We start from the raw sequence: 115,343 nt of genomic DNA, 5'->3' as shown, positions 1-115,343 counted from the left end.
CTATTTGTTTTTAACAATCTTCTCCCTTGAAAAATGGATGTGAACTAATTTTAATAGCTTTTTGTAAAGCATCAGCTTTAATGTAGTTTAAAAATGTCTTTTCGCTAGAGTGACCGCTAATCTGCATAATGTCGACTGGATTCATACCGCTCAAATAAGCATTTGTGCAAAATGATCGACGAGCTGTGTGTGTTTTTACGAGATCAAATTTACATTTTTTTGTTGTTGTTTTTTTTCCACCAGTAGTTTTTGTTATTTTAACTTGCTCATCTATCCCAGCATTTTCACATACATCTTTTATTTTATAATTGATTTGTTGATCTGGCATTCGTTTTGGTGGTTTGTTGCCATGTTTTTTCAGAATTTCTTTAACTTCAGGACGCAGTGGTATTACTATTTTTTTAGGTGTTTTTTTGGTCTTTACCTTTAGAAATGTTTCTCCATTATGTTCGTAAATGTTTTCTTTATTGAGATAATTAAAATCTGAAACACGTAATCCTGTGTATGCACCAATTAAAAATAGATTTCTTGCTTGGTCTAATTTAGGGTGTTTGGATAAGTCTAATTTATAAATTTTGTTCAGTTCTTCCAAAGATAAATAGATGTTATCAACCTCCTCTCTAATAACTTTAAAACGTGGATTCTTAAATTCTAAATTTGTATTGATTTTTTCTAATGTTGCTGTGTTTAAGAAAAATTTAAAAGTTTGAACAAGTTTACCTATGTAATTCCTAGTTAAATTCTGTTTTTCGCACCAATCTATAAAATCGTTATAAAAATCCATATCAATATTATCGAAATCGATTTTATAAACTTCGTTATTAAATCGTTTTAGTATGTTTTCAGTAATTAAATAGTTCTTTAAAGTACCACTTGCTTTAGATTTTTTTACATCTGGGCGTTTTTGTAGAGCAGAAATAAAATCAAATAAGTTTTTTGGAATTGATTTATCATCATTACTTCCAAAGAATGTTTTAAAGTTTCTTTCGACGTATTTTTGATCAGGTTGCTTACCATTTTGGAGCAAGTTGTATTCAAAATCTTCAATTCTTCTAATTAAAGTTTTGATGAGATTATTGATTTGAGTACGGTTTTTTATATGGATTCTGTTTTTTACTTCTTGTTTCTCGCTATTCCAATCTTCAGATTTTGATTTAAAGCCTATTGCTTTTCTAATATCTACTTTTCTTCCAAACTTATATCGAATGTAAATTGAATACTCTTTACCTTTTTCAGTAGCTTTTCCGTTGTTTAATTTAAAATTTATGTTAGCCAATATATTGTTTATTTATATTGCAAATTTATTGTTTTTTATTCGAAATATTACCCACAATATTACCCACATTTTATGTTCCTATTATTTCTTATATGTTTTTGTTATTTCATTATTCTTAATGTTTTAAAGAATAACTCATGTTTTTAAGAATAACTAAAATCTAGTAAAAACATCTTTTGGTGTCCGCTAGACACCTCAAAAAAACCTCAATACGCTAATATTAGGCGAGTTGAGGTTTTATTGTTTTTGAATTTGAATGATTATTATGAGGTTAGAAGTTTTAAGCTTATTTTTTGTAAAAATTAGTTAAAAAGTAATGTTGTTTTAGGATTGGCAATTCATAAAAAATTTAGAAAAGTTGCAAAGTATTTAAAAACCGTAAAAATTTCTAAAACTGCTACAAATAAAGTAGAAAAACCAAGTTATACTTCTTAAGAATTAGATTTTTCTTAACAGAAAATAACACTTTTTTTTTCATATTTGTAAACCAGTTTATTTGGTTTACTATTTATAAATCATTAAATTATTTGTATCAAATTATTTTAATGATTTTTTTAATTTAGAAGTATGAAAATTTACCCAATAGAAACAGGTAATTTTAAGTTAGATGGTGGTGCAATGTTTGGGGTGGTTCCTAAAACCATTTGGCAAAAAACAAATCCTGCAGATGCCAATAACTTAATAGAAATGAGCATGCGTTGTATGCTTATAGAAGATGGCAATCGTTTAATTTTAATAGATACAGGTTTAGGGAATAAACAATCTGATAAATTTTTTGGGTATTATTATTTATTTGGAGATTTTTCTTTAGATACTTCATTGGCAAAATTTGGTTTTCATCGAGAAGATATTACAGATGTATTTTTAACCCATTTACATTTTGATCATTGTGGAGGTGTAATTGAATGGAATGCCAATAAAACACTTTTACAGCCTGCATTTAAAAATGCAAAAGTTTGGTCTAATGATAAACACTGGAAATGGGCCACAGAACCCAATCCAAGAGAAAAAGCATCCTTTTTAAAAGAAAATATCAACCCAATAAAAGAAAATGATCAGTTAGAGTTTATCCATAGAAATGCCATAGATCAAATTGGTTTTGATGTTTTATTTATGGATGGACATACAGAAAAACAAATGTTGCCAAAATTAACCTATCAAGATAAAACACTTATTTTTATGGCAGATTTATTACCCACTGTTGGGCACATTCCACTGCCTTATGTAATGGGCTATGATACAAGACCTTTATTAACTATTAAAGAAAAAGCCGCTTTTTTAAACGAAGCTGCAGACAATAATTATTACCTTTTTTTAGAACACGATGCACATCACGAAATTTGCACAGTAAAACATACAGAAAAAGGAGTAAGATTAGATCAAACATTCAAATTTACAGACATATTTAATTAAGACAAAGAGAGAAATGAACGAATTAAAATCAGTAATGTATACACTTGTAGCAGGCCTATTGTTTGCAAGTTGTAAATCATCAATCAACACAATTCCAGTACCAAAAGGTACAGATACCGTAATAAATATTCCTGCAAAAAAAGGAACTTTAACAGAAGACCAGTTGCAAACTTGGAGCCATATGGATGTAGAAACAGACTCTATACCTGGTATGAGTTTAGACAAAGCTTATCAATTTTTAGAAGGTAAAAACGGTACCACAGTAATTGTTGCCATTGCAGATTCTGGTACAGATATAGAACACGAAGATTTAAAAGATGTTGTTTGGACCAACCCAAAAGAAATAGCTGGTAATAATATAGATGATGATAAAAACGGTTATGCAGATGATATACATGGATGGAATTTTCTAGGAAGCAAAGATGGTACCATTGTAAATGCAGACCAATTAGAAATTACTAGAATTGTAAAAAGAGGCATGGAAAATTTTGGTGATAAAAAAGCATCAGAAATTTCTGAAAAAGATAAAGAAACCTATCAACAATATTTAAAATTAAAAGAAACTTTTGAAGCTAGGGCTGCAGAAAAAAAGACAGAAATAGAAAACTTAAAGAAAACAGCTGAAAGAATAAATCAAATAGAAAGCAATTTTAAGGATGTTAAAAAACTAGCAGGTACAAATAATTTAACGGTAGATGTTTTAAAAACCTTAAAACCATCAGACGATCTTATGGCTGCAAAAATTGCAGACGTAACAGGTCTTTTACAAAGAGGAATGACAGAAAAAGGCTTGTTAGATTATAAAAAACAATTAGTAGATTATTTAAAAACCCAAGATGGCGCAAAAAGTTACGATTTAGATTTTAACGCTCGCCAATCTTTACCAGACAATTTATATGATATTAATGATAAATTTTACGGAAATAATAACGTAATTGGTTCTAAAGATTTAGAAAGTCACGGTACACATGTATCTGGTATTGTTGCAGCAACAAGAAACAATGGCAAAGGTGTAAATGGTGTAGCAACAAATGTAAAAATTATGCCTGTTAGGGTTGTGCCAGATGGCGATGAGCATGATAAAGATGTAGCTTTAGGAATTAGATATGCCGTAGATAATGGCGCAAAAGTAATCAATACAAGTTTTGGTAAAGCTTACTCACCCAATAAAGAATGGGTTTATGATGCTATAAAATACGCAGCAAAAAATGATGTTTTAATTGTAAATGCAGCTGGTAATGATGGTAAAAATATAGATGTAGATAAAACCTATCCAAACGATTCTAAAGATTTATTAAACGAAATTACTGACAATGTTTTAACTGTGGGAGCAATGAGTTTACATTACGACGAAAAATTACCCGCAAGTTTTTCTAATTATGGCAAAATAAATGTAGATGTTTTTGCACCTGGTGTAGAGGTGTACTCTACAATGCCAAAAGATGAATATGCGCCAAATAGTGGTACTTCTATGGCTGCACCTTCTGCAGCAGGTGTTGCAGCTTTGGTTCGTTCTTATTATCCACAATTATCTGCAAGTCAGGTAAAACATATTTTAATGAACTCTGGTTTAAAAATTAATTTCGATGTTATCAAACCAGGTTCTCAATCTAGAGAAAACCCAACGGGTATAAAAGTTCCCTTTTCAGATTTATCTGTTTCAGGTAGAGTTGTAAATGCTTATAATGCTTTACTTATGGCAGATAGAATTTTGAACTCAAAAAAATAAATACTTAAAAAACAACGATTTAATTATCGTTGTTTTTTATTTTTATCACAAATTAAATCAATTTTATTCATGAAAAAATTACTTCTTTTAGGTAGTCTTATATTGTTTTTTGCAGCTTGTGCACAAACCAAAGAAGTACATACCGTAACAAATAAAACAGCACCCAAATTTACAACCTACTGGCAACAGCATATAGATTATGCTATGGATATTGATGTAGATGCAGAAAAACATCAATACAAAGGAATCCAAAAAGTAGTGTACACCAATAATTCTCCAGACGAATTAGATAAGGTGTATTATCATTTATATTTTAATGCTTTTCAACCAGGTTCTCAAATGGATGTTAGGTCTTTAAATATTAAAGATCCAGATCCAAGAGTTAGAGATAGAATTAGCAAATTAAAATCAGACGAAATTGGGTACATTAAAGTAAATTCTTTAAAACAAAATGGCGCTGCAGTTTCTTTTGAAACAGTAGGTACAATTTTAGAAGTAACTTTAAATAAACCTATAAAATCTGGCGAAAGTGTAACTTTTGATATGATTTTTGATGCACAAGTACCTTTACAAATTCGTAGATCTGGTAGAGATAGTAAAGAAGATATTGCACTTTCTATGGCTCAATGGTATCCAAAAATGGCAGAATACGATTTTGAAGGATGGCACACACCACCTTACATAGCTAGAGAATTTCATGGAGTTTGGGGTAATTTTGATGTAAAAATTTCTATTGATAGAAATTATATTGTTGGTGGTACAGGTTATTTACAAAATCCACAAGAAATTGGGCATGGTTATCAAGATAAAAGCAAGCCATTAAATGTACCTAATACAGATAAACTTACTTGGCATTTTAAAGCGCCCAATGTGCACGATTTTATGTGGGCTGCAGATCCAGAATACAAACACGACATTTATACCATGAAAAATGGTATTGATTTACACTTTTTGTACAAGAAAAACTTAGAGGAAAAATATTTAAAAAACTGGAAAGATTTACAACCAAAAACAGCAGAATTGATGCAATATTTTTCTAAAAATGTTGGTCAATATCCTTACAAACAATACTCTGTAATACAAGGTGGAGATGGAGGTATGGAGTATGCAATGTCTACATTAATTACAGGAAAAAGAAATTTTGGTAGTTTATTTGGGGTTACAGCGCACGAAATGGCGCACACTTGGTTTCAGTTTTTGTTAGCAACTAATGAAAGTAAACATTCTTGGATGGATGAAGGTTTTACAAGTTATATTTCTGCTAAAGCATCTGCAGCAATAGTAAATAAAGGCGATAAAAACCCAAATGCTGGACCCTACAGAGGATACAATTACATGGTAAACTCTGGAACTGAAGAGGTGTTAACAACACATTCTGATAGATTTAATACAAACAGAGGCTATAGTTTTGCAGCTTACGGAAAAGGAAGCATGTTTTTAGCTCAATTAGAATATATTATTGGAGCAGAAAATACAGCAAAAGGGCTTAAAAAATATTTTGCAGATTTTAGTTTTAAACATCCAACACCAAATGATGTAAAACGTTCTATGGAAAAGATTTCTGGAATCCAATTAGATTGGTATTTAAACGAATGGACACAAACTTTACACACCATAGATTATGGAATCAAGTCTGTTGATGATAAAATAATAACTTTAGAAAGAATTGGGCAAATGCCAATGCCAATAGATTTAGAGGTTACGTATACAGATGGTTCTAAAGAGAATTTCAATATTCCTTTAAGAATGATGAGAGGACACAAACCAACTTCTGCAACCATTATTAAAGATTGGGGTTGGGCATATCCAACCTATACTTTTACAACTTCTAAAACAGTAAAAGCAGTAGAAATTGATAAAAGTAAATTAATGGCAGATGTTAATTTAGATAACAACGTATTTGGTAAAAATTAGCAACTTAATTATAGATACAAAAAAAAGCGAAGATACTAAACTTCGCTTTTTTTATTTCTTAAAAAGTTTAATGAATAAACTCCTCTAATCTTTCATTAGGTATAAAGCCTTTGAGCATTAATAAAAAACCAAAAACAATTAAAATAACACCCATTATTTTTTTTACTTTATAAATTACAAAAGGGGTCATTTTATTTTTTAATTGCTTTGCAAGTATAATTTTTACAATGTCTGTTGTAAAATATCCAAGTATAATGACGCCAAAATATGAAAAAATAGCATTTTGATTCATGTTTAAAGTCGGCCCAATTACTAAAATTGTGCCTAGCCAAAATGCCAAAACTCCAATATTTATAAAGTTTAAAAAAAAGCCTTTAAAAAAAAGTTTTAAATAGTTGTTTCTTATAGGGACGTTTACAATTTTAGAAGTTTCTATAGCTTCCTTTTTGTTAGATTTATCTAGGTAAGTAATTAATCCGTAAATAATTAAAGCTAACCCACCTAAAAAAAACAACCTAGGATCGTCTTTTATTTTTTCTAATAAAGACCTACTTCCATAATAAGCAATTAAAATAAAAGAAATATCGCCTAAAATAACACCTATATCAAAAGCAATTGCAGCTCTTGCACCTTTTAAAATGCTGGTTTGTATCAGCATAAAAAAAACAGGTCCTATCATAAAAGCCATGAAAAAACCTATTAGAAAAGCATTTTTAAAGTCGTAAAAATCCATATTTAACAAAAATACGGAATTTTACACATCATCAAAATCAATTTTTAATTTAGCAGTGGTTGGATGTGCTTGACAAGTTAACACAAAACCATCTTTAACTTCGCCATCAGTTAAAATAGAATTCTTAGTCATTACTGCATTACCTTCTGTAACTTTAGCTAAACAAGAACTACAAACTCCGCCTTGACAAGAGTAAGGTGGGTCTAATTCGTTTCGTAAACTTGCTGCCAAAACATTGTCTGTTTGAGACATAGTAAAGGTAGTTTCTTCATCATCTAATATGACAGTTATTTCTGTGGTACCTTCTTTAATTTCAGAAACTGCGTTTTCATCTTCTGTAACTGTAAATAATTCAAAATGAATATTTTCATCAGAAAAACCAGCTTCTTTTAAAGTATTAGAAACTGTTTGTATCATTTCTTCTGGACCACATAAAAAAGCAGCATCAAAAGCAATGTCTTTGTATTTATTTTTGATAAAAAAGTTGGTAAAAGCAGTGTCTATTCTACCAAATAACATGTTTTCTTGACGTTCTCTACTACAAACAAATTCTAAATTAAAGTTATCGTATTTAGTATCTAAAGCCAATAATTCATCATAAAAAATAGTATCTGCAATAGATTTATTACCATATACCAATGTAAAAGTAGCTGTTGGTTGGTTTTCTAAAACCGTTTTTACCATAGATAAAATAGGTGTAATACCAGAACCAGCTGCAAAAGCAATATAGTTTTTGTTGGCTTTTGGTTTTAGTTGAAATCTACCTTCTGGAGCAGAAATTTCTATAGCATCTCCTACTTTTAAATTAGAAGTTGCATAAACAGAAAATGTTCCGTTTTCTACAGCTTTTACAGCTACTCTAATTTCGCCACTTTGTGGTGTAGAACAAATAGAGTAAGCTCTTCTAATTTCTTGGTTATTAATTTTTGTTTGTAGAGTTATGTATTGGCCTGCAGTAAAATTAAAATCTGATTTTAGATTTTCAGGAATGTTAAAAACAACAGAAACCGCATTTGCGGTTTCTGTTTTTATTTCTTGTATGGTTACGTTTTGAAATGTTGCCATTTTATATTTTTTGTTTTTGTAAATTTTTAGATTTCTCGGCTTTATTGCAATTTCTAAACTGGAGAGAAATCTTAAAAATTAAACTAAATTTTTCTCAATTAAATACTCTGCAATTTGCACAGTATTTGTTGCAGCACCTTTTCTAAGGTTGTCAGCAACTATCCACAAATTTAAGGTATTTTCTTGAGATTCGTCACGTCTAATTCGCCCTACAAACACCTCATCTTTATTGTGAGCATTTACAGGCATAGGGTACACGTTATTTGCTAAATCATCTTCTACAATAACTCCAGAAGTTTTATTTAAAATCTGACGTACTTTGGCCAGATCAAAATCATTTTCGAACTGTACATTTACAGCTTCAGAATGCCCGCCAGCTGTAGGAATACGAACTGCAGTTGCGGTTACCGAAAAAGAATCGTCGCGTAAAATTTTCTTTGGTTCTTTTACCAATTTCATTTCTTCTTTGGTGTAGCCATTTTCTAAGAAAATATCGCAATGAGGTAAAGCGTTTCTACCAATTTTATGTGGATAAGCCATTTCGCCATCAATACCAGCTTCTTCATTATCTAATTGCTGTACTGCTTTTACACCTGTTCCAGAAACAGATTGATAAGTAGAAATTACCACACGTTTCATTTTGTATTTTGTATGTAAAGGCGCTAAAGCCATTACTAACTGAATTGTAGAACAGTTTGGATTCGCAATAATTTTATCTTCGGCAGTTAAAACATCTCCATTAATTTCTGGCACTACCAATTTTTTGGTTGGATCCATTCTCCAAGCAGAAGAATTATCTATAACAGTGGTACCTACTGCTGCAAATTTTGGGGCCCATTCTAAAGAAGTATCTCCACCAGCAGAAAATAATGCCACATCTGGTTGCATTTTTACTGCATCTTCTAAGGTAACAACAGTATAGTTGTTTCCTTTATAAGATAATTTTTTACCTGCAGATCTTTCTGAAGCTACAGGAATTAATTCTGTAATTGGTAAATTACGTTCTTCTAAAACTTTTAACATTACTGTGCCAACCATTCCAGTTGCGCCAACTACTGCTATTTTCATCAGTTTAAATTTTTTTATTGATGTTGCAAAGATGCTAACAAAATTAATGCTAACCTTTTTTTTATTAAATATTTACCAAAATAATTTGTAATGTTTAAATTTTAACAAATTGATATAATTTATAAATTAAAAACCTTTTTTAGAGGTTGAATCTGGTTTCTAATATTTAACTACATTTGCAAAAATTATTTATTCATAACAACCTGAATCTAGTTCAGCTTAAAAAAAGGTATAGCATGCAACTGTACAATAAATTAAGCGCAAAAGAACGCGCTGCATTAATAGATAAGGCTGGTAAAGACCGTCTTACAATTTCTTTTTATCAATACCATAAGATAGAAAACCCACAATTATTACGAGATAAACTTTTTCTAGAATGGAATGCTTTAGATGTCTTAGGTAGAATTTATGTTTCTTACGAAGGTATTAATGCGCAACTATCCGTTCCATCAGAAAATATGCTTGCGTTAAAAAAGCAATTAGACAACATTGCTTTTTTAAAAAATATTCGTTTAAATATTGCTGTAGAGCAAGATAACAAGTCGTTTTTAAAACTTAAAGTAAAAGTTAGAAACAAAATTGTGGCAGATGGTTTAAATGATGATACGTTTAATGTAACCAATAAAGGAGTACATTTAAACGCAAAAGAGTTTAACGAAATGTTGGCAAATCCTGATACTGTTTGTGTAGATATGCGCAATCATTATGAGAGTGAAATTGGGCATTTTGATGGAGCTATAACTCCAGATGTAGATACTTTTAGAGATTCTTTAGATATTATAGAAGAAGATTTAAAAGACAACAAAGAAGATAAAAATTTATTGATGTATTGTACTGGCGGAATTCGTTGCGAAAAAGCATCAGCATACTACAAACATAAAGGCTTTAAAAATGTGTTTCAGTTAGAAGGTGGTATTATAGAATACACACGTCAAGTAAATGTAGAAGGCATAGAAAATAAATTTATTGGTAAAAATTTTGTATTTGATCACAGAAGAGCAGAAAAAATTACAGACGATATAATTTCCAATTGTCATCAGTGCGGAAAACCCTGTGATACACATACCAATTGTGCTAATGAAGCCTGTCATTTATTATTTATACAGTGTGATGAATGCTCAGAAAAAATGGAAAATACTTGCTCTACAGATTGCCAAGAAATTATTCATTTACCTTTTGAAGAGCAAAAACAGCTCAGAAAAGGGAAAGGAAATAGCAACAAAATCTTTAAAAAAGGTAGAAGTGAAGTCCTAAAGTTCAAGAAGTAAATTTTATGAGACCTCATTTTTGAGGTCTTTTTTTTATCAAAAAATTAAATTTTATGGGTCAATCAAATTTTATATCTTTACTCGTTAAGCAATAAAAGTGAATTTTATTGTAACTATTTAGTAATCAATTTAAATAAAAGTTTGTGGTGTTCGTTATTTAGTTATGTATGTAAGCTTATTATAAAAGTTTGCAAACAACTAAAAATTAACAACTAAAAACTAACAATATATATGGCATGTGGAAGTTGTGGTACAACAGAAAATGGAGTACCAAGAGGATGTAAAAGTAATGGTAATTGTGGCACAGGAACTTGTGGAAGCGGTAGTAATAAACTAGCCGTTTTTGATTGGTTGTCTAACATGACCTTACCTAGCGGGCAAGAGCGTTTTAATATTTTTGAAGTCCGTTTTAAAAACGGAAGAAAACATTTTTATAAAAATGTAGATAATTTACCCATAACAATGGGAGATATTGTGGCTGTAGAAGGAAATCCTGGGCACGATATTGGTACAGTTTCTTTGGCAGGAGAATTGGTAAAAGTGCAAATGAAAAAACGCAAAATTACCGAAGATAGTGAAGATGTAAAGAAAATTTACCGAAAAGCAAGCCAAAGAGATATTGATGTTTGGCAACAAGCAAGAGCTAAAGAAGAAGAAACCCAAAGAAGAGGAAGAGAAATTTTAGGACGTTTAGGTTTGCAAATGAAATTGTCTGATGTAGAATATCAAGGAGATGGTAATAAGGCTACTTTTTACTACACAGCAGAATCTAGGGTAGATTTTAGACAGTTGATTAGAGATTTGGCAAGCGCATTTTCTATTCGTGTAGAAATGAAACAAGTGGGTGCCAGACAAGAAGCAGCACGTTTAGGTGGTGTAGGTTCTTGTGGTAGAGAGCTGTGTTGTTCTACCTGGTTAACAGACTTTAGAAAAGTAACAACATCTGCAGCACGTTATCAGCAATTATCTTTAAATCCCTTAAAATTAGCAGGGCAATGTGGTAAATTAAAATGTTGTTTAAATTTTGAGTTAGACACCTATTTAGATGCCTTAAAATCCTTTCCTAAACAAGATGTTGTTTTAAAAACAGAAAAAGGAGAGGCTGTTTTTGTAAAGATGGATATTTTTAAAAATCACCTTTGGTATACCTACAAAGAAGAGCGTTTTAAATGGTTTCGTTTAACTTTAGAACAGGTTTTAGAAATTATAGAACTTAATAAAAACAACAAAAAGTCTGCAACGCTAGAAGAATACGAATCTGATGTGGTAATTCCAGAAAAGGTAGATTTTGAAGATGCAGTTGGGCAAGATAGTTTAACACGTTTTGATGCTCCAAAAACAAGTAAACGTAGAAGAAATAATAGAAATAGAAAAAAGAAAAAACCTGTAGGAGCTGATGCTACAAAAGTAGCGCCAAAAACAAATACGAAGAGAAAACCTCAGGCAAAACAACAAAATAAAAATAATCCAAATCCTAGAAAACAAAACAATACTAAAAACAAGCCAACAGGCGAAATAACAAAAACAAATCAACCAAGAAGAAAGAATAACAGAAATCGTGCAAATAACAATCCAAAAAATGGAAACGATTCAGAAAAATAAACTTTTTTGTTTACTTTTTGTGTTGTGCACAATGTACATTTCCTGTAATGATAAAGTAGAATTTAGTCAATATAAAACCCTTAAAGATAGTTCTTGGAAAGCATCAAAGAAAATAAGTTTTAATTTTAATATTACAGATACGCTATCGCCCAAAAACTTATTTATAAACATACGCAATAATAGTGCTTACGAGTTTAGTAATTTATACTTAATAACGGTTTTAAAATTTCCAGATAGCACAAAAGTTGTAGATACTTTACAATATAAAATGGCAGATGAAAAAGGTGCTTATTTAGGAAGCGGTTTTTCTGAAATTAAAGAAAATAAACTATTTTATAAGGAACGTAAAGTTTTTCCAAAATCGGGTAGTTATGCTGTAGAGATTTTTCAAGCTATGAGAAAAAACGGAGAAATAGAACCACTAAATAATTTAAAAGGCATACAAGATGTGGGTTTTAGTATCGAAAAAATCGAATAAAACATACATAGAAAATATCAATATATAAAAGCTCAACACCATGTTGAGAACAATTTTTTATCATGAAAAAAAAAGAAAAAACAAGCTATAAAAAATATGTAAAATGGTTTTGGGGAATTATTTTAGGCGGTTTTGGAATTATCTTACTACTTTTCTTTATTGCCTCAGTAGGTGGTTTTGGTGCTTTACCAACTTTTGAAGAATTAGAAAACCCACAAACTAACTTAGCTACAGAAGTAATTTCTATAGATGGTAAAACCATTGGTAAATACGCTAAAGAAAACAGAACGCCTATACACTTTAAAGAGTTGCCAACAAACTTAGTAAATGCTTTGGTTGCTACAGAAGACGAGCGTTTTTACGAACATTCTGGTATCGATTTTAGAGGTACTGTAAGAGCTGTTTTAAAACCAGGTAGTGGTGGTGCAAGTACTATTACGCAGCAATTAGCTAAAAATTTATTTACCAAAAGAGCATCTAGTAATATTTTTAAAAGAGTATTACAAAAATCAAAAGAGTGGATTGTTGCCATTAAATTAGAACGCCAATACACAAAGCAAGAAATTATTGCTATGTATTTAAATACGCAAGGCTTTTTATTTAATGCCTCTGGTATACGCTCTGCAGCAAGAATTTATTTTGGTAAAGAAGCCAAAGATTTAGATGTGCAAGAAGCGGCTATTTTAGTTGGAATGTTAAAAAACCCCAGACAATACAATCCTAATAGAGAAATTTCTAAAGGAAAATCGTTGATAAGAAGAAACGTGGTTTTTGCACAAATGTACAAGAATGAATTTTTATCAAAAAAAGAAAAAGATTCTTTACAAAAATTACCCTTAAAAATTAACTTTACTCCAGAAAGCCATAGTGATGGTTATGCTACTTATTTTAGAGGTCATCTACAAAAAGTAATGCGTAAGTGGGTAGAAAGGCATCCAAAACCTAATGGAGAAGAATATGATATTTTTAGAGATGGTTTAAAAATATACGTAACCTTAGATTCTAGAATGCAACAATATGCAGAAGAAGCTGTAAATGAACATTTGGCCAACTTGCAAAAATTCTTTTTTAAAGAACAAAAGAAAAACAAAACAGCGCCTTTTTACGACATCGAAAAAAGTCAAATTAAAGGTATTTTAGAAAGGGCCAAAAGAAATTCAGACAGATACAAACGTTTAAAAAACGCAGGAAAATCTAAAAAATACATAGACCAAGTATTTAACAAGAAAACAGCAATGCGAGTGTTTTCTTACAAAGGAGATTTAGATACCATCATGTCTCCAAACGATTCAATTAAATATTATAAATTCTTTTTACGTTCAGGTTTACTATCTATAGAGCCACAAACAGGTCATATAAAAGCTTGGGTAGGTGGTGTAAATTACAAACATTTTAAATATGATGCTGTAAAGCAACAAAAAAGGCAAGTAGGCTCTACCTTTAAACCTTTTGTGTATGCAACAGCTATCAATCAGTTAAAAATGTCTCCTTGTGATCAGTTTCCAAATGTACCTTACACCATACCACAAGGAAAATATGGTATCCCAGAAGAATGGATGCCTAAAAATTCTAATGAAAAATATGGAGGTATGTTAACTTTAAAACAAGGTTTAGCAAGTTCTGTAAACACGATGTCTGCAAGATTAATAGATATGGTTTCTCCAGCAAATGTTGTACGTTTGGCAAAAGCTGCCGGTATAGAAAGTGAGATTAAAGCTATACCATCTATCGCTTTAGGTGCTGTAGATTTATCTTTACTAGAAATGGTAAGTGCTTATGCTACGTTTGCCAATAGTGGTTTGCGTGTAAGCCCAATGATTATTACTAGAATAGAAGACAAAAACGGAACAGTTTTAGAACAATTTACACCAAAAACTCAAGAGGTTTTAAGTGAAGAATCTGCTTATGTAATTATCGATTTATTAAAAGGAGTTACACAGTCTGGTTCTGGTGTTAGATTACGTTCTCCTTACACTACCTTTCCAAAAATAGTTACGGGTTTTCCTTATAATTTTGAAAACGAAATTGCAGGAAAAACAGGTACAACACAAAATCAGTCAGATGGTTGGTTTATGGGAATTGTGCCTAATTTGGCAACAGGAGTTTGGACAGGTGGAGAGGATAGATCAACCCATTTCACTGGAATTGGTTATGGACAAGGAGCAACCATGTCTTTACCTTCTTGGGCTTTATTTATGAAAAAATGTTATGCAGATAAAAGCTTAAACATTAGTAAAGAAGATTTTGAAAGACCAGAAGATTTAAGTATCAAAGTAGATTGTGATGAAAAAACAGATGAAGAAGAGAAAGACAAAATAGATACAATTCCAGAAGAAGATACAGATTTTTAATACCATTCATCTATGTGGCAACCAACAGTAGAAAAAACGATAAACTCAAATATTGATACGTTGATGAAAAAACATCAATTTACCAATTATAAAGATTTATGGGAGTGGTCTGTTGCACATAAAGAAACTTTTTGGGAAGAAACTGTTGCAAATCTTCATATCATTCAACATAAAAAGTTTAAAAAAATTTTAAATATTGATGATGGAGTAACCAAAGCAAAATGGTTGTTTGGTGCTCAATTAAACATCATAGATTCTTGTTTTCAAAATCAAGATAATGCTACTGCAATTGTGTTTCAAAAACCCAATAAAGAGGTTCAAAAAGTAACACAAAAAGAACTAGAAAATCTTGTAAATAAAATTGCCAACAGTTTTAAAAATATTCAAGTAAAAAAAGGGGATACCATTGCAATAGATTTACCAATGTCAGTTGAGTGTGTAGCAATTTATTTAGCTGCCATAAAATCGGGTGTTAAGGTAGCCACAATTGTAGATAGTTTTACCCCAAAAGAAATTCAAGTTCGATTACAAATTACAAACCCAAAAGTAGTTTTTACACAAGATGTTTTAGAGCGAGCTGGTAAAATATTTCCTTTATATGAAAAAGTTGTAACCGCCAATACCCATAAAATAGTTGTTATAAAAACGCAAAAAGAAACAGTTATTTCACTAAGAAATCAAGATGTTTTTTGGGATGATTTTCTTTCAGAAAACACCAATTTTACCTCTGTAAAACAATCACCACAAGATTGTATAACCATCCTTTTTTCTTCGGGTACAACAGGAGAGCCTAAAGCAATTCCTTGGAATCATACCACAGCAATAAAGGCAGCTTCAGACGGCTTCTATCATCAAAATATACAAGAAAATGATGTAGTTTGTTGGCCCACCAACTTAGGTTGGATGATGGGACCTTGGTTAATTTTTGCAACCTTAATAAATAAAGCAGCTATAGGTTTGTATTATGATGCGCCTTTAGGTGCAGGTTTTGGAGAATTTGTTCAAAATGCAAAAGTATCTATGTTGGGGGTAATACCTAGTATTGTAAAACATTGGAAAAATTCAGGTTGTATGGAGCCATTTAATTGGAATGCAATTAAAAACTATAGTTCTACAGGAGAGGTTTCTAACCCTACAGAAATGAACTATTTAATGCAACTGGCCAACAACAAACCAGTTATAGAGTATTGTGGAGGTACAGAAATTGGTGGTGGTTACATAACAAGCACAGTTGTGCAAGAAAATATACCAAGTACTTTTTCTACCAAAGCTTTAGGTAGCGATTTTGTTTTGTTAGATGAAAATTATCAGGAAACTACGCAAGGAGAAGTTTTTTTAATTCCGCCAATTATGGGACTTTCTACAGAGTTGCTCAATAAAAATCATCAAAAAATATATTATGATGACACACCTAAACATCAAAAAGTTTTAAGAAGGCATGGAGATGAGTTAAGGCAATTAGAAAACGGCTATTTTAAAATTTTAGGACGCGTAGACGATGCTATGAATTTAGGCGGAATAAAAGTAAGCGCTACTCAAATAGAGGCGGCCATCAATCAATTAAATTTTGTGTTAGAATCTGCTGCCATTGCAGCTGCTCCAGAAGATGGAGGTCCTGCAAAATTAGTGGTGTTTTATGTAGAGAATAAAAACCAAAATAACGATGAAGATCGATTAAAAGCAGCCCAAAAAATTGCAAAAACAGAACTGAATCCTTTATTCAAAGTTGCAGATTTGCTAAAGATTGATGTGTTGCCAAGAACAGCATCTAATAAAATTATGAGGAGAACCTTAAGAGATAATTATAAAGTTAAATAAAACAAATGAAGCTTTTTAAAAAAACATATTGGTTGATAACTCCATTTTTAATTCTGGTTTTTATATTGTTGTTAGATAAAGTTTTTAACGTAAAAGAAATTTTAATTAATACAGCAATTGCAGTAGGTTTGGCCTACATTTTATCACCAAAAGTAAAAATTGTAGAAAAACAAAACGGTAAAGAAGCACAAATTAAATGGTTATTTTTTAAAAAAGTAATTCATAAAAAACTTTAGAGATTCAGTTTTCTTTCCTTAAGAAGAAATAAATATGAGAATATGAAAATAATATCTTACAACGTAAACGGAATTAGAGCAGCATTAAAAAAAGGGTTTTTAGATTGGTTAGAAGCCGCAAATCCAGACGTTATTTGCATACAAGAAACCAAAGCACACAAAGAACAATTAAATTTAGAAGATTTCGAAAATGCAGGTTACCCATATCATTTTTGGTTTTCTGCACAAAAAAAAGGCTATTCATCTGTTGCAATTTTATGCAAACAAAAACCCAACAATGTGGTGTATGGTACAGGCATAGAAACAATGGATTTTGAAGGTAGAAATCTACGAGTAGATTTTGATGATGTCTCAATTATGAGCATGTATTTGCCATCGGGTACAAATTTAGATAGATTGAGTTTTAAGCTAAATTATATGGATGAAATCCAAGAATACATCAACCATTTAAAACAAGAAATACCCAATTTAGTGATCTGTGGAGATTACAATATTTGTCACGAAGAAATAGATATACACAATCCAAAAATGAAAGGTGTTTCTGGCTTTTTACCAGAAGAAAGACAATGGATTGGCGAGTTTATAGAAAGCGGATTTATTGACAGTTTTAGATATCTAAATCCAGAAAAGCAAGAATATTCTTGGTGGAGTTATAGAGCAAACGCAAGAGCCAATAATAAAGGTTGGCGTTTAGATTATGCCATGGTTTCAGAACCTTTAAAAAACAATATTTCTAGAGCGTATATTTTGGGTGAAGCCAAACATTCAGACCATTGCCCAATTGCTGTAGAATTAACTTTTTAAACACTATTTAGCTAAATTATAAAGAAGCTAACAATTATATAATGAAAAAATTTTTGATCCTTTTTTTGATCTCCTCAAGTATTTTTGCACAAATACCTACAAATACAATTTCTAAAAAAATATCACGTACAGATTTGTTTACAGATTATGATATTGTGTTGATAGATAGTTTGTTAATGGATACAAAGTATAAATCGCCTTTGTACGATACTTCTGAATATTTTATTAAAAACATCAACGATAAAAAAGTAGATGATGTACCCTTATCAACCTCAATTTTAAAAGAAAGATTGCAAAAAATTGATACCAAAACACCTTTTCATATTGCTTACAACCCTGCATTAGAAAAAGTTATAAAATCGTATTTAAAATATAGAAAAAGATATTATCCAGCTTTAATGGCAAAAGCAGTTTTTTACTTTCCAATGTTCGAGAAATATTTAGATCAATACGATATTCCTTTAGAAATGAAATATTTGGCAATTGTAGAATCTGCATTAAACCCAACTGCAAAATCTAGAGTGGGTGCAACAGGTTTGTGGCAATTTATGTACACAACAGGTATACAATACAATTTAAAAGTAAGTTCTTATGTAGATGAGCGTCAAGACCCAGTTAAAGCTACCATTGCTGCATGTAAATATTTATCAGATTTATACAATATTTTTGGCGATTGGGATTTGGCTTTAGCAGCCTATAACTCTGGTCCTGGAAATGTTGCAAAAGCTATAAAACGCTCTGGAGGTTATAGAAATTACTGGAATATTAGACCTTTTTTACCAAGAGAAACAGCAGGTTATGTGCCTGCATTTTATGCAACCATGTATTTGTTTGAGTATCAAAAAGAACATCAATTAATTGCAGAATCACCACAAATTCGTCATTTCGAAACAGATACTATTCAAATAAAAAAAACCATTAGTTTCGATCATATTTCAGAAACTACAGGCATTAGTTCAGAGTTAATTCAGTTTTTAAATCCTTCTTACAAATTAGATATTATTCCTTTTGTTGCTAATAAAAATTACGCTGTAACCTTGCCTAGAAAAAACGTATTTCACTTTTTAGATAAAGAAGAAGCAATGTATACCTTGGCAGCAGAAGATGCAGCAAAAAGAGAAAAGCCTTTACCTAAGTATTTTGAAATGGATAAACGCATTCGTTACAGAGTAAAAAGTGGCGATTTCTTAGGTAAAATTGCAAACAGATATGGTGTAAGAGTTAGTGATATTAAAAGATGGAATCGTTTAAAAACTAGTCGATTAAGAATCGGACAACGCTTAAGTATTTATCCTAAAAAATTGGCAATTCCTAAAAAATCTGTTCAAATTGCAAGCAATAAAAAAACAACAAAATATACTAAAAAAACCAAGTTTGAAACTTATACTGTACAAAAAGGAGATTCTTTATGGACAATTTCTAGAAAATTTAAAAATGTTTCTATAGAAGAAATTAAAAACTGGAACAATATTTGGAGTGTTAAAAGTCTAAAACCAGGAACTAAACTTAAAATATATAAAAGTTAAATCAAAATGAAAAAAATAATAACTCTATTTACCCTTGTAATATTAATTACATCTTGTACAGGTAATGATAAATTTGTACTAAGAAACTCCATTGGTAAAATAAATAAAGTAATGGTAGTTACTAAAGCGAGTGATTGGAATGGAGATTTAGGTGATAAAATTAGAAATTCTTTTGGAGAACTAATGGTAGGTTTACCACAACCAGAACCCATATTATCGATATCGCAAGTAGCACCCAATGGTTTTGGTAGTATGATGAAGGTTTCTAGAAACGTTCTAGTAATAGGGAATGGTGATAAAGAAGATTTTTTTATTAAGAAAAATGTTTATGCGCAACCACAAACCATTGTATATGTATATGCAAAAGATGATGAAGGTGTTATAAAAATGTTTCAAAAACACGAAAATGAAATTATAGCTGCTTTTATAGCATCTGATATTTCTATGACGCAAAATCTTTTTAAAAAGAGAAAGCTTGATGAAAGTAAATATAAAACAGTACAAAATTTAGGGGTTACTTTAACCATACCAGATAATTTTAAAACTGTAGACGATACAGGTGAATTTTTATGGTTAAGACAGCATTTAACTAGTGGTATTGCTAAAACAGGTAGTAATAATATACTAATCTATGCAATTCCCTTAGAAGATGAAGAAAAAGTACCCGAAAACATTGTGTCTGTTAGAGATAGTATTGGTGCAAAATACATTCCTGGTTCAAATCCAGAAACCATGCACATGATTACAGAAGAGGCCTACACACCTTTCACATCAGAAATAACTTTTAACGGTTTAAAAGCTTTTGAAACTAGAGGTAAATGGGAGGTTAAAAACGATTTTATGGCAGGTCCTTTTTTAAACTATTCTATTGTAGATAAAAAGAATAATAGAATTCTAGTTTTCGAAGGTTTTACCTATGCACCCTCTGTAAATAAAAGAGCTTTTATGTTTGAGTTAGAAGCCATTGCAAAATCGATGAAGATTCAATAAAGATCTTTAATTTAAAAATTAATCCAAGCCTAAAAGAAACTTCTTTTAGGTTTATTTTTTTGTAAACATCTAAATATCAATTTCTTATTTACTATATTTGATTTTCAACTAAAAAATTTTATATATTATGGAAATGAATTTTTACATCTTTTTTGTAGCGGCATTATTGCCAATGTTTATCGGTTTTTTTTGGTATGGACCTTTATTTGGTAATACTTGGATGCGACAAATGGGTTTTACCAAAGAGTCTTTAGAAGGAACAAATATGGTAAAAACACTAGTTATTTGTTTTATTTTAAGTGTACTTATAGCTTTTGCTTTAATGCCAATGGTTATCCATCAAATGGGCGCTTACTCTACATTAGCAGGCGAGCCTGGTTTTAATGAACAAACAGGAGAAGCCTATTCTTATTTTGAAAAATTTGTATCTACTTATGGAGACAGATTTAGAACTTTTAAACACGGTGCTTTTCATGGTATATTATATGGTGTTTTTTTGATTTTACCAATTTTAGGCATACAAGCAATGTTCGAAAAAAAATCATTTAAATATGTAGCCATAAATGCTGGTTATTGGATTGTTACTTTAGCGTTAATGGGAGGGATTATTTGTGAGTGGTTATAAAAAAAACACTTATAATGTAAAAAAAACCTCGCAATTTGCGAGGTTTTTTTTAGTATCCTATTTTATTTCTTAGTCTTTTTAAAACTAAATCTGCAGTAATTTTTGCTTTTGAAGCACCTATATTTAGCGCTTCATCAATTTCGTGTTTATTCTCCATAAAATGATGATAACGTTCTCTAACTACAGCAAATTTTTCTAAAATTAATTCATACAATGCTTGTTTTGCATGTCCATAACCATAATTACCACCTACATAATTTGCTCTCATCTTTTCAATTTCCTCTTCATTAGCAATTAATTTATAAAGAGCAAAAACGTTATCTGTATCTGGATTTTTGGGCTCTTCTAAAGCCAAACTATCTGTTTTAATACCCATTATTTGTTTTCTTAACTTTTTATCAGTTAAAAATATATTAATGGTATTATTTCTAGATTTACTCATTTTTTCTCCATCTGTACCAGGTACAAGTTTTGTGTGCTTTTGTATTTTTGCTTTTGGCAGCACCAAAGTATCTCCTATAACATTGTTAATTCTGTTGGCAACATCTCTAGTAATTTCTAAATGTTGTAATTGGTCTTTACCAACAGGTACAATTTCTGCATCGTACAACAAAATGTCTGCAGCCATTAACATTGGGTAGGTAAATAAACCTGCATTTACGTCTGCTAATCTATCAGATTTATCTTTAAAACTATGTGCCAAAGTAAGTCTTTGATAAGGAAAATAACAGCTTAAATACCAAGTTAACTCTGCAGTTTGTGGTATATCACTTTGTCTGTAAAAAACAGTTTTATGGATGTCTAAACCACAAGCCAACCAAGTTGCTGCTGTACTATAAGTGTTTTCTCTTAAAATAGTACCATTTTTAATTTGAGTTAAAGAATGCATATCTGCAATAAAAAGAAAAGCTTCATTTTCTGGGTTGTTTGCCATTTCTACAGCTGGTAAAATAGCACCCAATAAATTTCCTAAATGCGGGGTACCCGTACTTTGTACACCTGTTAAAATTCTAGACATTTATTTTTATTTATATGATTTTTTTTACGAGTATTAGATATATGCTCGTGGTTAAAGCACAAAAATAAGGTTTTGATTAGTAAAATCAATAAACAATAAGAATATTAGTATTTTTGTTACGTTAGTTTTTTTAATATAAATGTAAATATTACATAATTTAACTACAATTCTATTCGTGAAGATTTTAAAAATACTTTTTTTACTTGTTTGGCGCTTATGGTTTTACCTACTAATGTTTGCCTCCATCTTAATTTTATCGCCTTTATTATTGGTATTCACATTTAAAGAAAATCAATACCCTATATTTTGGAAATTAGCAAGAATTATATCTAAAATTCTAATTTACGGAATGGGTTTTAGGTTAGATTTTACTGCAGAACAAGAAATAGAGCCTAATAAAAGCTATATGTTTTGCCCAAATCATGCATCGTTGTTAGACCCTTTTGTGTTAATTGCAATTAGTAAAAATCCAATTGTTTTTGTGGGTAAAAAAGAACTAGTTAAAATTCCTGTATTTGGTTTTTTCTACAAAAGAGTGGTAATAATGGTAGATAGAAGTAGTTTAGAAAGTAGAAAAAGAGTTTTTAAAATGGCTAAAGAAAGGTTGCAAAATGGAGTAAGCATGGCAATTTTTCCTGAAGGATTAGTACCTACTGAAGATGTTGTTTTAGCACCTTTTAAACAAGGAGCTTTTAGTTTAGCTATTGAGTTTACAATACCTATTGTACCACAAACTTATTACGATTGTAAACGTTTTTTTTCTTGGGATGTTTTTAAAGGGAGGCCAGGAAAATTAAGGATTAAACAGCATAAATTTATAGAAACCAAAGAGATGTCTGTAATAAATGATATGAATCAGTTAAAAGACAAAACATTTGCAACCATTTACAAAGAATTGACAAATGATGAAAAGTATATGAAAGATACCAATAGACAAAATGAGCGAAAAATTAAATCATAACTATTCAGATTCTGAAGAAAAGCTAAATATTTGGTCTCATGCATTTGGTTTACTATTAAGTCTTATTGCATTTCCATTTTTAATTATAAAAGCGCTTCAGTTTAGCGGTTTTTTAAAACCTTTAAGTTTTATAATTTATGGTTTAAGTTTGATTATTTTATATGCAGCTTCTACTTTTTATCACGCTGCAAAAAATGCCATTAAAAGACGAAGGTTAAATATTTTTGATCATTCAGCCATTTATGTTTTAATTGCGGGTAGCTATACACCTTATTGTTTGGTTGCCTTAGATAGTACTTTGGGTAATTACATGGTAATTTTTGTTTGGCTTTTTGCTTTGGTGGGTATTATTTTAAAACTTTTTTTTACAGGAAAATTCAATATAATTTCTACAGCAATGTATTTGTTAATGGGGTGGCAAGTGTTGTTTTTTATAAAACCTTTAATGGAAAATTTGTCTTCTTACAGCCTAAATTTACTTTTTTTAGGAGGTGTTTTTTATAGTATTGGAGCCATTTTATATGTGATAAAAAAACTTTCATACAACCATGCAATCTTTCACTTATTTGTACTTTTGGGTAGTATTAGTCATTTCTTATCCGTATATAATATTTTATAGATAGCAGTAGTTTTATGAAATTTCTTAGAACTTTTTTTTTCGAGGTTTTTTATACCCATTTTTTAAATGAATTTTTACTGATATAAGAATTGTAATACTTAATAATTCCAGTTACTTCTTTAGACAACCAATCTGGTTTTTCAAATTTTTCGTCTTCCTCTTGTAATTCTATTTCTGCAATACGTAAACCCTCGTTTTCTCCCAAAAATTCATCAACTTCAAAAAGGTGTTTTCCTTTTTTTATAAGATACCTGTTTTTCTCAATAATGGTAGGTTCACATAAAAGTAATAAATCTTCAGCTTCAGTAAGTTGTATTTCTTTTTCCCATTCGTATCTGCTAGTTCCTGTTTTGTTAGACTTTCCCTTTATTGTTAAAAAAGCTTTATTCTCTGCAATTCTAACTCTAACAGTTCTACTTTTATTAGAATTTAAATATCCTTGTTTTATGAGTTTTTTTTGATGTTTCTCTTTTTTAAAGTCATCATTTTTTACTAAAAATTTTCTCTCTATTTCTATGGCCATAAAATATCTTTCAAATTTGTACTAATGTAAGATGTTTTCTCGTTATTCTAACAATAAATAAATATCTTTGAGATATAAATTTTAAAAATGAAAAATAACTTTTTATTTTTTTTTATTATACTTTCATTTACTATTTCTGCACAAACAGATTATAGTACTTCTTGGGAAGATTTTTATTCTTACAACAATGTAAAAGATTTTGTAAAAGTAGATAATGTTATTTATGCGCTTTCAGACAATGCTGTTTTTACTTATAATACCACAGATGGCGAAATTTCGAAACTATCTTCTGTACAAGGCTTGTCTGGAGAAACTACTACTGCAATACACTACAATAAGGAATTTAAAAGACTGGTAATTGGTTATCAAAATGGTTTGGTAGAAGTAGTAGATGATAATGGTACCATCACTATTTCATCAGATATTGTAAATTTTAATCAATCTGGAGAAAAAAGCATCATTCATATTAGCGAATTAAACAACAAACTTTATTTAGCAACGCCTTTTGCAATTGTAGTGTATGATATAGAAAATTTAGAATTTGGAGACACATATTTTATTGGAGCTAATTCATTATCAATACAAATAAATAAAACAATTGTTTTTAACAATACTATTTATGCAGCAACACAAAACGGCCTTTTTACTGCAGATGCAACTAATAGTGTTTTAATAGATTTTAATAACTGGCAACAAGCTTTTCCTACCAAAAAATTTAGCAATATTGCATTGTTTAATAACACAGTGTACCTTGCAGAAAATAATACCTTATTCCGTTTTGATGGAACTACAATATTACCCATAAATAGTTTTTCTGAAACCATACAAAGCCTAAAACCTTCCACAACAAATTTAGCAATTGCCTTAAATAATAGTGCGGTTATATTAGGTGCAAGTATGAATCAAGTTGCACAATTTGAATCAAATACAAATACAGTTTTTACCTTAAATACAGCTTTTTTCGAAAATAATTTAGCTTATTTAGGTACAAATGAATTAGGTGTTTTAGCGGTTACAGCATCCGAGCCAACAAATTTTTTAGAAATTCATCCAGAAGGACCGCTTTCTAATGAAGCTTTTTCTATTGCAGCACATAACAAAAATTTATGGGTGGTTTATGGTGGATATTCAGCTGTTTTTGGACCTTCTTTTAATAGAAAAGGCTTTAGTCATTTTAATGGAGAAAGTTGGATTAATACAAAATATAATCCAGATTTTCCTTTAACAGATTTAAGTCATATAACTATAGATACCAATGCAGAAAACAAAGTTTATATAAGTTCTTTTGGAGATACAAGAAAGGTTAATTCACCTCTAACAGGAGGTCTCTTAGTAGTAGAAAATGATCAAATTACAACATTTTACAATCACTTAAATAGTCCTTTAGAAGATATTGTTGCTTTAGATCCAAATAGAGTAACTATTAGAATTAGTGGTACAGCATTAGACTCTCAAGGTAATTTGTGGGTTACAAATATTGGAGTGCCCAATGAGTTAAAAAAACTCTCTGCAAATGAGCAATGGTCTAGTATTGATATGAGTTCTGTAAAAACAAATCCTGCATTTGGTTTAAGTGAAATGATTGTAGATAGAAACAATAGTATTTGGTATGGTTCTAGAAACAATGGAGCTTTTGTTTTTAACGAAAACGGAAATAGAAAAAAATCGTTAATTGCCACACCAAATTTAGGTAATTTGCCAGATGGAACTGTTAGAACAGTAGCTGTAGATAGAAGCAACCAAATTTGGTTAGGAACCAAATCTGGTTTGGTAGTTTACAAAAATGCTTCTGGTATTTTTGATGATGCTACACCCAATGCAAGTCCAATTGTTGTAAACGTAAATGAAGATGGTTTTGGAGATAGACTTTTAGGAGACCAAACAATAAATTCTATTAAGGTTGATGGTGCAGATAACAAATGGTTTGGAACAGATAATGGTGGTGTTTTGTATACAAACCCAAGTGGACAAACAACTATAGCTAATTTTAGTAAAAAAAATTCGCCTTTACCATCAAATAAGATTGTAAAAATTGCTATTGATGATACAAATGGTAAAGTATTTTTTGCTACAAATAAAGGTATTGTAGCCTACAATAGTAATGTAGCACCTTTTGGTGATGTTTTAGGTGATGTTTATGCGTACCCAAATCCAGCTTTAATAAATCATTCAACGGTAACTATAGATGGTAGAAATGGCACACATTTGCCAAAAGGAACCAACGTAAAAATATTAGATGTAGCAGGTAATTTGGTTTACGAAACCAATGTTGTAGAAGGACAAGAATTACAAGGAGGTAAAGTAGTTTGGAATAAGAAAAATTTAGCGGGTAAAAGTGTAGCATCTGGTGTGTACATTGTTTTACTTTCTAATGACGATGCTTCTGAAACCTCAGTTACTAAAATTGCCATTGTAAATTAAATGGCAATTGTAACCACCAAAGCAATTGTTTTAAGCGCACTAAAGTATAGTGATACTAGCTTAATTGTAAAATGCTACACAGCACAAGAAGGTTTAAAATCTTACATCATAAAAGGTATTTTAAAAGCTAAAAAAGGAGGAATTAAAATAGCTTATTTTCAACCACTTACCCAATTAACTATTGTTGCAAATCACAATAATAAAAGTACGTTAAACAACCTAAAAGAAGTACAAATACTAAATCCTTATAAAACTATTTATAAAGATATTGTTAAACAATCTGTAGTATTATTTATTTCTGAAGTTTTAGCAAGCAGTATACAAGAAGAAGAAAAGAACGAAGGCTTTTATAGCTATTTAGAAACGGCACTTATTTGGTTAGATGTACATGATAAAATAGCCAATTTTCATTTATTGTTTTTATTAAACACCTCAAAATACCTTGGTTTTTATCCAGATTTATCAGAGAAAGAAAAAATGGGTTTCGATTTATTAAATGGAAGTTTCTCAGAATCAGCAACAAACAAAAATGTAATTACAGGTAACAAATTTTATCAATTTAAAAAGCTGTTAGGCATAAATTTTGATGCTATAGAAAACGTGTCTTTTAGTAAAACAGAAAGGCAAATGGTATTACAAATCATCATACAATATTTTGAATTACATTTGGACGGTTTTAGAAAACCAAAATCGTTACAAATATTAGAAACAGTATTTAGTTAAATGAAAAAATTCCTTTTTATAATAAGCATTTTTGTTAGTTGTTTGGCTTATAGCCAAAACGTAAAAGTTGTAGATAAACAAACTGGTAAAACTATTAGAAATGTTAGTGTTTTTAATGATCTACAAACTATAAATACTACTACAAATAATGGTTTTGCAGATATTTCTGACTTTAGAAAAAACGAAATTATTGTTTTTTCTCATCTTTCTTATGCTGTTCTAAGAATTAAAAAAGCAACCATATTAGCAACTAATAATATAGTTTATCTAACCAAAGAATCAGAACAGTTAGATGAAATCGTAATTTCTCTATTTAAAAAAGACCAAAAGTCTAGCAAAATTGCAGAACAAATTGCGGTATTAAATGCTAGAGAGATTCAAAAAGTATCTCCACAAACATCGGCAGATTTATTGGCAATAATACCTGGTGTAAAAGTGCAAAAATCTCAATTTGGTGGTGGTAGTCCTGTAATTAGAGGTATGGAGTCTAATAGGGTTTTACTAGTGTTAGATGGTGTAAGAATGAACAATGCTATTTACAGAAAAGGCCATTTACAAAATGCTATTACTGTAACACCAAATATGTTAGAAAAGACAGAAGTTGTTTTTGGACCATCGTCTGTAATTTATGGTTCTGACGCTTTAGGAGGTGTAATTCATTATTACACAAAAACACCTAGACTTTCTGATGAAAATGAAGTAAAAAGTCAGTTTTTTTCTAGATTTTCTTCTGTAAATCAAGAAATTACAACCAATGTAACTGCAGAGGTTAGAAGAGAAAAATGGGCGTCTTTAACCAGTATTTCATACAGTGATTTTGGCGATTTAATGGCAGGTAAAAATCGTTCTCATGGCTTTGATAATTGGGGTAGGGTTTACTATTATTCAGAAAATTTACATGGTAATTATAAAGCAAGTCCCACAAAAAATACGAATCCAGATTTACTAAGAAATTCAGGCTATAATCAAACAGATGTTTTACAAAAGTTTTTTGTACCTCTATCTAAAAGCACAGACTTAAACGTAAATTTACAATACTCAACATCATCAGACATACCAAGGTTTGATAGATTAATGGAGCTAACAGACCTAACAGATACCTCTTCTTTAAAATTTGCAGAATGGTATTATGGACCACAAAATAGGTTTTTAGCATCTACACAATTAATATTAAATCCGCATAAAAATTGGTTAGAAGAAGGAAGTATAACTGCAGCTTACCAAAACCTACAAGAAAGTAGAATACAGCGTAAATTTGGTAGTTTAAACAGGTCTTACAGAGAAGAATCTGTAGATGTTTTTAGTTTGAATGGCGATTTTTCTGTGCCTTTAACTACAGATAAAACCAGAAATTTATCTTATGGTTTTGAGATAGCTTATAACGATGTGGCTTCTAATTCTTATGGAAAAGAATTAAAAATTGTAAACGGAGAAATTAATGGGTTTTCCAACGATTTTAAAGTACAATCTCGTTATCCAGATGGTAATAGTAATTACTTAAGTTCTGCTGTATATGTAGATTACAGACAAGATATTAGCAGAAAAGCTACGTTAAACACAGGCATCCGTTTTACAAATACGCAACTAAATGCAAGTTGGATAGACGAAACTTTTCTTCAGTTTGAAGATAAAGATATTTCTGCAAATCATTCTGCAGTTACTGCAACAGCTGGTTATGTTTACAAACCCAATAAAAATTGGCAAATAAATAGTGTGGTTTCTTCGGGTTTTAGGGCACCCAATATAGATGATATTGGAAGAGTTAGAGAAAAAGCTGGAAATGTTACCATCCCTAATATTTCTGTTACACCAGAATTCGCTTACAATGGAGAGTTTAGTATTTTAAAGTTTTTTAACGATAAAAAATTTAGAATAGGTGCCAATGTTTATTACACATTATTAGATAATTACATACAAAGAGATTTTGTATATAATACAGATGGTAGCATAAAACAAGTAGAGTTCGATGGTGATTTAGGTAATGCTGTTTCTAATCAAAATAAGGGTACTGCATACATTTGGGGATATACTTTAAATTATTTAGGGAAGTTGTCTAATCAATGGAATACTTCAGGATTTATCACCTACACAAAAGGTAGAAGTTATGATACAGAAGAACCAATGTCATCAATTCCGCCTTTATTTGGTCAATTTCTAGTAAGTTATAAAAAGGATAAATTAGAGTTAGGAGCAGATTTTAGATTTAATTGTAAGAAAGATATTGAGGACTTTAATATTATAGAAAGTATCGACAATCATGATTTAACACCCATTGTAAATGCAAATGCTACTGAAGAAGTAGCTATTTATTTCGGCTCACCAAGTTGGTTTACTGTTGGTTTTAATGGAAGATATGTGGTAAATCCTAATTTTTCTCTACAAGCAAGATTAGATAATTTACTAGACAAACATTACATAGAGTTTGCTTCTGGGGTTGCAGCACCTGGAAGAAATCTATCTGTTTCTTTTGTGGCTAATTTTTAAATTTTGTATTTTAATTTTTTTATAACCATTTAGAAAGTAAATTTATAATTGTTTTTGTAATACAGTATGACAACTTCAAAAAAGAGAATAAATTGGGTAGATCAACTTAAGGGGTTTAGTATTATTCTTGTTGTTTACGGACACAATTTACCTTTTATAGATATTTATATTGATAGTTTTCGAATTCCTTTATTCTTTTTTATTGCAGGTTTTTTTCATCCTAAAGCACCTTCTTTAACTTTAAGTATAATAAAAAAAAGAGCACAACAAATTTTAGTACCTTATTTTTTGTGGAGCTTCTTTTTGTTTGTCTTTTGGTTTTTTGTGGGTAGAAAATATGGAGATTCTGTTCACTTAGATTTAAGTGTAACAAAGAATTTTTTAGGAATATTTTTTGCCCAAGGTGGTCATGATTATATGAATTGGGGTATTACAATGTGGTTTTTACCTGCTATTTTTTTGAGCTTTATTTTTTTTGGATTAGTGAGATCAGTAAAAAAGATGACACATCAAGTTATACTTTTATTAACGTTCATTACAATAGGATTCTTAATTACTAAAGTAATTGATGTAAATTTGGTTTGGAGTGCAGATGTTGCTCTAGTTTCGTTATCATTTTATTCTTTGGGATTTTATTCAAGAGATTTTTTGTTTAAAAACAAAAAGATAAAATATGAAACTTTATTGTTATTTACACTTCTTGTAATTTATGTACTATGCGCTATAAATTTTTCGGAAAATGTAGATATGTTTAGGTCAAAATATGGTAATATTTTCTTCTTTATCGTAAACGCAGTAATCGGAATTTCCTTTTGGGTTTTGTTCTTTAGAAGACTAAAAAAAATAAAGTTTTTAACCTTTTTTGGGCAAAATACAATTCCCGTTTTAGCGCTTCACAATAGAACAATGACATTTATAAAACTTCTTTTATTACTATTTTGGAGTTCAAAATCTTTCAATTTTAATGAACTTGAAAAAATAATTCTTACAATAATGCAATTAATATTATTATATCCTATAATTTTAATGGTTAATAAAAAACTACCAATTCTAAATGGTAAAAGAAAATTTTATGAAAAAAGAAATTAAATTTCATCTCGGGTTAAATCTTTTAATTGCAGTTTTTATAACCATTGCATCCTATGTTCATATTCCATATGGCAACTTAAAAGCTTTTTCTATTTATTTTATTCATTTTTTACTGCTACAATTTTCAGTATTTGGTTTTGTCTATGTATTAAGTTCGTTTAAGAAAATTTTTAAAATAGTATTTCCAATACTTTTTATAATATTAGTTTCAATATCTTTTTGGGTTTACACACAAGATATTACTATAGATCTAGGAATGATTCAAGCAATTGTTGAATCTAATATAGACATAGCCATAGATGTTTTTAGTTTACAGTTTTTAATGTATTTAATAGTCTCTTTAATCTGTTTGTTCTATTATATGAAAAAATTTAGTAAATTAAATTCAAGTAGCATTAAATCCCCTCTTTTTTTAGTTGCCATTCTTGCTATTTCTACTTTTTTTTTAGTTGAAAAATATAAGTATGGTGCTTTTAAAAGAAAACTCCCCTACAATGCTTATTTTGGAATTATTAAATATTTTAAGAAACCGAATTTAAAATTAAAAGAAGTAAAAGAGCCTGTTAAATCTAAAGAAAAAAATATTCAAATAGTTTTTGTCCTAGGTGAATCTCTTAGAGCAGATCACTTATCGTTAAATGGATACCATAGAAATACAAATCCTTTACTTTCTAAAAAACAACAAATAATTTCTTTTAGTAAAGTTTATACACCACTAACTTATACAGCAATAAGTGTACCTCAAATATTGACAAATAACTCTATTTACGATAAAAACAATAAAGCAGGTGTAAGTTTGTTTAGTGTACTTCAAAAGGCAGGATTTTCAACTGAGTGGATAGGAAATCAATCTATTGAAAAAAGCTATAAAGACATAGTTTACACTAATAAATCAGTTACAATTATTGATAAATTTCACTCTGTTTTAAGTTTTAAAAAAGAAAAAGATTTAAGTTTATTAGATAATTTCTCTATTGATAACACTTCTACAAAAAATAAAATCTCTACGATTCATATGATTGGTAGTCATTGGTATTATAATAGTAGATTTGACTCTAGGTTTGAGCGTTTTAAACCAATTACTTCAAGTAAATATATTGGATCATCTACGAATGAAGAATTGATGAATTCTTATGATAATACTGTTTTATATTTAGATTTCTTTTTAAATGAATTAATAGAAAAATTAAAAACATCGTCTAAGAAAACAATATTAATTTATCTTTCAGATCATGGGGAAATTCTTGGAGAAGATGGAAAATGGTTTCATGCTCAAAAACATCAAGCATCTACAAATCCTGCAATGCTGGTTTGGTATTCTGATAATTTTAGGGATAACTATCCTTTAAAAATTAACCAATTAAAATTGAAACAACAAGATTCTATTTCAACCGATTTTCTGTTTCATAGTATTTTAGATATTAGTGGAATAGAAAATTTTAAATATAAAAAAGAGCAAAGTATTTTTAAATAATATATAAGTATTAATTTTATTTCTTTTTTCCTTCGTCAGTAAAATTATCATTTAAAGCACGTTCTGTTTTAATAATACTTACTAAAATTGATAAAAGTACTAAAAGCATGGGTTGCCAAGAAAGTTCTTTGTTGGTAAAATTGGCAAAAAACAAACCTGCTAAAAAAGAAATACCAGCATAAATTAATAGATTTTTATTAAAAACGCTATTGGCAAAATCCCAAATTTGTTGATTTTCCATTGCTTTTGGTGTTCTGTAACCATACCAACCATTAATTTTTTTGGGAGGAAATTTCCAAAAAATAATACTTAATAAAAACAACAATCCGTTTGTAGTTGTTACATAAATTAAAGATTCACTCATATTTTTTTGTTTTGCTTACTGCTTCTTAGGTCGTAATAATCCCTCTTGAGCAAAAGAAGCTACTAAGGTTCCTTTTCTAGTATAAATATTACCTTTTGCCAATCCTCTTGCACCAAATGCGTTGGGAGATTCTGCCGAAAAAAGCATCCAATCATCAAAATTAAAGTCTCTAAAAAACCACATAGAATGATCTAAACTTGCCGTTTGAGTATTGCTAAAATTATATTTGCTAGCATTCGGGTTAAAAGCTGCATTTAAAACATTGTAATCAGAAATATAGGTTAATATTTCTTGTTTAGTTCTGTAATCTAAATTCTTAGAACTTCCTTTTAAACGAAACCAAACTTGCTCGTTAGCAGGAAGATCTTTTGGGTCTAACGGATTTGGAACTCTAACAGGTTTAAACTCTATAGGTCTTTTTACACTTAAAAAAGCTTTGGTAGATTTTGGTAAAAAATCACCAAATTGATCTAACATATCACCCCAACTTAATAATTCTTCGGGTTGTTTTATTTTTTTATTAAAAGTTGTTTGATGCTCAAAACCATCTTCTTTTTGATGAAAAGAGGCAGCCAAAATAAAAATTGTTTTTCCTTTTTGGCTTGCAGTAACTCTTCTTGTAGAAAAACTACCACCATCTCTCATTTCTGCCACATGATAATTTATTGGCACAGCTAAATCTCCTGCTTCTAAAAAATAAGAATGTAAAGAGTGTAAAAACCTATTTTCTGGTATGGTTCTATACGCTGCGTTTACTGCTTGTGCTAATACTTGCCCACCAAAAACATTGGGGCTACCAATGGTATAACTTTCTCCGCTAAAATTATTTTCTCCTACATCAGTTAAGTTTAAAAGTGCAATTAATTCTGTACTTGTTTGCATTTTTTTAATTTTTAAATGGAAATTTTTGTTGAAACGGCGTTGGTTGTATCTTTTGCAAAAATAACTTTAATATTTTGTTTGTAATATTTTTTTTATGACGAAGATACATCGTTAAATCTTGTGGCACAGCACCTACAGAACTTTTAATATCGCTAGCAGTTCTGCCAAAATTAATTTTAGATAATTTACGTTCTATGGCAATTTCTATATAGGTGTATAGCATTCTTTGGTAAATTGCATATGGTTTATTCCATTTATAATTTATCCCCACAAAATGTGCATCTAAATTGTTATTGTTGATGATTCCAGACATAAAACCCACAAGCTTTTCTTCTAAATAAAAGGCTTTTAAAATGTAATTCTTGCCAAAATGTTGCTTTAAATCAATGTAGGTTTCTAAATTAAATTCACCCAAATTAAAATTAGAGTTTTCAGCTACTTTTTTATACAAACTTGTCATTTCTGGCAAGGTTGTTTCAATATTTTTTGCTGTAATGTTTTCTATGTTTAAAACAGCACTTTGTTTAAAGGCTTTTTTAGCTTTTACTCTAAATTTGGTTTTCATAGCAGCCAAATAATCTGCAAAATTTTGCCAATTTTCATCTATTTTTAATAGCATATTGGGTTCTACAGAAAACGGATTGTAACTTACTTTTTTTAATTCGTCTATTATAAATAAAGATTCATTTGTAAAATCTTTTAGTAAATATGCATCGATATTATTTTTTAAGGTAGCATTCGATTTTACAAAATGATTAATGGCCTTTGCCAATTTTAAAATAACCTTTTGTTTTTCTTGATTTTCGGCAATAAATAATCCATGTTCTCCACTTACAAAAGTATTACCAGAAATTAACAAACGTAAAGGTTTGTTTTCTTTTAATATACCAAGTTTTCTGCCTAAAATTTTTAAAAAATCAAAATCGTTTTGCAATGCATGTATGTAAAAGTTAATAATTTTAATGGTTGAAAAAGCAATGGGTGTTTCGTTTTCATCAACCAAAACAATATAAGAAAATGTAATTTTTGGATGATTTTTTTCAATTGACTTTAAAAAATCTCTATGAAAATAAATATTATTTTCACAATCTAAGGTTTCCCAAATTTTTTGGGGAATTTTATCAATAGAAGTAAAAAATAAAGCTGTATTTGTAGGCTTACAAGAAATCAAATTTATATACTAAATTAGTTAAATTACAAACCTCTAAAATAAGGCTTTTAGTTTATAATTTGTGGTTGTAAGGTTTTTAAGAATATATTATCTAATTATAACGTTTCTTTAACAAAGTTGCTTTAAGTGTTTAAGTAGGGCAAAATTCTAAAAAACTATCTTTGTAACAATTAAAAATATTTATTCGATTTATACAATCGAGTACAACTAATAAATTTATGAGAAAAATTATTCTTGCCATACTTGGCGTTTTAGCTATTATAGGAGCTATACTTTTAGGTAATTATATTGTAGCTAAAAATCAGAAACCAAAACCAAAATTTAAAAAGCAAATCAAAACTGTTTTTATAACAGACGTGCAAAACAAAAACATTCCTGTTATTTTAACTGCAAGTGGTAATTTAACTGCAAAAAATAGAATAGAAATATTTTCTGAAGTACAAGGTGTTTTAAAAACAGCCAACAAAGCATTTAAACCAGGCACAAAATATGATATAGGTGAAACACTTTTAAGTATTAATAGCGAAGAGTTTTACGCAAGTTTACAATCTCAAAAAAGTAATTTATACAACTTAATAACGGCTATTATGCCTGATATTAGGTTAGATTATCCTGATGAGTTTTCTAAATGGCAAACCTATTTAAATGGTTTTGATCTTAATAAATCTGTGCCTAAACTGCCAAATTTTTCTACTGATAAAGAAAAATATTTTATTTCGGGTAGCGGTATTTTAACAGCATATTACAATGTAAAAAATTTAGAAGTTAGGTATACTAAATATCAAATAAGAGCTCCTTATTCTGGTGTTTTAACAGAAGCTTTAGTAAGCCCAGGAACCTTGGTTAGATCTGGACAAAAATTAGGAGAGTTTATAGATCCAAGTATTTACGAGTTAGAAGTTTCTGTAAATGCTGCTTATGCAGATTTATTAAAAGCGGGGAATTCTGTAGACTTAACCAACTTAGAAAAAACAAAAAAATATACTGGTAAAGTAGTTCGTGTAAATGGTAGTGTAGATCAAGTATCGCAAACTATTAAAGCTTTTATAGATGTAAAACATCCAGATTTAAAAGAAGGTATGTTTTTAGAAGCTAATTTAGTTGCAAAATCAATACCAGAGGCCATAGAAATTTCTAGAAAATTATTGGTAGATAATGCTGCTGTTTATACTGTAAAAAACGATAGTATTTTAACTTTAACTACTATAAACCCTGTTTATTTTGGCGCAGAAAATGTGGTTATTAAAGGCTTAGAAAACAACAACAAAATTATTACACAACCTTTACCTGGCGCATTTGATGGTATGGTTGTAAAAACTAATAAAAAGTAATTATATGAGAAAGATAATTGCCTATTTTATTAAATACCATGTTGCCGTAAATGTAATTGTTTTTGCCTTTTTTGTATTTGGTATTATTGGTGCTATTAGCATGAAATCTTCCTTTTTTCCATTGGTAGATTCGCAGTTAATTAGAATTACCTTGGCATATCCAGGAGCATCACCAGCAGAGATGGAAGAAGGTGTAGTGCTTAAAATTGAAGACAATTTAAAAGGGATTGTTGGGGTAGAAAGAGTAACCTCTGTTTCAAGAGAAAACACTGCAAACGTAAATGTAGAAGTAGAAAAAGGAAAAAATATAGACATTGTTTTATCAGATGTAAAAAATGCAGTAGATAGAGTTCCTTCTTTTCCATCTGGCATGGAACCACCTGTAATTGCTAAGGTAGAAAACATAAGGCCTACCATTAGTTTTACCGTTAGTGGAGAAAATGTTTCTTTAAAAGCTTTAAAGCAATACGCTAGAAATGTAGAAAACGATATACGTAGTATCGAGGGTATTTCTCAGGTAGAAATTTCTGGTTTTCCAGAAGAAGAAATAGAAATTGCTGTACGTGAAAATGATTTACGTGCCTATAATTTATCGTTTACAGAAGTGGCAAATGCTGTTAGAAACTCTAACATTTTAATTACAGGAGGTAACATAAAAACAGCAGAAGAAGATTATTTAATTAGAGCAAGTAACCGTTCTTATTATGGTATAGAGTTGCAAAATTTAATTGTTAGAACAGAAACTAACGGAAATATTATTCGGTTAAAAGATATTGCTACTTTAAGAGATACTTGGTCAGAAAACCCAGACAGACTTTATTATAATGGAAATTTAGGGATAGATATTACTGTAAGCAATACCAATAACGAAGATTTAATATCTTCTGCAGATAAAATTAAAGACTACATTTACAAATACAATCAACAACAACAAAACGTACAATTAAGTGTTACTAGTGATAGAAGTACAACCTTAAAAGATAGAACTTGGTTACTAACTAAAAATGCAATTTCAGGTATACTCTTAGTACTTTTCTTTTTAGCACTTTTCTTAAACTTACGCTTGGCAATTTGGGTAGCTTTTGGTTTGCCAGTTGCTTTTTTAGGGATGTTTATTTTTGCAGCCCAATTTAATGTAACCATCAATGTTTTGTCTCTTTTTGGGATGATTATTGTTATCGGAATTTTGGTAGATGATGGTATTGTAATTGGAGAAAATATTTATCATCATTATTATGATTTAGGAAAATCTAAAATTAGAGCAGCCATAGATGGTACAATGGAAGTAATTCCACCAATCGTTTCTGCAATCTTAACCACAATTATCGCTTTTTCAACCTTCTTTTTTGTAGATGGTAGAATTGGGAGTTTCTTTGGAGAAGTATCTACTATTGTATTGTTAACACTAACAGTTTCTTTAGTAGAAGCTTTAATTATTTTACCAGCACATATTGCACATTCTAAGGCTTTAGATAGAAAAAAATCAGAAAGTGGTCACCTTAAAAAAAATAATAAAATAGATGTTTTTTTTACAAAAATAAATAAAGGTGCAGATAAGTATTTAGGTAAATTTAGAGACAATTATTATGTACCTTTTTTAAAGTTTTCTTTAAACAATAAAATCTTTGTTTTCTGTTTGTTTGTAGCAACCTTACTTTTAAGTTTTTCTGCTTTAAGAGGTGGTATTATTAAAAGTTCTTTTTTTCCAAGAATTGCTAGTGATAGAGTGCAAATTACTTTAAACATGCCACAAGGCACCAACGAAAAAATTACAGATTCTATCATTTCTATGATAGAAGAAAAAGTTTGGGTGGTAAATAAAGAATATTCTGCAAAGCAAACTGGAGATGCAGATGTGGTAGAAAACGTAATAAAAAGAGTTGGTCCAGGAAGCGCAAATGCAACATTAAGTGTAAACCTTTTACCTGGAGAAACTAGAGATTTTTCATCACCAGAAATTACAAATGCAATACAAAAATTAGTAGGAAAAGTTTATGGTGTAGAAAGTTTGGTTTTTGGTTCTGGTGGTAATTTTGGAGGAAGTCCAGTTGCAGTTTCTCTCTTAGGAAATAACATTACAGAGCTAAAAGCAGTTAAAGATGAGCTGAAACAAATTTTAGAAAACAACCCATTACTAAAAGACGTAACAGATAACGATCCTGCAGGAATTAAAGAAGTTCGTATACAACTAAAAGACAATGCTTATTTACTAGGACTAAATTTACAGTCTATCATGTCTCAAGTACGTGCAGGTTTTTTTGGTTTTCAAGCACAACGTTTTCAACGAGGTCAAGACGAAATTAAAGTGTGGGTTCGTTACGATAAAAAAGACAGATCTTCTATAAACGATTTAGATGATATGCGTATTGTAACGCCAAATGGCTCTAGGGTTCCGTTTTCTGAAATTGCAACGTATATCATAGAAAGAGGAGATATTGCTATCAATCATTTAGAGGGGAAAAGAGAAATACAAATTACTGCAGATTTAAAAGATTTAGAAACCAGTGAAACAGAAATTTTAGACAATATTAAAAACAATATTATGCCAGAAATTCTGTCTAAATATCCAACTGTTTCACCTTTGTATGAAGGGCAAAATAGAGAAGCTAAAAAAACAACAGATTCTGTAAACCTAGTTGGTCCAATTATTTTGTTATTAATTTACATTGTAATTGCATTTACATTCCGTTCTTACAGCCAGCCAATTCTACTAATTTTAATGATACCTTTTAGTATGATTGGTGTTATTTGGGGGCATTATGTTCATAATTTTTCAATTGGTATTTTATCCTTTTTAGGTATTATAGCTCTAATAGGAATTATGGTAAATGATGGCTTGGTATTAATTGGTAAATTCAACAATTATTTAAAAGAAGGTTTTAAATATGATGAAGCTTTGATAAAAGCAGGCCAATCTCGATTTAGAGCTATTTTCTTAACTTCTTTAACAACAGTTGCCGGTTTAGCACCGTTAATTTTCGAAAAAAGTAGACAAGCACAATTTTTAATACCTATGGCAATTTCTATTGCATACGGTATTGCCATTGCAACAGTATTAACTCTGGTTATGTTACCTATGATGTTGGCAGCTTCTAACAAAATTAAAGTACATATAAAGTGGCTTAAAACAGGTAATAAAATCACCAAAGAAGAAGTAGAAAGAGCTATTATAGAAGCAGCGTATGATGAAGATGATATAGAAGAATTGCCTGCTGCAGAACAACCTTTAAATATAAATGCTAAAAATAGTACAAATGAAATTGAATAAAAACAGCATTATATACCTTTTAGTTTTTGTTGCTTTCCAAGGATTTTCTCAAGAAATTTTAACTAAAAAGGAAGCCTTAGAAATTGCCTTAGAAAAAAATTTCGGTATTAAAATTGCCAACAATAATTTAGAAGTTGCTAAAAATAATACCAGTATTTTTAATACTAGATATTTACCAACAGCCACTTTAAATTCTGGCGCAGATTATAGAACCAACAATCAAAAAATTGTTTTTACAGATCCACAAACTGGTAACGATTCTGAAAGAGTTGGTAATGGTGTAGTAACTAAAAACTACAATGCATCTATGGGTTTAAATTATACTATTTTTGATGGTTTGGGCAGAAAATACAACTACAAACAACTAAAAGAAACTTATAATTTAACAGAGTTACAAGCCAGAGAAACCATAGAAAACACCTATTTACAGTTGTTTACTTTGTATTTTCAAATTGCACGTTTATCAGAAAACACCAATAATTTAAAAGAAGCTTTAGGCATTTCTAAAAAACGTTTAAAAAGAGCCAAATATCAATATGATTATGGGCAATCTACAAAACTAGAAATGTTAAACGCAGAAGTAGATGTAAATAACGATAGCATCTCTTTAATTACTGCACAACAACAATTAAGTAACGCAAAAAGAGGCTTAAACGTAGTTTTAGGAGTAGAAAAAGACGTAAACTATGTTGTAGAAACTGAAGTCGATTTTAATAAAATGTTAGTTTTTGATGAGCTAGAACAAAAAACTTTGGCAAACAATAGTTTGTTAAAACAAAACGAACAAAACATTGCTATAAGCGAGTTTAACATCAAAATAAACAAGGCAAATTATTTTCCATCGTTAAACTTTAATGCCTCTTATGGATTCAATAGAACAGAAAATGAAAACTTAGTAAATCCTTTTGGTGCGCGCTTAATAACTTCTGATGGTTTAAATGCAGGTGTAACTCTATCTTGGAATATTTTTGATGGTGGAACCACAAAAACACGAGTTGCTAACGCTAAAATTGCATTAGAAAATCAAGAAATTTTATTAGAGCAACAAAAAGTTACTATTAAAAACACCCTAAAAAACACTTGGGAAAACTACAATAATCAACTTTTTATATTAAAAGCACAAGAACAAAACGTGTTAACTACACAAAATAACTTTGATAGAACACAAGAGCGTTTTAAATTAGGGCAAGTAACTTCTATAGTATTTAGACAAGCTCAAATTAATTTAATTAATGCAAAAACAGCCTATAACAATGCTAAATTTGATGCCAAATTAATTGAATTGCAACTCTTACAGTTGAGTGGAGATATTTTAAATGTAACTTTTTAAAAAACTGATATTTGTCATAGTATAAAAAAGTCATTCATTTTAATTTTACCAATAAATTAGAAAAGATGAAATTTTTAAACACACCCTTAGTTTCGTGGACAAATGGTACAATAATGATTGGTGTATTTGTATTGGTAGTAATTGGCTTAGTTGCTGCAATATTCTTGTTGATGAATAGCGATAAGAAATCCACAAAATAATAATTTGGTTCGTATTTTTTAGGCTCAAGTATCTACTTGGGTTTTTTGTGTTTTATGCTCTAGTTAGATAACTTTTCTGTAAATTTATCTTTTAAAATAGTTTTAAGATGAATACAGATATGATTGCCAATTTCGGTTATTTATTCGAAAAAGAATTGTTAGAAGAAATAAGTAAAATAGGCATTACAAAAAAATTTAAGGCAGAGAGCACAATTATAGAGTTAGGAGATTATATAAAGTCTATGCCATTACTAATATCGGGTGCTATAAAAATACTTAGAGAAGACGATAAAGGAGAAGAATTAGTACTCTATTATTTAGAAAAAGGAGATACTTGTGCCATGACATTGTCTTGCTGTATGGGACAAACCAAAAGTAAAATTAGAGCAGTTGCAGAAACTGATGTTTCTTTAGTTTTATTACCAAAAGAAAAAATGGCAGACTGGTTAACTTCATATAAAACTTGGCAATCTTTTATATTACAAAGCTACCATAATAGAGTAGAAGAACTTTTGCAAGCAGTAGATACCATTGCTTTTTATAAAATGGACGAGCGTTTGTTTAAATACTTAAAAGACAAAGCTATGGTTACACATAATGATGTTTTGCAAGTAACTCATAAACAAATTTCAGAAGATTTACATACCTCTAGAGTTGTAATTTCTAGGTTGTTAAAAAAGCTAGAAAACGAAGAGAAAATTCAGCTTTTTAGAAACAGTATAAAAGTTTTAGAACTGTAACTTAGGTTACTGTAGACAAGAAAGCTACATCTTATTTTTGTAAAAAAAAGATGAGATTACTTACATTACTTTTAGCATTTACAGTATTTTTTAGTTGTAAAGATACTAACAGGCCTACTTATTCTAAAAAGAATGTGGCAACTGCAAAAAACATACAACAACATGAAGGTAGAAAACTTATGGAAAACAAATGTTATGTTTGTCATAGTCCCTCTGCTTCGCATGATGATAGAATTGCACCGCCCATGGTAGCTATTAAGAAACACTACATATCTTCTAAAACCACTAAAGAAGAGTTTATAAAATCTGTACAAAATTTTGTAAAAAATCCAACCAAAGAAGCTGCAAAAATGAGAGGTGCTGTTAAAAGATTTGGAGTAATGCCAAAACAAGCTTTTGCAGCAGACGATATTAAAAAAATTGCTGATTACATTTTTGAGAATGATATTGAAGAACCAGAATGGTTTGAGTCTCACTTTAATGAAGAAAGAGGAAAAGGAAAGGGAAATGGAAAAATGAAAGGAAGGCAAAACCATAAAATGGGTGAAAATTTAAAAGATTTACCAACTTCAGAAAGAGGTTTGCAATATGTACTTTCTACAAAAGCGGTTTTAGGTAAAAATTTAATGGGTAAAATTCAAAAAGAAGGCACTTTAGCTGCATTAAAATTTTGTAATGTAAAAGCATATCCTTTAACAGATAGTATGTCTGTTTATCACAATGCAACAATCAAAAGAGTATCAGATAAACCTAGAAACCCTAAAAATGCAGCCAATGTAGAGGAACTAAAAATAATTAATTCATTTAAAAAAGATGTAGCCACAAACAAAGATTCAAAACCCATAGTTGTAGAATCTTCAAATCACGTAAATGTATATTATCCTATAAAAACAAATAGTATGTGTTTGCAATGTCATGGTACACCTAAAACAGATATTACAGTAAATACACTTGCTGCCTTAAAAAAATTATACCCAAATGATAAAGCTTTGGGCTATAGTTTAAACCAAGTTCGTGGAATTTGGAATGTTTCATTCAGTAAATAATAGTTCTTTGGCATGAGCAAATTTTCAGAAATAATAAATCAAGAAAAACCGGTTTTAGTAGATTTTTTTGCAGAATGGTGTGGACCTTGTAAAATGATGAGTCCTATTTTAAAAGAAGTAAAAGACACATTGCAAGATAAAGTTGCAATTCTTAAAATTGATGTTGATAAAAACCAAGTTATTGCAACAAAATACCAAGTTAGAGGGGTGCCAACATTAATAATTTATAAAGCAGGGAAACAAGTTTGGAGACAATCTGGAATTGTACAAAAAAATGAGTTAATTAGAATTTTAAATAGTTTTAGTTAGTTTTTCTAGTAGTTGATTTTAAAAGCACTTGTGTATGCAGGTGCTTTTTTACTTTAGATACAATCTAAACTATAAAATCCACCACAATTTTTTGTTCTTTTTTTAGAGAATTGAGTAATTAAATACGCAGTTGTAATTAGGTTTCTCAATTCACATAAATCCATAGAAAGTTCAGAATAATCATACAAACGCTTATTGTCTTCGTATAAAACACGTAATCGTTTTTCTGCACGATTTAAACGTTCATTAGAACGTACAATACCAACATAGTTGGTCATAATGGTTTTAACCTCATTTCTAGCGTGAGAAATTAATACATTTTCCATATTTTTTTTCAGACCACTATCATTCCAAACAGGAATATTTTCAGGTAATTTTACCTTGTTAAACTTCTTAGAAACATTTTTAAAGGCATTATGTGCATACACCAAACCTTCTAACAAAGAGTTAGAAGCTAACCTGTTTCCACCATGTAAACCAGTTCTAGTAATTTCTCCACAAGCATATAGTTTTTTTATAGAGGTTTTTGCTTTTTTGTTCACATTTACGCCCCCACAAATGTAATGAGCAGCTGGTACCACAGGAATATAATCTTTAGATACATCAATATTTAAAGACAAACACTTTTTGGTGATGTTTGGAAAATGCGCCGCAAATTTTTCCATATCTAAGTGTGTACAATCTAAATACAGGTGAGGTTTACCGCTTTTTTTAAGTTCGTTATCTATTGCTCTTGCAACAATATCTCTAGATGCTAATTCTTCACGTTCATCATAATTATGCATAAAGAAATTACCATTAAAATCTCTTAATTTTGCACCAAAACCTCTTACTGCTTCAGAAATTAAAAAGGCAGGATATTCTCCTGGGTTATATAGAGCTGTTGGGTGAAATTGAATAAATTCCATTTCAGAAATTTCAGCTTTAGCCCTATAAGCCATGGCAACTCCATCTCCAGTTGCTATTGTAGGGTTTGTGGTGGTTTCATAAACTTGGCCATTACCGCCAGCAGCTAAAATGGTAAATTTACTGATGATGGTTTTTACGCTATCTTTTTTTATGTCTAACACATAGGCTCCAAAACAAGAAACTTTAGAGTTTCTTTTGGTTTTTTTCTGTTTAACTTGATGTTCTGTTATCAAGTCAATGGCATAATGATATGTTAAAAAATCAATATTTGGTTGTGCATTTATTTGTGCTAATAGAGTGCGTTCAATTTCTGCTCCAGTAATATCTGCATGATGTAAAATTCGGTTTTGAGAATGTCCACCTTCACGACCTAAGTCATAATCTCCTTGTTCATTTTCATCAAATTGAGCCCCCCAATCAATTAATTCTTGTAATCTTTTTGGTGCATCTTCAACCACCATTTTTACTACTTCTTCATCACATAAACCATCACCTGCAATTAAAGTGTCTTTAATATGCTGTTCAAAAGTATCTACAGTTTTGTTATATACAGAGGCAATACCACCTTGCGCATATTTGGTGTTAGATTCGCTTTGTTCATCTTTAGTGATGACGGTAATTTTAGCTGCTTCAAATTTTTTTGCTGTTTTTAAAGCAAAGGTTAATCCTGCAATTCCAGAACCAATCACTAAAAAGTCGGTAGTAAGTATTTTTTGTTCAGAAGGCATATTGTTATTTAGAGATTTCTAACATTCTTTGAATGGGTACAATAGCTTTTTGGCACAATTCAGCAGCTACTTCAATGTTAGGTAACTCGTGTTTTAAACACAAGTATAATTTTTTCATCGTATTCATTTTCATATACGCACATTCACTGCAAGCACAAGTATTATCTTCTTTTGCAGGGGCAGGAATAATGGTTTTATCTGGATTTTCTTGCATCATTTGATACAATATACCAGCTTCTGTGGCTACAATAAATTTATTTTTATCGCTATTTCTAACATGATTTAAAAGTCCAGAAGTAGAGCCAATATATTTGGCAACTTTTAACATATGCGCTTCAGATTCTGGATGTGCAATTAATTCTGCATCTGGATGTTCTTTGTACAAATCAATCAATTTTTCCATAGAAAAAGCTTCGTGAACCATGCATGCTCCATCCCAAAGTAGCATTTCTCTTCCAGTTTCTTTGTTTAAATAATCACCTAAATTTCTGTCTGGAGCAAAAATAATAGGTTGCTCTTTAGGAATCGCATCAATTATTTTTCTAGCATTAGATGAGGTACACACATAATCGCTTAAAGCCTTAATTTCTGCAGAACAGTTGATGTAGGTTACAACAACATGGTTTGGGTGCTTTGCTTTAAAAGCAGAAAACTCTTCTGGTGGACAAGAATCTGCTAACGAGCAACCTGCTAATAAATCGGGTAACAAAACTTTTTTATCAGGATTTAAAATTTTAGCAGTTTCTGCCATAAAATGCACACCAGCAAAAACAATTATATCTGCATCTGTTTTAGCAGCTTGCTGTGCTAATGCTAGACTATCTCCAACAAAATCTGCAATTTCTTGAATCTCATCAATTTGATAATAATGAGCTAATAAGACTGCGTTTTTCTCTTTTTTTAATCGAAGAATTTCTTTAACATAGTTAATATTAGGAGTTTCGATATCTAAAAAACCTTTTTCGTTAAGTTTTTCTTTAGCAGCGCTTAAAGTTTCCATAAAAATTGTTTAATTTTAACTAATATACAAATATAAACTCTATTTTATTGGTAAGAAAATGATTAGAGTTATTCTATTAAATTATAACTATTATGCAAGAAATGTTGAATTTATCCCAAAATTTTTGGACAAATAAATACGAAACAAACAAAATTGGTTGGGATTTAGGAGAAGTATCTCCACCTTTAAAAAATTATTTTGATCAATTACAGAACAAAGAACTAAAAATATTGATTCCTGGAGGTGGAAATTCTTATGAGGCTGAGTATCTTTTTAATAAAGGATTTCATAATGTTTATGTAGTAGATATTGCTAAACAACCTTTAAACAATATAAAATTAAGAGTCCCAGATTTTCCAGATTCTCAGTTAATTCATGCTAATTTTTTTGATGTTGACAATCAATTTGATTTGATTATCGAACAGACCTTTTTCTGTGCAATAAACCCCAAATTGAGAGCAGCTTATGCAGCTAAGGCTTTTGAGTTATTAAATACGAATGGAAAAGTCGTAGGTTTATTATTTAATGAACCCTTAAATACAGATAAACCTCCATTTGGTGGATGTAAGGAAGAGTATATTAACCACTTTAAACCTTATTTTAATATTACTATAATCGAAGAATCATACAATTCTATACAACCAAGAGTAGGAAGAGAATTATTCTTTAGGCTAGATAAATGTTAAAAATACTCATAAATTTTTTATATTTTAATAAAAAAAGAGTGTTTAATGTATTAAAAAATTAAAATTTATCGTCTTTTGTAACAAAAGTTACATAAAAATTCTTAAAAGCCTATTATTTTTAGTCATCTAGATTACTAACTAATAACTAAAAAGAATAAAAATGAAATCTCACTATCAAATTTTAGTAATTGGAGGAGGAACAGGAGGAATTATGACTGCTGCCAATTTACTTTCTAAAAACAAATCACTAGAAATAGGTATTATAGAACCTGCAGAATGGCATTACTACCAGCCTGCTTGGACTTTAGTGGGTGCAGGAACGTATGATTATGAAAAATCAAGACGCTCTATGTCTTCTGTAATGCCAAGTGGAGCAGACTGGATAAAAGATTATGCTACCGTATTTAAACCAGAAGACAACACTGTAGAAACTAAAGAAAACGGTGCAATTACCTATGATTTCTTAATTGTATCTCCAGGATTAGTAATGGATACTTCTTTAATAGAAGGTTTAACAGAATCTTTAGGAAAAGGCGTGGTATGTAGTAATTATACAGATCCAAAACACACTTGGGAAGTATTAAAGAGTTTTAAAGGCGGAAATGCTGTATTTACACAACCAACAACACCAATTAAATGTGGTGGAGCACCTCAAAAAATAGCTTATTTAGCAGCAGATTATATTAAGAAAAATGGACTTAAAAATAAATCAAATGTGGTGTTTGCAACACCAGGTTCTGTAATTTTTGGTGTTAAAGAAATAAGAGAAAGTTTAATGCAAGTTATAAGTAAATATGGTATTCATTTTAAACCATTTTATGCGCCAATTAAAATTGATGGCGCAAATCAAATAGTTACTTTTAAAGTTGTTGGAACAGGAGAAAACACATGTATTATTAATCAAGATAATGAGCTAAAGGAAACCATGTCTGGCGAGTCTATTATAGAAATGCCTTTTGATATGCTTCATTTAGCACCACCTCAAACAGCACCCAAATTTGTTAAAGAATCACCATTAGTTAATGATGCAGGTTGGTTAGATGTAGATAAAAATACTTTACAGCATAATAAATTTGCTAACATATTTGGTTTAGGTGATGTTGCAGCATTGCCAACAGCAAAAACCGGAGCTGCAATACGTAAGCAAGTACCTGTAGTTTCAGATAACATATTGCAATTAATAGCACATAGTAAAAAAGGTAATAAATCATATAATGGCTATTCTTCTTGTCCTTTAGTTACAGGATACGGAAAAATGATTTTAGCCGAATTTGATTACGATAATAATTTTATCCCAGATCCAAAACTTAAACAAATGTTAGTTTTTAATAGCGAAAAAGAACATTGGCGTTTATGGATGCTAAAAAAATACGGACTTCCATACTTATACTGGAATAAAATGATGAAAGGAAAAGAAGTATAAGATACTCAAAGTATTAATAGCAGATCATGGCTGTCTAAAAAGTATCATAAATTTCACTACTTTTCAGACAGCTTTTTTTATGTAACAAAAGTTGCACTAAGTAATAACTGCTTTTTAGAAATTTGACAAATTCAAAATTACTTTAGCATTATGAAAATTATTGTTGCCTTTCTATTCTCAATTTCAATAATAAGTTCAAGTTTATCTCAAGATCAGTTTACAGTTCAAATAGAGCCATTAGAAATTACAAATGCCCCAAGTGTTCATTCTTTTTCATGGGGTAAAACTTCTGACGGGAAATGGGTGGTTTTTGGAGGTAGAATTGACGGTTTGCATCAAAGGCAGCCTTTTGCTTCCTTTTTAGAAAATGATAATAATAAAAATGTATTTGTAATAGATCCGGTAGCAAAGCAAACCTGGAGTACTTCAATAAGTGTTTTACCAGCATCATTATTTGAGCAACTACAATCTACAAATCAAGAATTTTTACAAAGAGGTAACACCTTGTATATTATTGGTGGATATGGTTTTAGTGCCACACAAAATGACCATATTACTTACGATAAATTAACAGCAGTAAATATTGATGGCTTAGCTAATGCAGTTATAAATAATACAAGTATTACGTCTTTTTTTAGACAAATTACCGATACAAATCTTGCTGTAACTGGTGGACAATTGGGCTTGTTAAACGATGTGTTTTATTTATGTGGAGGACAATATTTTGAAGGTAGATATAATCCCCAAGGACCAAGTAATGGGCCTGGATTTATTCAAAAATATACAGATGAAATTAGAACCTTTCAAATCAATGATGATGGTACGAACCTAAGTATTGTAAATTATTCGGCACAACAAGATACTAATAATTTACATAGAAGAGACTACAATATGGCTTATCAAATTTTTCCAGATGGTACAGAAGGTTTTACCATGTTTAGTGGCGTTTTTCAGCATACAGCTAATTTGCCTTGGTTAAATACAGTAGATGTTACAGCCTCTGGTTACACTGTTAATAATACTTTTAACCAATATTTAAGTCAATATCACAGTGCAAAAATTCCTGTTTTTGATGAAGAAAATAATACAATGCACACCTTATTCTTTGGAGGTTTGAGTCAATATAAATTAGATGCCAATAATAATCTAATACAAGATGATAATGTACCATTTGTAAAAACCATAAGTAAAGTATCTAGGTTTAATGATGGCACTATGGAAGAAAGTAGTTTAGGAATAGAAATGCCAACTTTTTTAGGTTCTGGAGCAGAGTTTATTCCATTACATAATGAAACTAATTATGTGTCTGATGAAATTGTAGATTTGAATAATTTACAAGAAGGCAAAACATTAGTTGGTTATATTTTTGGAGGAATAGAAAGTACACAAGAAAATATTTTTTTTATTAATGACGGTTCGCAAAGTTCTGCAAGTAATTTAGCTTTTAAAGTATTTATCGATAAAAAATCAACATTAAATACAAGTGAGATTGCACTTAAATTAAACAATATTTATAATGTAAAAGTATATCCAAACCCATCATTAGGCCTTTTTTCTATGGAGGTTTTTATACCAAATACAGAAAAAAGTAGTATCGAAGTCTTTGATATGATAGGGAAAAAAATAAAGACCATCACTTTAAAAAATACAATTGGAATAAAAAAAGTTTCTTTAGATCTAACTAAAGAAGCTTCTGGTGAATATATATTGGTTTTTAAAAATAACAATAAAACGATTAGGCAAAAATTACTTAAACAATAACTTTAATAAGATTGTTCGTTGTTTTATAGCAAGATAAGTTTAATAAAAAAAAGAGGGCTTTTTGTAGCCCCCTTTTTTATGAATAGTTTAAAAATTATACTGAAAAAAAGCAGTAAAATTTCTTCCAGGTTCAATAATAGCAACCCTACCAAAATTAGCTTGATTGGTAAAACTAAAGTTTAAATGGTTGTTATAGGTTTTGTCAAAAACATTAATAGCCGCAAAACCTAAATTTACATTTTTAAAAGGTTTAAATCCAAAACGAATATCAACAGTTTGGTAACTATCTGTGCTTGTTTCTCCAAAGCTTGGGGCAATCTCATTTTGAGAACTGGTACTATTATACTGCACATTTGCCCAGTATTTTTCTTTATTTGTTCCTAAAATTAATCTTGCATTAAATGGCGGAGTTAATGGTAAAGATTCATCTAAATCTTTATTTTTTGCATATACATAAGCCATTTCAGATTTAAAATAATAATCAGTTGAAATTGCAGTTTCAAAAGAAGCTTCAAAACCTGTTCTATAAGCGTTGTTTAAATTTTGAAACACTTTAGGGTTTACAGGTTGTGCAGTTGGCATAAACTTTCTGGTTTTAGTTGGATCTACAATCCCTACAATAAAGTTTTGAAAATCAGAATAATACACAGAAGCAGCATATTTAATGCTGTTTTTGCTGTTTTTTGCTTTAAAACCAACTTCAAATTGATTGTTTACTTCTGCTTTTAAATCTGGATTTCCAATATATTCATAAGGATCTTGATTGATGGTAAAGTGATTGATGTAGCGTTCAATCATATTTGCAGAACGAACTCCTCTACCAAAAGCAGCTTCTAAAGTAAAGTTTTTAGAAACCATTTTTTTTAATGAAACTGTACCACTAATATTATTTTCTGTTCTTTTTTCTAGGTTATAAAGTGCTGCAAAATCTGCTTCTGGGTCTTTAATATCAGAAATTATTCTATCATATCTTACCCCAGCAGTTAACAAGGTGTTTTTTGTAAATAACCATTTTGCTTCTGTAAATAAGCCAAAATCATTTACGTAAGAATCTTGCCAAACTTTATCGTTAAATTCTCTAGGTGTTGGTAACATGTTTCCATTCATTACTTTTATCAAACGTGTTCTTTCACCATCTCTAGCAATAAGCATTGCATCTACACCAGTAAAAATATCTATATTTTTAGAAGGTTGCCAATTCAATTCTATTTTTCCTCCCATTGTTGTAGCTTCTACAGCAGAAGAAGCTTCCATCATCATAAAAGATGGTCTGTTGGTATTCGTCATTAAATGATCTACATAGCTATAATATGCTTTGGCAGAAATACTATTTAATTTTCCTGATAAATTCGTTTTTTTATAGTCTAAAGAAGCAATGTTACTATTGTCATACTCTGTATCCATAGGTAAACCTGCGTGTAAAACATCACGTCCAAAAGATTGTCTCCAATGAAATTGTAAACGCTCAAAATCGGTAAAATTATAACCTATTTTTACACCATAATCTGTGCTTAAAAAAGAAGACGGAATTTCTGTACCATCCCCATCTTTATAACTTCCAAAATCTCTGTAACCAAAATTACCTACCACATCATATTTGTCTTTCACATACTGTAATTGCAGCATGTTTACGGTAGCATTTCCGTTGGTTTCAAAACCCGAAGAAAACCTACCATGAAAGCCATTTTCTAAATAATTAGTTTGTTTAGAAACCATATTTACAATACCGCCAAAAGTAGCTCCATAACGCACTGTATAAGGTCCTTTTATAATTTCTATTTTAGAAATTTCTTCAGGAATAATATGCGTTGTAATAGGATCCATTCTGTTTGGGCAAGCGTGCATTGCTTTGGTTCCTCCATCATATTGTATGTTTAATTGTTCATACTGGCTTCCTCTAAAAGAGGGATCTATCGCATAATTTCCTCTCTTGATTACAGAAAAACCATTGATGTTATTAAATAAATCTGCCACGTTTTTAGGCTGCACAACGTTTTTAGCATATTTGTTAGAAATAATAGTATGTATAGGGTCTTTTTGTAATTTTCCAGTTACGATTACTTCATCTAGTTTTACTCTTTTTATGGTGTCTTTTTTAGTCTCTTTTTTGTCTTGAGAAAAAGAGATCGTAGAAATAAGTGCGCATAAAAGCACACTACAAATTGTTTTCATTTTTAAATTTTTAGTTTTTTTATAAAATTGTATACTCTTAATTATTAAATAAGAGATTTTTTAAATAGTAAAAAACTAAACTCGTGGTGGATGGAAACTGGAATGGCTAGCTAAGTATTTATAATAATTTTGATAACTAAAATCTGTTTTTTTGGTAGTTGGTTTTATTTTAAAATCTATTGCTAAAGTTGTATTTTGCTGCAATAAAATATCTTTAAAATCAATAATTTGAAGAGGAGCTTTCTCTGAACTTTTACTACTTTCTGTAACTTTTTTTAAATTACATTTACCGTTACATTGTAATTGGGGTTGGTCTTTGTTTTCACACAACTCTTCAATAAAACCAATAGGATCTATAGTATAATAAATATAGGTAAAAGAAACCCTTAACATATTATATAATACAAGACTGCTTAAAAAAAAAGCATAGAATAGGGTTTTATATTTAGAAAGAAAAACCAACACAAATATCTTATTATATTAAGGTTATAACAGAACAAATATAAGCTTCAAAAATAACATATACATGTAACTTAGGTTACTTATACATACTCTTTTTCGCAATACCTTTATACAAAGAATTTTAAATATTAGAAATTATGAAAACAACAATTAAAACAACAATCTACTTTTTTGTGATGGTATCTTTTGTGATGGTTGCAAACGGGTGTTCAGAAGATTCAGATGCTGCTTTTGAGATAGATTTAAGTCAAGATGATACAGTAGGTTTACAAGACACTATAACCATTTCTCAAAAAGATGCTGATGCATTATTGTTTATGTTAGAGGAAGAAAAATTGGCGAGAGATACTTATGAGTATTTAGACACAACTTGGGGTTTAAATCAGTTTGCAAACATTAAAAAAAGCGAACAAACGCATATGGATGCTATTGAAAATTTATTAAAACAGTCTAATACCTCTTATACAATATTAGAATATGGTGTTTTTAGTAACTCAGATTTGCAAGCATTTTACGATACATTTAAAGTAGATGGTGCAAAAAGTGTTGTAGATGCTTTAAAAATTGGTGCAACCATAGAAGATTTAGATATTAAAGATTTAGAAGACTATGTTTTAGAAACTAATAATGCACAAATTATAAATGTATATCAAAGTTTACAGTGTGGTTCTAGAAATCATTTAAGAAGTTTTATGAAAGGTTTAGATAAAAATGGAGGCACATATACACCTCAATTTATAACTCTAGATGAATTTAATAGCATAGTAAATAGTAGTAACGAGCAATGTAATTAACTTTTAGTTTTAAGTTTGGTAAAAAGCACTCAAGCCTTTATGGTTTTAGTGCTTTTTGTTTGGTAACTAATGTTACTAAAAAAACATTTTATTCAATTTAGTTTTGCAGTATTAAAATTAAATACATGAAAAAAATAGTAAAAAGCATACTTATAATTGTGTTATTGTTTTCTAAACAATTAGCTGCACAAGAAATAATTTCGATTGGTAAGTCTGAGGTTTTATCTAAAATTTTTGATAAAAACTTATCATTAAAAATTTCTAAAGAATCGTTTCATGCTGCCAAAGCAGATTATAAACAAACCAATGCTGTTTTTTTACCAAATATTACAGCAAGTCATACAGGTATTTCTACTACAAATCCTTTAATGGCATTTGGTTCTAAGTTAAATCAAGGAATTTTAACTCAGAACGATTTTAATCCTACCTTATTAAACAATCCAGTGCAAACTCAGAATTTTGCAACCGTCATAAAAGTAGAACAACCTCTAATTAATTTAGATGGTTTTTATCAAAGAAAAGCTGCCAAATCTAAAATGGATGCCATGTCTTTACAGTCGCAAAGAACAGAAGATTATTTGTATTTTGAAGTAGAAAAAGCCTACATGCAATTGCAATTGGCTTATAAAGGAGAACAAGTTCTAGAGAAAGCTTTACAGACCGCAAATGAAAATAAAAAATTAGCAGCAAACAGCTTTCAACAAGGCTATTTACAACGTGCAGATGTGTTAAATGTAGAAGTACGTGTTACAGAAATTAAAAATCAGTTGCAAACAGCAAAAAGCAACGTGCAAAATGCGTCTAATTATTTGTCTTTTTTAATGAATGATGAGCGCTATGTAGTTTACAAACCTTCAGATAGTTTAATGGTTTCTAATTTTTCTATGGATAACAAAACCATTTCAGAAAACAGATCAGATATCAAAGCAATGCAACTTTCTACCAAAGCTTATGAGGCAATAAATAAAGCCGATAAAATGTCTTTTTTACCACGTTTAAATGCTTTTGGAAGTTATGAAATGTATGACAATACCGTTTTTCAAGGAAATGCAAGTGGATACTTAATAGGAGCGCAGTTAAGCTGGGATATTTTTAAAGGCTCTAAACGTTTTGGAAAAGCACAAAAAAGTAAAGCAGAATTCGAAAAATCGAAGTTAGCTTATAATCAATACGTATCTCAAAGTAATTTAGAATTCAATAAAGTACAGCGTCAACTAATAGATGCTAAAAATAAATTAGAACTAACAGCATTAGCAGTGCAACAATCTAAAGAATCTTTAAGAATTCGTAAGAACAGATTTAAAGAAGGTTTAGAAAAAACTTCTGATTTATTACAAGTAGAAACCCAGTATTTACAAAAGCAATTAGAGTATTACCAAACTGTATTTGAATATAATTATACCCAAAAATATTTAGAATTTTTAACAAAAGAATAACCACTTAATAGCGCTTAAGAAGACAGCACAATGTCAAGTTTAGTGCATTCGATTACTAACTAAAAAACAAATTATAAAATGAAAAAATATATTTATATCATCACACTAATTTCTACAATATTATTGATAACAAGTTGTGCTAGCGAAGACAAAAAAGTAGCTCAAGATACTACGCCAACAATCCATGTAAAAGTTGCTAAAGTTCAGTTAAATACTAACAATCCTTTTTTATCTGTAAGTGGAAAAATACAAGCTACAAATAGTGCAGATTTAAGTACAAGAATGATGGGTTATGTAAAAAAAGTGTATGTAAATGTAGGCGATAAAGTTAAAAAAGGTCAATTATTAGTGGCTATTAACAATGCAGATTTACAAGCTAAAAAAGCACAAATAGATGCAGGTATAACACAAGCCAAAACTGCTTTTACAAATGCTGAAAAAAATTACAAACGTTTTACAAATTTGTTTGCTAGCAATAGCATTACTCAAAAAGAAATGGATGATATGACGGCTAATTACCATATGGCAAAAGCAGGTTTAGAGTCTGCCAAACAAATGAAAAACGAAATCAATGCTCAGTTTACATATTCTAATATTACAGCTCCTTTTAGTGGGGTAATTACCAGTAAAAATGTAGAAAATGGAGATATGGCAAATCCAGGAATGCCTTTAATTAGTATAGAAACTCCAAAAAAGTTTGAAGTAATGGCAATGGTACCAGAAACAGAAATTTCTAACATTAAAAAAGAAATTACCGTAAATGTGTTGGTAAAATCTATTGACAAAACTGTTAAAGGAAAAGTTACTGAAATTAGTACTTCTGCTAAAAATACAGGTGGGCAGTATTTGGTAAAAGTAGATCTAGAAAACACAGATGCTAACATTTTATCAGGAATGTTTACAACAGTTCAGTTTCCTATTTCGCAGAATGTACAGTCAGCAATGGTTTTAATCCCTACTGCTGCTATTGTTAAAAACGGTCAATTATCGGGTGTTTATACCACAAGCCAAAGAAATACCGCTTTGTTACGTTGGTTACGTTTAGGTAGAACTTATGGAGATAAAGTAGAGGTATTATCTGGTTTATCAGCATCAGAATCTTATATCGTTTCTGCTGATGGAAAATTATTTAACGGAGCAAAAATTTCAATTCAATAACTAAATAGTCGCGTTAAGGATAGTAGTGGAAATCCTTTTTTTGCTGCCATAAATGGCAAAAAAAGATTGAAACAGATAGCCTGTTAAAACGCCCAAAAAAATAAATAATATGAAAGAAGGTTTAGCAGGAAAAATTGCAAAAGTCTTTATCGGTTCTAAATTAACGGTATTGCTAATGATTGTGTTTATGGTCATTGGTGTGTATAGCTCATTTTTAATTCCGCGTGAAGAAGAACCACAAATAGACGTGCCAATGGCAGATATTTTTGTGGGTTATCCAGGGGCAAGTCCTACAGAAGTAGAATCTAGAGTGGTAAAACCTTTAGAGAAATTAATCTCAAATATTAAAGGTGTAGAGTATGTGTATTCGACCTCGATGAACGAAAAAGCCATGGTAATTGTGCAGTTTTATGTAGGCGAAGATATTGAGCGTTCGTTTGTAAAATTGTACAATGAAATTAACAAACACATGGATCAAATGCCACAAGGAGTTACGTTTCCTTTGGTAAAAACACGTGCTATTGATGATGTGCCAATGTTAGGCTTAACCTTGTGGAGTGAAAATTATAACGATTTTCAGCTTGGGCAAATGGCACAAGAATTAGAAAGTGAAATAAAAAAGGTAAATGATGTTTCGATTACCCATAAAATTGGAGGAAGAAACAGACAATTACGCGTTGTTTTAGATAAAGATAAATTAGCCGCAAGCGGATTAGATTTCTTATCAGTTTCTAAAATGATCAAAGCCAATAATACACAATTAAGTGCTGGAAGTTTTGATAAAAATGATACCGAGTTTTTAGTAAAAACAGGAAAGTTTTTAGCCTCAAAAAAAGATGTAGAGAATTTAGTGGTGGGTGTAAAACAAAATCAGCCAATTTATTTAAAACAAATAGCCAATATTATTGACGGACCAGAAATTCCACAAAATTACGTGTCTTTAGGGTTTGGAAAAGCAAGTGAGAAATCTACAGCTTACCAATCTGAATATCCTGCAGTAACAATTTCTGTAGCGAAAAGAAAAGGGGCAGATGCCATGAAAATTGCTGAGGTAATTATAGATAAAGTAGATCATTTAAGAACTACTTTAATTCCTGATGATGTTCATGTAGAAGTAACAAGAAATTATGGTGAAACTGCATCTCATAAAGTATCAGAATTATTGTTACACCTTATTGGTTCTATCTTTGCTGTAACTTTAGTAGTAATGCTAGCTATGGGCTGGAGAGGTGGTTTGGTGGTATTTTTATCTGTACCCATTACGTTTGCATTAACCTTGTTAAGCTATTATATGCTAGATTATACCTTAAACAGAATTACACTTTTTGCACTGGTTTTTGTTACGGGTATTGTGGTTGATGATTCTATTATTATTGCCGAAAATATGCACAGGCATTTTAAAATGAAACGCTTGCCATTTAAACAAGCGGCCTTATATGCTATTAACGAAGTGGGTAACCCAACCATTTTAGCAACCTTTACCGTAATTGCTTCTGTGTTACCAATGGCTTTTGTATCTGGTTTAATGGGGCCATATATGGCACCAATGCCAATTGGAGCCTCTATTGCAATGATTTTATCATTATTTGTAGCCTTAACCATTACACCTTATTTAGGGTATATTTTCTTAAGAGAAAAAGATAAAAAAGGCGCAGAAAAGAAAGCTGAAAAGCCTTTAGAAGAAACTTTAATTTATAGAATTTACAGTAAGTTAGAAAGACCATTATTAGAAAGTAAAACCAAAAGATGGTTGTTTTTAGGAGGAACATTTTTTGTGTTAATAGCAACAATGGGCTTGTTTTTAACCAATTCTGTAGCAGTAAAAATGTTGCCTTTTGATAACAAAAATGAGTTTCAGGTGGTTATTGATATGCCAGAAGGAACAACATTAGAAAGAACAGCAGTAGTTACCCAAGAAATTGCTCAGTATTTATCTACCAGACCAGAAGTGGTAAATTACCAAAACTATATTGGTACTTCTGCACCCATTACATTTAATGGCCTGGTACGTCATTACGATTTACGTGGTGGCTCTAATATGGCAGATATTCAAGTGAATTTGGTAGATAAAGGAGAACGCTCTATTCAAAGTCATGGAATTGCAAAATTATTACGACCAGAAATTCAGAAAATTGCATTAAAATACAATGCCAATGTAAAGTTGGTAGAGGTTCCACCTGGGCCACCGGTTTTATCAACCATTGTTGCAGAGGTTTATGGCCCCGATTATAATGAGCAAATTAGAATAGCAAACGAGGTTCAAAACATTCTAAAAAATACAGATGACGTGGTTGATATTGATTGGATGGTTGAAGCCAATCAAAAAGAATTTCAATTTGAAATTCATAGAGAAAAAGCCATGTTGTATGGTGTAGCACCACAGCAAATTGCCTATACAATGAATATGGCTTTGTCTAATAGACCAATAACCAATTTATATGATGAAGATGCTGTAAATCAGGTTGGTTTGGTGTTGAGTATAGATGAAAAAGAAAAATCTACCATTTCTGATATTTCTCAATTAAAAGTAAAATCGAAACAAGGAAACATGATTCCTATTGCAGATTTGGTTGAAATTAAAGAAACCAATTCTGCAAAAAGTATCTACAGAAAAAACCAGAAAAGAGTGGTGTATGTGTTGGCAGATATGGCTGGCGAATTAGAAAGTCCTGCCTATGCTATTCTTGGCATGGAAAAGAAGTTAAACGAAATAGAACTTCCAGAAGGTTATCAATTAAATGAAATGTATTTAGGTCAGCCAGATTTTGAAGATGATTTTACAGTAAAATGGGATGGAGAATGGCAAATTACCCTAGAAGTTTTTAGAGATTTAGGAATCGCCTTTTTAGGAGCATTAATTTTAATTTACATTTTAATTGTAGGCTGGTTTCAAAACTTCAAAGCACCTATTGTAATGATGGTTGCTGTGCCTTTATCATTAATTGGAATTATTTTAGGACACTGGATGATGGGAGCCTTTTTTACAGCAACTTCCTTTATTGGAATGATTGCTTTGGCAGGAATTATGGTAAGAAACTCTGTTTTACTGATTGATTTTATCAACCTAAGATTGGCAGAAGGAATTCCGTTAAAACAAGCAGCCATAGAAGCTGGAGCAGTTAGAACAACACCTATTTTATTAACAGCAGGTACTGTGGTAATTGGTGCTTTTGTAATCTTATTTGATCCAATTTTTCAAGGATTGGCAATCTCTTTAATGGGAGGAACTATTGTATCTACAGTGTTAACTTTATTGGTAGTGCCATTGGTGTATTATATGATTGAAAAAAAGAATTATAAATAAATAATCAGATGAAATTAGTATTCGTAACAGCAGTAGAAGAATTTCAAACAGCTATTTTAAAAATCTTTAAAAAAGCAGCTATAGAAAATTTGAGTACCACAGAAATTAGTGGATTTAAAAATATTCCTTTAGAAATTTCTTCCAATTGGTTTTCAGCAGGAAAAAATGGCAATGGATCTACTTTGTTTTTCTCTTTTACAGATGATGAACATATAGATATGTTATTCAATTTAATAGAAGATTTCAATAAAAATTTAGAAACTAAAAATCCTATAAAAGGAGTGGTTTTGCCTGTAGAAAGATTTATATAATTATTAAAAAAATAAGAAAATGTTAAATACGTATTTTAGAGTAATAGTAGGGTTTATGGTTTTATTAATGGTAAGTTTATCTTACTATGTAAGTATAAATTGGTTGTGGTTTGGTGTCTTTATTGGTATAAATATGATACAATCTGCCTTTACAAAATGGTGTTTGTTAGAAACGATATTATTAAAATTAGGTATCAAAAAATAAAAATTTCCCCTAATTAAAAAAAGAGGTTCTCTTCATTTTTAGAAGAAACCTCTTTTTAGTTTATACCAATTCTAATCGCTTAAAAACTTCACATAATTAACTTTTTTAGGGTGAAAAAGATTTCAAATTTTAGGTTATTAGTAGAATCTAAGAATACGTTGTAGAAAAAAGAATTCTACTTATTGTTAAAAAAAGAGAAGTTTATTACTTAAATGCATTTAATCCAGTAATATCTAAACCCGTAATTAATAAATGAATATCATGGGTGCCTTCGTAGGTAATTACACTTTCTAAATTCATCATATGTCGCATGATGGAGTATTCCCCAGTAATTCCCATTCCACCTAACATTTGTCTTGCTTCTCTTGCAATTTTAATAGCCATTTCTACGTTGTTTCGTTTCGCCATAGATATTTGAGCAGAAGTTGCTTTGTAATCATTTTTTAAAGTACCTAACCTCCATGCCAATAATTGTGCTTTGGTAATTTCGGTAATCATTTCTGCTAATTTTTTTTGTTGCAATTGAAACTGACCAATAGGTTTGCCAAATTGTTTTCGTTCTTTTACGTAACGCAAAGCTGTATCATAACAATCCATAGCAGCACCAATGGCACCCCAAGCAATGCCATATCTTGCAGAGTCTAAACAACCTAAAGGCGCACCCAAACCAGATTTATTAGGGAGTAAGTTTTCTTTAGGTACTTTTACATTATCAAAAATTAACTCACCAGTTGCAGAAGCACGCAAAGACCATTTGTTGTGGGTTTCTGGAGTAGAAAAACCTTCCATACCACGTTCTACAATTAAACCGTGAATTCTACCTTCTTCATTTTTAGCCCACACGACAGCAACTTGTGCAAAAGGTGCATTAGAAATCCACATTTTTGCACCATTTAATAGATAATGGTCACCTTTATCTTTAAAGTTGGTTTCCATTCCACCAGGATTAGACCCATGATTGGGTTCAGTTAAACCAAAACAACCCATCCACTCACCAGAAGCCAACTTTGGTAAATATTTTTTACGCTGTGCTTCTGTACCATAGTTAAAAATAGGATACATTACTAAAGAAGATTGTACAGAAGCTGTAGATCGCACACCAGAATCTCCACGTTCTATTTCTTGCATTAGTAATCCGTAAGAAATTTGATCTAAACCAGCACCACCATATTCCTCAGGAATGTAAGAACCAAATGCGCCAATTTCTGCCAAACCATTAATAATCTGTGTTGGAAATTCTGCTTTTTGAGCATACTCTTCGATAATTGGAGAAACATCACGTTTTACCCAATCTCTTGCAGCTGTTCTAATCAACTTGTGTTCTTCAGTTAGTAAATCATCAATATTATAATAGTCTGGTGCTTTAAATAAGTCTGGTTTCATATAAAAATGTGTAATTTTAAACAAATTTAACTATAATTGTTGTATTATAAACAAATATATATTAAAATTAAAAACTAATAACTAATTAAAAATACGGATCTTTTTTAAAGTTAGTACCCAGTAATTGTTTAAAAGTTGCTATTTTCTATTAAGTTTGTAATAATGAAATACACTTTAGGAAAACAAGAACGTTTAAAGCGTAGAAAGCTGATAGAAAAATTATATAGTGAAGGAAAATCTGTTAAGAGTTTTCCTTTAAGAATGATGTATTTACAAACACAACATACATCAGATTTTCCATGTCAGGTAGGGGTTTCTGTTCCCAAAAGAAATTTTAAGTTGGCAGTTAGTAGAAATCGTATAAAGCGTCTTTTAAGAGAAAGTTACCGTTTGCAAAAAGAAATTGTTTATAATAATTTAGAAGAACCTTATGTATTTATGATTTCGTATATTGGAAAAGAAGAACCAGTTTATGAAGAGGTATTTTTAAAAATGCAAAAATTATTAAACTTGTTTGTAGAAAAAACAAAAGAAATAAAAAATGAAGAAATTACTAGTTAACAAAAAAGTAGTTATTCTACTTTTAGTAGGTACTTTACTTTTAACATATTCCTTTCAATCTAAATTTTTTGAAGTTGCCAAACAAATAGAAATTTACAATACGCTGTTTAAGGAGTTAAACATGTATTATGTAGACGAAATTAATCCTGCAGAGTTAACCAATAAAGCTATTAAAAATACTTTAAAAGATTTAGACCCATACACCAATTTTTACAACGAGCAAGATGTAGAAACTGCAAGAATAAGAAGAGCAGGAGAATATGGTGGTATTGGTGTATCTGTATATTATTCAAAAAAAGGAATTGAGTTACAAGAAATTTACAAAGGTTTTTCTGCTGACAAAGCAGGCTTAAAAGCAGGTGATATTATTATTTCTGTGGATAATCAATCTATAAAAAATATGGAAAGAGACCAATTATCTATGTTTTTAAAAGGAACACCAAACAGTAAATTTTCGGTTGAAGTAGATAGACAAGGTACTATTTTAACAAAGGAAATTACTAGGGATAAAGTAATTGTAAATCCTGTACCTTTTGCAGAAATGATTGATGAAGAAACGGGTTACATTACCTTAACAAGATTTAATGAAAAAGCATCTTCTGAAGTAAAAAAAGCCTATAAAAAATTAAAAAAACTAGGTATGAAAAAATTGGTTTTCGACCTTCGCTCTAACCCTGGAGGTTCTTTGTTAGAATCTATAAGAATTTCTAATTTTTTTTTACCAAAAGGCAAAACCATTGTTACAACAAAAGCTAAAATTAAAAAGTGGAGTAACACTTATAAAACACAAAACGAACCTTTAGATTTACAAATCCCTATAGTTGTTTTAATTAACGAACGTTCTGCATCTGCATCTGAAATTGTAAGTGGTTCTTTACAAGATTATGATAGAGCTGTACTTTTAGGTAAACGCTCTTTTGGTAAAGGTTTGGTGCAACGTTACAGAGACTTAATGTATGGGACTCAACTAAAACTAACCATTTCTAAATACTACACTCCAAGTGGTAGATGTATTCAAGAATTAGATTATACAAATAGAGATGATCAAGGTCATATTCCTAAATTTTCAGACAGAGGTGTAAATGCCTTTAAAACTCAAAATGGAAGAACCGTTTACGATGGTGGAGGGGTTAAGCCAGATATTGAAATGAACACAACTAACAGAAATAAAACTACAGAATCGTTGTTGCAATCTAGAGCCGTTTTTAACTATGCAACTCATTACTATTACAACAATAAAGATTTTAAAGATTTTGAAAATTTTGAATTTAAAAATAGCGATTTTAAAGATTTTACCAAATATTTAAAAACAGATACCACTTTTGTAACCGAGCAAGAAGCCTTGTTTAAAAAAGCTTATTTAGCCTCTCAGAATAGTAATATTTCATCAGAATATAATGCTATAAAAGAACAATTATATAAAGATAAAATCGATAAAATTTCTAAAAATAAAGATATTATTTCTGAGATTTTAAAAATTAAAATTTTAGAAAGATATCTCTATAAAGAAGGTGTTTATAAATACAATTTAACTAAGGATAAAGTTATCGCAAATGCGGTTAGTTTATTAAAAGATAATAAACAGTATTACAAAATTTTATCAGGTAAATAATTTTAAATTTGTCTAGCAAAATAAACAATGTCAGAAATTAAAAAATTAGCAAGAACAAGAGCACAAGAATCTACCAATGCTATAGAAAAATTATATATTTCTATGCGTCATTTATTTAGTAGAGGTTTTTACAAACCTATGGGTGTTTCTGGCGAAACACTAAGAAAATCTTTATTACTTTTAAGACCCGAAATTTATGGTTCTATTGCAGAAGATAGAATAGAATTAAATGGCTTAACGTATGTAATAGAAAGACTTCCTAAAGGCATAGAAGAATGTCAATACATAAATTTAACCGCAGATGAAGGCTATAAAAATTCTCACTTTGAAGCCATTATACCTCCTAAAAGAAGAAGAAATTGCTATAGAATAGATAAAGATCAAATGAATATTGAGATTACCAGAGGAAGATCTGAAATCTATGATATTTTAACCCACTTAACGTTTCTTTTTATAGAATCTCATAAAATTCAGGAAAGAGTAACCTTAAATGAGGGTGAAGATTTTACAAGAGAGTGGAAACATTTAGAGGATATTGTACTACATCAAAAACAAATTTCAGAAAAAGAAAGAGAAGTAACTCTTGTACATTTAGGTAATATTTTAGGAAGGTCTTTTGATGAAGTTTTAACCATTTATAAAACATTTGCCACTAAAGAAAATCCAGATCGTTTTTTTCAATTGATATTTTGGTTGGGTAAATTAGCCATCAACGAAGTATTAGAAAACAAAAAAAGAACAGTAATTTTTAGTACTATTTTGGTACAAGAAATTGGGCATCATATTTATGGAGAAATCTGGGCAAATAATATTAAAAAGGTTCTAAAAAATAATCATTTATTAGAAAGACCTATTCATATTATAAGTGCAAACATGCACAGTGTATTAAATTCTGTATATGCAAAAAGTGCATTACCAAAAGAAGCAAAAAACTTAAAAGGGTTTGAAATTTATCAATTACTAAGCAACGAAAATAGCAAACCAATACAAAAAAAAGTAAAAGATTTTGCCTCTAAAAATGGACTGATTTATATTAAAGATACATCAGGTACTAATATAAACGTACAAATAATAGATACAGCTAAAATAAATTTTGATATTTTAACGTTCTCTAAAAAAGCAAATGCTAAAGAAAATCCAGTAATTATAGTAATGGATTATGCTTTTGGCGAACAAGCTTACGAAACTATGGATGAGTTATTAAAACCATATACTTGTGATAAAAACACAAAAACACATTTAGATGTAAAGTCAATTTCTATTATGGGTAAAGCCGGTATTTTAGAGGGTGGTAAAGGAGATATTATGATTCCATCTGCTCATATTTTTGAAGGTACAGCAGACAATTATCCGTTTAAAAACCAATTAAAAAAAGAAGATTTAGAAGGTTTTGGTGTAAAATCTTTTGATGGTTCTATGATTTCAGTGTTAGGAACATCACTTCAAAATAAAGATTTATTAAAGTTTTTTCACGATTCTACTTGGAATGTCATTGGTTTAGAAATGGAAGGTGCACATTACCAAAAAGCCATACAATCTGCATCAAGAATTAGAGGTAATATTTCTGAAAACGTACAAGTGCGTTATGCCTATTACGCATCCGATAACCCTTTAGAAACAGGGGCTACGTTAGCTTCTGGAGGCTTAGGTATGACAGGAGTTACACCAACTTATGCCATAACTCAAAAAATATTAGAACAAATTTTTTAACAGTAAACATAGATATTATAATCAAACAACCATATGTCAACAAGTCATAATAACAACGAAGAAGAAGTAGATTTAGGATCTTTATTTAAAATTATTGGTAAAGGTTTTCAAAACCTTTTTAATTTTATTGGAAATATTTTTAAAGGTATTTTTCATTTTTTTATTTCCATTTTAATTTTCTTAAAAGATAATATTGTAAAAATAGGGATTGCAGCTTTTATAGGTTTTGCTATTGGTGTGTTTATCCAAGTAAAATCTGCAGATAAATATGAATCTCAAATGTTGGTACAACCCAACTTTAAAAGTGCCAATCAGTTGTATAATAATATTAGTTATTATAACGATTTGGTAAAACAAAAAGATACAGCTAATATTCAAAAAACATTTAAGATAGATAAAGAAACAGCAGCTTCTTTAAAAAAGTTTACAATAGAACCTATCATAAATGAGAATGATATCATTAACTCCTACAACGATTTTATTTTAGATGTAGATACAACTACTGTAAAAAGTTACAATTTTGAAGATTTTAAAGCTTCATTTTCGCTTTTGGACTACAAAATTCATAAAATAAATGTGGTGTCAGAAAAAAGTGATGTTTTTAATAAGTTAGATGAGGTTATTTTATCATCAGTAATAAAAAACAAATATTTTAATAGAGTAAAAGAGTTAACCAACGAAAACTTAAATAGAACAGATTCTTTATTGCGTACTAATTTAGCTCAAATAGACTCTTTAAGAGTTGTGTATACGAAGGTTATGTTAGAAGAGGCAAAAAAACAAAATAGTGGAACTAGCATAGATTTAGGGGGGAAAATGAGAACAACCAAAGAACTAGAGTTGTTTGAAACTAATAGAAAAATAAACGCAGAGTTAGAAGATATTGTAAAAGATAAATCCGAAAAATATGAGGTAATTAATGTAATTTCTAACTTTCAACCTATCGGTTCAGAAATAAAGGGAGTAACTAGAAATATTGCTTTTCAGTTGTCGGTTTTAGGCGCATTAGCAATGATTTTTATTCTATTACTAATAAAGATAAATTCTTATTTAAATAATTATAAGAAGTAAGAATGCAAACAATTTTAATTACTGGAGGTGCAGGTTTTATTGGATCCAATTTTATTACATACTTTATAGAAAATAATAAAGAAATTCATGTCGTAAATTTAGATTTGCTTACCTATGCCGGTAATTTAGAGCATTTAAAAGAATTAGATAATCATCCAAGATATACTTTTTTTGAAGGAGACATTTGCAAGAGGGATTTAGTTGAAAATTTATTTAAAGAATATCATTTTTCTGGAGTAATTCATTTTGCAGCAGAATCTCATGTAGATAATTCCATTAAAAATCCAGATGCATTTGTAAAAACCAATGTTTTTGGCACTTTTACGTTGTTAGATGTTGCAAAAAATTATTGGATGAATGCTCCTTTTGAATACAAAGAAGGATATGAAAATGCAAGATTTCATCATATTTCAACAGATGAGGTTTATGGTACATTAGGCGCCAAGGGTTTGTTTACAGAAACCACACCTTATGCACCAAACAGTCCTTACAGTGCTTCAAAAGCGTCTTCAGACTTTTTAATAAGAAGTTATTTTCATACCTATGGTATGCATGTAGTTACCACTAATTGTTCTAATAATTACGGTCCAAAACAACATGATGAAAAGTTGATACCAACCATTATTAGAAAAGCAATTTCTGGTGAAAATATTCCTATTTATGGGGATGGAAAAAACATTAGAGATTGGTTATACGTGCAAGACCATTGTACAGGGATTGAGTTGGTTTATAAAAATGGAAAATTTGGAGAAACTTATAATATTGGTGGCAAAAACGAGCGTAATAACTTATATATTGCCAATAAAATTTGTGAGATTTTAGATGAAATTTATCCAAAGAAAAACTCTTACAAAAATCAAATTAGTTTTGTAAAAGACAGACCTGGTCATGATTTTAGATACGCCATAGATGCCTCTAAAGTAGAAAATGAATTGGGTTGGAAAGCCTCAGAAAATTTTGAAACTGGAATTTTAAAAACCATACAATGGTATTTAAAAAAATACAATTAATATGAAAGGAATAGTTTTAGCAGGAGGTTCAGGTACAAGATTACATCCACTAACTTTAGCTGTTAGCAAACAGTTAATGCCCGTGTATGATAAACCCATGATCTATTATCCAATTGCTACCTTAATTTCTGCTGGAATTAGAGAAATATTAATTATTTCTACACCACAAGATGTACCATTGTTTCAAAAATTATTAGGAGATGGAAGTAAAATAGGTTGTAGTTTTCAGTATGAAGTTCAAGAAAACCCAAATGGTTTAGCAGAAGCGTTTATTATTGGTGAAAAGTTTATTGGTTCTGATAAAGTTGCCTTAATATTGGGCGATAATATTTTTTATGGATCAGGTTTAGCAGATCTTTTAAAATCAAATAACAATCCAGATGGCGGTATTGTGTATGCTTATCACGTAAATGATCCAGAAAGATATGGGGTAGTAGAATTTGATGAACATAATAAAGCCATTTCTATTGAAGAAAAACCAGAACATCCAAAATCTAATTATGCAGTTCCTGGAATCTATTTTTACGATAATGAAGTGGTAACCATTGCAAAAAACATCCAACCCAGCAAAAGAGGCGAATTAGAAATTACAGAAGTAAATAATGTATATCTAAAAAAAGGAAAACTCGCTGTAGAAATTTTAGATAGAGGTACAGCTTGGTTAGATACAGGTACTTTTAACTCATTAATGCAAGCAGGGCAGTTTGTACAAGTAATTGAAGAAAGGCAAGGTTTAAAAGTAGGTTCTATAGAAGCAGCAGCGTTTAGAGCAGGTTTTATTAACAAAGAACATATGATGGCACTCTCAGAACCTTTATTAAAAAGCGGATATGCCAATAATTTATATAAAATATAATGAACGTTACAGAAACACATTTAAAAGGTTGTTTTGTAATAGAGCCAACAGTTTTTAAAGATAAAAGAGGAAGTTTTTTCGAGGTTTTTAATCAGAAAGTATTTGAAAAAAAAATAGGATTAAAAGTAAACTTTGTTCAAGATAACCAATCGATATCTCAAAAAGGAGTTTTAAGAGGTTTACACTTGCAAAAGGGGCAGTTTGCACAAGCCAAATTAGTAAGAGTTATAAAAGGTAAAGTTTTAGATGTAGCTGTAGATGTTAGAAAAGACTCGCCAACTTTTGGTCAACATTTTTCTGTAGAATTATCTGGAGATAATAACAAACAACTATTTGTGCCAAGAGGATTTTTACATGGTTTTGCTACTTTAGAAGATAATACCATAGTTTCTTATAAGTGTGATAATTACTATCATAAAGAATCTGAATATGGTGTTATTTATAATGATAAAAATTTGAGGATTGATTGGAAATTGAATGAAAGTGAGGTTGTTTTATCTGATAAAGATAAAAGGTTAAAAATATTTAATGAGTTTTCTGATAAATCTGAAAACGGAAATAAAACTGTATTAACATATGGAACTTTTGACTTGTTACATTATGGACATATAGAAATTCTTAAAAGAGCAAGTAAATTAGGAGATAAATTAGTTGTTGGTGTTTCTACAGATGAGTTTAACAAGATAAAAGGTAAAAAATGCAAAATACCTTTTGAGGAAAGAAAAAAATTTCTAGAATCATTAGAATTTGTAGATGAAATAATACCAGAAACTAATTGGGAACAAAAAATTGATGATGTTTTAAGAGTTAAAGCAGATATTTTTGTTATGGGAGATGATTGGGAAGGTAAATTTGATTTTTTAAAAAAATATTGCCAAGTAATATATTTACCTAGAACCGTTGGTATTTCTACAACAAAATTAAAACAAATTCTTTGAAAAAAAATAAATGATAAAACAAGTTGTAAAACTCTTTAGTTTTTTTTTAAAAAAGAACGTAAAGAATGTTGTGTATGTAAGTTTTCCAGATATATCTGATAATAGTTTTGCGATGTTTTGTTATATGATAAATACCAAAAAAGAGTACACTAATATTTGGTTAGTAGACAAGTTAAAACAGAAAGATAAATATGAAGTTTTAATAAAAAACTATACAACTTCTAAAAATTATAAGATTCTAAAAAAAAGTTCATGTAAGGGGTTGTTCTTTTTTTTTACCTCTAAATATGTATTTCATACACATGGAGTGTATAATAAATTACCACTTCTTAAAAATCAACTTAATATAAATTTATGGCACGGCATGCCATTAAAAAGAATTGGTCATTTAGATAATAATACTCTTGTTCCAAAATCTAATTTTACCATTGCAACTTCTAAAAAGTTTAGTAAAATAATGCAAGGTGCATTTAAATTAAATGAAGATCAGGTAATAATATCAGGTTTACCAAGAAACGATTTTATTTTATCAGATAAATTTACCTTTTTAGATGTTATTTCAGAAAAACAAAATACGTTTGCAAACACCATACTTTGGATGCCAACTTATAGAAAGTCTACTATTGGAGATATAAGAGTAGATGGTGAGATAGATGGAATGAATGAATTTTTAAATGAATCATTTCTAAATGAATTAAATGTGTTTTTATCTAAATTAAAATCTTTATGTGTTATTAAATTACATCCTATGGATGTGTTAAAGCCAAAAGATTTTAAAGAATATTCGCATTTATCAATAATTGATAATTCAAATTTTGTCGAAAAAGGAATTTCTCTTTATTCAGTTTTAAATTCTGTTGATTTATTATTAACAGATTTTTCATCAATATATATAGATTTCTTATTGTTAAATAAACCAATAGGTTTTGTAATATCTGATTACCAAGAATATTTAAATTCAAGAGGGTTTGTTTTTGACAACCCAAAAAAATTGATGCCAGGTGAATTTATAGCAAATAGCAAAGAATTATTATTTTATTTAGAAAAGCTTTTTATAAATAAATCTGATGATTTTGAAAAACAAAGAAATGTGGTAAAGAACATTTTTCATGAAGAACAGAATTCATTTTCAGAAAAAACATTTAATTCTATTTTAAATTAGAATGTTAAAAAACTTAAATATAGATCACAAAACAATTTTAAAAAACTTTTCTTACTTAACAGTAATGAAAGTTTTAAATATTGGGATTAAAGTAATTTTAGCTGCATATTTAATTAGAGTTCTAGGTAATGAAAAATATGGATTATTAACTTGGTTAGATTCTGTTATTCAGTATTTTATAATGATAATAAATTTTGGATTTAACATTTATGCAGCTAAGTATATTGTTGAAAATCGAAAGAAAACTGAAAGTATTAATGAAATAGTATCTTCAATTTTTATTATTAAAACAATTTTATTTCTAATATCTGTAGTTTGTATCTTTTTGTTAGGTCAATTTGAGATGTTTAACATTTATAAAAACATACTATTATTATTTATGTTTTGTGGTTTAGGAGAAGTATTATTTCCTATTTGGTTTTTTCAAGGAGTAGAAAACCTAAAACCAGCAACAATAATTGTTTTCTTATCAAGATTATTTTTATTATTAGGTACCATTTTTTTTGTTAAAAAAGGACAAAGTATTACTGTTTATATTTGGTTTTTTATCTTGTCGTCAATATTAATGGGGGGTTTAGGGTTCTATTTGTTATTTAAGAAATATAAAATAAAGCTAATTAAGGTTTCTTTTTTGAAGCTAAAGACCTATTTTAAAGAATCTTTACCCTTTTTTATTGGAAGGTTTTTGTCTCTTGTTTTTAACTTTGGAACCATTTTTTTTATTGGTAAGTTTTGTGAACTAGAACAAGTTGCTGGTTTTGATTCAAGTTTAAAAATTGTAATGTTAGGGGTTATACCTTTTGAAATGTTACAACAAGCAGTTTTTCCAACAATATCTAGAACTAAAAATAAAAAAATGCTTAAAAAGATTGTTTTTGCTTCATTAGTTATAGGTTGTCTTGTTGGCTTAGTAACTTATTTGCTTTCAGATTATTTGATGATTTTAATTGGAGGACAAGAAATGCTTCAATTTTCTCCAGTATTAGAATTTTTGTCAATACTCTCTCCTTTTGTAGCGTTAACCTTTGTCTTGGGAACTTGTTCTTTGGTGGCATTCGGGTTTTATAAAGAGTATAACTTTTCTTTAATCTTTACATCTATAATTTATATCTTAGTTTTAATTCTTTTATATTTCTTTGATAAATTAAACTTTTGGAATTTAATTTATCTTAGAGTTTTTGGAGATGTTTTAATGGCATTAATAAGGATTTATTTTTCATTTAAGAAAAAAACCTTAACACTGTTTAAATTTAATTAAATTGAGAAATTTTATATTTTTACTATTCTTCTTTTTTACAGGTATTCAGTTTTTTATTGCTGATGTTACTTTTGTAACATTGCTATCTTTTTTTGTAAATTATATAGTAATTATGGTAATTATGTATTATCATTTTTTTTTAGAGAAAGATTTTTCACCATTTATTTCAGCATATTTAATATTTAATTTACTCTTTTTTATAATAGCTCCATTAGCTCAAATTTATACAGAAACTGAAACTTATGTCAATAACTTTCCTTATCACTGGGCAGAAGCTATAAGAGCTAATATTTATATTTTATTATTTAATATAACCTTTTTTGTAAGTTATATTGTCTTTAAAAAACAGCATAAAACTGTAATAGATTATCAAATTAAAAAAAAACTTCCTTTTGATATTTTGGTGATTTTAGTTTTATCTATTCTTATTTTAGTTTTTAATATAGATTATATTCAAGAAAAGTTAATGACACCAACTTGGAAGTTACAATATGATAATAATAAGTCAATTAAAATTATAATTTCTAAAGTATTATTTTCTGTACCGTTAGCAGGTGTAGCAATGTGTGTGATGTATTTTAAAAAGAAAAATAGAAATGCAATAAATTGGATGACTATTTTGGTTTCTATATGTGTTTTTTTACTTTTAATAGTAGTGTTTAAAAATCCTTTTATGGAAAAAAGGTCTGGTTTAGGACCTATCTATTTTTGTCTCATATTTTTATTTATACCTAAATTATTAAACTCAAATATTAAAACAACCCTTGTTTTGTATTTTAGTTTAATTTTTTTAATGCCGCTATTAGCAGTTTTTACACATGTAAACTCTTCTTTTTCTGAAGTAATAAAGAATCCGTCAATTTTGTTTAAATCTTTTAAGGGAGATGTATTAATGAGTAATTTTGACACATTAAATTTTGATACATACGCTAATTTTTTGGCAACAATAGAATATGTTTCTTTAGAAGGTTTTAGTCTAGGAGAACAACTGTCAGGAGCATTTTTATTTTTTGTACCAAGATCTATTTGGCAAACTAAGCCTCATACAACAGGTCAAGTTGTTGGAGATTATTTAATAGAAAATCATGATTTTTGGTTTAACAACTTATCTAACCCATTTATCTCAGAAGCTTATTTAAATTTTGGGGTTTTTGGTATTATTTTGTTCGCCTTTATCTTAGCATTTTTACTAACAAAAGCGATATTATTTTTAAAGTCTGATGATTATTTAAAAAAGACATTTGCTTTTTTTATTGCAATACATTTAATCTATTTTCTAAGAGGAGATTTTACAAACGGTTTTTCACAATTTATATTAGTAGGTTTCGGAATCTACGTAATTCCTAAAATGGTTGTTCTTGCTTTTAAAGGGATAAAATTATGGTAAAGTTTTTTAATGCTAGTTTTTTAGATAATTCAATTAAGTTATTGTTCCTAAATCTTTTTTTGTTTCCTATTTACCCAGATAACGTAAAGCCTTCTATGTTAGGATTGTTCTGTCTTTTTTCAATAATTTATTTTTTCAAAAAAGATAGAATGTTTAACCATAAGAAAGGTATTTCTATTTTTTTTATGAATAGTATTCCGTTTTTGGTTGTTTTGTTAAGTATGTTTTATACAAGTAATTTTACTTATGGAAAAATACTTTTGTTAAGATTATTGCCTTTATTTCTTTTTCCATTTTCTTTTTATTTACTAAAATCAAATAAAAAGATTTACACAAATAGATGCTTATTTCTCGGGAAATTGTTCTATTATTCAAGTACATTATTCCTTTTTATAGTTATTTTTTTATATTTCCTTTATAAAGGATATGTAACAGAAAATTATTTTTTAAATTACAGTTATCGAATTATTTTTCAATTAGGTAAATATTCTATTCATCCTATTTATGCATCTCTATACACATCAATAGCTTTGTTGTTTTCTATTAGTTTGTTTAGAGTTAACAAGTTTAAAATTTATGTTCTTTTAGGGAATATAATTCTTATTGTTCATCTGTTGCTTTTATCAAGAAAAAGTGCTATTTTTTTAATGACAGGTATTTTTTTATTGTACCTTTTTTTTAATAAAAAGATAAAGATTAAAATTAAATTAATAGCTTTTTTGTCAATTTTTATATTGGGGATCTCTGTATATAATTTTGTACCAGATATATCAAACAGATTTAAAGATTTGGTTAGTTTTGTTAATAGTAACAATAATAAAAGTTCATCTAACCTTAGAATAAATATTTATAAAACTTCTATACCATTAATTAAAGAAAAACCATATTTTGGTTATGGTATTGGTGCAGGTGAAGATGTGTTATTTCAAAAAGAGAATACTATTAATTTTTTTAACAGTAAAAATTATAACTCTCATAATCAGTATTTAGGATATGCATTAAATGCAGGGTTATTTGGCTTAGTATTTTTTTTGTTTTTTATTTTTAAAAATTTAAAAATAGCTTTTCAAAATTCTTTTGAACACGCATCATTAATAGTTTTTTTTATATTACTTATGTTTGTTGAAAATATTTTAGATAGACAAAATGGAATTCTATTTTTCTCTCTTTTTATTAATTATTTTGCCTTTTATGCTGTTTTAAATGAAAAACAAAAATAAATTTTTATTAGTAGGCCCTTTTCCAGATCCAGTTTCTGGTGTTTCTTTAGCAAACAAAATTGTATTAGAAAATTTAGAATCATCCAAAAGTTATAAGGCCGATTTTGTAAATACTTCTTACCCAGTTTTTGAAGATGCAATTGGAAGTTTTTCTATTAAAAAAGCATTATTTTTCGTGAAAATTAATGTGAAAGCCTTAAAGGTTTTTAAGAATGATATTATCTATATAACACCAGGCCAAACATTTTTTGGAATTGCAAAGTATACACTGTTTATTTTACTTTCTTCAATTTTAAAAAAAGAAATTATTATACATGTTCATGGTAATTATTTAGGAAAACAATACTCAGAATTGTCAGGGATAAAAAAGAAGTTTTTTTATTTTTTAATATCAAAGTTTACCAAAGGAATTATTTTGTCTAGGTCATTAAAAAATAATTTAAGCCCATTTCTTAAAACTGAAAACATTCATGTACTAAATAATTTTGCTCAAGACTTTCTATATTATCACACAGAAGAAAAATCTTTTAGAGAACTTAAAATTTGCTATTTAAGTAATTTAATGGAGGAAAAAGGAATTTTACAACTTTTAGATGCCCTAATAATTTTAGAAGAAAAAAAAATTTCTTATTCTGCAAAAATTGCTGGTAATATAGATGAAAATTTAAAAGAAATTATAAGAAATAAAATTAGTAGCCTTAAAAATACTCAATATTTAGGTATTGTAAAAGGGATAGAAAAAAGAGAATTGTTAAATTGGAGTACAATTTTTGTTTTGCCTACTTTTTATAAAATGGAAGGTCAACCTATTTCAATTTTAGAAGCTATGGCTACAAGTAATGTAATTATTTCAACAAAACATGCAGGAATACCAGATATCATTAAACACGAGAAAAATGGTTTTTTAATGGAAACTAATAAAGTAGACGAATTAGTTGAATTTTTTACTTATTTAGATGAAAATAGATCTAAAATTAAACAAATAAGTGAGTACAATAAAACATATTTTATTAATAACTTTACCGTTGATATATTTGAATCAGAATTTTTAAAGATTATAAATAATAGTGCAAAAACTGAACACTTTTAAATTACCAAAAAATTTTAGAGGCAAAAATGCTTTTGTGGTACAATTATGGTGGATTGTACAAGGTATATTCTTTAGAATGTCACCACAATTTATGTATGGTTTTAGACGGTTTTTATTAAGACTATTTGGTGCAAAAATTGGAAAAAACGTAATTATTAGACCAACTGTTAGAGTAACCTATCCTTGGAAAGTTGCTATTGGAGATTATTCTTGGATTGGAGATGATGTTGTTTTATATTCTTTAGGAGAAATAGAGATTGGTAAAAATGTAGTAATCTCTCAAAAATCATATATATGTGCTGCCTCTCACGATTATTTACAATCTGATTTTCCAATTTTTGCAAAAAAAAATACCATAGAAGACGAATGTTGGTTGGCAACAGATGTGTATATTGCACCTGGTATTACTATTGGAAAAGGAACTGTTATAGGTGCTAGAAGTAGTGTTTATAAAGATATTGCTTCAAATAAAGTATGTGTAGGCAATCCTGCAAAAATAATTAGAGAAAGAAAAATTGACTAACACAAAAAATATATTATTAATCTCCCCGTTTTTTTTTCCAGAACCAATTTCTACAGGAAAATTTAACACCAATTTTGTAACAGCTCTGACGGCGCAAGGACATAAAGTTACAGTTTTATGTTTTCATCCATTTTATCCAGATTGGAAAGCAAAAAAAAGTAATGAACAACTTAAAGGTGTAGAAATTATTAGAGGGGGAACTAATGTGTATTATACAAAAAAAACAATTTTTAGAAGACTTATTTTAGAGTTTAGTTTTGCTTTTTTTGTACTGAGAAAATTAAGGGTTCATCAAAAAGGAAAAGACATTGTTATGCCAATATTTCCACCAAGTTTTGCTTTCTATTTTATCAGCCCCTTTTTAAATAAAAATATTAGAAAAGTTGGTATGGTACATGATTTACAAGAGGTATATTCTGAAGGTAAGTCTGGGTTTTTAAACAAATTTGTAAAATTCTTTATTCATAAAATAGAAAAGAAATGTTATCAATCTTGCGATAAAATTTTATTTCTATCTAATGAAATGAAAAAAGAAGCCAAAAAATTATATAATTTAGAAGAAAATAAATTAGAGGTTCAATATCCTTTTATCACTTTAAAAAATAAGATTACCAATGATTTAAGCACGATTTTTGATAGTACAAAGATTAATATTGTTTATTCTGGAGCCTTAGGAGAAAAACAAAACCCAATGAAACTTCTAAGTTTTTTCTCTGAAGCATCGAAAAAAATACAAAACACTGCATTTCATTTTTTTTCTGAAGGGGAAACAATTAAAAGGTTAAAGAGTATAAATAAAAATAAGAATATACATTTTCATAACTTAGTTAAAAAAGAGAATTTAGAAGAATTATATAATAGAAGTGATATTCAAATTATTCCTCAAAAAGAAAACACTTCCAAAGGCTCTTTACCCTCTAAATTACCTAATTTATTAGCTTCAGGATGTAAAGTTATGGTAATAACAGATGCTGATAGTGAAATTGAAAACCTCTTTTTTGAGAAAGATATAGACTTAGTTGTAAATAAATGGGATAATAATTTACTTATAGAAAAGTTGCAGTTTTTAATACATAAAGAAATAGATACAGAGCATCAAAAAACACTTGCAAAAAAAATATTTACAATAGATAAAATGATTCTTAAAGTTTTTCGTTAACAAAAGTATAATCGTTTTTTAAAAGAACCAAACTTGAAAAAAAGATACTCCTACTTAATAAGACCACTCCAAATTATATTGGATATTTTTATTATTAATTTTGCAGTCTATTTAATTTATGACAAAGAATTTTTAAATACTTCTTTTTTGTCTTACATTTCTTTGTTTTGGTTTTTTACAAGTTATTTTTTAGGTTTTTATAAAGTATATAGATACACAAAAGCCTTACATATACTAACTCTTTTAATAAGACAGTTTTCAATCTTTTTCTTAGGTTATTTTGCATATTTTGGTGCTTTTAGAGAAGGAGATGTTGTAAATAACCAATTCGTTATTCTTAGCGCTATTATAATAAGTATTACAGCTATTAAATTTTTATGGCTCTTTCTTTTAAAAAAATACAGATCATATGGTAATAATTATAGAACAACAGTAGTAATTGGTTATGATGATTCAGTAAAAAAACTTATTAAGTTATTTCAAAGTAAATCTAATTTAGGATATAAGTATTTGGGTTTTTTCTCTAATAAAACCTATAAAAGTAAAGAGTTTTTAGGAAATTTAGAAAGTGTAGTTGAATATACAACTAATAATATTGTAGATGAAATTTACTGCTCTTTATCTTCTTTAGATAAAGAGCAAATAAAAAAACTAAATAAATTTGCATTAGATAAAGGCATCGTTTTAAAATTAATACCAGAGTCTAATGAGTTATATAGTAAAAATCAAAGCACTGTATTTTATGACGATACAATAACTGTATTAAATGTAAAAAAATTACCTTTTGAATTCCCAGAAAACTTTTATAAAAAAAGAATATTTGACGTCTTTTTTTCACTTTTTGTATGTGTTTTTTTACTCTCATGGTTAATACCTATTTTATGGGTTTTGGTAAAATTAGAATCAAAAGGCCCTTTAATATTTAAACAAAAAAGAGAAGGTATTAACGGAGATGAGTTTGTTTGTTACAAATTTCGATCAATGAAAATTAATGCAACTGCAAATAAAGTGCATGCTACTAAAAACGATTCTAGAGTTACTAAGATTGGAGCCTTTTTAAGGAAAACAAGTATGGACGAGTTACCTCAATTTATAAACGTTTTACTTGGAGATATGAGTGTGGTTGGACCAAGACCACATTTAGAGAGTTTGTCTTTAGAATACCAAAAAGATGTAGACAATTATTTAAAAAGACATATTGTAAAACCAGGTATAACTGGTTTAGCTCAAATAAGCGGTTACCGGGGAGAAATAACTAAAAAATCTGATATTATAAATAGAGTGCGTTTAGATATTTTCTATATAGAAAATTGGTCTTTTTTCTTAGATATTAAAATTATTATTCAAACTGTTTTAAATGTGTTTAAAGGAGAAGAAAAGGCTTATTAAATGAATAAAGAACATCAAATTACTGCAAGTATTGTTCTTTACAATCAAAATATAAATGTTTTAAAAAAAACAGTTACCTCCTTTTTAAATACACCGTTTAAAAAAAAATTATTTTTAATTGATAATTCTAAAAACAACCAAGTAAAAGATATTTTAAAATCTAATGAAATAGAATATGTTTTTACGGGAAAAAATATTGGTTTCGGAAAAGCACATAATTTAATACTAAATAAAATTCAGTCAGATTTTCATTTAATTCTAAATCCAGATGTTGCGTTTTCTCCAGATATTATTTCAGCTTTAATGAATCAACTTTTGCAAAATAAAGAGGTGTCATTTATAACTCCTAAAGTTATTTATCCAGACAAAAGTTTGCAATACGTCTGTAGAAAGCATCCCACTTTATTTAATTTAATAAATCGGAATTTAAAGATTTTTAAAAGATTGGCACTTAAAAACCAATATAGAGATAGCGATTTAAACAAACCTTTTTATCCAGATTTTATTCATGGTTGTTTTATGCTTTTTAAAACTGAAGATTTTAAGATTTTAAATGGATTTGACGAACGCTATTTTTTATACATGGAAGATGCTGATCTATGTAGAAAGATTGATAGATCTGGTAAAAAAATAATGTATTTTCCAGAAGTTAACATTATTCATCAACATCAAAAAGGTTCATTTAAAAGTTTAAAACTTTTTTTTTACCATATTTCCTCAGCAATAAAATATTTTTTAAAGTGGGGCTTTAGGTAACCAATTTTTTTTAAAATATATTTGCAAAACAACAAACAACACAAATGAATATTCTTATTTTAGGTTCTGGAGGTAGAGAACACGCTTTTACATTAAAATTATTAGAAAGTAACAAGGTAAACCAACTTTTTGTTGCACCTGGTAATGCTGGTACAGCCAACATTGCAACTAATATTAATATCAATCCAACAGATTTTAAAGCTGTAAAACAAACCGTTTTAGACAATGATATTAAAATGGTAGTTGTGGGCCCAGAAGCACCCTTGGTAGCGGGCGTTCACGACTTTTTCTTAGCTGATGATGCCTTAAAAAATATTCCTGTAATTGGCCCTAAAAAAGACGGAGCAACTTTAGAAGGATCTAAAGATTTTTCTAAGCAGTTTATGCAAAAACATGGTATTCCAACTGCAAAATACCAATCTTTTACAAAAGAAAATTTAGCAGAAGGTTTTGCGTTTTTAGAAACTTTAGAACCACCTTTTGTGTTAAAAGCAGATGGATTAGCCGCTGGTAAAGGAGTTTTAATTTTAAATTCTTTAAAAGAAGCTAAAGCTGAATTAAAAGAAATGGTTTCCAATCAAAAATTCGGTGAAGCTTCATCAACAGTTGTGATAGAAGAGTTTTTAAAAGGAATAGAATTGTCTGTTTTTGTGTTAACAGATGGTAAAAACTATAAAATATTACCATCCGCAAAAGATTACAAAAGAATTGGCGAAGGTGATACAGGTCTAAATACGGGTGGAATGGGCGCTATTTCTCCTGTGCCATTTGCAGATGAAGCTTTTTTAAATAAAGTAGAAGAATTGGTGGTAAAACCAACTATTAATGGTTTACAAAAAGACGGAATTGATTACAAAGGTTTTATTTTTATTGGTTTAATGAATGACCACGGAAACCCATCTGTAGTAGAATATAATGTACGAATGGGAGATCCAGAAACGGAGGTTGTTTTACCAAGAATCGAGTCAGATTTATTTGATTTGTTTGAAGGCGTTGCCAACCAAACCCTTGATCAAAAATCCTTTTCTGTAACTCCAAAAACAGCAACAACTGTTATGTTGGTTTCTGGTGGATACCCAGAAGCTTATCAAAAAGGTAAAGAAATGACAGGTTTTGACACACTAGAAAATTCCATTGCTTTTCATGCAGGAACAACCCTTAAAGACGGTAAAGTAGTTACAAGCGGTGGTAGAGTTATGGCAATTACTTCTTTCGGAGAAACTATAGAAGAGGCTTTAGAAAAATCTTACAAAAGCATTCATAAAATTCATTTCGATAAAATAAATTACAGAAAAGATATCGGTTTCGATTTGGTTTAACAAGCATTTTATTTGGGCGTTTTAACAGGCTTTCCATTATATCTTTTTTTCCGAAAAAGAAAAAAAGGATGCCATTTCAATCCTTAACGCAGTTTTTTGTTCCAACCAAACATCAAACGAAATAAGAGTATTTGTCGTCTTTTAAAAAAATAATGCTATTTTTTACTATCGAATTTTTTGCTAAATAAAAACTCACAAAAATTGAATTAGAAGCTAATTTAATTTGCCTTTTCTAAAGTAAAAGAAAATTCAGAACCTTCGCCATAAGTACTTTTTAACAACATGGTTTGGTCGTGTGCTTCTACAATATGTTTTACAATAGACAAACCTAAACCAGATCCACCTTGCTCTCTAGATCTACTTTGGTCTACTCTGTAAAAACGCTCAAACAAACGTGGTAAATGTATAGATTTTATGCCTTCGCCATTATCTACTACCTTCACAATAAATTTATCTGAACTATAAGAATCAACAGCTAAAATGGTAGTTCCATTAGGTTTGCCGTATTTAATTGAATTTACAATAAGATTTATAAGTACTTGCTCTATTTTTTCGATATCTCCTTTTACAAAGACTGGAAACTCATAAATTCGATCAAATTTTAAGGTAATGTTTCGTTTTTTGGCTTTCATTTCAAATAAATCGAATACATTTTGTACCAATTCTAAAATATTAAAAACCTTAATATTTAGTTTTAAACCATCTGTTTCTAATTTAGCAATCATGTCTAAATCTTTAGTAACAGCAACCAATCTTTCTACACCTTTGTTGGCTCTTTCTAAGTATTTTTTTCGTATTTCTTTATCACTTCCAGCACCTTCTAAAAGGGTTAAAATATAACCTTGTACTGTAAAAAGTGGTGTTTTAAGTTCGTGTGCTACGTTTCCTAAAAAATCTCTTCTAAAAGAATCTCTTTCTGTTAAACTTTTAATTTCCATCCTTTTACCCTCTACAAACTTCTGCATTCTTTTAGAAAGTTTTTCGATATCTGTTGTTACAGAATCTTTACGTAAATCTTTTACATCTAGTATAGATACGTCTTCGTAGATTTTCTTTAATCTTCTATAAATAAAATGCTCTGCCCTGTATTGTATAATAAAAAAAGAAATAATAAAGAGTGCCGCAATCGAAATTATAAGGGCTCCTATGCCTAAATGTTTAACAACTACAAAATATGATATAGTAGCAATTATTACTGATAAAAGTGTTAAATATATGGCAGACCAAAGTGCGTAAGAGTATGTTCTTTTAAATTTCATTTAGGCAAGTTAATTATCTGCGCCTTCTAAAACAAATTTATAACCTACCCCTTTTACAGTTTTAAAGTGATGATCTCCTATTTTTTCTCTTAATTTTCTAATATGTACGTCTATAGTTCTGCCACCAACAACTACTTCATTACCCCAAACAGTATCTAAAATAACTTCTCGTTTAAAAACTTTGCCAGGTTTAGAGGTAAGTAGAGAAAATAATTCGAATTCTTTTCTAGGTAAAGAAATTTTAGTTCCTGCTTTATAAACTACATATTCTTCTCTGTCTATAACAATGTCTCCAATTTTAAAAGCTTCTTCGCTTTGTTTATCAGATTTTAATCTTCTTAATAAAGATTTTATTTTACTTAATAAAACCTTTGGTTTTATTGGTTTTGTTATATAATCGTCTGCACCGGCTTCAAAACCTGCAACTTGAGAGTAATCTTCTCCTCTAGCTGTTAAAAATGAAATAATAACATTTTCTAAAGAACTAATTTTTCTAATTTTTTCACAAGCTTCTATACCATCCATTTCTGGCATCATAATGTCTAATAAAATTAGATGAGGTACATTTTTTTTTGCAGATTTTATGGCTTCTTGTCCGTTATTAGCAGTAAAAACCTGGTAACCTTCGTTTTTTAAGTTGTAACCAACAATTTCTATAATGTCTGGTTCATCATCAACTAATAAAATTTTAATATCACTTTTGTTCATAAATTTTTTAAAAAACTGTGAGTATCAAAAATACTAATAAATAAATTATAATAACAAACACTTAACAATCATTTAATGTAAATTATCTTTCATTTAAGGTTTAGTTAACCCATACTTTAGTTATAGAGAAAACTTATTTAGTGTAAAAATTTTACCCTTTTTCTTTTTTTATTACCTTTATCGTAGAAAAAGAAACCAATGAACCTAAAACTCAAAATTGCCAACATTTTATTTTTAGATATAGAAACTGTACCTCTAGAAAGTAATTGGAATAGCCTCTCTGAAGCACATCAAAATTTATTTGAAAAGAAAACACAATACCAACGCAAAGAAGAATTTACATCAGAACAATTTTATGAAAGAGCAGGTATTTGGGCAGAGTTTGGTAAAATTATTTGTATTTCAGTTGGGTATTTTGCAGAAAATCAATTTAGAGTAACCTCTTTTTATGGTGATGATGAAACCAAAATATTAGTTAATTTTAAAACCCTGTTAGACAAACATTTTTCTAAACCCTCTCAGTTTTTATGTGCTCATAATGGAAAGGAATTCGATTTTCCATTTATTGCTAGAAGAATGATTGTAAACCAAATAGAACTCCCAAAAAAATTAAATTTATTTGGTAAAAAACCTTGGGAAGTACCTCATTTAGATACCTTAGAATTGTGGAAATTTGGCGATTATAAACATTATACTTCTCTTAAATTATTAACGTCTATTTTAGGGATACCATCACCTAAAGATGATATTGATGGCAGTGAAGTTGCAGCTGTTTATTACGAAGAAAAAAACATACAAAGAATTGTAAATTATTGCGAAAAAGATACCATTGCTGTAGCTCAAATCTTATTAAAATTTAACAATCAAGAATTGTTAAAAGAGGATGCTATTGTTAGGGTTTAAAATTACCCTTCCATTTTCATAGAAAGTTCTAACCAACGTTCTTCCTTTTGCTCTATTTCTGCAATAATCTCTTGTAATTCTTCAGATTTTTTAGGAATATCTTCTGTAGCAATTTCTACATTTAAAAATTGTTTTTCTATGGTAGTTTTTCTCTTTTGTAAACGTTCAATTTCTACTTCTAAAGCACCAAACTCTCTTTTTTCGTTAAAACTTAAAGATGTTTTAGAGCTCTCTTTCGCTACTTTTTTCTCAACAGGTTTCTCAATTTTAGATGTTTCTTTAGTATCTGCAGAATTATCATAAGCTCTAAAATCTGAGTAATTTCCTGGAAAATTTTCTACAACACCATCACCTCTAAAAACAAATAGGGCATCTACAATTTTATCCATAAAATAACGATCGTGAGAAACCACCAATAAATTACCTGGATAATCTAATAAAAAGCTTTCAAGTACATTTAAAGTTACCACATCCAAATCGTTTGTGGGTTCATCTAAAATTAAAAAGTTAGGATTCTGTATTAATACAGCACATAAATACAGTCTTTTTTGTTCACCACCAGAAAGTTTTTCTACAAAATCATATTGTTTTTTCTTGTCAAACAAAAAACGCTCTAATAATTGCGATGCAGAGATTTTTCTTCCTTTTGTTAAAGGGATAAATTCTCCAAACTCTTTTACAACCTCTATTACTTTTTGTCCTTCCTTTATTTGGATTCCTGCTTGTGTATAGTATCCAAACTTAACAGTTTCACCTAAAATAACTTTCCCTCTATCTAAAGGTGCTTTTTCTGTTATAATATTTAAAAAAGAAGATTTTCCTGTGCCGTTTTTCCCAATGATACCAATTCGTTCTCCTCTTTTAAATACGTAATCAAAACCATCTAAAATTACTTTATCATCAAAAGATTTAGAAATTTTATGTAGCTCAAGAATTTTACTTCCTAAACGCTCCATATTTATTTCTAATTGTATTTGGTGGTCTTTTCTACGTTGATGCGCTTGTGCTTTTATTTTATAAAAATCGTCTGTTCTAGATTTCGATTTTGTAGTTCTTGCTTTGGGTTGCTTACGCATCCAATCTAACTCTTTTTTAAACAAACTTTTTGCCTTGCTTAAATTGGTAGCTTCTAATGCTAAACGTTCTTCTTTATTTTGTAAATAAAAAGAATAATTTCCTTTGTATTTATAAATTTTACCTTCATCTAACTCTAAAATTTCGTTACAAACACGTTCTAAAAAGTAACGATCGTGTGTTACCATAAAAAGGGTTATTTTTTCTTTGGCAAAAAAAGCTTCTAACCATTCTATCATTTCTAAATCTAAATGGTTTGTAGGCTCGTCTAAAATAAGTAAATCTGGTTTATTAATTAGTACAATGGCTAAAGAGAGTCTTTTTCTTTGTCCTCCAGAAAGAGCACTTATTTTTAAGGTTAAATTGTCTAGTTTTAGTTTAGATAAAATTTGTCTGTATTGTGTTTCAAAATCCCAAGCATTGTATTGGTCCATCAAATCAAAAGCGGCTTGATAGGCATCTGTATCTTCAGGATTTTTTAAGGCTTTTTCATATTTATTTACAATAGAAAGAATTTTATTATCTGTTGCAAAAATGGTTTCCTCTATAGTTAAATCTTGATTTAAGTCGTCTTTTTGAGATAAGTATGCAATAGAAATGTCTTTTCTGCTAACTACTTGTCCAGAATCTGGTACGTCTAAGCCAGCAATAATATTTAAGATCGATGTTTTACCACTTCCATTTTTTGCTATAAAAGCTACTTTTTGGTTTTTGTTAATACCAAAAGAAATGTCTTCAAATAAAATTCGTTCTCCGTATGCTTTAGATATATTTTCTACTGATAAATAATTCATTAAGATTTATTTTTTTACAAAGAAACAAAAAACCCAAGTAAACGATTAGGTTTTTAAATCATTTAATTTTTAGGAGTGTTTTGTAAGGAGTTATTAGCTAAATGACCCCTATTTTTGTTAAAGTAAAAATACTACCAAATAAAGCTTTTATCGATCCCAGTATTCAAAGTTTTTTCAATAAAAACTATTTTACTAGTACTTCAATAAATGGTATATTGCGAGATATAAAAATATACCTTAAGATGAAGATAATTGTTCCTATGGCAGGTATTGGTTCTCGTTTAAGACCACATACATTAACAGTACCAAAACCTTTAACTGTAATTGCAGGAAAACCTATAGTACAAAGATTAGTAGAAGATATTTCTTCTGTTATTGATGAAGAAATTGATGAAATAGCATTTATAATTGGGCCTGCAAAAAAAGGCTTTCCAGAAAATACAACAGCAACTTTATTGCAAATAGCTAATGAATTAGGAGCAAAAGGGAATGTTTATGTGCAAGAAGAGGCATTAGGTACAGCACATGCCCTTTTTTGTGCTAAAAATTCTTTATTTGGCCCTTGTGTGGTTGCTTATGCAGATACCTTATTTAAAGCAGATTTTAAACTAGATGCCAATGCAGATGGCGCAATTTGGGTAAAGCAAGTAGCAGATCCAAGTGCTTTTGGTGTGGTAAAATTAGACAATGGTTTTATTACAGATTTTGTAGAAAAACCACAAGAGTTTGTATCTGATTTAGCAATTATTGGTATTTATTACTTTAAAGATGGAGATAGAGTAAGAAACGAAATTAAGTATTTAATAGATAATGATTTAAAAGAAAATAACGAATATCAACTTACAAACGTTTTAGAAACTCTTAAAAGCGAAGGGGCTAAATTTATACCAGGAACCGTAAATACTTGGATGGATTGTGGAAAAAAAGACCCAACAGTAGATACCAATAAGCAAGTACTAGAATTTGAGTACAAAGCTGGTAATAATTTAGTTTCTAAAGACGTTGTATTAGAGAATTCAGAAATTATACAACCTTGTTATATTGGTGAAAACGTAGTTTTAAAGAATACAAAAATTGGACCATACGTTTCTTTAGGAAGCAATAGTGTTATAGAAAACGCAGCCATAACCAATTCTTTAATTCAAAGCAATGTTACAATTTCTAATGCTAATTTAGATAATGCTATGATTGGTAATCATGCAAAATTTAACGGTAAATTTACCTCTGTAAGTATAGGAGATTATACAGAATTAACTTAGATGTTTATAAGATGTAACAACATAGAAAATAGAAAAAAGAGAACCTCTTATCTAGAGTTAGTTCTCTTTTCTTTATTCTTTATGCTTTATACCAATCAAATAAACTCCCAAGATAGCATACCAGCAGCAGTAGATTTAACTGAAGAAAAAGAGTTGAACTTTCAGCAGTTTTTTTTTAAAGCACTTACGCAAAAATCTATTGGTAATTATCAAAAATCTATAGAATACCTAGAAAGTTGCAATCAAATATTACCTTATAACGCAACTGTTTTTTTTGAATTTTCTAAGAATTATTTACTGTTACGTAATACGCTTTTAGCAAAAGAATACATACAAAGAGCTATAAAAATAGAAGCTTCTAACATTTGGTTGCTAAAACATTTGGTTAAGGTATATTTAAAAGAAAACGATTTTAAAAATGCTATAGAAACTCAGAAAGAAATAGTAGCTTTAAATCCTAAAGACAGCAATTATTTAGTGCGACTTTATTTAAGAGACAATAACTATAAAGAAGCACTCAATTTAATGAAGGTTTTAGACAAGCAAAACCGATTGTCTTCTAATTTCAAAAGAGTTAAAGAAAATTTAGAAAACAGAAAAAGAAAGGTTTTAAAAGAGAGAAAAGTTACGACTAATAACGAAACTATTTATAAGCAATTTGAAAATAATAAATCGTTTACTCTTTTAAAACAAATTTTAGAGAATGAACATAAAAACCCTGAAGCTTTATTAAAATACAGCACAGAAGGTATTTCTCTTTTTCCTGCACAACCCTATGTATATTTAATAAATGGAAAAGCCCTAAATTCTAAAAAAGAATTTACCAAAGCTATTCGTATGTTGAAAAATGGTATTGATTTTGTAATTGAAGATAAAATGGAAGCCAATTTTTATAAAGAAATAGCAAAAGCTTATAAAGGATTAGGCAATACAGTTGAAGAAAAAAACTATTTAGATAAATTTAAAAGACTAAATAAATAGCATGAAAATATTTAAATATTTAGTTTTAATTATACTTGTTTTTACATCTTGTAAAACAAAAAAATATGTGATAGATTCTAATAGTATTGCTAAAGAAATGTCTGCCAAAAGAGTGGTAAAAAAACACTTAAATGTAAGTTTTGGTAAAGAAACTGTAGACGCTAAACTTTCTGCAAATTTTAACAATGGTAAAATAAAACAAAGTTTATCTGTTTATTTACGAATTACCAAAGGCAAAGAAATTTGGTTAAAAGGCTCAAAATTTATTACGATTTTTAAAGCAAGAATTACACCAAAAGCTGTTGAGTATTATTCGCCATATGCAAAAAATTATTTCAAAGGAGATTTTAAAATGTTGGAAAATGTTTTAGGCACATCATTAAATTATACGCAGTTAGAAAACCTATTTTTAGGCCAAGCCGTTATAGATTTAAAAGAAAATAAACAAGAAGTAAATATTGTAAACAATACGTATGTTTTAAAACCTCAAACTACAAATGGCGTTTTAAAGATGTTTTTTGGTATCAATCCAGGTCATTTTAAATTAGATTTTCAGAAAGTAATAAATTCATTTAAAAATCAAGCTTTAGAGGTAGAATATCCATCTTATAGCATTGTAGATAAAGAGATTTTTCCAAAAAAAATAGACATAAGAGCCAAACAAGGAAAAAAAATAACCAAAATAAATTTTACCTTAAAATCTGTAGAGTTTAACAAACCAATAAATACCTCATTTTCTATTCCAGAAAATTATAAACACATCAATTTATAGTGATCAAAGCTAACTTATATATCGTTTTTTTTAGCATACTTTTTTCTTGTTTTTCTGTGCAAGGCCAAACAAAAAAAGAATTAGAAAAGCGTCAGAAAAAACTAAAAAAAGAAATAGCCCTTGTAAATAATTTACTGTTTAAAGAAATTAAAAAAGAAAAAAATGTTTTAGAAGATCTTAAAGATATCAATCAAAAAATATCTATTAGACAAAATTTAATAAATACTATTAATGCAGAAGCAAAGATTTTATCTAAACAAATTGCTATAAACGAACAAAAAGTAATAAAATTAAAAAAAGAGTTAGCAGTTTTAAAAGCAGATTATGCCAGTATGATTTTTAAATCTTACAAAAGTAGATCTCAGCAAAGTAAGATAATGTTTTTGTTATCTTCAGATAATTTTTATCAAGCTTACAAGCGTCTAGAGTATATGAAACAATATACGTCTTTTAGAAAAAAACAGGGCGAAGAAATTGTAACACAAACAAAAACGGTAGCTGCTATAATAGATTCTTTAACCCTGCAAAAACAAGTAAAAGATACTTTAATTTTATCTGAAAAAGAGCAACAACAAAAAATTGAACTCGATAAAACAAGCAAAGAAAAACTAATTTCTATTATAAAAAAGAATGAAAAAAAGTACAAAAGAGACTTAAAAAAGAAAATAAAAGAAGAAAAAAGAGTTTCAGAAAAAATTGATAAAATTATTAAAGAAGCTATTGCAAGGGCCAATAAAAAAGTAAAAAACAAACCAAAAACGCCTAAAAAGAATGAATTTATTTTAAGTCCAGAAGCAAAAGCATTAGCAACAAAATTCGAGTCTAATAAAGGGAAACTACCTTGGCCTTTAGAAGAAGGATTGATTACAAGAAGGTTTGGTAGGCAGGCACACCCAACTTTTCCTGGTATTACTTTAAACAGTACAGGCTTGCATTTTACTACCAAAAAAGATAGTGATGCAAAAACTATTTTTAATGGTAAGGTTTTAAATATTTTAGTTACTTCAGAAGGTAGAAAAAATGTATTAATACAACATGGTAATTACATAACCTCTTATAACAACTTAGAAAAACTATACGTTAAAAAAGGTGATGTTGTTTCTACAGGACAAAGCATTGGAAAAATCTTTACCGATAAAGTTTCTGGTAAAACAAAACTAATTTTTGTGTTGTATAAAAATACGACCAAACTAAATCCGTCTAGTTGGATTCTTAGAAGGTAGTAAATTATTTAAACTTTATATTTTTTTGTAAGATAATAGCGTTTGGTATGGTAATAAACTCGTTTTCAGGAGTTTTTAAAGTGATAAAAAATGCGCCAATATCTCTAATTTCTCCTGTTGTATCATTGTCTTTTTCTAAAATAGTAATGGTGTCTCCAATTTTAACCGGGTAGTTTACAAAAAGAATAATACCAGCAGTAATATTAGATAAAATAGACCATTGTGCAAAAAATGCAATTCCTAAAATGGTTAAAAAAGAAGAAACATATACTAATAATTGTTTTTCATCTACACCCCAAATAAAAGCAATAACAACAATTATAGTAGCATACGTTAAAATAGTTATTATTTTGTTAGTTACTAAAATTCTAGACTTTTGAAAACCAAATTTTACCTGAATTTTACGGAGCGAGTTTGTAATTATTAACCTAATAAGTATTGCTAAAAACAAAACAACGGCAGATTCTATAATTTTATGATTATTTAAAAATTCTAACATAATAATAATGTTCTAATTAAATAAAGCTTTCAATTCTGTAGCTTTATTTGGGTCTAATTTTCCAGCCAACACCAAACTTAATTGTTTACGTCTTAAGGCACCTTCATAACGCTCTTTTTCTAATTCGGTTTCTGGTATTATTTTAGCTATTTGCACAGGTTTTCCTGTCTCATCTACAGCAACAAAGGTGTAAATACCTTCATTTACTTTAGTTCTTTGTCCAGATTGTCTGTCTTCTATCCAAACATCAACATAAATTTCCATAGAAGATTTAAAGGCCCTAGAAACTTTAGCTTCTATATTTACAACACTACCAACGGGTACAGATTTGTTAAAAGCAACGTGGTTTACAGAAGCTGTAACCACAATTCTTCTAGAGTGTCTTCTTGCAGCAATACTACAAGCTCTATCCATTCTTGCTAGTAATTCTCCACCAAAAAGGTTGTCTAAATAGTTAGTCTCGCCAGGTAAAACTAAATCTGTAAGTACGGTTAAAGAGTCTTTAGGTGTTTTTGTTTCCATCAAAAAAGTAATTTTTATGCAAAGATAACAATCACCTTAACAAAACCGTACCTAAAACCTAATAAAGAAAAGTTATATTATTTGATGTTTTTTACAAGCAACCAAGCATCTTCAGAAACCGTTCTTTTAATTTTATTTAAACTGTTTATAGCATCGTTTTTTTCTGCAAAACTATCGAAACAAACTTGAGTTAAGCCCCATTTGTTTACACCAATAATTTTAGCATTAAAGCCTTGTTTTTTTAGTTGTTGTATTTTTTTTTCAGCATTTTCTGGGTATTGAAAAGCGCCAGCAACAACATGAAAGGGTTTGGCATTTTTTTTGCTAACATTTAATTGTAAAGTTGGCAAAGGATTTTGAATCACAAAAGTAGCAGATTGTAGTTTTTTTTCTAATATTTTCTCTTGCTTTGCAAAGGTTTCTTTTTGCTTATTTTGTTGATAACCATTATAGCCAGCAATACCTAATGTTAATAAAATTGCAGCTGTAGCTGCGTATTTTATAAAAGAAGGCAGCGCTTTTTGGTTATTTTCATGTAAAGGTTTTACAGTGGTATTGTGTCTTTTTACTGCAGATGTTGCTATAGAAGACAAACCAAAAGAAGAAGTTAAATAATTAACTTCTGTAGTTGGTGTAAAAACAATTTTTTGTTCTTCGTTTAAAGAAAAAGTACCTAAATTATTTAGTTCTATGCTACCTCTTTGTAGTTTATTTTGCCAATTAATAACGCTTAAAGATATCGCTGCTGCTGCTTTTTCAAAAGAAATTTGTTCTGCAGAAGCAATATAATTAGCTAACAAACCATCATTGTGTTTTAAATGGTTGTTAAATGTAAGTTGTTTTGCAGGTGCATTAAATGTTTGGTTACTTGTATTAAAAGTTGCACCAATTCTGTTGGTTACAAAACCACCAAAATCAGGTATAATTACGCAATCGTATCTGTAAAGTAAATCGTTGATGTAGTTGGCTAAATTCATATAAACAAATATATAATTTTTGTCTACTTATTAAAGAATGTTCTCTAAATAATTATTAACAAAAATTTTATATATTGGTATTCAAATTGTTAGCTTTTGAACGAAGAAAAATTATTGGCTTTATTAAGATTGCAAAAAAGCAAAGCTATTGGAGATGTTTTAGCAAAGAAACTAATTGTAAATGTAGGAGATCCATTGCAAATATTTAAAGAAAAACCTGCAACTCTGACAAAAATTAATGGTATAGGAAACTATGTAATAAAACATCTTTTTGATGACAAAAATATTAAGTTAGCAACACAAGAGCTTGCGTATATTCAAAAAAATAATATTGCTTTTTCTTATTTTTTAGAAGATGATTATCCAATACATCTACAAAATTGTATAGATAGTCCAATTTTACTTTTTAAAGAGGGCAACATCAACTTAAAAAATAAAAACATAATTTCTATTGTGGGTTCAAGAAATTTAAGTTCTTATGGACGCGATTTTTGTAACAATTTAATAGAAGAATTGGCAACTTACAACCCAATAATTGTAAGTGGTTTTGCTTATGGTGCAGATATTTGTGCACACAAAGCAGCCATAAAAAACAACTTGCAAACTATTGCAGTTTTGGCACATGGTTTCGAGCAAATTTATCCTAAAGTGCATAAAAAATACATCCATCAAGTACATGAAAATGGTGGTTTTTTAACAGAGTTTTGGAGCGAAGAACAACCTTTAAGAGAAAATTTTTTAAAAAGAAACAGAATCGTTGCAGGCATTTCTAAAGCCACCATTATTATAGAGTCTGCAGAAAAAGGAGGTTCTTTAGTTACTGCAGATATTGCCAATTCTTACAATAGAGATGTTTTTGCAGTTCCTGGTAGAACTTCAGATATTTACAGTAAAGGGTGTAATAATTTAATTAAAAATAACAAAGCGCATTTATTAACCAATGCAAACGATATTATAAAAATGTTAAACTGGGATATTGCAGAAAAACCCAAACCCATTCAGAAACAGCTTTTTTTACATCTATCTGAAAACGAACAAAAAATACACGATTTATTACACGAAAAAGGGGCACAACTTTTAGATGCTATTTCTCTAGAATGCAGTATTCCTGTGTTTCAATTATCTTCAATTTTATTGCAAATGGAAATGAAAGGTTTGTTAAAACCTTTGCCAGGAAAAATGTTTGAATTGTTATAATTAAAAGTCAAAAATTAAAAGCATGAATTTTGAATTATAAAAAAGGAACTTTAATTATCAATATTTACAGAGTTAACTTTCGTAAACTTATTTCAACACAAAATCCTTAAAATATTCTTATTTTTGATGCAAATCAATAGAAAAGATGGCAGTAGAAAAGAAGTTGATGTCTAAAAAAAAACCAACATTTCCTATCAACGAAATGTTAGATGACTATCTAAAAAAATACAAGAGAAATACAAAAATCTCTATAGTTTACGACGATTTATTGCGTTTTCAAGGCTCTGTAGCTGTATTTGATAAAAACGATGAAGACACACTTTGGGTAAGAACTTATTATTCTGAATTTGACCGAGCAGAAATAGATGTAAGTTTAAAAAAAATATACACAAGGCTCCATTCAGATGGTAATGATGATGCCATTCCTTTTTTAAATGTAGATGCCATAGACTATTGTACCTTTGGTAATTCGAAACCTTTTAGAATAAAAATTAGAAACATTTTAAATGATAACTTTACCTATTTCTATGTAAAAAAAGCAGATGCTTCTCGTGTTTATGGTTTAGAGTTAGAGCATCTTTTGTCTCCTCATAATATGAACTTTCTAATCTATAAAGACACCTTAATAGAAGAACATATAGCAGGTGTTCCAGGAGACGATTTTATTAGAGATTTTCTGCCTAAATGTACTTCTTCAGAAAAATCTCAAATAGCTAAAGAATTTGTAAAATTTAAAGAACGTTGTATGGTACGTTTGTTAGGAGACATGCGCTCATACAACTATGTAGTTATACCCACACACGATTTTGACCAAATTATATACAAAATTAGAGCCATAGATTTTGATCAACAATCTTTTGAAGGCAACCTAAAAGTATACAACCTACAGTTTATGAAAGAAAATTTTAAGATGGTAGAAATGGTAAGTAAAAAACTACACAACAATTCTATCAACCAATATAAAATAGAAGAACGCTCTTACATGGCAAAAAGGATGATTACCTCACCAAGAAGAACAAGAAGGTTAATTAGATGTATGAAATCAGACACCATTTCTTACTCAGAAAACATCGCCTTGTTAAAAAAACATTTAATACAATATGTGGGCGATGTGAAATTTAAAGACTGTAAAAACATGGGCGAACTTTTAGAAACTATCCTAGCCTTTGTAAAGCGTAATTATTTAGATATTAGTAATAAAGAATTGTTTTAAACGTTATTACTATGCATTTTATTTAGAAGCTATTTCCAGCTTTCGCTACTCAATCTTTTTGCAGAAAAAGCAAAAAGGATTTCAAACAAATAGCTCAATCTGGGCTAAACTTGTTTGTTAGCTTTTGGCTGTAACTTTTTTAGTAGTTTTTTTAGGTTGTTATTATCAGACTAGACCACCCAGGTTTAAAAAAACTATGAGGTTTAAAAAGTTTATTTTTTACTTCTAACACTCTCAATAATAACGGTTAGTAATATCAAACTTCCACCAATAAAAGTAGAGCTACTTGGTATTTCATTTACAAAAATAAAGGCAATAATAATTCCAAAAATAGGCTGTACACTACTTATAATACTTGCTGTTGTTGCAGAAAAATATTGTAAAGAATTTACCATTAAAGTATGTCCAATAGCTGTAGTTAATAAAGCGACCAAAAGCAACCAAGGTAATTGACTTTCTATATTAGAATAATCGCTAAAAAATAAGGTAGGTAGCAACAAAACACTAATAATTACCATTTGATAAAACATAAGCATGCTGCCATTGTATTTTTTTACATCTTCCTTTACCATTAAATTTCTTAGTGCATAAAAGAAAGCAGATAAAATACCCAATAAGATTCCTTGTAAATAAGTGTTTTCTATAGAAAATTCTGGAATCAAATTATACACCCCTACAAGTACTAAAATAGCCATCAAAATATGTATCCTATCTACTTTTTTCTTGCTAAAAAAAGGTTCTATAAAAACTGTAATTATTGGATAGGTATAAATGGATAACATAGCCAATGCTACATTACTTAATTTTAAAGCGTAAAAATAAGTAACCCAATGTGCACCCATTAAAAATCCACCCATTAAAAAAGAGCGTTTATCTTTTGCCGAATTTATTTTAAAACTAATTTTTTGAACTCTACAAAAAATGTAAATAAAAATAGCGGCTAAAAATGCTCTACATAAAATAATAGCTTCTGCGGGCATTGCAATATACCTTCCTAAAACACCTGAGGTGCTTATAAAAAGGGTTCCTAAAAGTAAAACTGATAAATTTTTGGTATAGTTTTTTTGCATTTTTTTTCTATGTCTACTTTAGCGTAGTCCCAAGGTTAAAGGTTTAGGTGAAAATAGTTCTAGTTTTCGATTGAACTGATGATTACATTAAATTTTTTGTAAAACTTGTAAAGCTGTTTTTACAGCATCTATTTTTATAAATGTAATTAGTAAACGCAATCCGTTTTTGGTTTGCTTCTCTTTCATTACGCAACTCTTACTATTTTGTTGCACATATTTTAGCATTCTAGAAAAGGCTTCTGTTTGATAAAAATCGCTTTGTTGGTTAGACACAAAATAGCCAATCATTCTTTTTTGTTTTAATATAATTTTTTCTAAACCTAGTTCTTTTGCTAACCATTTTATTCTTACAGAGTCTAATAAATCTTCTACCTGTGTTGGTATTTCTCCAAATCTGTCTACAATTTCGCTTTCAAAAGTTTTTAATTCTTCATTGGTTTTTAAGTCAGATAATTTTTCATATAAACTCAACCTTTCTGTAACTGAATTTACATAATCATCTGGAAATAAAATTTCAAAATCGGTATCAATTTGCACCTCTTTTACAAACTCTTTGGGTTTAGAAGTGTCTGTTGGATAAAGTTCTTTAAACTCATTTTCTTTTAATTCTTCTATAGCCTCTTGCAATATTTTTTGATAGGTATCAAAACCAATATCATTAATAAAACCACTTTGTTCTCCACCCAATAAATCTCCAGCACCACGTATTTCTAAATCTTTCATGGCAATGTTAATTCCGCTACCTAAATCAGAAAATAAAACGAGTGCTTCAATACGTTTTCTGGCATCATCTGTCATCATATGATAGGGAGGCGTAATAAAATAACAGAACGCTTTTTTGTTAGAGCGCCCAACTCTTCCTCGCATTTGATGTAAATCAGACAAACCAAAATTATTGGCATTATTAATAAAAATGGTGTTGGCATTAGGTACATCTAAACCACTTTCTATAATGGTGGTAGATACCAAAACGTCAAAATCACCATTCATAAAACCAAGCATTAATTCCTCTAGTTTTTTGCCTTCCATTTGCCCATGACCAATACCAATTTTTGCAGAAGGCACTAACCTTTGCAACAAACCAGCTACTTCTTTTATGTTTTCTATTCGGTTATGAATAAAGAAAACTTGTCCTCCTCTAGAAATTTCGTAAGAAATGGCATCTCTAATCATTTCTTCGCCAAAACGAATTACATGACTTTCTATTGGGTGTCTGTTTGGTGGTGGGGTTTTTATAACAGATAAATCTCTAGCAGCCATTAAACTAAATTGCAACGTTCTTGGTATGGGTGTTGCCGTTAAGGTTAAGGTGTCTACATTTTCTTTTAAAGTTTTCAATTTATCTTTTACAGCAACTCCAAATTTTTGCTCTTCATCAATAATTAAAAGCCCTAAATCTTTAAATTTTATACGTTGATTTGTCAACTGATGTGTACCAATAATAATATCTACAGCACCACTATTTACACCATCAATTGCGGCTGTTTTTTGTTTGGTAGTTCTAAATCTATTTAGATAATCTATCTTAACAGGGAAATCTTTTAAACGTTCAGAAAACGTTTTGTAATGTTGAAAAGCTAAAATAGTTGTTGGTACTAAAATGGCTACTTGTTTTCCATTGTCAACCGCTTTAAATGCAGCTCTTACAGCAACTTCTGTTTTACCAAAACCCACATCGCCACAAACCAACCTGTCCATAGGTTGTTCTTTTTCCATATCTGTTTTTACATCTTGTGTAGCTGTAAATTGATCTGGCGTATCTTCATACATAAAACTACCTTCTAACTCATGCTGTATATGCGTATCTGGCCCAAAAGCAAAACCTTTTTGGAGTTTTCTTTTCGCATATAATTGAATTAAATTAAACGCAACATGTTTAACTCTAGCTTTGGTTTTTTGTTTTATTTTTTTCCAAGCACCAGAACCTAATTTATAAATTTTAGGTGCTTTTCCGTCCTTTCCATTAAATTTAGAAATTTTGTGCAAAGAGTGAATGCTTACATATAAAATATCACGTTCTCCATACACCAATTTTATGGCTTCTTGCTTTTTACCTTGCACATCAATTTTTTGCAAACCACCAAATTTTCCAATTCCATGATCCATGTGCGTTACGTAATCGCCAATTTCTAGTTTGTTTAATTCCTGGAGTGTAATGGCTTGTTTTTTTGCATAACCATTTTTTAATCGGAATTTATGGTAACGTTCAAAAATTTGATGATCTGTATAACAAACCATTTTATTATCTACATCAACAAAGCCTTGGTATAAAGGAAAAACAATAGTTTCATAATGAACTTGTTTTTCAGAATCATCAAAAATATCATGAAAACGTTTTGCTTGTTGTTCGTTTGCACAAAAAATATAATTGGTAAAACCAGCTTTATGGTATTCTTCTAAATTGTTTATTAATAAATTAAAATTTTTATTGAATGAGGGTTGTAGATTTGTATTAAAATCTAGAATTTTATTGGATGCTGTAACAACTTCTGAATGTGGATTAGCCTCAAAATTAACGATTGTAAAATCTTGTAACTGTTTTAAAATAAAATTACCATCGCAAAACAATTCGTTGGGTTTTGCGTGTTTTATTTCTTTAGATAAAGTTAAAAAAGCATCTTCTGCTTTTTTGTAAAACTTATCTAAATTACCCGTAAGTAAAGCTTGATTTTTTACAAATACGGCAGTTTTAGAAGAAATATATTTAAGAAAACTTTCTCTATTTTCTTCTAAAGTTTTATTTTCTACATTGGGCATTATAGAAACTTTTTTCAGTTTCTCTTTAGACAGTTGTGTTTCTACATCAAAAGTTCTAATACTGTCAATTTCATCACCAAAAAACTCTATTCTGTAGGGCTCATCGTTAGAAAAAGAAAACACATCTACAATACCACCTCTTACAGAAAAATCTCCTGGTTCTGTAACAAAATCTACTCGTTTAAATTTATATTCAAATAAAATTTCGTTTACAAAATCTAACGATAACTTTTCGCCAACAGTCACTTTTAAAGTACTTTTTTCTAGCTCTTTTTTGGTAACTACTTTTTCAAACAAAGCAGTTGGATAGGTAACAATTACAGCCGGTTTTTTTCTAGAGTTTATTCTATTTAAAACCTCAGAACGTAATAAAACATTGGCATTGTCTGTTTCTTCTATTTGATAAGGTCTTCTATAAGAACCGGGATAAAATAGTACGTTTTTATCGCCTAAAAGTTGTTCTAAATCGTTTAAATAATAGGCAGCTTCTTCTTTGTCATTAAAAATTAAAAGGTAAGGTTTGTCTGCTTTTTTAAAAGTTTCTGAGATCACAAAAGACAACGAAGATCCTGCCAAATTCTTAATTTGAAAATGGTTTTGTTCTTGTTGAAGTTGTGAATTTATCTGCGCTACTAACGCAGATTTTTGGTATTGATTTACAATATTCTGCTTACTCAACGTACTAAGTTTTGTGCAAATGTAACATGTATATTAATAAAAAGCAGAAAATAAAATGAATTTTCATTAGCGAATCGTAAAATAATATTTTTACAAATGTAATTATATTTTTAGTCTTATCTAAAAATATGTTTTCATTTAAATAAAAAGTATATATTTGTAGCACAATTTTTTTATAATGTTTACACTTTCTGAAGAGAATTATTTAAAAACAATCTATCATTTATCATTAGAAACTAGCAATGGTATAAGTACCAATGCAATTTCTAATCAATTACAAACCAAAGCCTCTTCTGTAACAGACATGATTAAAAAATTATCTGATAAAAAAGTATTGGCTTATAAAAAATATAAAGGGGTTACATTAACAGGTTTTGGTAAAAAAACAGCCGCAAATATTGTGAGAAAACACAGGTTGTGGGAAGTTTTTTTAGTAGAAAAATTAAATTTTTCTTGGGATGAAGTGCATGATGTTGCAGAGCAGTTAGAACATATTAAATCTCCTAAATTAATCCATCAGTTAGATAGTTTTTTAGGTTTTCCAACACATGATCCTCATGGAGATCCAATACCAGATGCAGATGGAAATTTAAAAACCATAGAAAAAAGTTTGCTATCTACTTTATTAAAAAATGAATGCGGAATTTGTGTAGGTGTAAATGATTCCTCATCAGAATTTTTACAATTTTTAGACAAAAAAGGCATCAAACTTGGTAAAAAAATAACAGTTTTAGACAAAGAAGAGTTTGATAATTCTCTATCAATTTTAATAGAAAATAAGAAGTTATCTATTTCTAATAAAATAGCAAACAATTTATACATTCAAAAATCATGAGTTTATTTAGTCAATTAGTCGAGTTTGGCAAAGAGCACCCAATTTTAGCAGCCTTATATGCATCGCTTTTTACCTGGGGTTTAACAGCAGCAGGAGCTGCTTTGGTATTTTTCTTTAAGAAAATGAACAGGGCTGTTTTAGATGGTATGCTAGGTTTTACTGGAGGTGTAATGGTTGCTGCAAGTTTTTGGAGTTTATTAGCGCCAGCTATAGAAAACAGTCCTGGAGAAGGTTTTGTAAAAGTATTGCCATCTGCCATTGGTTTTGCTTTAGGTGCCATTGCACTTTTTGGAATGGATAAAATTTTACCTCATTTACACATTAATTTTAAAGAAAATGAAAAAGAAGGTGTAAAAACAGATTTACATAGAACTACATTGTTAGTCTTAGCAATTACTTTACACAACATTCCAGAAGGTTTAGCTGTAGGTGTATTGTTTGGAGCTGCTTCTACTTTGGTGGGTGTAGAACAAGCAGAAATGATTATTGCGGCCATTTCTTTAGCAATTGGTATTGGAATTCAGAATTTTCCAGAAGGTTTTGCAGTAGCAATGCCTTTAAGAAGACAAGGTATGGCTAGATTTAAAAGTTTTTGGTATGGTCAACTATCTGCAATTGTAGAGCCAATTGCTGCAGTTTTAGGTGCCCTAGCAGTATCATTTTTTACACCAATTTTACCTTATGCTTTGGCGTTTGCAGCTGGTGCAATGATTTTTGTAGTTGTAGAAGAAGTAATACCAGAAACACAGAGAGACAAATACACAGATATTGCTACACTTGGTTTTATAGGTGGTTTTATTGTAATGATGTCTTTAGATGTAGGGTTAGGATAGTATCTAGTAAAAAAATAATCAGAAAGCCAAACAAAAACTGTTTGGCTTTTTGTATTTTGCAGTAAAAATAATTCTGTGCAAAAACAATCAACTTTTCAGGTTTACAATGCTTCTGCAGGAAGTGGTAAAACATTTACACTTGTAAAAGAGTATTTAAAAGTATTACTAACTACAGAAGATATTTTTGATTTTCAAAAAGTATTGGCAGTTACCTTTACCAACAAAGCAGCTGGCGAAATGAAAGAACGTGTGTTATATAATTTAGAAGAAATTTCTAATGGAAACACCACAGATATATATGCCAAAATTTTAGAAGAAACCACTTTAGATAAAGCAACTGTAAAAGAACGTAGTAAAAAAATACTAGAAGCTATCTTGCAAAATTATGCTGCTTTTTCGATAACTACTATAGATAGTTTTACGCATAAAGTCATCAAAAATTTTGCATATGATTTAGGGTTACCACTAAATTTTGAAGTAGAAATGGATGCTGTTTCTCTTTTAAACGAAGCTGTAGATGTTTTGCTTTCTAAAATTGGAACAGATAAAAAATTGACCAACTTGTTAATAGATTATTCTTTAGATAAAATAGATGATGACAAATCTTGGGATATTTCTAAAGATCTGAACAATTTTGCTAGAATTTTATTAAACGAAGATGATGTAAAACATTTTAGAGAATTAGCCGATAAAGAATTAGAAGACTTTTTCAGCCTAAAAAATAAATTGCAAGAAGCAAATGCTAAAATTGAGCAAGAGTATAAGATTTTATCTGATGAGGTTTTAAAGTTTATAGCAGATAATGGTATCGATAATTCAGATTTTAGTTATTCAGGCGAATATCCAAAACACTTTATAAAACTAGGTAACTTAAAATTTTTAAAAAGTAACGACTTAAAGTTTGATGGACGTTTAAACAAAACCATAGAAGAATCAAAAAATCTCTATGCGGCAAAAACTGACGCACAAATTAAAGATGTTATAGATGGTGTTTCAGAAAATCTTAAAGATTATTATTATCAATCTAAAGATTTATATAATAAAACATTTTCTAACTATTTATTAAATAAAATCACCTTAAAAAGCATTATACCTTTAGCAGTTTTAAATAATATAAATTCTGAGCTAAATACAATTAAAGAAGATAATAATATTCGGCTAAATGCAGAGTTTAATCAACTAATTTCAGATAATATTAAAGACCAACCAGCACCTTTTATCTACGAAAGGATTGGGCAACGTTTTCAGCATTATTTTATAGATGAAATGCAAGATACGTCTGTGTTGCAATGGCAAAATTTAATTCCGTTAATAGATAATGCCTTGGCGCAAGAAAACAGCAAATTACTCTTGGTTGGTGATGGTAAACAAGCCATTTATAGATGGCGAGGCGGAAAAGCAGAACAATTTATCGAGTTAGGTTCTGGAGAAAAAAATCCGTTTCAAGTAGCTAAAAACAAACAAAATTTAGAAACCAATTTTAGGAGTTTTTCAGAAATTATTAATTTTAATAATTCGTTTTTTCAGCATACTGCTAATTTTCTTCAAAATACTTCTTATAGGAATCTGTTTTTAGAAGGAAACACTCAATTAGAAAATACTAAAAAAGGAGGTTTTGTATCGTTGTCTTTTTTAGATAAAGAAGATGATAGAGAAGATGAGAAACTAAAATATCCAAGAAAAGTATTCGCACAAATAGACGCTTTAAAAGATGATTTTTATTTAAATGAAATTTGTGTTTTAACAAGAACAAAAAAAGACGGAATTGCACTAGCAGATTACCTTTCAGAGAAAGGTGTTTCTATTGTTTCGTCTGAAACTTTGTTACTTAATAACAATGCTACTATTAAGTTTATTATTAATATTCTAGAAATTATACAAAATGCAAACGACCAAGAAAAAAGGTTTGAAGTTTTATATTTTTTATATGATCATTTAAAGGTAAAAGAATCAAAAAGTGATTTTTTTAATAATTTTATCAAATATTCAAACACTGAAATTTTTACAGCATTAAAAACATTTGGAATATCTTTCGATTTTAAGGTTTTTCAGGCAATCCCTTTTTACGAAAAAATTGAAGAAATTATTAGAGGCTTTCATTTGGTAAACTCCTCAAATGCTTATATTCAGTTTTTTTTAGATGTTGTTTTAGAACAGCAAAGAAAAGCAACAGACATTGGAGATTTTTTAGATTTTTGGAATCTTAAAAAGGACAAATTAAGCATTGTGGCTTCAGAAAATTCAGATGCTGTTCAAATTATGACCATTCATAAATCTAAAGGATTAGAGTTTCCTGTTGTTATTTTTCCTTGTGATGTAGATATATATAATCAAATTAACCCCAAAGTATGGTTTAATAGTTTGCCAGACAATTATAATTTTAAAGAACTTTTAATCGACTTTAAAAAAGATATTTCATTAATAAATGAAAGAGGTTTAGAGCTTTATAATCTGCAAAGAGAAGAGTTAGAACTAGATAATTTTAACTTATTATATGTTGCATTAACTAGAGCTGTAGAGCAATTGTATGTGATTACAGAAAACAAAATTTCATCAAAAGGTGTAGAAAATTTAAATCATTATTCAGGTATTTTTATCAATTACTTAAAAGAGCAAAATCTTTGGCAAGAAAATCGTTTAGAATATACTTTTGGAGATGTTAAAAGAATAAAAAAGAAAGAAAAAGAAATATCTAGTACAGAAATTCACCAAAAATTTATTTCTACTCCTTGGCAAGAGCACCATATAGTTTTATTGGCAAGTGCCTCTAAATTATGGAATACAACTCAAGGAAAAGCTATCGATTTTGGAAATTTATTTCATGAAATTTTATCAAAAATATATATAAAATCAGATGTTGATAATGTTTTGAAACAATACCATCAGCAAGGTTTTATAAATGAGAATCAATTAAGTTTTTTAAAAGAATTAATAAATAGTCTTGTAAGTCATCCAAAACTAGCAAATTATTTTTCTAAGGATGTTACTGTTTTCAACGAAAGAGAAATTGTAGATGTAGACAATCAAATTATCATTCCAGATAGGTTGGTTTTTTCTGGTGATAATGTTGTAATTATAGATTACAAAACCGGAAATCCTTCTAAAGAACATCATCAACAACTATTAAAATACGAAAGAATACTAAAATCTATGGATTTTGAAGTGGAGAAAAAAATATTAATTTATCTAAATGATAAAATTGATATTGTTGAGGTTTAACTAAAGAAAATAAACTTTGTAACTTTGCATTTGTTAAATTGATAAAAAATGTACGGAAAAATTAAAGATACTTTAAAAAAACAACTTCAAGAAATTGAGGAAGCAGGTTTGTATAAATCTGAAAGAATTATTACATCTTCACAAGATGCAGTTATTAAAATTTCTACAGGAGAAGAAGTAATTAATTTTTGTGCCAATAATTATTTAGGGTTATCTAATCATCCAGAAGTTATTCAAGCTGCAAAAGACACTTTAGATTCACATGGTTTTGGTATGTCCTCAGTTCGTTTTATTTGTGGTACACAAGATATTCATAAACAATTAGAACAAAAAATTGCCAACTTTTATACTACAGAAGATACCATTTTGTATGCGGCTTGTTTTGATGCCAATGGGGGTGTTTTTGAACCACTTTTAACAAAAGAAGATGCTATAATTTCAGATAGTTTAAATCATGCTTCAATAATAGATGGGGTTCGTCTTTGTAAGTCTGCACGTTATCGTTATAATAATAACGATATGACTTCTTTAGAAGAACAGTTAATTGAAGCCAATAAACAAAATCATCGATTTAAAATTATTGTTACAGATGGAGTTTTTTCTATGGATGGAATTGTAGCAAAACTAGATGAAATTTGTGATTTAGCAGACAAATATGATGCTTTGGTAATGGTAGATGAATGTCATGCAACAGGTTTTATTGGTAAAACAGGTCGTGGAACTGTAGAATTAAAAAATGTAATGGATCGAGTAGATATCGTAACAGGGACCTTAGGAAAAGCTCTAGGTGGTGCTATGGGTGGTTATACTACTGGTAAGAAAGAAATTATAGAAATTCTAAGACAACGTTCTAGACCTTATTTATTTTCTAATTCTTTAGCACCTGCAATTGTTGGGGCTTCTCTAAAAGTATTTGATTTAATAGCAAATGATACAACTTTACGAGATAAATTAGAATGGAATACAAACTACTTTAGAACAGAAATGGAAAAAGCAGGTTTCGATTTAGTTGGGGCAGATGCTGCTATTGTGCCGGTTATGTTATATGATGCAAAACTCTCTCAAACTATGGCAAATAAACTCTTAAATGAAGGTATTTATGTAATAGGTTTCTTTTTTCCGGTGGTTCCTAAAGAAAAAGCAAGAATACGAGTACAACTTTCTGCAGCACATAATAAAGCACATTTAGATAAAGCTATAAACGCTTTTATCAAAGTAGGAAAAGAATTAAAAATAATATAAGAACTGTAAAATTTGTGTTTTTTTTTAACTTTTTGTAGATTTGATTTTGCAGATAAGTTTTAACAACTTACTTTTGCCTTTAAAATAACAAACTTTTAATTTAAAAATTTGATAATGAAACGATTAAAATTAGCTGTGATAGCTTTGTTTGCGTTGGTAACAATTAGCAACGTAAATGCACAAGATGAAAACAACCCATTCGCTGTAGGCTTTGGTGTTAATGCTGTGGACTTTATTTTTACTTCTGTTACAGATGGAGACCACTTTAATGATTTACTAGGGGCTGATGAAGACTGGAATGTATTACCTTCTATTTCTAGAATCTCTGCTGAGAAATACTTAGAAAAAGGTTTTTCTTTACAACTTGCAGGATCTTTAAACAAAATTGAAACAGTTAGAAATGTAAATGATTCAGATTTTTTATACTGGGCTTTGGATGCATCAGTTAAATATGATGTAAACAGATTAATTGGTGAGACAGCTTGGTTCGATCCTTATGTTCATTTAGGAGGAGCTTATGTTTCTGTTGACTCTGAAGGAGCAGGAATGCTAACTTTTGGAGCAGGTGCTAATTTTTGGTTTAACGAAAATTTAGGTTTAAATTTTCATACAGGAGCTAGACATGGTTTTGATGACATAGTTCAAGATCATTGGCAACACTCATTAGGTTTAGTTATAAAATTTGGTGGAAAAGATACTGATGGAGATGGAATATACGATAAATTTGATGCTTGTCCAGAGGTTGCAGGATTAGAAGAATTCAATGGTTGTCCAGATGCTGATGGCGATGGAATCAAAGATTCTGATGATGCTTGTCCTAATGTTGCAGGTTTAGCCGCTATGAACGGTTGTCCAGATGCTGATGGAGACGGTGTTGCTGATAAGGATGACATGTGTCCAAATGAAAAAGGAACTAAAGCTAACAAAGGTTGTCCAGATTCAGATGGAGATGGAGTAATCAATAAAAATGATAAATGTGCTAACGAAGCAGGTCCAGTTGCAAATGGAGGTTGCCCATGGCCAGATACTGATGGAGATGGAGTGTTAGACAAAGATGATAAATGTGTTAACGAAGCAGGAGTTGCGTCTAACAACGGATGTCCTGCACCAGTTATTACTAAGGAAGCTGAAGCATCTTTAGAAAATTATTCTAAAGCAATTTTATTTAACTTAGATAAAACTTCTTTCAAACCAGGGGTTACTTCAAAATTAGATGAAATAAGTAAAGTAATGAACAACAACCCTAATGCTACATTTATAATAGAAGGCCATACTGATAGTTTAGGTTCTGCACCATTAAACTTAAGAATCTCAGAAAAAAGAGCAATTGCTGTAAGAGATTATTTAGTTAAAAAAGGAGTAGATGCTACAAGATTAGAAGCTATTGGTCATGGAGAAGGACAACCAATTGCAGATAATAAATTTAGAGCTGGTAGAGCTCAAAATAGAAGAGCTGTTATTAAAGTATCTAACAAGAAATAGTTTTAATAATATATTAAATAAAAACCTCACCAATTCGGTGAGGTTTTTTTATGAATTTATATTACAGTTTATATAAAAAAAACTTTTTTAAATTCAATCAAAAGAATTAACTTTGCAAGCTGAAAATGAGATGCTAAATCTCAAAATACAAATAATAATTATAATTAGATACAGATGTCTACAACAACAGGAAAAGTTTCTCAAATTATTGGCCCAGTAATTGATGTTGAATTCAATACAGAAAATGAGCTTCCTAAAATCTATGATTCATTAGAAATTAAAAAAGCTGACGGTTCTACATTAGTATTAGAAGTACAACAACATATTGGAGAAGATACAGTAAGAACCATTTCTATGGATGCTACTGACGGTCTTAGTAGAGGAGCAGAAGTAATTGCTACAGGGAATCCTATTCAAATGCCTATAGGTAACGATATCTATGGTCGTTTATTTAATGTAACTGGAGATGCAATTGATGGTTTAGGAAACTTAAAAAAAGAAGGTAAAGATGGTTTACCAATTCATAGATCTGCACCAAAATTTGAAGATTTATCTGTTTCTACAGAAGTTTTATTTACAGGTATTAAAGTAATTGACTTAATTGAACCATATGCAAAAGGTGGTAAAATTGGTTTATTTGGTGGAGCAGGAGTAGGTAAAACAGTTTTAATACAAGAATTAATTAACAACATTGCAAAAGGACATGGTGGTTTATCAGTTTTTGCAGGTGTTGGAGAAAGAACTCGTGAAGGAAATGACTTACTTCGTGAAATGTTAGAATCGGGTATTATAAAATACGGAGATGATTTTATGCATTCTATGGAAGAAGGTGGATGGGACTTGTCTAAAGTAGACAAACCTGGTATGAAAGACTCTAAAGCAACATTTGTTTTTGGTCAAATGAACGAACCTCCTGGAGCACGTGCAAGAGTTGCATTATCTGGTTTAACAATTGCAGAATATTTTAGAGATGGAGCAGGAGACGCTCAAGGTAAAGATGTATTATTTTTCGTAGATAATATCTTTAGATTTACTCAAGCTGGTTCTGAGGTGTCTGCCTTATTAGGGCGTATGCCTTCTGCAGTAGGTTATCAACCAACTTTAGCAACAGAAATGGGTGCAATGCAAGAGCGTATTACATCAACTAAAAAAGGTTCTATTACTTCTGTACAAGCAGTATATGTTCCTGCAGATGATTTAACTGACCCTGCACCAGCAACAACATTTGCTCACTTAGACGCAACAACAGTATTGTCTCGTAAAATTGCAGAATTAGGTATTTATCCAGCAGTAGATCCATTAGATTCTACTTCTAGAATTTTAACTGCAGATATTTTAGGTGATGAGCACTACAACTGTGCACAAAGAGTAAAAGAAATTTTACAACGTTATAAAGAATTACAAGATATTATTGCTATTTTAGGTATGGAAGAATTATCTGAAGAAGATAAATTAGTAGTACATAGAGCAAGACGTGTTCAACGTTTCTTATCTCAACCATTCCACGTAGCAGAACAATTTACAGGTATACCTGGTGTTCTAGTAGATATTAAAGATACTATTAAAGGCTTTAATATGATTATGGATGGTGAATTAGATAAATATCCTGAAGCAGCATTTAACTTAAGAGGTTCAATTCAAGATGCAATTGATGCTGGAGAAAAAATGTTAGCAGAAGCATAAACAAGTTTTAAGTTTTAAGTTTCAAGTTATAAATAATAACGAAAGACTAAAAGCTAAAAACTAAAAACTAAATAAATATGTTTTTAGAAATAGTTACACCAGAAGCTATATTATTTTCATCAGAGGTAGATTCTTTTACTGCTCCTGGTACTAATGGTGAGTTTCAAATATTAAATAATCACGCACCTATTGTTGCTAATTTAACTGAAGGTCGTATTGCTATAAAAGCAGCTAACGTTGTTTTAGATGATAAGTTTAAAGAAAAGTTTGAAACTATGAGTGATAAATTAGTTATAAAAATTAACTCTGGTACTTTAGAATTAAATGATAATAAAGCAATGATACTAGCTGACTAATACCTAGCTAACAAAGCATTCAATAACTAAAAAACCTCAAAACAATTTGTTTTGAGGTTTTTTAGTTTCAAGAAAAATATTTTACTTTTAGAAAGTATTATTTGACTTTCCCTATTGAATACTAAACTAAATAATTCATATCCCAAAAAAAATAGTTGGTTGTTGTGATGTTTTATTTACCAAACTAAATAAAAAAAAATGCGTAACTTTGGTGATGTATGCCTATTAAAAATAAGATATATACTCCGTAAAAATATTGTAAATTTGTGCCATGGAAGAAACAAACAGACAGCGTAAAATTGCAGGAGTTTTACAAAAAGACTTGGTAGATGTGTTGCAAAAAGCAGCACAAGATGGAATGAAAGGAGTAATTATCTCTGTTTCTAAAGTACATGTAACCTCAGATTTAGGAGTTGCAAAAGTATATTTAAGCATTTTTCCATCAGAAAAAAGAGACGAAATTATTACAGGAGTACAATCAAATACGCCTTTAATTCGTCATGAAATGGCAAAAAGAACCAAAAACCAATTACGTAGAATGCCAGAGTTATTATTTTTTGGCGATGATACGTTAGATTATATCGAAGAAATAGATCAATCTTTAAAAGGTAAAGACGCAGACCCAATTAAAAACCCAGAGGTATTACCAAAACGTCAAAAAAGATAGTTTTATAAGTATCTAAAGAAAACAATATGAAGAGTTTTCCCTTTTACATTGCTAAAAGATACTTGTTTTCAAAAACTAGCAATAATGCTATCAATATTATAACAATTATTTCTTCCTTTGGTGTCATTGTAGGCTCTTTAGCCTTGTTTATTATTCTATCTGGTTTTTCTGGTTTAAGAACTTTTAGTTACAATTTATTAGATGTTTCTGACCCAGATATTAAAATTACATCACAAAAAGGAAAATCTTTTTTTATTACTCAAGCACTTTCTGAGATACTTTTAAGCAATACTTCTATACAAGAAACCACAAAAGTTATTGAAGAACGTGTTTTTTTAGAATACAAAGAAAAAACAGAAATTGCTTACATAAAAGGTGTTGAAGATAATTATACACAAATCTCTAAATTAGATTCTGCACTGTATGTAGGTTCGTGGTTGTATCAAGATTTTAGCAATACAGCTGTCATTGGTAGAGGCATTTCTAATAAACTTTCTTTAGGAACCCTTAATTATGGAGAGCCTTTAAAAATAATGGTTCCAAAACCTGGTAAAGGTTTTATAAACCTTAGAAATCCGTTTTATAAAATAAACGTACAAATTGTAGGTATTTATTCTGGTACAGAAGATTTTGAGGGTAAATTTGTGTTTACATCTCTAGTGGAAGCTAAAAAATTACTCCGTTTTAAAAATAATCAAGTTACTGCTATAGAGGTAAAATTAAAAGATATTTCCAAAGCAAACCAGGTAGCAGAACAATTATCAAAAGAGTTAGGTGATAGTTACAAAGTACAAACCAAAGCACAGTTAAACGAAGTTTTTTACAAGGTAATTAATACCGAAAATTTTGTTTCTTATTTAATATTTACACTTATTGTCATTATAGCATTATTCAATGTAATTGGTGCCATTATTATGATGATAATCGATAAAAAACACAACCTAAAAACACTCTATAACTTAGGAACCACTATAAAAGAGATAAAAAAAATATTTGTTTTACAAGGTTTTTTACTAACCTTTATTGGTATGTGTATAGGTTTATTTCTAGGGATAGTTTTAGTACTATTACAACAAAAATTTAGTTTGTTTATGATTGTACCAGATTTAGCCTATCCTGTAGAGTTAAGATTCACCAACTTTTTAATCGTGTTTTTAACAATTACTTTATTAGGATATATTGCAGCTAAAATTGCTAGTAGTAGAATTTCTAAAAGTTTTGTAGAAAAGTAATACCAATTCTGTATTCAATTTCAATACAGAATTGATACAACTATACATAATTACATATAAGGCTTAAGAACGCCTTTTCTTTTTTTCAATTGTTTTTCTAAATCGCTAATGGTGTGTTTTACAGCTAATTCGTAATTTTTTTCGTTAGATGATGCAAAAATTCTAGGACCAGCAAGACTTAATTCCATTTCGCAAATTCTGCCTAATTTTTTAGGTGAATTTTCTCTTTTAAAAAATACAGTAACATTAATAATGTCTTCGTATTTTTTTTCTAAATTTTCCAATTTTCCTTGGGTGTAAGTTTCTAAAGATTCACTAGTTGGTATGTTTACAAATTGAATAGCTACTTTCATAATTCTCGATTTTTAAATTATACATTTAAAAGTAGTTAATATTCGAGCCTAAAGAAATGATAAATATCAGCCTTTTAGAGAAAACTGAATATTTTAGAAAAATAAATTACCCAATTTCAGGTAGGGTAGCATTCCCAAATTTAGCTTCTACTTCATCAAAAGCGCTAAAAACATCCTTTGGATCATCAGAAGTTACCATTTTTAATCTATATTCTTTAAAATGAGGAATTCCTTTAAAGTAATTGGTATAATGTCTTCTAGTTTCTACTACACCTAAATGTTCTCCCTTCCAATCAATAGCCATTTGTAAATGTCTTCTGGCAACAGCTGTTCTTTCTGTAATGGTTGGTTTTGCTAAATGTTCTCCTGTTTTAAAAAAGTGTTTTACTTCGTTAAAAAACCAAGGATATCCAATAGCAGCTCTACCAATCATAGCACCATCTAAACCATATTTATCGCGCATTTCCATGGCTCTTTCTGGTGTGGTAACATCACCATTACCAAAAACAGGAATGTGCATTCTTGGATTGTTTTTTACAGCAGCAATAGGTTTCCAATCTGCATCGCCTTTGTACATTTGTGCACGTGTTCTACCATGAATTGAAATGGCTTTACAACCCACATCTTGCAAACGTTCTGCAACTTCTACAATTCTTATAGAATCGTGATCCCAGCCCAAACGTGTTTTTACGGTAATTGGCAAATTGGTATGTTTTACCATAGCTTCTGTAAGAGAAACCATTAAATCGATATCTTTTAAAATACCTGCACCAGCACCTTTAGAAACTACTTTTTTTACAGGACAACCAAAATTAATGTCAATTATATCTGGATTCGATTTCTCAACAATCTCAATTGTTTTTAGCATCGAATCTAAATTAGCCCCAAAAATCTGAATGCCAACAGGACGCTCTTTTTCGTAGATATCTAATTTGATCACACTTTTGGCAGCATCTCTAATCAAACCTTCAGAAGAAATAAATTCTGTATACACAACATCTGCACCATTTTCTTTGCACAAAGCTCTAAAAGGTGGGTCAGAGACGTCTTCCATAGGTGCTAATAATAATGGAAATTCTGGAAGTTGGATATTGCCTATTTTTGCCAAAATATTTTTTTTAAAAGTTAATTTCTTTTTCTAAAGTTTCAGAACCTCTTTTAACTACCGCTTTTGTTTTGTCTCCTTTTTCAAAAACAGATAGAGCACGCATGTAACTCATCATATTGGTTACTATACTATCTCCTAACTGTATTACAATATCACCTTTTTGTAAACCCGCTTTTTGTGCAGGTTTGTCTTCAGAAATGCCATCAATTCTCATACCCTGACCATCAAATAAATAATCTGGTATTACCCCCAAACCAACTTTAAAACGCGGAGTTTCTTCACTTTCGTTTTTTGTTTTTCTAAAAGTAAGTTTTCCATTATCATCCAAATCTGTAATTACGTTAAAAATGTATTTGCTAATGGTTTCCATTCCTTTATAATTTAGTTTTTCAGAATCGTCACTAGGCTTGTGGTAATCTTCATGCTGACCCGTAAAAAAGTGCAACACAGGGATGTCTGCTAAATAAAAACTAGTATGATCACTTGGGCCCACACCAGATTCTTGCTGAATTAATTTAAAATTATTGTTGTGCGATTTTAAAACCTGTTTAAAAATGGGCGAAGTTCCTGTACCGTATACAGCCAAGGTACTATCTTTTTTTAACCTACCAACCATATCCATATTAATCATATAGGATACTTTTTTGGTATCTATTGTTGGGTTTTTAACAAAGTAATTAGAACCTAAAAGTCCCATTTCTTCTCCAGAAAAAGCCATAAATAAGTAATTGTTACTAGTATTTTTCTTTCTTAATTTGGCAGCTAAATTTAGCAGAATAGCAACACCAGATGCATTATCATCTGCACCATTGTGTACTGCTTTAATAGAATCTCTGTATAAAGAACCTTCGCCACCAAAACCTAAATGATCATAATGTGCGCCAATAATTACCGTATTTTCTGCATTGTTATTTAAAAAACCAATTACATTATTTCCTGTAATGGTTCCGTCTCCATTTACATCAAATTTAACATCATCATGTGGATTTGTTTTTGGCTTAAATGTAAAGGGTTGTAAGTATTTTTTTGTTCCCTTAGGTTGTAATTCTAGTTCTATAAAACGATTAGAAATATAGTGGGCTGCTTTTTTTTCTCCTTCAGTTCCTGTCTGTCTTCCTTCTAAAGCATCAGAAGCTAAAAAAGAAACATCTTCTTTAATGCGTTCTTCTTGGTTAATAGTTGATTTACAAGAAAATAAAATTGATAAAAAAACTAGAAATAGAATGTTTCTCATAACGATAAATATTATTTTTACAAAGTTAATTAATAAAAACAGAAAATGAGAATTCTTTCTACACTACTAATCGCCTTTTTATTACTTTCTTGTAAAAACAATAAAAAATCAACTGAAACCAATATTACAGAAAAGCTTGTAAACAAAAACCCTTTAATTTATCCAGAAGAAACACACTTTAAAAGCTTACGTCAGGTAACTTTTGGGGGCGATAATGCAGAGGCATATTGGAGTTTTGATGATAAACAATTGGTATTTCAATCGAATTATAAAAACTGGAATGTTAGTTGCGATCAAATGTTTTTAATGAATGCAGATGAGAACTTTAAAGACAAAATGCCACCTATGATTTCTACAGGAAAAGGACGTACAACTTGTGCGTATTTTTTACCAGACAACAAACATATTATTTATGCATCTACACATTTGGTAGATGAGAATTGCCCAGAAGTACCTTTGCGAAAAAACGGAAAATACATTTGGCCTGTATATAATAGTTTTGACATTTTTGTAGCAGATTTAGAAGGGAATATTGTAAAACAATTAACCAATGAAAAAGGCTATGATGCTGAACCGACAGTGTCTCTAAAAGGCGATAAAATTGTATTTACATCAACCAGAAGTGGAGATTTAGAATTGTATACCATGAACATTGATGGTACAGATGTAAAACAAATTACAGATGAGTTGGGTTATGATGGTGGTGCATTTTTCTCCCCAGATGGTACAAAAATTATCTTTCGTTCTTCTAGACCAAAAACCAAAGAAGAAATTAAAGCTTACAAAGATTTGTTAGCAGAAGGTTTGGTAGAACCTACAGAAATGGAATTGTATATCTGTAATGCAGATGGTTCAGAATTACGTGAATTAACAGATTTAGGCAATGCCAATTGGAGTCCGTTTTTTCATCCTTCAGGAAAAAAAATATTATTTTCTTCTAATTTTGAAGCAGAAAGAGGCTTTCCTTTTAATTTATATTTGATAGATATTGATGGGAAAAATTTAGAAAGAGTAACACATGGAGAAACGTTTGATGCTTTCCCTGTATTTTCTAATGATGGCAAAAAGTTGGCTTTTTCGTCAAACAGAAACAATGGTGGTGGGCGTGATACAAATTTATTTATCGCAGAATGGCAAGATTAATTTTAATTACTTAACTTAAGCCATCAACCAAAAAAAAATAAATATGAGCATAAAAGTAGATGTTTTAAGAAAAATTAGAATTTTAATTACCAATCAATTTGATTCACCAGAAGAAGCTTTTCGTTTTTTTGATTCTGATGAAGATGCCAGATTAAACAAATTTGAAATTAAAAAAATGCTAAGAGCAGCAGAAATAAATGGTTTTATCTCTGGTTTTGTAGCAAATGAATTATTAAAAGGCCATGATACAAATAGTGATGACACCATAAATTGGGAAGAATTTAAAGTTGCTATTGCAGAACTAGAAAGAGATTTATAAGTTTTTATTAAAAATAGATACCAAAAAGTACAATGAAATCCATTGTACTTTTTTTGTTTGTAAAGGGTGGTAAATACCATATCTTTGCGAATTGAAAGTAGTTAGAAAACGAAGTATGAAAAACATTAGAAACTTTTGTATAATCGCACATATAGACCATGGTAAAAGTACTTTGGCAGACAGATTGTTAGATTATACAGGTTCTGTAACTGAACGAGAAAAGCAAAATCAGTTATTAGATAATATGGATTTGGAGCGCGAACGTGGCATTACCATAAAATCGCACGCCATTCAAATGGATTATGAGTTGGATGGAGAAAAATATATTCTTAATTTAATAGACACTCCAGGTCACGTAGATTTTTCTTATGAAGTTTCACGTTCTATTGCAGCTTGTGAAGGCGCTTTGCTAATTGTAGATGCGGCTCAAAGTATACAAGCACAAACCATTTCTAACTTATACTTGGCTTTAGAGAATGATTTAGAAATTATTCCTGTTTTAAACAAGGTAGATTTACCAAGTGCAAACCCAGAAGAAGTAACAGATGATATTGTAGATTTATTAGGTTGCGATCCAGAAGAAGTTATTCACGCAAGTGGTAAAACAGGTTTTGGTGTAGATAATATTTTAAAAGCAATTATAGAAAGAGTTCCTGCACCTAAGGGAAACCCTGATGCACCTTTAAAAGCCTTAATTTTTGATTCTGTTTACAATTCTTACAGAGGTATAGAAACCTATTTTAGAGTTATTGATGGTTCTATCAAAAAGAATCAGCAAATAAAATTTATGGCTACAAACAAAGAGTACAATGCAGATGAAGTAGGTACTTTAAAATTAACGCAAGTTGTTAAAAAAGAAATAAAAACTGGAGATGTTGGTTACTTAATTACAGGTATTAAAACAGCAAAAGAAGTAAAAGTAGGAGATACTATTACCGATTTTGAAAAGCCAACTTCAGATTTAATAGATGGTTTTGAAGATGTAAAACCAATGGTTTTTGCAGGTATTTATCCGGTAGATACAGAGGATTACGAAGAATTGCGTAGTTCTATGGAAAAACTACAATTAAATGATGCTTCTTTGGTGTTTCAACCAGAAAGTTCTGCAGCGCTAGGTTTTGGTTTTAGATGTGGTTTCTTAGGCATGTTGCACATGGAAATTATACAAGAACGTTTAGAGCGAGAGTTTAACATGACTGTAATTACTACAGTACCTAACGTGTCTTATTATGCGTACACCAATAAAAACCCAGACGAAGCAATAATTGTAAACAATCCATCAGATTTACCAGAACCAAGTAAATTAAATAGAGTAGAAGAGCCTTTTATAAAAGCTTCTATTGTAACAAAATCTGATTTTGTTGGGCAGGTTATGAGTTTGTGTATCGAAAAACGTGGGCAAATTATAAACCAAACCTACTTAACTACAGAACGTGTAGAGTTAATTTTTGAAATGCCTTTGGCAGAAATTGTATTCGATTTTTACGACCGATTAAAAACCGTTTCTAAGGGTTATGCTTCTTTCGATTATCATCCAATTGGTATGAAAGAATCTAAATTAGTACGTGTAGATATTTTATTAAATGGAGATACTGTAGATGCACTTTCTGCATTATTACATACAGATAATGCCTATACCATTGGTAAAAAAATTGTAGAAAAATTAAAGACTTTAATTCCAAGACAGCAGTTTGATATTCCAATTCAGGCAGCAATTGGTGCAAAAATTATTGCTAGAGAAACAACCAAAGCCTTACGTAAAGACGTAACTGCAAAATGTTATGGTGGAGATATTTCTAGAAAACGTAAACTGTTAGAAAAACAGAAAAAAGGTAAGAAAAGAATGCGTCAAGTAGGTAATGTAGAAATACCACAAGAAGCATTTATGGCGGTTTTAAAATTGAATGATTAGAAAAATAATCAAGATTTTAGAATTAAGATAAAATATATAATTTAAAACCTTTTTGAGCAATCAAGAAGGTTTTTTTTGAAGCTATTTCCTGCTTTCCATTATATCTTTTTATACAGAAACGAGTTCAGCATAAAAAGGATGCCATTTCAATCAGGGCTAAATTTGTTTGTTAGCTCAATTTTTTTAGAAACATAAGTGTTTTTTATAAAAAAAACTAACCCTCTAGCCATTTTCTAA

Annotated in this window: 97 protein-coding genes; 72 read left to right on the top strand and 25 right to left on the bottom strand. The window is 29.5% G+C overall.

Going from position 1 to position 115,343, the window contains the following annotated elements:
• Positions 1-10: 10 nt before the first annotated feature.
• Entirely contained in the window at positions 11-1,276 is a 1,266-nt protein-coding gene (locus Q0662_RS00910; RefSeq protein WP_298946132.1) for a phage integrase SAM-like domain-containing protein, read from the bottom strand.
• Positions 1,277-1,843: 567 nt separating this feature from the next.
• Here Q0662_RS00910 and Q0662_RS00905 point away from each other — a divergent pair.
• The 3 genes from Q0662_RS00905 (at position 1,844) to Q0662_RS00895 (ending at position 6,332) form a co-directional block, all read left to right on the top strand.
• Positions 1,844-2,689, top strand: a complete 846-nt coding sequence (locus tag Q0662_RS00905) for an MBL fold metallo-hydrolase (protein ID WP_298946130.1) — start codon at positions 1,844-1,846, stop codon at positions 2,687-2,689.
• Between the two features lie 13 nt (positions 2,690-2,702).
• Positions 2,703-4,418: a S8 family peptidase gene (locus Q0662_RS00900; protein ID WP_298946128.1), complete on the top strand. Its 1,716-nt coding sequence runs from the start codon at positions 2,703-2,705 to the stop codon at positions 4,416-4,418.
• Between the two features lie 69 nt (positions 4,419-4,487).
• Positions 4,488-6,332 carry a M1 family metallopeptidase gene (locus tag Q0662_RS00895; protein WP_298946126.1) on the top strand — a complete coding sequence of 615 codons (1,845 nt, stop codon included), beginning with the start codon at positions 4,488-4,490 and terminating at the stop codon, positions 6,330-6,332.
• A gap of 67 nt (positions 6,333-6,399) precedes the next feature.
• Here the strand turns inward: Q0662_RS00895 and Q0662_RS00890 are convergent, their stop codons facing one another.
• The 3 genes from Q0662_RS00890 to Q0662_RS00880 form a co-directional block, all read right to left on the bottom strand.
• A complete protein-coding gene (locus Q0662_RS00890; RefSeq protein WP_298946124.1) occupies positions 6,400-7,065 on the bottom strand; it encodes a LysE family transporter in 666 nt (221 codons plus the stop codon).
• A gap of 21 nt (positions 7,066-7,086) precedes the next feature.
• A complete protein-coding gene (locus Q0662_RS00885) occupies positions 7,087-8,130 on the bottom strand; it encodes a ferredoxin--NADP reductase (RefSeq protein WP_298946121.1) in 1,044 nt (347 codons plus the stop codon).
• Between the two features lie 78 nt (positions 8,131-8,208).
• Positions 8,209-9,198 (bottom strand): aspartate-semialdehyde dehydrogenase, encoded by a 990-nt coding sequence (locus Q0662_RS00880; protein ID WP_298946119.1) that lies wholly within the window; start codon positions 9,196-9,198, stop codon positions 8,209-8,211.
• A 236-nt stretch (positions 9,199-9,434) separates the two neighbouring features.
• Here Q0662_RS00880 and Q0662_RS00875 point away from each other — a divergent pair, with 236 nt between their 5' ends.
• The 10 genes from Q0662_RS00875 to Q0662_RS00830 all read left to right on the top strand — a co-directional run bounded on the left by Q0662_RS00875 (position 9,435) and on the right by Q0662_RS00830 (position 20,896).
• The gene (locus tag Q0662_RS00875) at positions 9,435-10,466 is read left to right on the top strand and encodes a rhodanese-related sulfurtransferase (protein ID WP_298946117.1); all 1,032 of its coding nucleotides are present in this window, start codon (positions 9,435-9,437) and stop codon (positions 10,464-10,466) included.
• Between the two features lie 231 nt (positions 10,467-10,697).
• Positions 10,698-12,068 (top strand): regulatory iron-sulfur-containing complex subunit RicT, encoded by a 1,371-nt coding sequence (locus Q0662_RS00870; protein ID WP_298946115.1) that lies wholly within the window; start codon positions 10,698-10,700, stop codon positions 12,066-12,068.
• The gene (locus Q0662_RS00865; protein WP_298946113.1) at positions 12,046-12,546 is read left to right on the top strand and encodes a gliding motility lipoprotein GldH; all 501 of its coding nucleotides are present in this window, start codon (positions 12,046-12,048) and stop codon (positions 12,544-12,546) included. Before Q0662_RS00870 ends, Q0662_RS00865 begins: the two co-directional genes overlap by 23 nt.
• 62 nt (positions 12,547-12,608) lie before the next feature.
• The gene (locus Q0662_RS00860) at positions 12,609-14,897 is read left to right on the top strand and encodes a transglycosylase domain-containing protein (protein WP_298946111.1); all 2,289 of its coding nucleotides are present in this window, start codon (positions 12,609-12,611) and stop codon (positions 14,895-14,897) included.
• A gap of 12 nt (positions 14,898-14,909) precedes the next feature.
• Entirely contained in the window at positions 14,910-16,715 is a 1,806-nt protein-coding gene (locus Q0662_RS00855; protein WP_298946109.1) for an AMP-binding protein, read from the top strand.
• Positions 16,716-16,720: 5 nt separating this feature from the next.
• Positions 16,721-16,951, top strand: coding sequence for a hypothetical protein (locus tag Q0662_RS00850; RefSeq protein WP_298946107.1), 231 nt, complete (start codon positions 16,721-16,723; stop codon positions 16,949-16,951).
• Between the two features lie 42 nt (positions 16,952-16,993).
• Positions 16,994-17,755, top strand: a complete 762-nt coding sequence (locus tag Q0662_RS00845; protein ID WP_298946105.1) for an exodeoxyribonuclease III — start codon at positions 16,994-16,996, stop codon at positions 17,753-17,755.
• Positions 17,756-17,796: 41 nt separating this feature from the next.
• The gene (locus tag Q0662_RS00840) at positions 17,797-19,281 is read left to right on the top strand and encodes a lytic transglycosylase domain-containing protein (protein ID WP_298946103.1); all 1,485 of its coding nucleotides are present in this window, start codon (positions 17,797-17,799) and stop codon (positions 19,279-19,281) included.
• A 6-nt stretch (positions 19,282-19,287) separates the two neighbouring features.
• Positions 19,288-20,271, top strand: a complete 984-nt coding sequence (locus Q0662_RS00835) for a DUF4837 family protein (RefSeq protein WP_298946101.1) — start codon at positions 19,288-19,290, stop codon at positions 20,269-20,271.
• Between the two features lie 127 nt (positions 20,272-20,398).
• Positions 20,399-20,896 (top strand): DUF1761 domain-containing protein, encoded by a 498-nt coding sequence (locus Q0662_RS00830; RefSeq protein WP_298946099.1) that lies wholly within the window; start codon positions 20,399-20,401, stop codon positions 20,894-20,896.
• A 49-nt stretch (positions 20,897-20,945) separates the two neighbouring features.
• Here the strand turns inward: Q0662_RS00830 and trpS are convergent, their stop codons facing one another.
• On the bottom strand, positions 20,946-21,914 hold the full coding sequence (gene trpS / locus Q0662_RS00825; RefSeq protein ID WP_298946097.1) for a tryptophan--tRNA ligase: 969 nt from the start codon (positions 21,912-21,914) through the stop codon (positions 20,946-20,948).
• Between the two features lie 232 nt (positions 21,915-22,146).
• Here trpS and Q0662_RS00820 point away from each other — a divergent pair, with 232 nt between their 5' ends.
• Positions 22,147-22,875 (top strand): 1-acyl-sn-glycerol-3-phosphate acyltransferase, encoded by a 729-nt coding sequence (locus Q0662_RS00820; protein ID WP_298946095.1) that lies wholly within the window; start codon positions 22,147-22,149, stop codon positions 22,873-22,875.
• Complete coding sequence (locus Q0662_RS00815) at positions 22,853-23,494, top strand: hemolysin III family protein (RefSeq protein ID WP_298946093.1); 642 nt, start codon at positions 22,853-22,855, stop codon at positions 23,492-23,494. Before Q0662_RS00820 ends, Q0662_RS00815 begins: the two co-directional genes overlap by 23 nt.
• A 49-nt stretch (positions 23,495-23,543) precedes the next feature.
• Here the strand turns inward: Q0662_RS00815 and Q0662_RS00810 are convergent, their stop codons facing one another.
• Entirely contained in the window at positions 23,544-24,017 is a 474-nt protein-coding gene (locus tag Q0662_RS00810) for a CYTH domain-containing protein (RefSeq protein WP_298946091.1), read from the bottom strand.
• Positions 24,018-24,104: 87 nt separating this feature from the next.
• Between Q0662_RS00810 and Q0662_RS00805 the strand changes: the two genes are divergently transcribed.
• The 5 genes from Q0662_RS00805 (at position 24,105) to Q0662_RS00785 (ending at position 32,208) form a co-directional block, all read left to right on the top strand.
• On the top strand, positions 24,105-26,438 hold the full coding sequence (locus Q0662_RS00805; protein WP_298946089.1) for a hypothetical protein: 2,334 nt from the start codon (positions 24,105-24,107) through the stop codon (positions 26,436-26,438).
• Complete coding sequence (gene recO, locus Q0662_RS00800; RefSeq protein ID WP_298946087.1) at positions 26,439-27,161, top strand: DNA repair protein RecO; 723 nt, start codon at positions 26,439-26,441, stop codon at positions 27,159-27,161. It abuts the gene before it with no gap.
• Positions 27,162-29,645: a TonB-dependent siderophore receptor gene (locus Q0662_RS00795; RefSeq protein WP_298946085.1), complete on the top strand. Its 2,484-nt coding sequence runs from the start codon at positions 27,162-27,164 to the stop codon at positions 29,643-29,645. It abuts the gene before it with no gap.
• Positions 29,646-29,711: 66 nt separating this feature from the next.
• Positions 29,712-30,734, top strand: coding sequence for an acyltransferase family protein (locus Q0662_RS00790; protein WP_298946083.1), 1,023 nt, complete (start codon positions 29,712-29,714; stop codon positions 30,732-30,734).
• Complete coding sequence (locus Q0662_RS00785) at positions 30,718-32,208, top strand: phosphoethanolamine transferase (protein ID WP_298946080.1); 1,491 nt, start codon at positions 30,718-30,720, stop codon at positions 32,206-32,208. Before Q0662_RS00790 ends, Q0662_RS00785 begins: the two co-directional genes overlap by 17 nt.
• A 16-nt stretch (positions 32,209-32,224) precedes the next feature.
• Here the strand turns inward: Q0662_RS00785 and Q0662_RS00780 are convergent, their stop codons facing one another.
• The 3 genes from Q0662_RS00780 to Q0662_RS00770 are packed head-to-tail and all read right to left on the bottom strand — an operon-like array spanning position 32,225 to position 34,625.
• Positions 32,225-32,572, bottom strand: coding sequence for an SdpI family protein (locus Q0662_RS00780; protein WP_298946078.1), 348 nt, complete (start codon positions 32,570-32,572; stop codon positions 32,225-32,227).
• A 15-nt stretch (positions 32,573-32,587) separates the two neighbouring features.
• The gene (locus Q0662_RS00775) at positions 32,588-33,454 is read right to left on the bottom strand and encodes an acyl-CoA thioesterase II (protein WP_298946076.1); all 867 of its coding nucleotides are present in this window, start codon (positions 33,452-33,454) and stop codon (positions 32,588-32,590) included.
• A 4-nt stretch (positions 33,455-33,458) separates the two neighbouring features.
• Positions 33,459-34,625, bottom strand: coding sequence for a peptidogalycan biosysnthesis protein (locus tag Q0662_RS00770; protein WP_298946075.1), 1,167 nt, complete (start codon positions 34,623-34,625; stop codon positions 33,459-33,461).
• A gap of 218 nt (positions 34,626-34,843) precedes the next feature.
• Between Q0662_RS00770 and Q0662_RS00765 the strand changes: the two genes are divergently transcribed.
• The 7 genes from Q0662_RS00765 to trxA all read left to right on the top strand — a co-directional run bounded on the left by Q0662_RS00765 (position 34,844) and on the right by trxA (position 42,849).
• On the top strand, positions 34,844-35,956 hold the full coding sequence (locus Q0662_RS00765) for an HlyD family efflux transporter periplasmic adaptor subunit (RefSeq protein ID WP_298946073.1): 1,113 nt from the start codon (positions 34,844-34,846) through the stop codon (positions 35,954-35,956).
• A gap of 4 nt (positions 35,957-35,960) precedes the next feature.
• Positions 35,961-39,224: an efflux RND transporter permease subunit gene (locus Q0662_RS00760; protein WP_298946072.1), complete on the top strand. Its 3,264-nt coding sequence runs from the start codon at positions 35,961-35,963 to the stop codon at positions 39,222-39,224.
• Complete coding sequence (locus tag Q0662_RS00755) at positions 39,211-40,554, top strand: TolC family protein (protein ID WP_298946070.1); 1,344 nt, start codon at positions 39,211-39,213, stop codon at positions 40,552-40,554. The genes Q0662_RS00760 and Q0662_RS00755 overlap by 14 nt, the downstream gene beginning before the upstream one ends.
• Positions 40,555-40,619: 65 nt before the next feature.
• Positions 40,620-40,754: a hypothetical protein gene (locus tag Q0662_RS00750; protein ID WP_298946068.1), complete on the top strand. Its 135-nt coding sequence runs from the start codon at positions 40,620-40,622 to the stop codon at positions 40,752-40,754.
• A 107-nt stretch (positions 40,755-40,861) separates the two neighbouring features.
• Entirely contained in the window at positions 40,862-41,494 is a 633-nt protein-coding gene (locus tag Q0662_RS00745) for a Crp/Fnr family transcriptional regulator (protein ID WP_298946066.1), read from the top strand.
• Positions 41,495-41,544: 50 nt separating this feature from the next.
• Positions 41,545-42,540 carry a DUF3365 domain-containing protein gene (locus tag Q0662_RS00740; protein WP_298946064.1) on the top strand — a complete coding sequence of 332 codons (996 nt, stop codon included), beginning with the start codon at positions 41,545-41,547 and terminating at the stop codon, positions 42,538-42,540.
• 12 nt (positions 42,541-42,552) lie between these two features.
• Entirely contained in the window at positions 42,553-42,849 is a 297-nt protein-coding gene (gene trxA / locus Q0662_RS00735; RefSeq protein WP_298946062.1) for a thioredoxin, read from the top strand.
• 53 nt (positions 42,850-42,902) lie between these two features.
• Here the strand turns inward: trxA and nadB are convergent, their stop codons facing one another.
• Entirely contained in the window at positions 42,903-44,486 is a 1,584-nt protein-coding gene (gene nadB, locus Q0662_RS00730) for an L-aspartate oxidase (RefSeq protein WP_298946060.1), read from the bottom strand.
• A 4-nt stretch (positions 44,487-44,490) separates the two neighbouring features.
• Entirely contained in the window at positions 44,491-45,486 is a 996-nt protein-coding gene (gene nadA, locus Q0662_RS00725) for a quinolinate synthase NadA (RefSeq protein ID WP_298946058.1), read from the bottom strand.
• Positions 45,487-45,578: 92 nt separating this feature from the next.
• On the opposite strand from nadA, the gene Q0662_RS00720 reads away from it, so the two are divergent.
• The 3 genes from Q0662_RS00720 (at position 45,579) to Q0662_RS00710 (ending at position 49,356) form a co-directional block, all read left to right on the top strand.
• Positions 45,579-46,172 carry a methyltransferase domain-containing protein gene (locus Q0662_RS00720; RefSeq protein WP_298946056.1) on the top strand — a complete coding sequence of 198 codons (594 nt, stop codon included), beginning with the start codon at positions 45,579-45,581 and terminating at the stop codon, positions 46,170-46,172.
• Positions 46,173-46,332: 160 nt separating this feature from the next.
• On the top strand, positions 46,333-47,595 hold the full coding sequence (locus Q0662_RS00715) for an FAD/NAD(P)-binding oxidoreductase (RefSeq protein WP_298946054.1): 1,263 nt from the start codon (positions 46,333-46,335) through the stop codon (positions 47,593-47,595).
• Positions 47,596-47,745: 150 nt separating this feature from the next.
• The gene (locus tag Q0662_RS00710) at positions 47,746-49,356 is read left to right on the top strand and encodes a T9SS type A sorting domain-containing protein (protein WP_298946052.1); all 1,611 of its coding nucleotides are present in this window, start codon (positions 47,746-47,748) and stop codon (positions 49,354-49,356) included.
• Between the two features lie 87 nt (positions 49,357-49,443).
• Here Q0662_RS00710 and Q0662_RS00705 read toward each other — a convergent pair whose 3' ends face one another.
• Positions 49,444-51,528, bottom strand: coding sequence for a TonB-dependent receptor (locus Q0662_RS00705; protein ID WP_298946050.1), 2,085 nt, complete (start codon positions 51,526-51,528; stop codon positions 49,444-49,446).
• A 75-nt stretch (positions 51,529-51,603) separates the two neighbouring features.
• Positions 51,604-51,921, bottom strand: a complete 318-nt coding sequence (locus tag Q0662_RS00700; RefSeq protein WP_298946048.1) for a hypothetical protein — start codon at positions 51,919-51,921, stop codon at positions 51,604-51,606.
• Positions 51,922-52,127: 206 nt separating this feature from the next.
• On the opposite strand from Q0662_RS00700, the gene Q0662_RS00695 reads away from it, so the two are divergent.
• The 6 genes from Q0662_RS00695 to Q0662_RS00670 all read left to right on the top strand — a co-directional run bounded on the left by Q0662_RS00695 (position 52,128) and on the right by Q0662_RS00670 (position 59,198).
• Positions 52,128-52,784 (top strand): DUF2202 domain-containing protein, encoded by a 657-nt coding sequence (locus Q0662_RS00695; RefSeq protein ID WP_298946046.1) that lies wholly within the window; start codon positions 52,128-52,130, stop codon positions 52,782-52,784.
• A gap of 125 nt (positions 52,785-52,909) precedes the next feature.
• Entirely contained in the window at positions 52,910-54,220 is a 1,311-nt protein-coding gene (locus tag Q0662_RS00690; protein WP_298946044.1) for a TolC family protein, read from the top strand.
• 78 nt (positions 54,221-54,298) lie between these two features.
• A complete protein-coding gene (locus tag Q0662_RS00685; RefSeq protein WP_298946042.1) occupies positions 54,299-55,378 on the top strand; it encodes an efflux RND transporter periplasmic adaptor subunit in 1,080 nt (359 codons plus the stop codon).
• Positions 55,379-55,487: 109 nt separating this feature from the next.
• Positions 55,488-58,682 carry an efflux RND transporter permease subunit gene (locus Q0662_RS00680; RefSeq protein ID WP_298946039.1) on the top strand — a complete coding sequence of 1,065 codons (3,195 nt, stop codon included), beginning with the start codon at positions 55,488-55,490 and terminating at the stop codon, positions 58,680-58,682.
• Positions 58,683-58,690: 8 nt separating this feature from the next.
• Positions 58,691-58,993, top strand: coding sequence for a hypothetical protein (locus tag Q0662_RS00675; RefSeq protein WP_298946037.1), 303 nt, complete (start codon positions 58,691-58,693; stop codon positions 58,991-58,993).
• Between the two features lie 19 nt (positions 58,994-59,012).
• Entirely contained in the window at positions 59,013-59,198 is a 186-nt protein-coding gene (locus Q0662_RS00670; protein WP_298946034.1) for a DUF2892 domain-containing protein, read from the top strand.
• A gap of 204 nt (positions 59,199-59,402) precedes the next feature.
• On the opposite strand, the gene Q0662_RS00665 is transcribed toward Q0662_RS00670, so the two are convergent.
• The gene (locus Q0662_RS00665) at positions 59,403-60,581 is read right to left on the bottom strand and encodes an acyl-CoA dehydrogenase family protein (protein ID WP_298946032.1); all 1,179 of its coding nucleotides are present in this window, start codon (positions 60,579-60,581) and stop codon (positions 59,403-59,405) included.
• A gap of 162 nt (positions 60,582-60,743) precedes the next feature.
• Here Q0662_RS00665 and rnpA point away from each other — a divergent pair, with 162 nt between their 5' ends.
• From rnpA to purD, 17 genes are read left to right on the top strand one after another with little or no spacing between them, the layout of a single operon-like run.
• Positions 60,744-61,142 carry a ribonuclease P protein component gene (gene rnpA / locus Q0662_RS00660; RefSeq protein WP_298946030.1) on the top strand — a complete coding sequence of 133 codons (399 nt, stop codon included), beginning with the start codon at positions 60,744-60,746 and terminating at the stop codon, positions 61,140-61,142.
• Positions 61,123-62,754: a S41 family peptidase gene (locus tag Q0662_RS00655; RefSeq protein WP_298946028.1), complete on the top strand. Its 1,632-nt coding sequence runs from the start codon at positions 61,123-61,125 to the stop codon at positions 62,752-62,754. Before rnpA ends, Q0662_RS00655 begins: the two co-directional genes overlap by 20 nt.
• Positions 62,755-62,781: 27 nt before the next feature.
• Entirely contained in the window at positions 62,782-64,464 is a 1,683-nt protein-coding gene (locus Q0662_RS00650; RefSeq protein WP_298946024.1) for a hypothetical protein, read from the top strand.
• A gap of 33 nt (positions 64,465-64,497) precedes the next feature.
• On the top strand, positions 64,498-65,535 hold the full coding sequence (locus tag Q0662_RS00645) for a hypothetical protein (protein ID WP_298946021.1): 1,038 nt from the start codon (positions 64,498-64,500) through the stop codon (positions 65,533-65,535).
• 2 nt (positions 65,536-65,537) lie between these two features.
• On the top strand, positions 65,538-66,545 hold the full coding sequence (gene rfbB / locus Q0662_RS00640; RefSeq protein ID WP_298946019.1) for a dTDP-glucose 4,6-dehydratase: 1,008 nt from the start codon (positions 65,538-65,540) through the stop codon (positions 66,543-66,545).
• Position 66,546: 1 nt separating this feature from the next.
• A complete protein-coding gene (rfbA, locus tag Q0662_RS00635; RefSeq protein WP_298946017.1) occupies positions 66,547-67,401 on the top strand; it encodes a glucose-1-phosphate thymidylyltransferase RfbA in 855 nt (284 codons plus the stop codon).
• A complete protein-coding gene (rfbC, locus tag Q0662_RS11985) occupies positions 67,401-68,339 on the top strand; it encodes a dTDP-4-dehydrorhamnose 3,5-epimerase (protein ID WP_367181275.1) in 939 nt (312 codons plus the stop codon). Before rfbA ends, rfbC begins: the two co-directional genes overlap by 1 nt.
• A 10-nt stretch (positions 68,340-68,349) precedes the next feature.
• The gene (locus tag Q0662_RS00620; protein ID WP_298946015.1) at positions 68,350-69,501 is read left to right on the top strand and encodes a CDP-glycerol glycerophosphotransferase family protein; all 1,152 of its coding nucleotides are present in this window, start codon (positions 68,350-68,352) and stop codon (positions 69,499-69,501) included.
• A 1-nt stretch (position 69,502) separates the two neighbouring features.
• Positions 69,503-70,759 carry an oligosaccharide flippase family protein gene (locus Q0662_RS00615; protein ID WP_298946013.1) on the top strand — a complete coding sequence of 419 codons (1,257 nt, stop codon included), beginning with the start codon at positions 69,503-69,505 and terminating at the stop codon, positions 70,757-70,759.
• Position 70,760: 1 nt separating this feature from the next.
• Positions 70,761-72,146 carry an O-antigen polymerase gene (locus Q0662_RS00610; RefSeq protein WP_298946011.1) on the top strand — a complete coding sequence of 462 codons (1,386 nt, stop codon included), beginning with the start codon at positions 70,761-70,763 and terminating at the stop codon, positions 72,144-72,146.
• On the top strand, positions 72,140-73,366 hold the full coding sequence (locus Q0662_RS00605; protein ID WP_367181273.1) for an O-antigen ligase family protein: 1,227 nt from the start codon (positions 72,140-72,142) through the stop codon (positions 73,364-73,366). Before Q0662_RS00610 ends, Q0662_RS00605 begins: the two co-directional genes overlap by 7 nt.
• A complete protein-coding gene (locus Q0662_RS00600; protein ID WP_298946009.1) occupies positions 73,350-74,456 on the top strand; it encodes a glycosyltransferase family 4 protein in 1,107 nt (368 codons plus the stop codon). Before Q0662_RS00605 ends, Q0662_RS00600 begins: the two co-directional genes overlap by 17 nt.
• On the top strand, positions 74,434-74,979 hold the full coding sequence (locus Q0662_RS00595; RefSeq protein WP_298946007.1) for a putative colanic acid biosynthesis acetyltransferase: 546 nt from the start codon (positions 74,434-74,436) through the stop codon (positions 74,977-74,979). The genes Q0662_RS00600 and Q0662_RS00595 overlap by 23 nt, the downstream gene beginning before the upstream one ends.
• Positions 74,972-76,138, top strand: coding sequence for a glycosyltransferase family 4 protein (locus Q0662_RS00590; RefSeq protein WP_298946005.1), 1,167 nt, complete (start codon positions 74,972-74,974; stop codon positions 76,136-76,138). The genes Q0662_RS00595 and Q0662_RS00590 overlap by 8 nt, the downstream gene beginning before the upstream one ends.
• A 33-nt stretch (positions 76,139-76,171) precedes the next feature.
• Positions 76,172-77,527, top strand: coding sequence for an exopolysaccharide biosynthesis polyprenyl glycosylphosphotransferase (locus Q0662_RS00585; RefSeq protein ID WP_298946002.1), 1,356 nt, complete (start codon positions 76,172-76,174; stop codon positions 77,525-77,527).
• Entirely contained in the window at positions 77,528-78,283 is a 756-nt protein-coding gene (locus Q0662_RS00580) for a glycosyltransferase family 2 protein (protein ID WP_298945999.1), read from the top strand. It abuts the gene before it with no gap.
• 44 nt (positions 78,284-78,327) lie between these two features.
• Positions 78,328-79,602 (top strand): phosphoribosylamine--glycine ligase, encoded by a 1,275-nt coding sequence (gene purD, locus Q0662_RS00575; protein WP_298945997.1) that lies wholly within the window; start codon positions 78,328-78,330, stop codon positions 79,600-79,602.
• A 218-nt stretch (positions 79,603-79,820) separates the two neighbouring features.
• Here purD and Q0662_RS00570 read toward each other — a convergent pair whose 3' ends face one another.
• Together Q0662_RS00570 and Q0662_RS00565 are read right to left on the bottom strand one after the other, a co-directional pair.
• The gene (locus tag Q0662_RS00570) at positions 79,821-80,861 is read right to left on the bottom strand and encodes an ATP-binding protein (RefSeq protein ID WP_298945995.1); all 1,041 of its coding nucleotides are present in this window, start codon (positions 80,859-80,861) and stop codon (positions 79,821-79,823) included.
• A 9-nt stretch (positions 80,862-80,870) separates the two neighbouring features.
• A complete protein-coding gene (locus tag Q0662_RS00565; RefSeq protein ID WP_298945993.1) occupies positions 80,871-81,569 on the bottom strand; it encodes a response regulator transcription factor in 699 nt (232 codons plus the stop codon).
• A gap of 198 nt (positions 81,570-81,767) precedes the next feature.
• Here Q0662_RS00565 and Q0662_RS00560 point away from each other — a divergent pair, with 198 nt between their 5' ends.
• On the top strand, positions 81,768-82,472 hold the full coding sequence (locus Q0662_RS00560) for a 3'-5' exonuclease (protein ID WP_298945990.1): 705 nt from the start codon (positions 81,768-81,770) through the stop codon (positions 82,470-82,472).
• 2 nt (positions 82,473-82,474) lie between these two features.
• Here the strand turns inward: Q0662_RS00560 and Q0662_RS00555 are convergent, their stop codons facing one another.
• Positions 82,475-84,340, bottom strand: a complete 1,866-nt coding sequence (locus Q0662_RS00555; RefSeq protein ID WP_298945988.1) for an ABC-F family ATP-binding cassette domain-containing protein — start codon at positions 84,338-84,340, stop codon at positions 82,475-82,477.
• Positions 84,341-84,582: 242 nt separating this feature from the next.
• On the opposite strand from Q0662_RS00555, the gene Q0662_RS00550 reads away from it, so the two are divergent.
• Genes Q0662_RS00550 through Q0662_RS00535 form a run of 4 tightly spaced genes read left to right on the top strand, consistent with a single transcriptional unit; the run spans position 84,583 to position 88,575 of the window.
• Complete coding sequence (locus Q0662_RS00550; RefSeq protein ID WP_298945986.1) at positions 84,583-85,599, top strand: sugar nucleotidyltransferase; 1,017 nt, start codon at positions 84,583-84,585, stop codon at positions 85,597-85,599.
• The gene (locus tag Q0662_RS00545) at positions 85,600-86,580 is read left to right on the top strand and encodes a hypothetical protein (protein ID WP_298945984.1); all 981 of its coding nucleotides are present in this window, start codon (positions 85,600-85,602) and stop codon (positions 86,578-86,580) included.
• A gap of 1 nt (position 86,581) precedes the next feature.
• Positions 86,582-87,352, top strand: coding sequence for a DUF4292 domain-containing protein (locus Q0662_RS00540; RefSeq protein WP_298945982.1), 771 nt, complete (start codon positions 86,582-86,584; stop codon positions 87,350-87,352).
• Between the two features lie 56 nt (positions 87,353-87,408).
• Positions 87,409-88,575 carry a peptidoglycan DD-metalloendopeptidase family protein gene (locus Q0662_RS00535; protein ID WP_298945981.1) on the top strand — a complete coding sequence of 389 codons (1,167 nt, stop codon included), beginning with the start codon at positions 87,409-87,411 and terminating at the stop codon, positions 88,573-88,575.
• A gap of 4 nt (positions 88,576-88,579) precedes the next feature.
• Here Q0662_RS00535 and Q0662_RS00530 read toward each other — a convergent pair whose 3' ends face one another.
• From Q0662_RS00530 to Q0662_RS00520, 3 genes are all read right to left on the bottom strand, one after another.
• Positions 88,580-89,074 carry a mechanosensitive ion channel domain-containing protein gene (locus tag Q0662_RS00530; protein ID WP_298945979.1) on the bottom strand — a complete coding sequence of 165 codons (495 nt, stop codon included), beginning with the start codon at positions 89,072-89,074 and terminating at the stop codon, positions 88,580-88,582.
• Positions 89,075-89,086: 12 nt separating this feature from the next.
• Positions 89,087-89,596 carry an acyl-CoA thioesterase gene (locus Q0662_RS00525; RefSeq protein ID WP_298945977.1) on the bottom strand — a complete coding sequence of 170 codons (510 nt, stop codon included), beginning with the start codon at positions 89,594-89,596 and terminating at the stop codon, positions 89,087-89,089.
• Between the two features lie 77 nt (positions 89,597-89,673).
• Positions 89,674-90,573 carry an SPOR domain-containing protein gene (locus Q0662_RS00520; RefSeq protein ID WP_298945975.1) on the bottom strand — a complete coding sequence of 300 codons (900 nt, stop codon included), beginning with the start codon at positions 90,571-90,573 and terminating at the stop codon, positions 89,674-89,676.
• 96 nt (positions 90,574-90,669) lie between these two features.
• Here Q0662_RS00520 and dprA point away from each other — a divergent pair, with 96 nt between their 5' ends.
• Positions 90,670-91,770, top strand: a complete 1,101-nt coding sequence (dprA, locus tag Q0662_RS00515; RefSeq protein WP_298945970.1) for a DNA-processing protein DprA — start codon at positions 90,670-90,672, stop codon at positions 91,768-91,770.
• A 145-nt stretch (positions 91,771-91,915) separates the two neighbouring features.
• Positions 91,916-92,983: a hypothetical protein gene (locus tag Q0662_RS00510; RefSeq protein WP_298945968.1), complete on the top strand. Its 1,068-nt coding sequence runs from the start codon at positions 91,916-91,918 to the stop codon at positions 92,981-92,983.
• A gap of 212 nt (positions 92,984-93,195) precedes the next feature.
• Here the strand turns inward: Q0662_RS00510 and Q0662_RS00505 are convergent, their stop codons facing one another.
• Positions 93,196-94,053 carry an EamA family transporter gene (locus Q0662_RS00505; RefSeq protein ID WP_298945966.1) on the bottom strand — a complete coding sequence of 286 codons (858 nt, stop codon included), beginning with the start codon at positions 94,051-94,053 and terminating at the stop codon, positions 93,196-93,198.
• Positions 94,054-94,140: 87 nt separating this feature from the next.
• Positions 94,141-97,488 (bottom strand): transcription-repair coupling factor, encoded by a 3,348-nt coding sequence (mfd, locus tag Q0662_RS00500; RefSeq protein ID WP_298945964.1) that lies wholly within the window; start codon positions 97,486-97,488, stop codon positions 94,141-94,143.
• 178 nt (positions 97,489-97,666) lie between these two features.
• Here mfd and Q0662_RS00495 point away from each other — a divergent pair, with 178 nt between their 5' ends.
• The 9 genes from Q0662_RS00495 to Q0662_RS00455 all read left to right on the top strand — a co-directional run bounded on the left by Q0662_RS00495 (position 97,667) and on the right by Q0662_RS00455 (position 109,037).
• Positions 97,667-98,323 carry a metal-dependent transcriptional regulator gene (locus Q0662_RS00495; RefSeq protein WP_298945961.1) on the top strand — a complete coding sequence of 219 codons (657 nt, stop codon included), beginning with the start codon at positions 97,667-97,669 and terminating at the stop codon, positions 98,321-98,323.
• Positions 98,320-99,156: a ZIP family metal transporter gene (locus Q0662_RS00490; protein WP_298945959.1), complete on the top strand. Its 837-nt coding sequence runs from the start codon at positions 98,320-98,322 to the stop codon at positions 99,154-99,156. The genes Q0662_RS00495 and Q0662_RS00490 overlap by 4 nt, the downstream gene beginning before the upstream one ends.
• Positions 99,157-99,231: 75 nt before the next feature.
• On the top strand, positions 99,232-102,375 hold the full coding sequence (locus Q0662_RS00485; RefSeq protein WP_298945957.1) for an exodeoxyribonuclease V subunit beta: 3,144 nt from the start codon (positions 99,232-99,234) through the stop codon (positions 102,373-102,375).
• A gap of 48 nt (positions 102,376-102,423) precedes the next feature.
• Positions 102,424-103,617, top strand: coding sequence for a glycine C-acetyltransferase (kbl, locus tag Q0662_RS00480; protein WP_298945955.1), 1,194 nt, complete (start codon positions 102,424-102,426; stop codon positions 103,615-103,617).
• 114 nt (positions 103,618-103,731) lie between these two features.
• Positions 103,732-105,099: an OmpA family protein gene (locus Q0662_RS00475; RefSeq protein WP_298945953.1), complete on the top strand. Its 1,368-nt coding sequence runs from the start codon at positions 103,732-103,734 to the stop codon at positions 105,097-105,099.
• 174 nt (positions 105,100-105,273) lie between these two features.
• On the top strand, positions 105,274-106,782 hold the full coding sequence (atpD, locus tag Q0662_RS00470; RefSeq protein ID WP_298945950.1) for a F0F1 ATP synthase subunit beta: 1,509 nt from the start codon (positions 105,274-105,276) through the stop codon (positions 106,780-106,782).
• Positions 106,783-106,859: 77 nt separating this feature from the next.
• Positions 106,860-107,138 (top strand): hypothetical protein, encoded by a 279-nt coding sequence (locus tag Q0662_RS00465; RefSeq protein WP_298945948.1) that lies wholly within the window; start codon positions 106,860-106,862, stop codon positions 107,136-107,138.
• A gap of 271 nt (positions 107,139-107,409) precedes the next feature.
• Complete coding sequence (gene rbfA, locus Q0662_RS00460; RefSeq protein WP_298945946.1) at positions 107,410-107,805, top strand: 30S ribosome-binding factor RbfA; 396 nt, start codon at positions 107,410-107,412, stop codon at positions 107,803-107,805.
• A 26-nt stretch (positions 107,806-107,831) separates the two neighbouring features.
• The gene (locus tag Q0662_RS00455; protein ID WP_298945944.1) at positions 107,832-109,037 is read left to right on the top strand and encodes an FtsX-like permease family protein; all 1,206 of its coding nucleotides are present in this window, start codon (positions 107,832-107,834) and stop codon (positions 109,035-109,037) included.
• Positions 109,038-109,087: 50 nt separating this feature from the next.
• Here the strand turns inward: Q0662_RS00455 and Q0662_RS00450 are convergent, their stop codons facing one another.
• The 3 genes from Q0662_RS00450 to Q0662_RS00440 form a co-directional block, all read right to left on the bottom strand.
• Complete coding sequence (locus tag Q0662_RS00450) at positions 109,088-109,390, bottom strand: HPF/RaiA family ribosome-associated protein (protein ID WP_298945942.1); 303 nt, start codon at positions 109,388-109,390, stop codon at positions 109,088-109,090.
• 106 nt (positions 109,391-109,496) lie between these two features.
• The gene (gene dusB / locus Q0662_RS00445; RefSeq protein WP_298945939.1) at positions 109,497-110,498 is read right to left on the bottom strand and encodes a tRNA dihydrouridine synthase DusB; all 1,002 of its coding nucleotides are present in this window, start codon (positions 110,496-110,498) and stop codon (positions 109,497-109,499) included.
• 10 nt (positions 110,499-110,508) lie between these two features.
• Entirely contained in the window at positions 110,509-111,732 is a 1,224-nt protein-coding gene (locus tag Q0662_RS00440; RefSeq protein ID WP_298945937.1) for a M28 family peptidase, read from the bottom strand.
• 45 nt (positions 111,733-111,777) lie between these two features.
• On the opposite strand from Q0662_RS00440, the gene Q0662_RS00435 reads away from it, so the two are divergent.
• From Q0662_RS00435 to lepA, 3 genes are all read left to right on the top strand, one after another.
• Positions 111,778-112,875: a hypothetical protein gene (locus Q0662_RS00435; RefSeq protein ID WP_298945935.1), complete on the top strand. Its 1,098-nt coding sequence runs from the start codon at positions 111,778-111,780 to the stop codon at positions 112,873-112,875.
• A 43-nt stretch (positions 112,876-112,918) separates the two neighbouring features.
• Positions 112,919-113,194 (top strand): EF-hand domain-containing protein, encoded by a 276-nt coding sequence (locus Q0662_RS00430; protein ID WP_298945933.1) that lies wholly within the window; start codon positions 112,919-112,921, stop codon positions 113,192-113,194.
• Positions 113,195-113,309: 115 nt separating this feature from the next.
• A complete protein-coding gene (gene lepA, locus Q0662_RS00425) occupies positions 113,310-115,106 on the top strand; it encodes a translation elongation factor 4 (protein WP_298945931.1) in 1,797 nt (598 codons plus the stop codon).
• Positions 115,107-115,343: the final 237 nt, after the last annotated feature.

The sequence above is a fragment of the uncultured Polaribacter sp. genome (assembly GCF_947503855.1).
GTDB lineage: Bacteria > Bacteroidota > Bacteroidia > Flavobacteriales > Flavobacteriaceae > Polaribacter.
This window is presented reverse-complemented; position numbering and strand designations above follow the sequence as displayed.

Bases quoted from the DNA above. Each gene is read 5' to 3' on its own strand.
- Q0662_RS00850 (WP_298946107.1), top strand. From the start codon at position 16,721: ATGAAGCTTTTTAAAAAAACATATTGGTTGATAACTCCATTTTTAATT.
- Q0662_RS00865 (WP_298946113.1), top strand. From the start codon at position 12,046: ATGGAAACGATTCAGAAAAATAAACTTTTTTGTTTACTTTTTGTGTTG.
- Q0662_RS00430 (WP_298945933.1), top strand. From the start codon at position 112,919: ATGAGCATAAAAGTAGATGTTTTAAGAAAAATTAGAATTTTAATTACC.
- Q0662_RS00795 (WP_298946085.1), top strand. From the start codon at position 27,162: ATGAAAAAATTCCTTTTTATAATAAGCATTTTTGTTAGTTGTTTGGCT.
- Q0662_RS00650 (WP_298946024.1), top strand. From the start codon at position 62,782: ATGTCAGAAATTAAAAAATTAGCAAGAACAAGAGCACAAGAATCTACC.
- Q0662_RS00665 (WP_298946032.1), bottom strand. From the start codon at position 60,581: ATGAAACCAGACTTATTTAAAGCACCAGACTATTATAATATTGATGAT.
- Q0662_RS00455 (WP_298945944.1), top strand. From the start codon at position 107,832: ATGAAGAGTTTTCCCTTTTACATTGCTAAAAGATACTTGTTTTCAAAA.
- rfbC (WP_367181275.1), top strand. From the start codon at position 67,401: ATGAACGTTACAGAAACACATTTAAAAGGTTGTTTTGTAATAGAGCCA.
- rfbA (WP_298946017.1), top strand. From the start codon at position 66,547: ATGAAAGGAATAGTTTTAGCAGGAGGTTCAGGTACAAGATTACATCCA.
- Q0662_RS00505 (WP_298945966.1), bottom strand. From the start codon at position 94,053: ATGCAAAAAAACTATACCAAAAATTTATCAGTTTTACTTTTAGGAACC.
- recO (WP_298946087.1), top strand. From the start codon at position 26,439: ATGGCAATTGTAACCACCAAAGCAATTGTTTTAAGCGCACTAAAGTAT.
- Q0662_RS00605 (WP_367181273.1), top strand. From the start codon at position 72,140: ATGGTAAAGTTTTTTAATGCTAGTTTTTTAGATAATTCAATTAAGTTA.
- Q0662_RS00580 (WP_298945999.1), top strand. From the start codon at position 77,528: ATGAATAAAGAACATCAAATTACTGCAAGTATTGTTCTTTACAATCAA.
- Q0662_RS00525 (WP_298945977.1), bottom strand. From the start codon at position 89,596: ATGGAAACAAAAACACCTAAAGACTCTTTAACCGTACTTACAGATTTA.
- atpD (WP_298945950.1), top strand. From the start codon at position 105,274: ATGTCTACAACAACAGGAAAAGTTTCTCAAATTATTGGCCCAGTAATT.
- Q0662_RS00615 (WP_298946013.1), top strand. From the start codon at position 69,503: ATGTTAAAAAACTTAAATATAGATCACAAAACAATTTTAAAAAACTTT.
- Q0662_RS00765 (WP_298946073.1), top strand. From the start codon at position 34,844: ATGAGAAAAATTATTCTTGCCATACTTGGCGTTTTAGCTATTATAGGA.
- Q0662_RS00670 (WP_298946034.1), top strand. From the start codon at position 59,013: ATGTTAAATACGTATTTTAGAGTAATAGTAGGGTTTATGGTTTTATTA.
- Q0662_RS00695 (WP_298946046.1), top strand. From the start codon at position 52,128: ATGAAAACAACAATTAAAACAACAATCTACTTTTTTGTGATGGTATCT.
- Q0662_RS00570 (WP_298945995.1), bottom strand. From the start codon at position 80,861: ATGAAATTTAAAAGAACATACTCTTACGCACTTTGGTCTGCCATATAT.
- Q0662_RS00880 (WP_298946119.1), bottom strand. From the start codon at position 9,198: ATGAAAATAGCAGTAGTTGGCGCAACTGGAATGGTTGGCACAGTAATG.
- Q0662_RS00540 (WP_298945982.1), top strand. From the start codon at position 86,582: ATGAAAATATTTAAATATTTAGTTTTAATTATACTTGTTTTTACATCT.
- Q0662_RS00520 (WP_298945975.1), bottom strand. From the start codon at position 90,573: ATGAATTTAGCCAACTACATCAACGATTTACTTTACAGATACGATTGC.
- Q0662_RS00745 (WP_298946066.1), top strand. From the start codon at position 40,862: ATGAATACAGATATGATTGCCAATTTCGGTTATTTATTCGAAAAAGAA.
- Q0662_RS00555 (WP_298945988.1), bottom strand. From the start codon at position 84,340: ATGAATTATTTATCAGTAGAAAATATATCTAAAGCATACGGAGAACGA.
- Q0662_RS00810 (WP_298946091.1), bottom strand. From the start codon at position 24,017: ATGGCCATAGAAATAGAGAGAAAATTTTTAGTAAAAAATGATGACTTT.
- Q0662_RS00490 (WP_298945959.1), top strand. From the start codon at position 98,320: ATGAGTTTATTTAGTCAATTAGTCGAGTTTGGCAAAGAGCACCCAATT.
- Q0662_RS00820 (WP_298946095.1), top strand. From the start codon at position 22,147: ATGTTTGCCTCCATCTTAATTTTATCGCCTTTATTATTGGTATTCACA.
- Q0662_RS00870 (WP_298946115.1), top strand. From the start codon at position 10,698: ATGGCATGTGGAAGTTGTGGTACAACAGAAAATGGAGTACCAAGAGGA.
- nadB (WP_298946060.1), bottom strand. From the start codon at position 44,486: ATGCCTTCTGAACAAAAAATACTTACTACCGACTTTTTAGTGATTGGT.
- Q0662_RS00450 (WP_298945942.1), bottom strand. From the start codon at position 109,390: ATGAAAGTAGCTATTCAATTTGTAAACATACCAACTAGTGAATCTTTA.
- lepA (WP_298945931.1), top strand. From the start codon at position 113,310: ATGAAAAACATTAGAAACTTTTGTATAATCGCACATATAGACCATGGT.
- Q0662_RS00620 (WP_298946015.1), top strand. From the start codon at position 68,350: ATGATAAAACAAGTTGTAAAACTCTTTAGTTTTTTTTTAAAAAAGAAC.
- Q0662_RS00675 (WP_298946037.1), top strand. From the start codon at position 58,691: ATGAAATTAGTATTCGTAACAGCAGTAGAAGAATTTCAAACAGCTATT.
- Q0662_RS00775 (WP_298946076.1), bottom strand. From the start codon at position 33,454: ATGCAAACAAGTACAGAATTAATTGCACTTTTAAACTTAACTGATGTA.
- Q0662_RS00855 (WP_298946109.1), top strand. From the start codon at position 14,910: ATGTGGCAACCAACAGTAGAAAAAACGATAAACTCAAATATTGATACG.
- Q0662_RS00565 (WP_298945993.1), bottom strand. From the start codon at position 81,569: ATGAACAAAAGTGATATTAAAATTTTATTAGTTGATGATGAACCAGAC.
- Q0662_RS00530 (WP_298945979.1), bottom strand. From the start codon at position 89,074: ATGTTAGAATTTTTAAATAATCATAAAATTATAGAATCTGCCGTTGTT.
- nadA (WP_298946058.1), bottom strand. From the start codon at position 45,486: ATGGAAACTTTAAGCGCTGCTAAAGAAAAACTTAACGAAAAAGGTTTT.
- Q0662_RS00705 (WP_298946050.1), bottom strand. From the start codon at position 51,528: ATGAAAACAATTTGTAGTGTGCTTTTATGCGCACTTATTTCTACGATC.
- Q0662_RS00815 (WP_298946093.1), top strand. From the start codon at position 22,853: ATGAGCGAAAAATTAAATCATAACTATTCAGATTCTGAAGAAAAGCTA.
- Q0662_RS00875 (WP_298946117.1), top strand. From the start codon at position 9,435: ATGCAACTGTACAATAAATTAAGCGCAAAAGAACGCGCTGCATTAATA.
- Q0662_RS00835 (WP_298946101.1), top strand. From the start codon at position 19,288: ATGAAAAAAATAATAACTCTATTTACCCTTGTAATATTAATTACATCT.
- kbl (WP_298945955.1), top strand. From the start codon at position 102,424: ATGTACGGAAAAATTAAAGATACTTTAAAAAAACAACTTCAAGAAATT.
- Q0662_RS00895 (WP_298946126.1), top strand. From the start codon at position 4,488: ATGAAAAAATTACTTCTTTTAGGTAGTCTTATATTGTTTTTTGCAGCT.
- Q0662_RS00740 (WP_298946064.1), top strand. From the start codon at position 41,545: ATGAGATTACTTACATTACTTTTAGCATTTACAGTATTTTTTAGTTGT.
- Q0662_RS00860 (WP_298946111.1), top strand. From the start codon at position 12,609: ATGAAAAAAAAAGAAAAAACAAGCTATAAAAAATATGTAAAATGGTTT.
- Q0662_RS00680 (WP_298946039.1), top strand. From the start codon at position 55,488: ATGAAAGAAGGTTTAGCAGGAAAAATTGCAAAAGTCTTTATCGGTTCT.
- Q0662_RS00545 (WP_298945984.1), top strand. From the start codon at position 85,600: ATGTTTATAAGATGTAACAACATAGAAAATAGAAAAAAGAGAACCTCT.
- Q0662_RS00805 (WP_298946089.1), top strand. From the start codon at position 24,105: ATGAAAAATAACTTTTTATTTTTTTTTATTATACTTTCATTTACTATT.
- Q0662_RS00700 (WP_298946048.1), bottom strand. From the start codon at position 51,921: ATGTTAAGGGTTTCTTTTACCTATATTTATTATACTATAGATCCTATT.
- Q0662_RS00475 (WP_298945953.1), top strand. From the start codon at position 103,732: ATGAAACGATTAAAATTAGCTGTGATAGCTTTGTTTGCGTTGGTAACA.
- Q0662_RS00750 (WP_298946068.1), top strand. From the start codon at position 40,620: ATGAAATTTTTAAACACACCCTTAGTTTCGTGGACAAATGGTACAATA.
- Q0662_RS00900 (WP_298946128.1), top strand. From the start codon at position 2,703: ATGAACGAATTAAAATCAGTAATGTATACACTTGTAGCAGGCCTATTG.
- Q0662_RS00890 (WP_298946124.1), bottom strand. From the start codon at position 7,065: ATGGATTTTTACGACTTTAAAAATGCTTTTCTAATAGGTTTTTTCATG.
- trxA (WP_298946062.1), top strand. From the start codon at position 42,553: ATGAGCAAATTTTCAGAAATAATAAATCAAGAAAAACCGGTTTTAGTA.
- Q0662_RS00655 (WP_298946028.1), top strand. From the start codon at position 61,123: ATGAAGAAATTACTAGTTAACAAAAAAGTAGTTATTCTACTTTTAGTA.
- Q0662_RS00905 (WP_298946130.1), top strand. From the start codon at position 1,844: ATGAAAATTTACCCAATAGAAACAGGTAATTTTAAGTTAGATGGTGGT.
- Q0662_RS00465 (WP_298945948.1), top strand. From the start codon at position 106,860: ATGTTTTTAGAAATAGTTACACCAGAAGCTATATTATTTTCATCAGAG.
- Q0662_RS00435 (WP_298945935.1), top strand. From the start codon at position 111,778: ATGAGAATTCTTTCTACACTACTAATCGCCTTTTTATTACTTTCTTGT.
- Q0662_RS00560 (WP_298945990.1), top strand. From the start codon at position 81,768: ATGAACCTAAAACTCAAAATTGCCAACATTTTATTTTTAGATATAGAA.
- Q0662_RS00845 (WP_298946105.1), top strand. From the start codon at position 16,994: ATGAAAATAATATCTTACAACGTAAACGGAATTAGAGCAGCATTAAAA.
- Q0662_RS00780 (WP_298946078.1), bottom strand. From the start codon at position 32,572: ATGAGTGAATCTTTAATTTATGTAACAACTACAAACGGATTGTTGTTT.
- Q0662_RS00785 (WP_298946080.1), top strand. From the start codon at position 30,718: ATGAAAAAAGAAATTAAATTTCATCTCGGGTTAAATCTTTTAATTGCA.
- purD (WP_298945997.1), top strand. From the start codon at position 78,328: ATGAATATTCTTATTTTAGGTTCTGGAGGTAGAGAACACGCTTTTACA.
- Q0662_RS00600 (WP_298946009.1), top strand. From the start codon at position 73,350: ATGAAAAACAAAAATAAATTTTTATTAGTAGGCCCTTTTCCAGATCCA.
- Q0662_RS00885 (WP_298946121.1), bottom strand. From the start codon at position 8,130: ATGGCAACATTTCAAAACGTAACCATACAAGAAATAAAAACAGAAACC.
- Q0662_RS00495 (WP_298945961.1), top strand. From the start codon at position 97,667: ATGTTTACACTTTCTGAAGAGAATTATTTAAAAACAATCTATCATTTA.
- Q0662_RS00830 (WP_298946099.1), top strand. From the start codon at position 20,399: ATGGAAATGAATTTTTACATCTTTTTTGTAGCGGCATTATTGCCAATG.
- Q0662_RS00645 (WP_298946021.1), top strand. From the start codon at position 64,498: ATGTCAACAAGTCATAATAACAACGAAGAAGAAGTAGATTTAGGATCT.
- Q0662_RS00715 (WP_298946054.1), top strand. From the start codon at position 46,333: ATGAAATCTCACTATCAAATTTTAGTAATTGGAGGAGGAACAGGAGGA.
- Q0662_RS00685 (WP_298946042.1), top strand. From the start codon at position 54,299: ATGAAAAAATATATTTATATCATCACACTAATTTCTACAATATTATTG.
- rfbB (WP_298946019.1), top strand. From the start codon at position 65,538: ATGCAAACAATTTTAATTACTGGAGGTGCAGGTTTTATTGGATCCAAT.
- Q0662_RS00790 (WP_298946083.1), top strand. From the start codon at position 29,712: ATGACAACTTCAAAAAAGAGAATAAATTGGGTAGATCAACTTAAGGGG.
- Q0662_RS00440 (WP_298945937.1), bottom strand. From the start codon at position 111,732: ATGAGAAACATTCTATTTCTAGTTTTTTTATCAATTTTATTTTCTTGT.
- Q0662_RS00710 (WP_298946052.1), top strand. From the start codon at position 47,746: ATGAAAATTATTGTTGCCTTTCTATTCTCAATTTCAATAATAAGTTCA.
- Q0662_RS00720 (WP_298946056.1), top strand. From the start codon at position 45,579: ATGCAAGAAATGTTGAATTTATCCCAAAATTTTTGGACAAATAAATAC.
- Q0662_RS00510 (WP_298945968.1), top strand. From the start codon at position 91,916: ATGGCAGTAGAAAAGAAGTTGATGTCTAAAAAAAAACCAACATTTCCT.
- rnpA (WP_298946030.1), top strand. From the start codon at position 60,744: ATGAAATACACTTTAGGAAAACAAGAACGTTTAAAGCGTAGAAAGCTG.
- Q0662_RS00755 (WP_298946070.1), top strand. From the start codon at position 39,211: ATGAAATTGAATAAAAACAGCATTATATACCTTTTAGTTTTTGTTGCT.
- rbfA (WP_298945946.1), top strand. From the start codon at position 107,410: ATGGAAGAAACAAACAGACAGCGTAAAATTGCAGGAGTTTTACAAAAA.
- Q0662_RS00760 (WP_298946072.1), top strand. From the start codon at position 35,961: ATGAGAAAGATAATTGCCTATTTTATTAAATACCATGTTGCCGTAAAT.
- Q0662_RS00550 (WP_298945986.1), top strand. From the start codon at position 84,583: ATGAAGATAATTGTTCCTATGGCAGGTATTGGTTCTCGTTTAAGACCA.
- Q0662_RS00690 (WP_298946044.1), top strand. From the start codon at position 52,910: ATGAAAAAAATAGTAAAAAGCATACTTATAATTGTGTTATTGTTTTCT.
- Q0662_RS00840 (WP_298946103.1), top strand. From the start codon at position 17,797: ATGAAAAAATTTTTGATCCTTTTTTTGATCTCCTCAAGTATTTTTGCA.
- trpS (WP_298946097.1), bottom strand. From the start codon at position 21,914: ATGTCTAGAATTTTAACAGGTGTACAAAGTACGGGTACCCCGCATTTA.